Origin of the sequence: Psychroserpens damuponensis, assembly GCF_000826655.1 — a bacterium.
Taxonomy (GTDB): Bacteria; Bacteroidota; Bacteroidia; order Flavobacteriales; family Flavobacteriaceae; genus Psychroserpens; species Psychroserpens damuponensis.
Genome location: NZ_JXJO01000034.1, coordinates 1 through 115,343, shown reverse-complemented (window position 1 = coordinate 115,343; position 115,343 = coordinate 1). Strand labels below are relative to the sequence as shown.

116 protein-coding genes and 1 tRNA gene (1 of these 117 running past the window's edge) are annotated in these 115,343 nt (G+C 32.0%); 57 read left to right on the top strand and 60 right to left on the bottom strand.

Annotated features, from left to right (window positions below; translation table 11 throughout):
- The 5 genes from TD29_RS16865 to TD29_RS16845 all read left to right on the top strand — a co-directional run.
- Positions 1 to 1,232 carry the 3' portion of a DoxX family protein gene (locus TD29_RS16865; protein ID WP_040282507.1) on the top strand. The gene continues 49 nt to the left of window position 1, outside the view, so the window shows 1,232 of its 1,281 coding nt (coding positions 50–1,281); the start codon falls outside the window, past its left edge; its stop codon occupies positions 1,230 to 1,232.
- 96 nt (positions 1,233 to 1,328) lie between these two features.
- Positions 1,329 to 2,405 (top strand): ABC transporter permease, encoded by a 1,077-nt coding sequence (locus TD29_RS16860; protein WP_040282504.1) that lies wholly within the window; start codon positions 1,329 to 1,331, stop codon positions 2,403 to 2,405.
- A 62-nt stretch (positions 2,406 to 2,467) separates the two neighbouring features.
- Positions 2,468 to 3,217, top strand: a complete 750-nt coding sequence (gene tpiA, locus TD29_RS16855; RefSeq protein WP_040282502.1) for a triose-phosphate isomerase — start codon at positions 2,468 to 2,470, stop codon at positions 3,215 to 3,217.
- A gap of 108 nt (positions 3,218 to 3,325) precedes the next feature.
- Positions 3,326 to 4,162: a 50S ribosomal protein L11 methyltransferase gene (prmA, locus tag TD29_RS16850; protein ID WP_040282499.1), complete on the top strand. Its 837-nt coding sequence runs from the start codon at positions 3,326 to 3,328 to the stop codon at positions 4,160 to 4,162.
- A gap of 67 nt (positions 4,163 to 4,229) precedes the next feature.
- Positions 4,230 to 4,505, top strand: coding sequence for an ATP-dependent Clp protease adaptor ClpS (locus tag TD29_RS16845; protein ID WP_040282497.1), 276 nt, complete (start codon positions 4,230 to 4,232; stop codon positions 4,503 to 4,505).
- Between the two features lie 59 nt (positions 4,506 to 4,564).
- On the opposite strand, the gene TD29_RS16840 is transcribed toward TD29_RS16845, so the two are convergent.
- The 5 genes from TD29_RS16840 to TD29_RS16820 form a co-directional block, all read right to left on the bottom strand.
- On the bottom strand, positions 4,565 to 5,971 hold the full coding sequence (locus tag TD29_RS16840; RefSeq protein ID WP_040282495.1) for an MBL fold metallo-hydrolase: 1,407 nt from the start codon (positions 5,969 to 5,971) through the stop codon (positions 4,565 to 4,567).
- A 115-nt stretch (positions 5,972 to 6,086) separates the two neighbouring features.
- On the bottom strand, positions 6,087 to 6,494 hold the full coding sequence (locus TD29_RS16835; RefSeq protein ID WP_040282574.1) for a DUF6691 family protein: 408 nt from the start codon (positions 6,492 to 6,494) through the stop codon (positions 6,087 to 6,089).
- Positions 6,495 to 6,498: 4 nt separating this feature from the next.
- Positions 6,499 to 7,059: a YeeE/YedE family protein gene (locus tag TD29_RS16830; protein ID WP_040282493.1), complete on the bottom strand. Its 561-nt coding sequence runs from the start codon at positions 7,057 to 7,059 to the stop codon at positions 6,499 to 6,501.
- Positions 7,060 to 7,119: 60 nt separating this feature from the next.
- The gene (locus TD29_RS16825) at positions 7,120 to 7,755 is read right to left on the bottom strand and encodes a Crp/Fnr family transcriptional regulator (RefSeq protein WP_040282491.1); all 636 of its coding nucleotides are present in this window, start codon (positions 7,753 to 7,755) and stop codon (positions 7,120 to 7,122) included.
- Positions 7,756 to 7,970: 215 nt separating this feature from the next.
- A complete protein-coding gene (locus TD29_RS16820) occupies positions 7,971 to 8,396 on the bottom strand; it encodes a hypothetical protein (protein WP_040282489.1) in 426 nt (141 codons plus the stop codon).
- 382 nt (positions 8,397 to 8,778) lie between these two features.
- On the opposite strand from TD29_RS16820, the gene TD29_RS16815 reads away from it, so the two are divergent.
- The 7 genes from TD29_RS16815 (at position 8,779) to TD29_RS18580 (ending at position 14,238) form a co-directional block, all read left to right on the top strand.
- Positions 8,779 to 10,038, top strand: a complete 1,260-nt coding sequence (locus TD29_RS16815; protein WP_052467166.1) for a tyrosine-type recombinase/integrase — start codon at positions 8,779 to 8,781, stop codon at positions 10,036 to 10,038.
- A gap of 55 nt (positions 10,039 to 10,093) precedes the next feature.
- Positions 10,094 to 11,017, top strand: a complete 924-nt coding sequence (locus TD29_RS16810) for a hypothetical protein (protein ID WP_040282485.1) — start codon at positions 10,094 to 10,096, stop codon at positions 11,015 to 11,017.
- 100 nt (positions 11,018 to 11,117) lie between these two features.
- Positions 11,118 to 11,450 (top strand): helix-turn-helix domain-containing protein, encoded by a 333-nt coding sequence (locus tag TD29_RS16805; RefSeq protein ID WP_040282483.1) that lies wholly within the window; start codon positions 11,118 to 11,120, stop codon positions 11,448 to 11,450.
- A gap of 8 nt (positions 11,451 to 11,458) precedes the next feature.
- The gene (locus TD29_RS16800) at positions 11,459 to 12,892 is read left to right on the top strand and encodes a hypothetical protein (RefSeq protein WP_040282481.1); all 1,434 of its coding nucleotides are present in this window, start codon (positions 11,459 to 11,461) and stop codon (positions 12,890 to 12,892) included.
- A 393-nt stretch (positions 12,893 to 13,285) separates the two neighbouring features.
- Positions 13,286 to 13,948, top strand: coding sequence for a hypothetical protein (locus tag TD29_RS16795; protein ID WP_040282479.1), 663 nt, complete (start codon positions 13,286 to 13,288; stop codon positions 13,946 to 13,948).
- A gap of 1 nt (position 13,949) precedes the next feature.
- Positions 13,950 to 14,090 (top strand): hypothetical protein, encoded by a 141-nt coding sequence (locus TD29_RS18585; protein WP_161792630.1) that lies wholly within the window; start codon positions 13,950 to 13,952, stop codon positions 14,088 to 14,090.
- 4 nt (positions 14,091 to 14,094) lie between these two features.
- Positions 14,095 to 14,238 carry a hypothetical protein gene (locus tag TD29_RS18580; RefSeq protein ID WP_161792629.1) on the top strand — a complete coding sequence of 48 codons (144 nt, stop codon included), beginning with the start codon at positions 14,095 to 14,097 and terminating at the stop codon, positions 14,236 to 14,238.
- 773 nt (positions 14,239 to 15,011) lie between these two features.
- On the opposite strand, the gene TD29_RS16790 is transcribed toward TD29_RS18580, so the two are convergent.
- Positions 15,012 to 15,085: transfer RNA gene (locus TD29_RS16790), tRNA-Arg, on the bottom strand.
- Positions 15,086 to 15,189: 104 nt separating this feature from the next.
- Positions 15,190 to 15,342: a hypothetical protein gene (locus TD29_RS18810; RefSeq protein ID WP_040282477.1), complete on the bottom strand. Its 153-nt coding sequence runs from the start codon at positions 15,340 to 15,342 to the stop codon at positions 15,190 to 15,192.
- Positions 15,343 to 15,957: 615 nt separating this feature from the next.
- On the opposite strand from TD29_RS18810, the gene TD29_RS16780 reads away from it, so the two are divergent.
- Positions 15,958 to 17,979 carry an endonuclease gene (locus TD29_RS16780; RefSeq protein WP_040282475.1) on the top strand — a complete coding sequence of 674 codons (2,022 nt, stop codon included), beginning with the start codon at positions 15,958 to 15,960 and terminating at the stop codon, positions 17,977 to 17,979.
- A 75-nt stretch (positions 17,980 to 18,054) separates the two neighbouring features.
- On the opposite strand, the gene TD29_RS18100 is transcribed toward TD29_RS16780, so the two are convergent.
- Both TD29_RS18100 and TD29_RS16770 read right to left on the bottom strand, forming a co-directional pair.
- Positions 18,055 to 20,307, bottom strand: a complete 2,253-nt coding sequence (locus TD29_RS18100) for a M56 family metallopeptidase (RefSeq protein WP_052467165.1) — start codon at positions 20,305 to 20,307, stop codon at positions 18,055 to 18,057.
- Positions 20,308 to 20,309: 2 nt separating this feature from the next.
- The gene (locus TD29_RS16770) at positions 20,310 to 20,669 is read right to left on the bottom strand and encodes a BlaI/MecI/CopY family transcriptional regulator (RefSeq protein ID WP_040282473.1); all 360 of its coding nucleotides are present in this window, start codon (positions 20,667 to 20,669) and stop codon (positions 20,310 to 20,312) included.
- 217 nt (positions 20,670 to 20,886) lie between these two features.
- Between TD29_RS16770 and TD29_RS16765 the strand changes: the two genes are divergently transcribed.
- Complete coding sequence (locus TD29_RS16765) at positions 20,887 to 21,834, top strand: calcium/sodium antiporter (RefSeq protein WP_040282471.1); 948 nt, start codon at positions 20,887 to 20,889, stop codon at positions 21,832 to 21,834.
- A gap of 57 nt (positions 21,835 to 21,891) precedes the next feature.
- On the opposite strand, the gene TD29_RS16760 is transcribed toward TD29_RS16765, so the two are convergent.
- Positions 21,892 to 22,905, bottom strand: coding sequence for a glutamine synthetase beta-grasp domain-containing protein (locus TD29_RS16760; RefSeq protein WP_040282470.1), 1,014 nt, complete (start codon positions 22,903 to 22,905; stop codon positions 21,892 to 21,894).
- 190 nt (positions 22,906 to 23,095) lie between these two features.
- Here TD29_RS16760 and TD29_RS16755 point away from each other — a divergent pair, with 190 nt between their 5' ends.
- From TD29_RS16755 to TD29_RS16725, 8 genes are all read left to right on the top strand, one after another.
- A complete protein-coding gene (locus TD29_RS16755) occupies positions 23,096 to 25,282 on the top strand; it encodes a glutamine synthetase III family protein (RefSeq protein WP_040282468.1) in 2,187 nt (728 codons plus the stop codon).
- A 198-nt stretch (positions 25,283 to 25,480) separates the two neighbouring features.
- A complete protein-coding gene (locus TD29_RS16750; RefSeq protein WP_040282466.1) occupies positions 25,481 to 26,188 on the top strand; it encodes a hypothetical protein in 708 nt (235 codons plus the stop codon).
- A 274-nt stretch (positions 26,189 to 26,462) separates the two neighbouring features.
- Entirely contained in the window at positions 26,463 to 26,603 is a 141-nt protein-coding gene (locus tag TD29_RS18575) for a hypothetical protein (RefSeq protein WP_161792628.1), read from the top strand.
- A 349-nt stretch (positions 26,604 to 26,952) separates the two neighbouring features.
- Positions 26,953 to 28,131: an AIR synthase related protein gene (locus TD29_RS16745; RefSeq protein ID WP_040282464.1), complete on the top strand. Its 1,179-nt coding sequence runs from the start codon at positions 26,953 to 26,955 to the stop codon at positions 28,129 to 28,131.
- Between the two features lie 27 nt (positions 28,132 to 28,158).
- Entirely contained in the window at positions 28,159 to 29,103 is a 945-nt protein-coding gene (locus TD29_RS16740) for a DUF3078 domain-containing protein (protein WP_040282462.1), read from the top strand.
- Positions 29,104 to 29,518: 415 nt separating this feature from the next.
- Positions 29,519 to 30,595, top strand: coding sequence for a peptide chain release factor 1 (gene prfA / locus TD29_RS16735; protein WP_040282460.1), 1,077 nt, complete (start codon positions 29,519 to 29,521; stop codon positions 30,593 to 30,595).
- Between the two features lie 33 nt (positions 30,596 to 30,628).
- Complete coding sequence (gene pyrF, locus TD29_RS16730) at positions 30,629 to 31,444, top strand: orotidine-5'-phosphate decarboxylase (protein WP_040282458.1); 816 nt, start codon at positions 30,629 to 30,631, stop codon at positions 31,442 to 31,444.
- Between the two features lie 38 nt (positions 31,445 to 31,482).
- Positions 31,483 to 32,265, top strand: coding sequence for an ABC transporter substrate-binding protein (locus TD29_RS16725; protein WP_040282456.1), 783 nt, complete (start codon positions 31,483 to 31,485; stop codon positions 32,263 to 32,265).
- Here TD29_RS16725 and TD29_RS16720 read toward each other — a convergent pair.
- The 4 genes from TD29_RS16720 to purU all read right to left on the bottom strand — a co-directional run bounded on the left by TD29_RS16720 (position 32,240) and on the right by purU (position 34,972).
- Positions 32,240 to 32,467: a Lacal_2735 family protein gene (locus tag TD29_RS16720; RefSeq protein ID WP_040282455.1), complete on the bottom strand. Its 228-nt coding sequence runs from the start codon at positions 32,465 to 32,467 to the stop codon at positions 32,240 to 32,242. The two genes, TD29_RS16725 and TD29_RS16720, sit on opposite strands and share 26 nt — an antisense overlap.
- 73 nt (positions 32,468 to 32,540) lie before the next feature.
- Entirely contained in the window at positions 32,541 to 32,744 is a 204-nt protein-coding gene (locus tag TD29_RS16715; RefSeq protein WP_241485296.1) for a Lacal_2735 family protein, read from the bottom strand.
- 219 nt (positions 32,745 to 32,963) lie between these two features.
- Positions 32,964 to 33,677: a DUF4197 domain-containing protein gene (locus TD29_RS16710; protein ID WP_040282453.1), complete on the bottom strand. Its 714-nt coding sequence runs from the start codon at positions 33,675 to 33,677 to the stop codon at positions 32,964 to 32,966.
- Between the two features lie 446 nt (positions 33,678 to 34,123).
- Positions 34,124 to 34,972, bottom strand: coding sequence for a formyltetrahydrofolate deformylase (gene purU, locus TD29_RS16705; RefSeq protein ID WP_040282451.1), 849 nt, complete (start codon positions 34,970 to 34,972; stop codon positions 34,124 to 34,126).
- Between the two features lie 146 nt (positions 34,973 to 35,118).
- On the opposite strand from purU, the gene TD29_RS16700 reads away from it, so the two are divergent.
- From TD29_RS16700 to TD29_RS16690, 3 genes are all read left to right on the top strand, one after another.
- A complete protein-coding gene (locus tag TD29_RS16700; RefSeq protein WP_040282448.1) occupies positions 35,119 to 38,601 on the top strand; it encodes a methylmalonyl-CoA mutase family protein in 3,483 nt (1,160 codons plus the stop codon).
- Positions 38,602 to 39,054: 453 nt separating this feature from the next.
- Positions 39,055 to 39,600, top strand: a complete 546-nt coding sequence (locus tag TD29_RS16695; protein ID WP_040282447.1) for a sigma-70 family RNA polymerase sigma factor — start codon at positions 39,055 to 39,057, stop codon at positions 39,598 to 39,600.
- Positions 39,601 to 39,612: 12 nt separating this feature from the next.
- Complete coding sequence (locus TD29_RS16690; protein WP_052467164.1) at positions 39,613 to 40,083, top strand: OsmC family protein; 471 nt, start codon at positions 39,613 to 39,615, stop codon at positions 40,081 to 40,083.
- Between the two features lies 1 nt (position 40,084).
- Here the strand turns inward: TD29_RS16690 and TD29_RS16685 are convergent, their stop codons facing one another.
- A complete protein-coding gene (locus tag TD29_RS16685; protein ID WP_040282446.1) occupies positions 40,085 to 40,480 on the bottom strand; it encodes a hypothetical protein in 396 nt (131 codons plus the stop codon).
- Positions 40,481 to 40,596: 116 nt separating this feature from the next.
- Here TD29_RS16685 and TD29_RS16680 point away from each other — a divergent pair, with 116 nt between their 5' ends.
- Positions 40,597 to 41,040: an Lrp/AsnC family transcriptional regulator gene (locus TD29_RS16680; RefSeq protein WP_040282445.1), complete on the top strand. Its 444-nt coding sequence runs from the start codon at positions 40,597 to 40,599 to the stop codon at positions 41,038 to 41,040.
- A gap of 42 nt (positions 41,041 to 41,082) precedes the next feature.
- On the opposite strand, the gene TD29_RS16675 is transcribed toward TD29_RS16680, so the two are convergent.
- The gene (locus TD29_RS16675; protein ID WP_394331539.1) at positions 41,083 to 41,757 is read right to left on the bottom strand and encodes a DJ-1/PfpI family protein; all 675 of its coding nucleotides are present in this window, start codon (positions 41,755 to 41,757) and stop codon (positions 41,083 to 41,085) included.
- Between the two features lie 148 nt (positions 41,758 to 41,905).
- Here TD29_RS16675 and TD29_RS16670 point away from each other — a divergent pair, with 148 nt between their 5' ends.
- Positions 41,906 to 43,840: a CocE/NonD family hydrolase gene (locus TD29_RS16670; protein ID WP_040282444.1), complete on the top strand. Its 1,935-nt coding sequence runs from the start codon at positions 41,906 to 41,908 to the stop codon at positions 43,838 to 43,840.
- Between the two features lie 5 nt (positions 43,841 to 43,845).
- Here the strand turns inward: TD29_RS16670 and TD29_RS16665 are convergent, their stop codons facing one another.
- From TD29_RS16665 to TD29_RS16655, 3 genes are read right to left on the bottom strand one after another with little or no spacing between them, the layout of a single operon-like run.
- Positions 43,846 to 44,220 (bottom strand): VOC family protein, encoded by a 375-nt coding sequence (locus TD29_RS16665; protein WP_040282443.1) that lies wholly within the window; start codon positions 44,218 to 44,220, stop codon positions 43,846 to 43,848.
- Between the two features lie 2 nt (positions 44,221 to 44,222).
- Positions 44,223 to 45,203: a YpdA family putative bacillithiol disulfide reductase gene (locus TD29_RS16660; RefSeq protein ID WP_040282441.1), complete on the bottom strand. Its 981-nt coding sequence runs from the start codon at positions 45,201 to 45,203 to the stop codon at positions 44,223 to 44,225.
- The gene (locus tag TD29_RS16655) at positions 45,200 to 46,444 is read right to left on the bottom strand and encodes an MDR family MFS transporter (RefSeq protein WP_262501119.1); all 1,245 of its coding nucleotides are present in this window, start codon (positions 46,442 to 46,444) and stop codon (positions 45,200 to 45,202) included. Before TD29_RS16655 ends, TD29_RS16660 begins: the two co-directional genes overlap by 4 nt.
- Before the next feature lie 269 nt (positions 46,445 to 46,713).
- Between TD29_RS16655 and TD29_RS16650 the strand changes: the two genes are divergently transcribed.
- On the top strand, positions 46,714 to 47,316 hold the full coding sequence (locus tag TD29_RS16650) for a DUF1684 domain-containing protein (protein ID WP_040282439.1): 603 nt from the start codon (positions 46,714 to 46,716) through the stop codon (positions 47,314 to 47,316).
- A 96-nt stretch (positions 47,317 to 47,412) separates the two neighbouring features.
- Here the strand turns inward: TD29_RS16650 and crcB are convergent, their stop codons facing one another.
- Positions 47,413 to 47,778: a fluoride efflux transporter CrcB gene (gene crcB, locus TD29_RS16645; RefSeq protein ID WP_040282438.1), complete on the bottom strand. Its 366-nt coding sequence runs from the start codon at positions 47,776 to 47,778 to the stop codon at positions 47,413 to 47,415.
- Positions 47,779 to 47,790: 12 nt separating this feature from the next.
- Entirely contained in the window at positions 47,791 to 48,813 is a 1,023-nt protein-coding gene (locus TD29_RS16640; protein WP_040282437.1) for an SRPBCC family protein, read from the bottom strand.
- A gap of 102 nt (positions 48,814 to 48,915) precedes the next feature.
- On the opposite strand from TD29_RS16640, the gene TD29_RS16635 reads away from it, so the two are divergent.
- Positions 48,916 to 50,955 (top strand): dipeptidyl-peptidase 3 family protein, encoded by a 2,040-nt coding sequence (locus TD29_RS16635; protein ID WP_040282436.1) that lies wholly within the window; start codon positions 48,916 to 48,918, stop codon positions 50,953 to 50,955.
- Positions 50,956 to 51,145: 190 nt separating this feature from the next.
- Here TD29_RS16635 and TD29_RS16630 read toward each other — a convergent pair whose 3' ends face one another.
- The 6 genes from TD29_RS16630 to TD29_RS16605 all read right to left on the bottom strand — a co-directional run bounded on the left by TD29_RS16630 (position 51,146) and on the right by TD29_RS16605 (position 57,861).
- Positions 51,146 to 51,766, bottom strand: a complete 621-nt coding sequence (locus TD29_RS16630; protein WP_040282434.1) for a hypothetical protein — start codon at positions 51,764 to 51,766, stop codon at positions 51,146 to 51,148.
- Between the two features lie 170 nt (positions 51,767 to 51,936).
- Entirely contained in the window at positions 51,937 to 53,865 is a 1,929-nt protein-coding gene (locus TD29_RS18095) for a T9SS type A sorting domain-containing protein (RefSeq protein ID WP_084203525.1), read from the bottom strand.
- Positions 53,866 to 53,953: 88 nt separating this feature from the next.
- Positions 53,954 to 54,751, bottom strand: a complete 798-nt coding sequence (locus TD29_RS16620; RefSeq protein ID WP_040282432.1) for a hypothetical protein — start codon at positions 54,749 to 54,751, stop codon at positions 53,954 to 53,956.
- 77 nt (positions 54,752 to 54,828) lie between these two features.
- Positions 54,829 to 55,452 (bottom strand): response regulator transcription factor, encoded by a 624-nt coding sequence (locus tag TD29_RS16615; RefSeq protein ID WP_040282430.1) that lies wholly within the window; start codon positions 55,450 to 55,452, stop codon positions 54,829 to 54,831.
- Complete coding sequence (locus tag TD29_RS16610) at positions 55,449 to 57,188, bottom strand: tetratricopeptide repeat-containing sensor histidine kinase (RefSeq protein ID WP_040282428.1); 1,740 nt, start codon at positions 57,186 to 57,188, stop codon at positions 55,449 to 55,451. The genes TD29_RS16615 and TD29_RS16610 overlap by 4 nt, the downstream gene beginning before the upstream one ends.
- Positions 57,189 to 57,216: 28 nt before the next feature.
- The gene (locus tag TD29_RS16605; RefSeq protein ID WP_040282427.1) at positions 57,217 to 57,861 is read right to left on the bottom strand and encodes a hypothetical protein; all 645 of its coding nucleotides are present in this window, start codon (positions 57,859 to 57,861) and stop codon (positions 57,217 to 57,219) included.
- A 533-nt stretch (positions 57,862 to 58,394) separates the two neighbouring features.
- Here TD29_RS16605 and TD29_RS16595 point away from each other — a divergent pair.
- Positions 58,395 to 58,781, top strand: coding sequence for a pyrophosphohydrolase domain-containing protein (locus TD29_RS16595; protein WP_040282425.1), 387 nt, complete (start codon positions 58,395 to 58,397; stop codon positions 58,779 to 58,781).
- 29 nt (positions 58,782 to 58,810) lie between these two features.
- Here the strand turns inward: TD29_RS16595 and TD29_RS16590 are convergent, their stop codons facing one another.
- On the bottom strand, positions 58,811 to 59,884 hold the full coding sequence (locus tag TD29_RS16590; RefSeq protein WP_040282424.1) for a branched-chain amino acid aminotransferase: 1,074 nt from the start codon (positions 59,882 to 59,884) through the stop codon (positions 58,811 to 58,813).
- Between the two features lie 111 nt (positions 59,885 to 59,995).
- Between TD29_RS16590 and TD29_RS16585 the strand changes: the two genes are divergently transcribed.
- The 6 genes from TD29_RS16585 to TD29_RS16560 all read left to right on the top strand — a co-directional run bounded on the left by TD29_RS16585 (position 59,996) and on the right by TD29_RS16560 (position 63,404).
- Positions 59,996 to 60,523, top strand: coding sequence for a DUF4920 domain-containing protein (locus TD29_RS16585; RefSeq protein WP_040282423.1), 528 nt, complete (start codon positions 59,996 to 59,998; stop codon positions 60,521 to 60,523).
- The gene (locus TD29_RS16580; RefSeq protein WP_040282422.1) at positions 60,523 to 60,969 is read left to right on the top strand and encodes a hypothetical protein; all 447 of its coding nucleotides are present in this window, start codon (positions 60,523 to 60,525) and stop codon (positions 60,967 to 60,969) included. Before TD29_RS16585 ends, TD29_RS16580 begins: the two co-directional genes overlap by 1 nt.
- A gap of 6 nt (positions 60,970 to 60,975) precedes the next feature.
- Complete coding sequence (gene mnmD / locus TD29_RS16575; RefSeq protein WP_040282421.1) at positions 60,976 to 61,653, top strand: tRNA (5-methylaminomethyl-2-thiouridine)(34)-methyltransferase MnmD; 678 nt, start codon at positions 60,976 to 60,978, stop codon at positions 61,651 to 61,653.
- A gap of 54 nt (positions 61,654 to 61,707) precedes the next feature.
- The gene (locus TD29_RS16570) at positions 61,708 to 62,616 is read left to right on the top strand and encodes a TIGR01777 family oxidoreductase (RefSeq protein ID WP_040282420.1); all 909 of its coding nucleotides are present in this window, start codon (positions 61,708 to 61,710) and stop codon (positions 62,614 to 62,616) included.
- 138 nt (positions 62,617 to 62,754) lie between these two features.
- Complete coding sequence (locus tag TD29_RS16565; RefSeq protein WP_040282419.1) at positions 62,755 to 63,204, top strand: hypothetical protein; 450 nt, start codon at positions 62,755 to 62,757, stop codon at positions 63,202 to 63,204.
- Positions 63,204 to 63,404, top strand: a complete 201-nt coding sequence (locus TD29_RS16560) for a helix-turn-helix transcriptional regulator (protein WP_040282418.1) — start codon at positions 63,204 to 63,206, stop codon at positions 63,402 to 63,404. Before TD29_RS16565 ends, TD29_RS16560 begins: the two co-directional genes overlap by 1 nt.
- Before the next feature lie 35 nt (positions 63,405 to 63,439).
- Here TD29_RS16560 and TD29_RS16555 read toward each other — a convergent pair whose 3' ends face one another.
- Both TD29_RS16555 and TD29_RS16550 read right to left on the bottom strand, forming a co-directional pair.
- Positions 63,440 to 64,114, bottom strand: a complete 675-nt coding sequence (locus tag TD29_RS16555) for an SIR2 family NAD-dependent protein deacylase (protein WP_040282415.1) — start codon at positions 64,112 to 64,114, stop codon at positions 63,440 to 63,442.
- Entirely contained in the window at positions 64,115 to 65,317 is a 1,203-nt protein-coding gene (locus TD29_RS16550; RefSeq protein ID WP_040282413.1) for a hypothetical protein, read from the bottom strand.
- A gap of 36 nt (positions 65,318 to 65,353) precedes the next feature.
- On the opposite strand from TD29_RS16550, the gene TD29_RS16545 reads away from it, so the two are divergent.
- Positions 65,354 to 66,010 carry a TrmH family RNA methyltransferase gene (locus TD29_RS16545; RefSeq protein WP_040282407.1) on the top strand — a complete coding sequence of 219 codons (657 nt, stop codon included), beginning with the start codon at positions 65,354 to 65,356 and terminating at the stop codon, positions 66,008 to 66,010.
- A gap of 11 nt (positions 66,011 to 66,021) precedes the next feature.
- Here TD29_RS16545 and TD29_RS16540 read toward each other — a convergent pair whose 3' ends face one another.
- The 18 genes from TD29_RS16540 to TD29_RS16455 form a co-directional block, all read right to left on the bottom strand.
- Positions 66,022 to 66,801, bottom strand: a complete 780-nt coding sequence (locus TD29_RS16540; protein ID WP_040282405.1) for a carboxypeptidase-like regulatory domain-containing protein — start codon at positions 66,799 to 66,801, stop codon at positions 66,022 to 66,024.
- 248 nt (positions 66,802 to 67,049) lie between these two features.
- Positions 67,050 to 68,963 (bottom strand): DEAD/DEAH box helicase, encoded by a 1,914-nt coding sequence (locus TD29_RS16535; protein ID WP_040282403.1) that lies wholly within the window; start codon positions 68,961 to 68,963, stop codon positions 67,050 to 67,052.
- A gap of 285 nt (positions 68,964 to 69,248) precedes the next feature.
- Complete coding sequence (locus tag TD29_RS16530) at positions 69,249 to 69,623, bottom strand: hypothetical protein (RefSeq protein WP_152611547.1); 375 nt, start codon at positions 69,621 to 69,623, stop codon at positions 69,249 to 69,251.
- A 346-nt stretch (positions 69,624 to 69,969) separates the two neighbouring features.
- A complete protein-coding gene (locus TD29_RS16525) occupies positions 69,970 to 70,521 on the bottom strand; it encodes a hypothetical protein (RefSeq protein ID WP_040282398.1) in 552 nt (183 codons plus the stop codon).
- A 138-nt stretch (positions 70,522 to 70,659) separates the two neighbouring features.
- The gene (locus TD29_RS16520) at positions 70,660 to 71,163 is read right to left on the bottom strand and encodes a GNAT family N-acetyltransferase (protein ID WP_040282396.1); all 504 of its coding nucleotides are present in this window, start codon (positions 71,161 to 71,163) and stop codon (positions 70,660 to 70,662) included.
- A 137-nt stretch (positions 71,164 to 71,300) separates the two neighbouring features.
- A complete protein-coding gene (locus TD29_RS16515; RefSeq protein WP_040282395.1) occupies positions 71,301 to 71,729 on the bottom strand; it encodes an SRPBCC family protein in 429 nt (142 codons plus the stop codon).
- Positions 71,730 to 71,882: 153 nt separating this feature from the next.
- Complete coding sequence (locus TD29_RS16510; protein ID WP_052467162.1) at positions 71,883 to 72,215, bottom strand: DUF1801 domain-containing protein; 333 nt, start codon at positions 72,213 to 72,215, stop codon at positions 71,883 to 71,885.
- Between the two features lie 3 nt (positions 72,216 to 72,218).
- Positions 72,219 to 72,749, bottom strand: a complete 531-nt coding sequence (locus TD29_RS16505; protein ID WP_040282393.1) for a DUF4199 domain-containing protein — start codon at positions 72,747 to 72,749, stop codon at positions 72,219 to 72,221.
- 111 nt (positions 72,750 to 72,860) lie between these two features.
- Positions 72,861 to 73,268, bottom strand: coding sequence for a response regulator transcription factor (locus TD29_RS16500; protein ID WP_040282391.1), 408 nt, complete (start codon positions 73,266 to 73,268; stop codon positions 72,861 to 72,863).
- 155 nt (positions 73,269 to 73,423) lie between these two features.
- Positions 73,424 to 74,488 (bottom strand): ribosome small subunit-dependent GTPase A, encoded by a 1,065-nt coding sequence (gene rsgA, locus TD29_RS16495; protein ID WP_040282389.1) that lies wholly within the window; start codon positions 74,486 to 74,488, stop codon positions 73,424 to 73,426.
- Positions 74,489 to 74,499: 11 nt separating this feature from the next.
- A complete protein-coding gene (locus TD29_RS16490) occupies positions 74,500 to 75,282 on the bottom strand; it encodes a GNAT family N-acetyltransferase (RefSeq protein WP_040282387.1) in 783 nt (260 codons plus the stop codon).
- Positions 75,272 to 75,820, bottom strand: a complete 549-nt coding sequence (locus TD29_RS16485) for a TetR/AcrR family transcriptional regulator (RefSeq protein ID WP_040282385.1) — start codon at positions 75,818 to 75,820, stop codon at positions 75,272 to 75,274. Before TD29_RS16485 ends, TD29_RS16490 begins: the two co-directional genes overlap by 11 nt.
- Positions 75,821 to 76,080: 260 nt before the next feature.
- Positions 76,081 to 76,905, bottom strand: a complete 825-nt coding sequence (locus TD29_RS16480; RefSeq protein ID WP_040282383.1) for a DUF5694 domain-containing protein — start codon at positions 76,903 to 76,905, stop codon at positions 76,081 to 76,083.
- Between the two features lie 157 nt (positions 76,906 to 77,062).
- Complete coding sequence (locus tag TD29_RS16475) at positions 77,063 to 77,884, bottom strand: Imm49 family immunity protein (protein WP_040282381.1); 822 nt, start codon at positions 77,882 to 77,884, stop codon at positions 77,063 to 77,065.
- A gap of 11 nt (positions 77,885 to 77,895) precedes the next feature.
- Positions 77,896 to 78,078 carry a hypothetical protein gene (locus TD29_RS16470; protein ID WP_040282379.1) on the bottom strand — a complete coding sequence of 61 codons (183 nt, stop codon included), beginning with the start codon at positions 78,076 to 78,078 and terminating at the stop codon, positions 77,896 to 77,898.
- A gap of 187 nt (positions 78,079 to 78,265) precedes the next feature.
- Positions 78,266 to 79,366 carry an AbiH family protein gene (locus tag TD29_RS16465; protein ID WP_084203531.1) on the bottom strand — a complete coding sequence of 367 codons (1,101 nt, stop codon included), beginning with the start codon at positions 79,364 to 79,366 and terminating at the stop codon, positions 78,266 to 78,268.
- A 168-nt stretch (positions 79,367 to 79,534) separates the two neighbouring features.
- On the bottom strand, positions 79,535 to 80,155 hold the full coding sequence (locus TD29_RS18090; protein ID WP_052467161.1) for a WG repeat-containing protein: 621 nt from the start codon (positions 80,153 to 80,155) through the stop codon (positions 79,535 to 79,537).
- Between the two features lie 86 nt (positions 80,156 to 80,241).
- Complete coding sequence (locus tag TD29_RS16455) at positions 80,242 to 81,012, bottom strand: SDR family NAD(P)-dependent oxidoreductase (protein WP_040282375.1); 771 nt, start codon at positions 81,010 to 81,012, stop codon at positions 80,242 to 80,244.
- A gap of 299 nt (positions 81,013 to 81,311) precedes the next feature.
- Here TD29_RS16455 and TD29_RS16450 point away from each other — a divergent pair, with 299 nt between their 5' ends.
- The 3 genes from TD29_RS16450 (at position 81,312) to TD29_RS16440 (ending at position 84,024) form a co-directional block, all read left to right on the top strand.
- On the top strand, positions 81,312 to 81,839 hold the full coding sequence (locus TD29_RS16450; RefSeq protein WP_040282373.1) for a hypothetical protein: 528 nt from the start codon (positions 81,312 to 81,314) through the stop codon (positions 81,837 to 81,839).
- 238 nt (positions 81,840 to 82,077) lie between these two features.
- Positions 82,078 to 83,220: an MFS transporter gene (locus tag TD29_RS16445; protein WP_040282371.1), complete on the top strand. Its 1,143-nt coding sequence runs from the start codon at positions 82,078 to 82,080 to the stop codon at positions 83,218 to 83,220.
- Positions 83,221 to 83,262: 42 nt separating this feature from the next.
- Positions 83,263 to 84,024: a helix-turn-helix domain-containing protein gene (locus TD29_RS16440; RefSeq protein ID WP_040282369.1), complete on the top strand. Its 762-nt coding sequence runs from the start codon at positions 83,263 to 83,265 to the stop codon at positions 84,022 to 84,024.
- 62 nt (positions 84,025 to 84,086) lie between these two features.
- Here the strand turns inward: TD29_RS16440 and TD29_RS16435 are convergent, their stop codons facing one another.
- From TD29_RS16435 to TD29_RS16425, 3 genes are all read right to left on the bottom strand, one after another.
- Positions 84,087 to 84,611, bottom strand: coding sequence for a hypothetical protein (locus TD29_RS16435; RefSeq protein ID WP_152611546.1), 525 nt, complete (start codon positions 84,609 to 84,611; stop codon positions 84,087 to 84,089).
- Between the two features lie 340 nt (positions 84,612 to 84,951).
- Entirely contained in the window at positions 84,952 to 85,494 is a 543-nt protein-coding gene (locus TD29_RS16430; RefSeq protein ID WP_040282366.1) for a DinB family protein, read from the bottom strand.
- A 92-nt stretch (positions 85,495 to 85,586) separates the two neighbouring features.
- Entirely contained in the window at positions 85,587 to 86,162 is a 576-nt protein-coding gene (locus TD29_RS16425; RefSeq protein WP_040282364.1) for a non-canonical purine NTP diphosphatase, read from the bottom strand.
- 92 nt (positions 86,163 to 86,254) lie between these two features.
- Here TD29_RS16425 and TD29_RS18085 point away from each other — a divergent pair, with 92 nt between their 5' ends.
- The 4 genes from TD29_RS18085 to hpf all read left to right on the top strand — a co-directional run bounded on the left by TD29_RS18085 (position 86,255) and on the right by hpf (position 88,521).
- A complete protein-coding gene (locus TD29_RS18085) occupies positions 86,255 to 87,283 on the top strand; it encodes a helix-turn-helix transcriptional regulator (RefSeq protein ID WP_052467159.1) in 1,029 nt (342 codons plus the stop codon).
- Positions 87,284 to 87,298: 15 nt separating this feature from the next.
- On the top strand, positions 87,299 to 87,727 hold the full coding sequence (locus TD29_RS18080) for a BLUF domain-containing protein (protein ID WP_052467158.1): 429 nt from the start codon (positions 87,299 to 87,301) through the stop codon (positions 87,725 to 87,727).
- Between the two features lie 24 nt (positions 87,728 to 87,751).
- Positions 87,752 to 88,108, top strand: coding sequence for a lipocalin-like domain-containing protein (locus tag TD29_RS16410; protein WP_040282362.1), 357 nt, complete (start codon positions 87,752 to 87,754; stop codon positions 88,106 to 88,108).
- Between the two features lie 113 nt (positions 88,109 to 88,221).
- Positions 88,222 to 88,521, top strand: a complete 300-nt coding sequence (hpf, locus tag TD29_RS16405; protein WP_040282555.1) for a ribosome hibernation-promoting factor, HPF/YfiA family — start codon at positions 88,222 to 88,224, stop codon at positions 88,519 to 88,521.
- A gap of 104 nt (positions 88,522 to 88,625) precedes the next feature.
- On the opposite strand, the gene rlmH is transcribed toward hpf, so the two are convergent.
- Positions 88,626 to 89,099: a 23S rRNA (pseudouridine(1915)-N(3))-methyltransferase RlmH gene (rlmH, locus tag TD29_RS16400; RefSeq protein ID WP_040282360.1), complete on the bottom strand. Its 474-nt coding sequence runs from the start codon at positions 89,097 to 89,099 to the stop codon at positions 88,626 to 88,628.
- A gap of 13 nt (positions 89,100 to 89,112) precedes the next feature.
- Positions 89,113 to 90,018 carry a hypothetical protein gene (locus TD29_RS16395; protein ID WP_040282358.1) on the bottom strand — a complete coding sequence of 302 codons (906 nt, stop codon included), beginning with the start codon at positions 90,016 to 90,018 and terminating at the stop codon, positions 89,113 to 89,115.
- 70 nt (positions 90,019 to 90,088) lie between these two features.
- Between TD29_RS16395 and nadC the strand changes: the two genes are divergently transcribed.
- The 3 genes from nadC to TD29_RS16380 are packed head-to-tail and all read left to right on the top strand — an operon-like array spanning position 90,089 to position 92,311.
- Positions 90,089 to 90,946 carry a carboxylating nicotinate-nucleotide diphosphorylase gene (gene nadC / locus TD29_RS16390; RefSeq protein ID WP_040282356.1) on the top strand — a complete coding sequence of 286 codons (858 nt, stop codon included), beginning with the start codon at positions 90,089 to 90,091 and terminating at the stop codon, positions 90,944 to 90,946.
- Positions 90,946 to 91,896, top strand: coding sequence for a YihY/virulence factor BrkB family protein (locus TD29_RS16385; protein WP_040282354.1), 951 nt, complete (start codon positions 90,946 to 90,948; stop codon positions 91,894 to 91,896). The genes nadC and TD29_RS16385 overlap by 1 nt, the downstream gene beginning before the upstream one ends.
- A gap of 37 nt (positions 91,897 to 91,933) precedes the next feature.
- On the top strand, positions 91,934 to 92,311 hold the full coding sequence (locus TD29_RS16380) for a DUF2147 domain-containing protein (protein ID WP_241485295.1): 378 nt from the start codon (positions 91,934 to 91,936) through the stop codon (positions 92,309 to 92,311).
- On the opposite strand, the gene TD29_RS16375 is transcribed toward TD29_RS16380, so the two are convergent.
- Together TD29_RS16375 and TD29_RS16370 are read right to left on the bottom strand one after the other, a co-directional pair.
- A complete protein-coding gene (locus TD29_RS16375; protein ID WP_040282350.1) occupies positions 92,308 to 93,042 on the bottom strand; it encodes a LytR/AlgR family response regulator transcription factor in 735 nt (244 codons plus the stop codon). The genes TD29_RS16380 and TD29_RS16375 overlap by 4 nt on opposite strands.
- On the bottom strand, positions 93,043 to 94,821 hold the full coding sequence (locus TD29_RS16370) for a tetratricopeptide repeat-containing sensor histidine kinase (protein ID WP_084203521.1): 1,779 nt from the start codon (positions 94,819 to 94,821) through the stop codon (positions 93,043 to 93,045).
- A 181-nt stretch (positions 94,822 to 95,002) separates the two neighbouring features.
- Here TD29_RS16370 and TD29_RS16365 point away from each other — a divergent pair, with 181 nt between their 5' ends.
- The 5 genes from TD29_RS16365 to TD29_RS16345 all read left to right on the top strand — a co-directional run bounded on the left by TD29_RS16365 (position 95,003) and on the right by TD29_RS16345 (position 99,875).
- Positions 95,003 to 95,536 (top strand): hypothetical protein, encoded by a 534-nt coding sequence (locus TD29_RS16365; protein ID WP_040282347.1) that lies wholly within the window; start codon positions 95,003 to 95,005, stop codon positions 95,534 to 95,536.
- A 52-nt stretch (positions 95,537 to 95,588) separates the two neighbouring features.
- Positions 95,589 to 96,026: a hypothetical protein gene (locus TD29_RS16360; protein ID WP_040282345.1), complete on the top strand. Its 438-nt coding sequence runs from the start codon at positions 95,589 to 95,591 to the stop codon at positions 96,024 to 96,026.
- Between the two features lie 18 nt (positions 96,027 to 96,044).
- On the top strand, positions 96,045 to 96,926 hold the full coding sequence (locus tag TD29_RS16355; RefSeq protein ID WP_040282343.1) for a tetratricopeptide repeat protein: 882 nt from the start codon (positions 96,045 to 96,047) through the stop codon (positions 96,924 to 96,926).
- Positions 96,927 to 96,999: 73 nt separating this feature from the next.
- Positions 97,000 to 99,453: a replication restart helicase PriA gene (gene priA, locus TD29_RS16350; RefSeq protein ID WP_040282342.1), complete on the top strand. Its 2,454-nt coding sequence runs from the start codon at positions 97,000 to 97,002 to the stop codon at positions 99,451 to 99,453.
- Between the two features lie 101 nt (positions 99,454 to 99,554).
- Positions 99,555 to 99,875: a hypothetical protein gene (locus TD29_RS16345; protein ID WP_040282341.1), complete on the top strand. Its 321-nt coding sequence runs from the start codon at positions 99,555 to 99,557 to the stop codon at positions 99,873 to 99,875.
- A 197-nt stretch (positions 99,876 to 100,072) separates the two neighbouring features.
- Here the strand turns inward: TD29_RS16345 and TD29_RS16340 are convergent, their stop codons facing one another.
- On the bottom strand, positions 100,073 to 100,768 hold the full coding sequence (locus TD29_RS16340; protein ID WP_040254020.1) for a LytR/AlgR family response regulator transcription factor: 696 nt from the start codon (positions 100,766 to 100,768) through the stop codon (positions 100,073 to 100,075).
- Between the two features lie 200 nt (positions 100,769 to 100,968).
- On the opposite strand from TD29_RS16340, the gene rpsF reads away from it, so the two are divergent.
- The 4 genes from rpsF (at position 100,969) to TD29_RS16320 (ending at position 102,660) form a co-directional block, all read left to right on the top strand.
- Positions 100,969 to 101,307: a 30S ribosomal protein S6 gene (rpsF, locus tag TD29_RS16335; RefSeq protein ID WP_040282340.1), complete on the top strand. Its 339-nt coding sequence runs from the start codon at positions 100,969 to 100,971 to the stop codon at positions 101,305 to 101,307.
- 2 nt (positions 101,308 to 101,309) lie between these two features.
- Positions 101,310 to 101,606 (top strand): 30S ribosomal protein S18, encoded by a 297-nt coding sequence (rpsR, locus tag TD29_RS16330; protein ID WP_028873640.1) that lies wholly within the window; start codon positions 101,310 to 101,312, stop codon positions 101,604 to 101,606.
- 13 nt (positions 101,607 to 101,619) lie between these two features.
- Positions 101,620 to 102,069: a 50S ribosomal protein L9 gene (gene rplI / locus TD29_RS16325; RefSeq protein WP_040282338.1), complete on the top strand. Its 450-nt coding sequence runs from the start codon at positions 101,620 to 101,622 to the stop codon at positions 102,067 to 102,069.
- Positions 102,070 to 102,189: 120 nt separating this feature from the next.
- The gene (locus tag TD29_RS16320; protein WP_040282336.1) at positions 102,190 to 102,660 is read left to right on the top strand and encodes a DUF6495 family protein; all 471 of its coding nucleotides are present in this window, start codon (positions 102,190 to 102,192) and stop codon (positions 102,658 to 102,660) included.
- A 121-nt stretch (positions 102,661 to 102,781) separates the two neighbouring features.
- Here the strand turns inward: TD29_RS16320 and TD29_RS16315 are convergent, their stop codons facing one another.
- Together TD29_RS16315 and TD29_RS16310 are read right to left on the bottom strand one after the other, a co-directional pair.
- The gene (locus TD29_RS16315; protein WP_040282334.1) at positions 102,782 to 103,687 is read right to left on the bottom strand and encodes an AraC family transcriptional regulator; all 906 of its coding nucleotides are present in this window, start codon (positions 103,685 to 103,687) and stop codon (positions 102,782 to 102,784) included.
- Positions 103,680 to 104,918, bottom strand: coding sequence for an ABC transporter permease (locus TD29_RS16310; protein ID WP_040282332.1), 1,239 nt, complete (start codon positions 104,916 to 104,918; stop codon positions 103,680 to 103,682). Before TD29_RS16310 ends, TD29_RS16315 begins: the two co-directional genes overlap by 8 nt.
- A 204-nt stretch (positions 104,919 to 105,122) precedes the next feature.
- Between TD29_RS16310 and hisS the strand changes: the two genes are divergently transcribed.
- A complete protein-coding gene (gene hisS, locus TD29_RS16305; RefSeq protein ID WP_040282331.1) occupies positions 105,123 to 106,493 on the top strand; it encodes a histidine--tRNA ligase in 1,371 nt (456 codons plus the stop codon).
- A 130-nt stretch (positions 106,494 to 106,623) separates the two neighbouring features.
- Here the strand turns inward: hisS and TD29_RS18075 are convergent, their stop codons facing one another.
- Both TD29_RS18075 and TD29_RS18070 read right to left on the bottom strand, forming a co-directional pair.
- Positions 106,624 to 114,309 (bottom strand): choice-of-anchor D domain-containing protein, encoded by a 7,686-nt coding sequence (locus TD29_RS18075; RefSeq protein ID WP_052467157.1) that lies wholly within the window; start codon positions 114,307 to 114,309, stop codon positions 106,624 to 106,626.
- A gap of 242 nt (positions 114,310 to 114,551) precedes the next feature.
- Positions 114,552 to 115,343 (bottom strand): T9SS type A sorting domain-containing protein (locus TD29_RS18070; protein WP_152611545.1); only part of this gene is annotated, 792 nt, incomplete at its 5' end.

Here is a 115,343-nt window from a genome sequence, read left to right as displayed (position 1 = left end):
TCGTTTCAGGATTAATTAAATGTAACGATACCATTGGTTTCTCTTATAAATTGAATGACTATTTTGCTCAAGATGTTTTAAATCTTGAGTTTTTAATACCCTATTCATTATTACTTGCAGTAAGTATATGTGTCGTAGAAATTGTGCTTGGTGTCGCTGTGATTTTTGGATTAAAAAGTAAATTATCTTCAACATTAATTTTATTAATGATGTTGTTTTTTACATGGCTTACTTGGTATACATCAAGTTGTTTAGTTGCGCAAGAAGCTGCAGGTAGACTAGGGCAAGAGTTTACTCAAAACTGTGTGACAGATTGTGGTTGCTTTGGTGATGCTCTAGAGTTAACTCCAAAAGAATCATTCTATAAAGATCTCTTTTTATTGATTTTTACAATTCCGTTATTCCTTTTCGCATTTAAAAACAAAATTCAAAAAAACACAAAAACCGAAGATTGGTTTTATATGATCACCTCATTATTGCTCATTTTAGGTTTTGGAGCCTTATACATTGGTTGGTGGTTTACTGTCGTGTTTTCAGTAGTGTTATATGCACTTGTTTATCTTATAAAGCAAAAAACTAAAGGCGATTGGTTAGCATTATTAGGAGCTTATGTATTGTGCTTAGGGTTCACATATTACTGCTTAGAAAATTTACCATTAAAAGATTTTAGAGCCTATAAAATTGGTGATAATTTTCAAGAGAATATGACCTTGCCTGCAGATGCTCAAAAAGCTGTGACCGATTATATTTGGACCTATAAATTAGATGGGAAAGAACAAACCTATACCGATAGAGGTCGTGGACCAGAAAAATACGACGAAATTATAGGTGTCGAAACCATTGTGATTGAAGAAGGTGATGAGCCTAAAATTCAAGATTTTACAATAGAATCACCAGATGAAGATTTAACTCAACAATTTTTAGAGACAGATAAATTAGTCATGATTGTCTCATACAGTCTAGAAAAATCAGATCCAAATGGGATGCAAGCACTTAAAGCTATGGCAGATGAAGCTAAGAAAAAAGGCTATACCGTTATTGGTTTAACAGCTTCTGGAGAAGACAAGAAAAAAGAAATTAAAGACACTTACGATTTAGATTTTGATTTTTACCTCTGTGATGAAAAAGTATTGAAAACGGTTGTGAGATCAAATCCTGGTATCGTTGTTTTAGAAAAAGGAACTGTGACCCAAAAAACACATTGGAATGCAATTGATGATATTGATTTCTAAATGTAAGTCGTAGTTTTAAGAGTGTTTCATTATTTAAATTAGTGCCTCTAAAAACTACGAATACTTGAAAATAAAAACTAAAAAACATCAAAAACACTGGTAAGATACATCCTAAATAAAACCTTTTATGCCTTACTAACCCTTCTAGGAGTTGTAACCGTTATATTTTATTTATTTAATATTTTGCCAGGAGATCCAGCACAAATGATGCTTGGTCAAAATGAAGATAGCGATCAAATTGCAGCTGTAAAAGCAAAATACGGATTTGATAAATCCATCTCCACGCAGTATTTATATTATCTCAACGATTTATCGCCAATCTCCTTTCATTCTAAAAATCAAGAGGATTATACGTTTTTAAAAGATGGTAAATATGCAGCTTCAAAACTGTTTTCCTTCGATAATGTTACAACCGTCATCAAGTTTCCTTATTTACGAGAATCCTTTACCAAACAAGGTAAAAAGGTGTCGCACGTTATAGGAGAAACATTGCCAAATACTGCAGTTTTGGCTGTTTCGGCAATTGTAATAGCTATTATTTTAGGCGTTTTATTCGGCATTTTATCTGCACTTTATAAAGACACTTGGATTGATAAAACCATTCAAATTTTTAGCACATTAGGAATGAGTGTACCATCCTTCTTTAGTGCTATCCTTTTTGCCTGGTTTTTTGGCTTTGTTTTACATGAATACACCAATTTAGAAATGACCGGAAGTTTATATGAACTCGATGATTTTGGAGAACGCATGAACATTCAATGGAAAAACCTCATATTGCCAGCTCTGGTTTTAGGGATTCGTCCGTTGGCAGTTGTCATTCAACTCATGCGAAATTCACTACTAGAAGTATTTAATCAAGATTATATTAGAACAGCCAGAGCTAAAGGGCTCAGCGAATTTCAGATTATAAAAAAACACGCCATAAAAAATGCGTTAAACCCTGTCGTTACAGCAATCTCAGGATGGTTTGCATCCATGCTTGCAGGAGCCGTATTTGTAGAATACATTTTTGGCTGGAACGGACTAGGAAAAGAAATTGTAAACGCCTTAAATACTTTAGATTTACCAGTAATTATGGGTTCGGTACTTATTATTGCTGTTTTATTTATTATCATTAATATCTTTGTTGATGTTATTTATGGTTGGCTAGATCCTAAGGTGAAGCTAGAATAACTAAATAAAAACAACTCTTAAAATAAATTTTATTTCTTCGGAAACGTTAAAACACCACACAAATGAGAAAAAATATTGTAGCAGGTAACTGGAAAATGAATAACGATCTTTCGCAAACAGAACGGTTAATAACAGATTTAAAAAAACAATCTAAAACCTCAAATGCCGAAGTGATGATTGCACCATCTTTTACTAATTTATGGCACGCGTTTGAAGCCACTAGATTAGATGATATTGAAGTTGTCGCTCAAAACATGCACTTCGCAGAAAACGGAGCGTACACTGGAGAAGTTAACGCAAGCATGCTAAAAAGCATTGGTGTTAAAACCGTGATTTTAGGACATAGCGAACGTCGAGCGTATTTTAATGAAACAGATGAATCTTTAGCAAAAAAAGTAGATGCAGCTTTAGCTCATGATATGCGTATTATTTTCTGTTTTGGAGAAGAATTAGCAGATCGTAAAGCTGGAAATGAAGAGACTATAGTAGGTTCTCAAATTAAAAATGCTTTGTTTCACTTAGAAGCCTCTGCATTTAAAAATATAGTGTTGGCTTATGAGCCAGTGTGGGCTATTGGTACAGGTGAAACAGCAAGTCCTGAGCAAGCACAAGATATGCACGCATTTATCAGGCAAACATTACAAACAAAATACGGTAATGACGTGGCAGATGCTATGACCATTCTTTATGGTGGTAGTGTAAAACCAGCAAATGCTAAGGAGATTTTTAGTAAGCCAGATGTTGATGGCGGATTAATTGGAGGAGCAGCTTTAAAAGCCGAAGATTTTTATGCAATTGTAAACGCGTTTTAAAAAACAACTTACTGCATTAAATGATAAGGGTATTTTCTAGTTTTTGAACTTAGAGAATACCCTTTTGTATTTGGTTTTAGTTGTATCTTTGCAGTCTAAAATCTTGACATGTCAAATACAATTTACATAGGTTACTATTTCAAAGTACAACCATTGCAACCAGCAGTAGAGATTCTAATTGCAGAGTTAGGGTATGCAGGTTTTGAAAGTTTTGTAGAAACTGAAGACGGTGTTACAGCCTACATTCAAAAGGAAGAATGGCATGATAAAATCCTTAACGATATCCAAATTTTAAACTCTAATGAGTTTGATATTACGTTTTCTTCGGAAGAAATAGAGCAAACCAACTGGAATGCCGAATGGGAAAAGAATTTTAACCCGATTATTGTTGATAATATGTGCTCTGTTAGAGCGCCTTTTCATGAAAAACCGAACACAGAATATGATATAATCATAGAACCTAAAATGAGTTTTGGTACAGGTCATCATGAAACAACACATATGATGATTCAACATATCCTCAAAAACGATTTCAAGGATAAATCGGTTTTAGATATGGGTTGTGGTACTGGAGTTTTAGCAATTCTTGCCGAAATGAAAGGTGCAAAACCATTAGATGCTATAGATTACGATAATTGGTGTTACCTAAATAGTTTAGAAAATGTTGAGAGAAATCAATGCCAGCACATTTCCGTAGAAGAAGGAGATGCGAGTGTATTGCCAGGAAGACATTACGATATTGTTATTGCTAATATCAATAGAAATATTCTACTCAATGATATGGCAACCTATGCTAACACTTTAAATGATAATGGCACTTTATTTTTAAGCGGATTTTACAACGATGATATCAAAGTTATTGAAGCCGAATGTAATAAACATGGTTTAGTTCACGTTGAAACATTAGAAAGAAATAATTGGGTAGCTTTAAAATTTCAGAAATAATTTTTAAATTTATAGTAATATTTAACGACCAACCTCATTAAATAATTTGATGACTATGAACCAAATAATGAGCACGAAAGAAAAAGTAAAAGAAGAATATCTCGTTGATACCTTAGAGCAACCTCTAAATGAGATTGTCGTTTATAATGACGATGTAAATACATTTGATCATGTAATAGATACCTTAATTTATGCATGCGATCATACACCAGAGCAAGCAGAACAATGCTCAATTATAGTACATTACAAAGGTCAATGTACTGTGAAAACTGGAGAGTATAAAGAGTTAGAGCCTCGTTGCTCTATGCTTTTGGAAGCCGGTTTGAGTGCTGAGATTGTTTAATAAAAAGTAAAAAACAAAAAAAAGCCTTAGATTACTAATAGTCTAAGGCTTTTTTGTTGTTATAAGGTTGACGGACAAACAAAATCTGTCATTGGTAAATCGGTTTGTTTTATAGCTCCAAAACCACCAGCAACATCTACAAGGTTGTGAAACCCTCTTGCTTTTAAAATAGACGCAGCAATCACACTTCTATAACCGCCAGCACAATGAATATGATAGGTTTTATCTTTAGAAACGTCATTCATTTGATCGTTAATAAAATCGAGTGCAAAATGTTGAGCATTTTCTAAATGTGTACTTGCATATTCGCCATTATTTCTCACATCTAAAATATTAACATCACCTTGTTTTACTCTATCAGCAAATTCACTTGCAGATATAGATTCTAAGGTGTCAATATCTTTTCCTGCGGAAATCCAAGTTTCAATACCACCTTCTAAATATCCTAGAGTATTATCGTAACCAACACGAGATAAACGTGTCACGGCTTCTTGACTTTTACCTTCTGGTACAACAAGAATGATGGGTTGTTTAATATCTTTTATTAATGCACCAACCCAAGGTGCAAATCCGCCATTTAATCCAATAAATATAGAATTTGGGATATGACTTTTTATAAAATCACTTTGCGTTCTTACATCTAATACTAAAGCATCTTCATGATTTGCTAGGTCTTCAAAATCTTGAGCTGATAATGGAATGTTTCCTGTTTTTAAAACAGTTTCAAAATTGTCATAACCTGTTTTGTTTAACATGGCATTTTTAGCAAAATATTGAGGAGGAGGCGCAATACCATCTAAAACTTCTGTTACAAACTCGTCTTTGGTCATATCTGCACGCAAAGCATAATTTGTTTTCTTTTGATCTCCAATACTTCCTATGGTTTCTTTGCTGAGGTTTTTTCCGCAGGCAGAACCTGCACCATGAGCAGGATAAACAATAACATCATCAGCAAGAGGCATGATTTTGTTACGAAGTGAATCGAATAACATGGCAGCTAAATCTTCTTTTGTTAAATCTGATTTTATAGCCAAATCTGGTCGTCCTACATCACCTAGAAATAAGGTGTCACCAGAAAAAATAGCATGATCTTTTCCGTTTTCATCAATTAATAAATAGGTTGTAGATTCTAAAGTGTGACCAGGCGTGTGTAAGGCTTTTATGGTAATATTTCCCAGTTTAAATGTTTCATTGTCTTTTGCAGCGTGTATCTCGTATGAGGTTTCTGCTCCTGGGCCATAAACGATTGTAGCTCCAGTTTTTTGAGCTAGATCTACATGTCCTGAAACGAAATCTGCATGAAAATGTGTTTCAAAAATATACTTGATTTTAGCATTGCTTTTAGTTGCTTTATCAATGTATGATTGTGTTTCGCGAAGAGGATCTATGATGGCGACCTCTCCATTTGATTCTATATAGTAAGCACCTTGTGCTAAACAGCTTGTGTATAATTGTTCTATCTTCATAGTTAAATAAATTTTGCTCCAAATTATAGAGTTGGTTATACTTAGTCTCTGTACATTTTATGTGCCAAAGATACGATGTGTTATATTTTTTTGAACTGACAAATATCAGGTTTGTTTAATGTGGTAATTTATCTTTTAATAAACCATAAACGTAGGTTCCTAAAAGTGCGGCTAGAATTACAATGAGTACAGAAAACGCTCCTGTACCAATAAGTATGTACATTGGTCCAGGACAAGCTCCAGATAAAGCCCAACCTAACCCAAAGATAGTGCCACCAATAATATAGCGTTTGTAGCCTTTATCTTTTTTAGGGACTGTCATAAATGCGCCATTTATGTTTTTGTATTTTTTACTTATTAATAGTAAAACGATTCCGGTAATTACGGCAGTGCCAATAATGCCATACATATGAAAAGATTCAAATTTGAACATTTCATAGATGCGATACCATGATACCGCTTCAGATTTTACGAGTACAATTCCGAAGATAATTCCGACGAATAAAAATTTTATATACTTTATCATATTAACCAAAAATTAAAGGGAATAATAAATGAATCATAATAAGTCCTCCTAAAAAGAAGCCAATTACAGCGATAAGCGATGGTACTTGTAAACTACTTAAACCAGTAATGGCATGGCCAGAAGTACATCCTCCAGCGTATCGTGTACCGAAACCAACTAGAAATCCGCCAATGATTAAAATGGCCAATCCTTTTAAACTTAGTACAGCATCCCAACTATAAAGTTCTGCTGGTAATAAAGATTTACCTGCATCTTCAAACCCGAGAGAACTAAGTGTTTTTACGGTATCTGGATTTAAATTTATATCAGTTGGAACAGATAGGTAAAAATGTGCTATAAAGCCGCCAATAATTGCTCCTAAAACGACAATGAGATTCCAGCGTTGGGTTTTCCAATCAAAATCAAAAAACTTTACTTTGTTACCAGCACCTGCTATAGAACAAAGTGTTCTAAGGTTTGAGGACATACCAAATGTTTTTCCGAAGTAAATAAGAGTAAACATAATAATGGCTATTAAAGGACCAGAAACGTACCAAGGCCAAGGTTGTAAAATGTATTCCATGTGTTATTAATTTTATACAAATGTAAGGTGGGAAATTTTATTCAGTGTGATAAATGTTACTTAGAAGTCTATGACTTCAATTTTATTCCTACTTAATTTAATTTTGCTCTCGTTTTCTAGTTGCTTTAATAGTCTAGAAATTACAACTCGTGACGTGTTGAGGTCATCTGCGATATCTTGATGTGTTTTTAAAATGGTTTTAGAAGCATTTAATTTAACCGTATCAATTAAATATTTAAAAAGCCGTTTGTCCATTTTCATAAATGCGATGGTGTCAATAGTTTCAAGCATTTCATTAAAACGTACTTGATAGCTTTGTAAAATAAAGTCCCTCCAACTAGAGTTAGAATTAAACCATTCATTCATTTTTTCTTTAGGGATCATGATAACTTTAGAGTCGTTATCTGCAACTGCTCTAATTTTACTGACAGATTTAGCCATGCAGCAGGTTAAAGACATTGAGCAGGTGTCTCCACTTTCTAAAACATACAAAAGCAATTCATTATCATTATCGTCAACTCTCATGACCTTAATGTTGCCATCTAACAATAAAGGGACGTGTGTTAATTCTTGACCAATGTCTATAATAATGTCATTGGTAGTAAATGTTTTTAGAACGCCAAGTTCTATAATATTATTAATAATAAAATCATCAAACAGATAACTAATTTGATTGAGAAGCTCTTTTTGTACCATAGTTCAAAAATAAGTATATTCTTTTTTATTGTAGACTTGAACATTTTTATTAATGTGTGTTTTTTACGTTTTTGTTACAAGAATAGGATGAATTTAAAAATTCAATTATGAAGCATAAGCTTTTTGAAATTAGTAATTAAAATGAAATTGATTTTAAGTAAATAGAAGTTTGCCTAACTACTCATTTGAGGCGAAATTACAAAAATAAAAAAACGTTAATTTTTAGATTTATCACCTAATTCACAGAATGTTTTTAACCAAAATTCTCCCAATGAATCTGGCACAGCATAATTCATATTAACTTCATAATCTTCATATTGTTGAGAATGCTTTACTTCTCCTTCATTATTGTAATATACGGAGACAAGTACACCAAGTTTGAGTGAACGACAATCAAATCTAAAAAGGATAACCGTATATCCTTCATTGATTTTATTGAACCCATATTTGTCATAATCAAGAGGGACATCTTGTTTTGTTCTTTTGATCCAAGCAGAATTTGAAGTATGTTGCCTAATATAAGTTTCGCTGCCATCTAGCTCATTGTTAATTAATTGCCATTCTTGAGAGAAGGAATATGAAAAAGCAAAAAATGAAATTGTAATTAATAATAGTCGTTTTATGGAAAAAATTGTTTTCATTACCTCTAATATAATTTTAATTAAATAAAGATAAAAAATATTTAATTTTCTAACATGGAAAACTTCAAATGCAGCTAAATAAGTGAGTATTAAATACGAATTTGTGTGTAAATGAAAAAACCAACACGCTCAAATATTTTTGAAAGTGTTGGTTTTATTAGTGACCTCGATAGGATTCAAACCTATAACCTCTTGAGCCGTAATCAAGAATTACATTATTTGTTAAATATCTAATAAGTATCTAAATGCTCATAAAACCTAATATTTAAGGCAAATGTACTATTATCTATTAATATCTATTATATGTTTATTAATATAAAAAGTGTGAAAATAGTGTGAAAATAGTGTGAAAACAAATATCTTTGTTTTAAAGCCTAAGACAATGAGTTACATAATATCTATTTACCACGAAAAAAGAAGAGCGAAAGCCAACGGAAAGTTTAATGTTAAGTTAAGAGTTTACAACAAGCTTAACAATATTAAAAAAGTAAGATACTTTTCTACTGGAATAGATTTAACAGAAAAAGAATTTAATACTATTTGGATAAATGCAGAAAACAAAAATTTAAGAGGCACAAATAAAGAGATTCTTTTTAAGCTTCAAGATTTTGAAAAAAGAGCGCATGATGTTGCTAAAGAATTAACGGTATTTGACTTTAAAAAATTTGAAACTAAACTATTTAGAAAATCTACAGATAAAAATAATGTTAAGTATCATTTCGATTTAGTAATACAAGAGAACACAAAAAACGATAAAATAGGAACGGCTGAAAGCTATAAATACACTCTTAAATCATTAATCGAATTTAGTGAAACAAAAAAGAAGTGCAAGGCTGACAAATTAACTTTTGAAGCTATCACACCCGACTGGCTAAATGATTATGAAAAATTCATGTTATCAAAAGGAAAAAGTTACACTACTATTGGTATTTATACTAGAACCTTGAGAGTAATTTTCAATAATGCTATTAGATCAAATGACATTCACAAAGCTATTTATCCTTTTGGACTAATAAAAGACAAAAAATATAAAATCCCAAAATCAAAAAAAGTAAAAAAAGCATTAAAATCTACTCAACTAAAAACCTTTTTCAATGCACAAGTAACAAACGAAAACGAACAACAAGCCAAAGATTTTTGGTTTTTTAGTTATGCTAGCAACGGTATGAATTTTAAGGATATTGCACTTTTAAAACATTCAGACATAAAAGGAGATAGTTTCTCTTATTACAGAGCTAAAACGTTTGACAAAACAGACGAAAAAAAAGAAATAACAATATATTTAACCGACTTCACAAAAAGCATTATTTCAAAATATGGTAATAAGTCAAATACTGGTTTTGTGTTTAACATCATATCAAAAGGAGATACACCCGAAACACAGTATAAGAAAATAAAAAACTTCACTCGATACGTTAACGATCATATTAAAAGAATAGCAAAAGCAAACGGTTTACCTAATGATATTTCTACCTATTGGGCTAGACATTCATTTGCCACTAATTCAGTCCGTAAAGGTGCTAGTATGGAGTTTATAAGTGAAGCTTTAAACCATAGTGATTTGAGCGTTACAAAAAATTATTTTGCAGGTTTTGAAGATGAAGCAAAAAAGGACTTTGCAAACAGTTTGCTTGATTTTTAACTAAACAGAAATTTACAATAATTAAAAACGCATCAAATCAATAATACTTTAAGCAATGGATAACGGACAAATTTTAGAAACGGCAAAGACAAAAAAAGCCAAAGGAATGGATTTAAACGACAAAGAAAACGAATTATACAACAACTATATAAACACACTTAAAATTTATCCAAACACCTATAAAAATGATGCTTACGGCTTACTTTCTGAATTGTATGACGAACTTCAAAATTTTGATCCTGAACAAACAGACAAAGAAAATCAAATATCAATTTATTTTAAAATAGATAGTGCTATTAATGATGTTATATTCTTTGCTAAAACAACGGAACTAAAGCCCGAAAAAGTAAACGAAATAATTAGAATAGGTAAGTTTTTAAACCAAATAAAAGTTAATCTTAATAAAGTTAATGAAGCAGATATAAACGAACCTAAAGACGCTTTTAATTTTGGTTTAGATGGTAATGATACACCGAAAAAATTTATTGAACACGCTGAACTAATTGAAGCCAAAATATTAAAAGGAATTGAAGCGGCAGAACCTGTAGAAGTGGCACAAAGTAAAGAGCTAACTAAAGACGAATTATTCAAGGAACGTAACAATTTAATTCGAGAAGTAAAGATTGAAGATGTTTATAATTTTTTTAGTGTTTTAATTAATAAACCAAACAGAAAAGGAGAGTGTTATTTAAGCGAAAACAAGCTTTTGATATTCATAAAATCTACTTTTATAGATAAAGAACCTATACAGCAAACTTTTGATGTTGGTTTTAGTAGAGACAAAAAAGACGTAAGAAGTGTGTTTAAAAAATTTCAAGATTATTGTTACGGTTTAGAATACAACAAAAAAAATGTAAAAGAAAAATACTTCGACATTATGTATAATGCCTTTAAAGGTTTCAATAAAAATACAGACTTTAATAAATGGCACGAAACAAACAACAAACTACCAATCCTAAAAAGCCCAAAGGGTAAATAAAAGGTTACTAAGGTTAAATAAAAAGCTATAAAGGTTATTCAATTTAAAACATCGTAACAAACAGATAACTATGCATTTGTAACAATAAAACAAGTGCAAAATGAACACATTATCTTTCGATCAATTACCAAATGTAGTCGCTGAACTTCAAAGAGGACAAAGCGAAATTTTAGCCTTACTTTCTAATAAGGCAAAACCTCAACCCGACATTGAAACACCTATTAATCTTAATGAGGTTTCAAAAATTACAGGATTAACAAAACCCACCCTTTACGGTTACGTTCAACGTAATGAGATACCACATAACAAAAAAGGTAATCGACTTTATTTTTTTAAATCTGAAATTGTCGATTGGATAAAAACAGGAAAGCAAAAAACCTTAAAAGAGTTGGAAGCTGAAAATGATGAGTTTTTGTCTAATTCAAATAAATAAGGTTGATCATGAAAAACACCACGAACAACCCTATTACATCTTTGGAGGATTTAAAGGTTAAAGATACAAAAAAATTATTCCGTAAAACAAAAACAAGTTTTCAAATTAGCTCAAATGGTATCGCTAACAACTTAAAAAATAAAGGGTATCGTAACCATAACGAACAAACTTTAAAAATAAAATACAACATTGCTACGGTTAAAAGTCCTAATGATATTTTTAATGAAGTTTTAAAGGATATCAAAACAGAAAATAACGACCTATTAACTGATGCTTTTTATAAGCAAGGAGAAACAATCTTAATAAAAAATAAAGCCGTTATAAGTGGTTTTCCTGAAACAACATTAACACCTTATAGGGATACTAAGGATAAAGGAATGTTATTTTTTATTAATGGTTTTATTGTAATTACAGCAAATGAAATTTCGTTTTATCAATATAGCGAACTGACTAAAATCATACCTAATAACTTTATTTATAAGGAAAATATTATAAATGGCTATTGGAATGAAAAAAGTGTAAGTAAAGATTCACAGTTTTATAAATTTCTTACACTTATCACTGATGACCAAGAACATCTTAAAAGTCTTTTAAGCGCTTTAGGCTTCCTCACCAATACACATAAGGACGAGAGCAATGCAAAATGTGTTGTTTTTAGTGATGCAAATTCACAGATAACAAACAGTAGTCAAGGTCGTGGAGGTAAAAACCTCGCTATAAATGGGGTTAAAGAACTTAGAGACATAGCAACCCTTAACGGTAAGCAATGCGACTTAAAAGAAAAGTTTGTCTTCCAGCAAATAAAGGAAAATACAGAAATTGTTTTACTTAATGATGTAAAGCCAAATTTTGATTTCGAAGACCTTTATCCGGTAATAGATGGCACAATGCCAATAGAGCGAAAATATGCAGATGTTAAAGAGGTTGATTATGAACATAGCCCAAAGTTCATTGTAACCACAAACAGACCTATTAAATCAGACTCAGGATCTTCCAGAGACAGACAACACCTTATCATTATCAACAATTACTTCAATGAACACCATAAGCCCATTCATGTATTCAAAAATAATTTTTTTGGTAAAAATTGGAGTAAAGAAGAATATTCAAAATTCTACAAGGTTATGGCTGAATGTATGCAACTATTCCTTAAAAATGGATTAACAAAATACATAAATCCTAAGCTTAAAACTGAATTACTAATTAATAGCACCAGTAATAAATTTGTTGAGGTTATAGACAGCCTTATTGATTTAGATAAATGGTATTTGTTGAGTGAAGTGGCAAATCAAACAGAAGTTAAGGACAGCAGAACCACCTCTAAATTTTTAGAGTTATACGCAAATTCCAACGGTTTAGAAATGACTAAGGAAAAACGGACAGGCAATAAAACATACTTTTTATTAAAAAATAGAGACTTATTAAGTGATTTAAGTAACTAAAGTTACCATGTAGTTAACCAACTTTTAATTTAAGTAACTCACAAAACACCAATGTTTATAAGGCTTTTAAACAAAAAGTTACCATAGTTACCTGTTTTTCTATTATTACGTGTAAGAGATAGAATGTAATATATAGTATGAATAATAGTATATGAAATTAAGGTAACTATGACAACTCACAAGCAATAACACCAATGTTTATAAGGAATTAAAGCAGTTACCTAAATTAAATTCAAGGTAACACAAGGTAACTATTTCAACAAAATTCAACAAAATGCACCACAATATCCGCCCGCCTTAACAATTTGCCACAATATCCGCCCCCAAGTCAAAACACCTACTATAATACACTAAATATAACGCCCGAAAGTGGCACAAATGCAATTTACAAAAATGAAAAAACAATTATTACAATACGACGAAGCATATGAAGACCGCTTCATAAAAAGAATACAGGCAGCCCCTGAACTACTGGAAGCCGTAAAGAGTGAACTAACAGCGCAAAAGGTAGATCATAAACTAAAGCTATCAGATTTAAAGGACGGTAATTTTGTGACAATATTTGAAGACTATCAAAAAAAGAAGATGCAACAGAGAATACCTGAAGCAGATTTTGAACAATGGTTAATCTTATGCAATATTGACACCGATAAATTAACAGAACTTGAAACACGTTATAAAAAGCTACTGGATATTAAACATTACTTTTATTCTCAAAATCATAGCTATTGGGAAAGCAAAGAAACCTATAACAAAGGTTTTGATAAAATAAGCCACCCCGAAGCGCCTAAGAAAAAAGAGTATAACCTAGATGACTTCCTAAAAATATCAAAAGACAGCTACAAGTTAAATATAGATAGCGAACTGTTTAAATTATATCTAACGAATGAAAAGCAAGCAGAAGCAATGGAAGTTGTTACCGATCAAGTTAAGTTGTGTAAACGAAAAAATGATAAGCCAGCAGATACAATAAGAGTTGCTGGAGAACTGGTAAAGGATATTGATGCAGATTATAATATTACTTGGAACTATAACGCAATTTTAAACATTAAATAATATGGCAGATATAACACTCACAGCAGAAACACAAACGGCTCTTGAGCATGAAATAATAAAACACAATGCAAAAGGTTTTAGCCCAGTTGGTAATGTTATCCAAAAAGATGGTATGTATCAAATAACGGTTATTAAATTATAGGGCTATGATAGAATATAAGATAATAGTTAAGCACTTAGCCGAAGATTTACAGATTGAAATTGATGAGGCGGCGGCAGATAATTGGAAAATTAAAACAAACCCAATTGTAACAGATGAAGGAGTCTTGATAATTATGTATAGAACTTAGATTTGTCAGACTGTTTGAAAAAAGGCTTGTTATCATTACGATAGCAGGCTTTTTTTTGCTTGTTATATTTATTTGTTATATCACACCTAAAGCCAGCTAAAACCCTTATTATAGCTATATTCAATGATAAAATATATTTATGATAGTTTTTATCTATAACGCACAATATAACAATATCTGAAATGTATGCTCAATGTGTGCGAATCGGTGTGCAGAACATATTACTGCGTAAAATGAAGTCTTTTCCCAGTACCTTTTTAACTATCACATTATCAAGTAGTTACATAGTTGTCGTTATATTTTATACCTTTAGAGCATGAGCCAAAGACGTAAGCCTAAACACTACGACCCACATAATCCACCATGGATAAAACAAAACCTCATCTTTGGAATTATATGTTGTGCCATTGCTGGTGCTGGTTATGGCTTGTAAACTATATGAATATCTATTCACATAAGCACACACGAACGAACCTCAACCGATACGACTAAGAATATAGCCAAAGAATAAACCATCCTTAAAAGGGCTTTATTTGTAATGTACTAAAGATTATAAATTTGCCACCTCACACGCTTACACATAACCACAGGTTAACACGCTGAATTATGCGGCTAAAATGATGAGGTAATGCAAGAAATGTAAAATATGCACGTTTTAGAAAACATTTAATTTAAGTAATGTTGTAGTGTTAATTCTGAATTTGTGTGAAAATAGTGTGAACACTGGAAATAAAAAAAGGGCTTCAATCTCTTGAAACCCTTATAAACATTAGTGACCTCGACAGGATTCAAACCTGTAACCTCTTGAGCCGTAATCAAGTGCGCTATTCAGTTGCGCCACGAGGCCAATTTTGTGGGTGCAAATATACTTCTTTTTAAAGAAACACAAAACAAAAGTGGTTAAAAAATAGATTGTTTTTTAAAGATTATAAAAATAAGTTTTCACGGCATTCAGTCCAAAGCTCTCGACGTCACATAAACGCGCCAACCAATAATGGCTAACTGTATTTTAGTGGCTTTGCTAAGATCTAACTGTTGTTTAGAGTAACTAGGTAAGAGTATTTTATTTAATTTGGCGAGTGCCTTAAAGAAATTCTGTTTCATACAGTTAAGTTTAGTAGATATCTACTTAATTGTAAATTTACGGAATTAGAATTAAAAAAAAAGGGTTTAAAAAATGATGTAAAACTTATTCTAGACTAAGTTTTACATTCAATGTGGTTGGGTTTAGCTTATCGAAAAAAGAATATCGATAATTAGTTTAGTAAGTGTCATCATAATGTTTGGTTTTAAGGTTAATAATTGATTATTTGTTTGATTGAGTTTTCAATATATATACTTAGAAAGGTATTGTCCAAACGTTTATACTAAAATCTATGAAATTGAATATAAGTTTATAACTTAAAAGATCATATATGTTTCAATTAACATGTGACTTGTTTGATAAAAGTTATAATTTGTTACTTTATTTAATGTTTTTAGTGGTTATTTGTAATTTTTCAAGGGGCTTTTTTGTTGATTTTTTAAAAGTCAAGGGTGTTTTCATTATAAAACCATTAAATTTTAGCCATTTCATCATTTTAGATTTTAAGTATTGGATGTTTAAACCATACTATTATGTAATTAAAATATCACTTTTAGTGTTAAAGTTGATAACTTCTTAAAGTTTAATTTACAAATAGGAATGAGAGTTGATTACATTTGTGTAAAATAGTTACTATGAAAAAAATACTACTCTTAGCTTTATCGTTTTATATAACCCAATTTGCATTTGGGCAAGTGGTCATTAATGAACTAGATTGTGACACAAGTTTTGAAGGAGACAATACAGATAGACACGAATTTATTGAGATATTATCAGAAACACCTAACTTTCCATTAGATGGTTATGTTATTGTGTTCTTTAATGGCTCATCATCTGGTAATAACTCCAGTTACTTTACGGTAGATTTAGAAGGTTATACGACAGATATTAACGGTCTCTTGCTTATTGGGAGTAATTCAGTAAGTCCTGTGCCTCAGTTTTTAATTTCTGAGAATGTTATTCAAAATGGAGCAGATGCCGTAGCCATATATCAAGGAAGCTATTTAGATTTTCCAGAAGAAACCATTGCTACCATTGATAATCTAGTTGATGTATTGCTATATGATACTTCAGATTCTGATGATCAAGATTTCATCAATATCTTTAGCGCAGATCCTAGATTTGCAGACATTGAGCAAATCAATGAAGGGCCAGGAAATAACTCAAACTCAATACAGCGTTTTGTTGATACAGAAGGTAACGTCACCTATACATCAACCACACCAACACCTAGAGCATTAAATGATGGCAGCGGTATTGTGCTCAATGGGATTGCAATGACTATTGATCAAGACCAATACAATGAGTTTGATACCTTTGATATTACATTTACTTCAGAAACTCCTGTCACAGAAGAGCTCAACTTTAACCTGCTATTAGATAACTTTGGGTTTAATACTTCCGATTTTACTGGCAACACATCAATCACGATTCCTGTAAATCAAGATACAGCCTCAACAACCATTACGTTAATTGATGATGCCGATGATGAAGGTGACGAGGTCACAAATATTCGTTTTGAAAGTTTACCAGCTCAATATTTAGCACTTAATAATAATCTAATGATACGTATTGTAGATAACGATTTTACAATGGCTGGCTTTGGTACACCTTTAAATCCTACCTTCGGAAATGTAACAAGCACACAACCTAGTAGCTATTACAATACGTTAGATGGCTTAGCAAACGAGGAGTTGCGACAAGCCTTACAAGATATAATTGCAGACCCAACAATTGTGAGGGCTCAAACCTATGCTGATATTTTAGATATTTTAGTTGAAGCAGATCAAAATCCATTAAATAGTAACGAAGTCTGGTTAGTATATAAAGAATTTGGTCGCTCTAAATTAGATGTACAATCAAGCTCTGATAATTTCGAAAAATGGAATAGAGAACATACATACCCTAGATCTAGAGGTAACTTTGGAGATATAGAAGAAGATGAAATTGCAGATGGCGTAGATATATTTTGGGAAACTAAAGCAGACTCAACACGTCATGCAAATAGTGATGCTCACGCACTTCGTCCAGCCGATGCTACTGAAAATAGCTCACGTAATAACAAAAATTATGGAGATCCTGCTTTTGGAGCTTATAATGGTCCAACAGGAACTGCCGGAAGTTTCTATGGCGATGTTGCAAGAAGCGTTTTATATATGGAAATAAGATATAATGAATTATCTGTTCTTAATGGATATCCAGTGATACCAGATTTAGAAGACTATCCAGGAGAATTAGGAGATTTAGAAACCTTGTTAGATTGGCATAGAAATGATCCGCCAGATGATTATGAGATGAATCGTAATAATGTGGTCTACACATGGCAGTTTAATAGAAATCCGTTTATAGATCAACCAGATTTAGTAGAATATATTTGGGGAACTAATGTTGGTCAAACTTGGGATCAAGAGTTGAGTGTTAATGAGTTCGATTCTAACCAAATAAGTGTCTACCCTAATCCAACCACAAATACGATTACAGTTAAAGGGTTGAATACTCAAGCAGATTTACAAGTGTTTTCTATAGAAGGCAAATTGCTAAAGTCCTTTGTGTATAGAAATGAAGCAACAGTAGATTTAAATCTCCCAAGCGGAATGTATTTATTATCGATTTCTTCGGAAAGTAAGAAAACCGTAAAGAAATTAGTGGTTAATTAAACAAATAGCCAAATATTTAAAAACCCTTCAAAATTTAATATTCTGAAGGGTTTTTACTGTTAAATCCTTAAGGGTCTAATTACCTATAGCTCTCACAAAAAGAGCTTCTTTAGTTCTTCCCATCACAATATCAGGAATAGCTTCAGCTTTATCTTTCCAGCTAGAGCTTGATTTTCTACCATTATTATCATCTAAAGTAATTTTGATGCTTGTAATCTCACCAGTTTTATTGCGTTTTACTTTTGAGAATTTAGCGTCAATACCATGTTTTTGTAACTCTCTTTTTTGCTTTTCTAAAAAAGCATCTGTAGCGTTTTTAGTGAGAATGTATTCTATCGTTGCTGCACCATTATTATTATTATTATTATTATCTTCAAATTTAATAACGGTTACTTCATTTTTAATTTTCCATGGGTTGTTATCTGTGTTCATTACATGATTAGCAGTATTGGTTTTAATTATAATCACTCCATTTTTGCCTTTTTCTCCATACAATTTAAGTGCTTCGTTATCTTTAATTATTTCCATAGATTCAAAACTGTTTGGATCTAATTTTTTGAAATTTATGTTAGATCCTTCAACTCCGTCAACAATAACTAAAGGTTCATCTTTTGAATCTTTACTATAAGTTACTATAAATTCATCATCCTGTGAGTTCAAATTGTATGTTTTCTCTACAATTCTATGGTTAATAGAGTCTCCAGGTTCACCAATTTCATAGGTTACCATTTTTTTGTTTTTAACAGCCCATACTGGAGCGTTTTTTGTTCTTAGTAATACAACGCCATTTTTACCGCCTTCTCCAAATCGTTCAATTGCAACTTTATCCTTAAGAACATTGATGGTTTCAATAGCGTCTGAATCTATATTTTCAAATACCGATTTTTCAACAATTTTACCATTTACGACAAATAAAGGTTCGTCAGATTTAGAAACAAAAACATTGGTCTTTCCATTTTCCGAAGCATTGATACTAATTTTTTCTCCATCTTTATTAGTCCAAGTTTTTGATTCATATACAATGGCAGATGCTTCATGTTTTACATCTCGATGCTCACTATGAGAATCTTCATCGTTTTCTATTTCTTCAATAACGTAAACATTTGAACTTCCAGTAGATTGTACTTTAGTTTTACCATTATGTGTTGTGTAAGTTTTAGACGTTCTATCTGTAAATGTGCCAACAACAAACATGCCTTTTGAGGTTTTAAATATAAACGGCTCGATAGCCTTGTCTGATTTAGCATGATAAATGCTAGAGTTGTCATTGTAGTCAAATTCGGTTTTAATGGCTGTGATGTCTCCTTTTTTATTGCGTTTGATTTTTGAGTAATCAAATGTCACGCCTTGATTTCGTAATTTCTTTTTAATTAAAACCAAGTCTTCATCACTCATATCGTAAGTAAATATTTGCTCAATTTCTTTGGTTTGAAAAAGTGCTTTTGTAGGTTTTTCTTCTTCTAGAGGAATTTCAACATATACGTTTTTCGTATTAAAACTCATCATAAAGAAAGCTAGAAAAGGAAGCACCAGAACTAGTTTTAATTGATTGATTTTACTCGATTTTGATTTGTGTAACATAACGATTCGTTTTTTGATTAATGATGTATGAAAATTATTTGTGATTGCTAAGTGATATTTGTTTACGCTAGCTTTTAATAAAACAGTTTGATAGCTTTTTTCGCATTGCGAAATGTGCTGCGCTTTTTTGTCGGCTATAAATTCTAAATTTTGCTGCAAGGCTTTTTTGTACAGCCATACAATTGGATTAAACCAAAATAAAATACAGGCTACTTGAGATAATAGCGTGTCTATAGAGTGCCATTGTTGTGAATGTACTTTTTCGTGATTTATAATGTGCGTAATTTCTTCTTTTTTAAATTGATTAGGATTGTACACAATACGGTTAAAAAATGAAAATGGAGTGATGTTTTCGTGGGTTTCTAATAATTTAAAAGCGCCAAGAGATGTGGTTTTACTTGACTTTATAATCTTTCTAAGCGACAAAAAATCAACAATCAACTTTCCGAAGAAAAATAAAATACCAGCAAAATAAGTCCATAAAATAAGTTGCATGTAATCAAACGGCTCTTCTGTAATGGTTTGATGAGGAGTGGAGTTGCTATAATTAAATACAAAATTGTTTGCGTTTGTAACTGTGTACTCAATATATATAGGTATCACAACCAAAGGTATAATGCAAGACATAATTAAACCTGTGAGTAAAAAACAGCGGTTAGCTTGAAAAAATGTCTCCTTTTGAAGTAATAAATGATAGCATGCATAAAAAATAAAGAGAAGGGCAGATGCTTTTAATATATAGTCCATAATTATTTTTTTTGCTCAATTAATGCAATGATTTCTTTTAATTCATCAACACTTATCTTCTCTTCTTTAGCAAAAAAGGAAACCACGTTTTTATATGAATTATTGAAATAATTTTCAATTGCGGTATTCATAAATCGTTTTTTATAGACTTCCTTGTCTATGATAGGGTAGTATTGATGCGTTTTACCATAAGCATTGTAGCTAACAAAACCTTTGTCTTCTAAATGTCTTATAATGGTAGAAAGTGTGTTGTAGTGTGGTTTGTCTTCTTGAATTTCTGCGAGGACATCTTTTACAAAAGCTTTTTCGAGCTTCCATAAGATGTGCATAATTTCTTCTTCTTTATTCGTTAGTTTTTGCATCTAGAGTATCGTTTAGTTCCTGAAAATATTAGAAATTTAATCCCTTTTTCAAATGTATAACTATTTTTGCAGTTATACAACTACTTGTATAGTTGTTTAACTAAAAATTAAGTTTTAGAATTTTAGATGGGATTGATTTTAATTATTTGCTATTATAGTATCTTCGCAGCATTATAGTATGTAATACTTTAAACTACGTTATTAAAATAGAATATTTATGAGTTTAGTTTGGATCATTTTAGGATTGTTATTATTAGTAATAGGAGGTGAGTTTTTAGTACGTTCGTCTGTTGCTTTATCCTTTAAATTGAATATTTCTAAAATGGTCATTGGAATGACTGTGGTGAGTTTTGCAACATCGGCTCCAGAGTTATTGGTAAGTTTAAATGCTGCACTTACAGGTTCTCCTGCTATAGCTATTAATAATGTTATAGGCTCCAATATTGCTAATATTGGGTTGGTTTTAGGGATTACGGCTTTGGTGAGCTCTATTGCTGTAGATAAGTCGTTTTATAAGCTCAATTGGCCTGTTATGATGTTATTTTCTATAGCGTTATATTATTTTCTTTGGAATGATAGCCAGCTCACTGCAATTGAAGGTGGTGTTTTGTTTTTTGGTTTAATTGTGTTTTTAGTTGTTTTAATTCGTTCTGCAAAAAAAGACACAGTTATTGAAGATGTTGATGATAGTTTAGCAGTGGTTTCAAACTTTAAAATTATTATGTGGTTGCTAATTGGAGCAGCAGCACTTTATTTTGGATCTGTATGGTTAGTTGATGGAGCCAAAGACTTAGCCATAAAATTAGGTGTAAGTGATGCTGTAATAGCTGCAACAGTTATTGCAATTGGAACTAGTGTACCTGAGTTGGCCGCATCGGTTATAGCTGCAGTGAAAAAGGAAAAAGCACTATCGTTGGGGAATTTAATTGGTTCAAATATTTTTAATATTGCTTCGGTTTTAGGGCTAACTTCAATAATTAAAACAATCCCAGTGACAGATGCTACTATTTTAGAAAAAGATATTTATTGGATGTTGGCCTTTTCTGCTGTGCTTATTCCATTGATTATTATTCCGAAGAAATTTCAAATCTCAAGATACAAAGGGCTTTTGTTGGTTGTTGCCTATGGTGCTTTTGTTTTCTTAGCGTTTAAATCACAGGTATAAAAAAAACGCCTTCTCATTATAAGAAGACGCTTTATGAACAAAATTATATGATATAATCTAGCTGATGTTAGCAGATTTTACAGTTTTGATAATACGACCTGCAATTTTGTAAGGATCACCATTTGATGCTGGGCGACGATCTTCTAACCATCCTTTCCAACCTTTCTCAACAGTAATAATTGGTATACGTATGGACGCACCTCTATCTGACACTCCATAACTAAAGTCGTCAATAGATGCTGTTTCGTGATCTCCAGTTAGTCGTTCGTCATTAAACTCACCATAAACTGCAATGTGTTCTTTTACTACTGGTCTAAATGCTTCACATATTTTCTCGTAAGTTTCTTGAGAACCACAAGTTCTTAAAACTGTGTTAGAGAAGTTGGCGTGCATACCAGAACCATTCCAATCACCTTTTACAGGTTTTGGGTGATATTCAATATAGTATCCATACTGCTCTGTTAAACGATCTAATAAATAACGAGAGATCCAAATTTCATCCCCTGCTTTTTTAGCACCTTTAGCAAATAATTGGTATTCCCATTGTCCAGAAGCAACTTCTTGGTTAATACCTTCAAAGTTTAAACCAGCTGCGATACATAAATCTGCATGCTCTTCTACAAAACTTCTACCGTGTGTATGTCTTCCACCAACAGAGCAATAATACATACCTTGAGGTCCTGGATAACCACCAATAGGGAAGCCTAAAGGTAATTGAGTGTCTTTATCCATTACAAAGTATTCTTGCTCAAAACCAAACCAGAAATCATTATCATCATCATCAATAGTAGCTCTGCCATTAGATGCATGTGGAGTTCCATCTGCATTTAAAACTTCAGTCATTACTAAATAACCGTTTTCTCTTGCTGGATCAGGGTAAATCGCTACAGGTTTTAATAAACAATCAGAAGCACCTCCTGATGCTTGTTTTGTTGAAGAACCATCAAAAGACCATATTGGACAATCTTCTAATTTTCCACTAAAGTCATTTTCAACTTTAGTTTTACTTCGCATGTTTTGAGTTGGCTTGTAACCATCTAACCAGATATACTCTAATTTTGATTTGCTCATGGTGTTTTTAATTTTTTTATAAATTCTAAAGTACAAATATTAGTTTTTTTATGAATATGTCAAAAAAAATAGGGTATTAAAAGATCATTTGTTATTAACAATTGTCAATACCCTATTTTTAACAGGGTAAATGTTTTTAAAAATTAAATATTCATTAAATTTGCCCTAATTTAATGATAAAAACATAATTATGTCAACACTTAGATTTCATGCTCTTAAACAAGTTCATTTACATAAACCTTTTCAAATTGAAGAAAATGAAAGGCGTTCAGAACGTTTTGGAGATAACGTTTTTAATGAATCAACAATGCGTCAATACTTAACCAAAGTAGCATATGAAAACGTTATGGATGCTGTAGTAAAAGGCTCAAAGATAGATAGAACAGTCGCAGATCATATTTCAACAGGAATGAAAGAATGGGCAATTTCAAAAGGAGCTACACATTACACGCATTGGTTTCAACCCTTAACAGGTGCAACTGCCGAAAAACATGATGCCTTTTTTGAGACCATTGGTAATGGTTTAGCTATAGAAAAGTTTGGAGGCGGACAACTCGTACAGCAAGAACCAGACGCATCTAGTTTTCCTAACGGAGGAATTAGAAACACCTTTGAAGCTCGCGGTTACACGGCTTGGGATCCAACTTCTCCAGCGTTTATCTACGGAACAACATTATGCATACCAACTGTATTTGTATCTTATACTGGTGAGGCTTTAGATTATAAAACACCGTTATTGAGAGCGCTTCAAGCTGTAGACGCTGCAGCAGTTGCCGTTTGTAAATATTTTGATAAAAATGTAAAAAAGGTCAATGCTTCGCTAGGTTGGGAACAAGAGTATTTTTTAATTGATAATGGCTTGGCAATGTCGAGGCCTGATATTGTACAAACAGGTAGAACACTATTAGGACATTCACCAGCTAAAGGTCAACAATTAGATGATCATTATTTTGGTACCATTCCAAATAGAGCAATGGCTTATATGCGAGATTTAGAAAATGAATGTATGCTTCTTGGAATTCCTGTAAAAACGAGACACAATGAGGTGGCACCAAATCAGTTTGAATTAGCGCCAATTTATGAAGAGGCCAATTTAGCCGTTGATCATAATTCGTTATTAATGGATGTAATGGATAAGATTGCAGCAAGACACAATTTTAAAGTCTTATTTCATGAAAAACCATTTGCAGGTGTTAATGGATCTGGAAAACATAACAATTGGAGTTTAAGTACTAATACTGGTGTTAATTTGTTAAGTCCAGGAAAAACGCCAATGAGCAACCTTCAGTTTTTGACATTTTTTATAAATACCATTAAAGCTGTTCATGAGCACGAAGAACTTTTACGAGCAGCAATTGCTTCTGCAAGTAATGATCATCGACTTGGCGCCAATGAAGCTCCTCCTGCAATTATTTCAGTATTTATTGGTGATCAGTTAACCAAAGTGCTAAATGAGTTAGAAAATGTAACTAATGGGAAGTTATCTCCTCAAGAGAAAACAGATTTAAAGCTTAATGTTGTTGGTAAAATTCCTGATGTATTATTAGATAATACAGACAGAAATCGTACATCGCCTTTCGCTTTTACCGGTAATAAATTTGAATTCAGAGCAGTAGGTTCTACAGCAAATTGCGCCAATCCTATGACTGTTTTAAATACTATTGTAGCTAAGCAACTTATAGATTTTAAGGCAGAGGTTGAAAAACTTATCGATAAAAAAGCAATGAAAAAAGATGATGCTATATTTAATGTGTTAAGAGAATATATCAAAGCATCAAAGCCAATTTTATTCGAAGGTAATGGTTATGGAGAGGCTTGGGAAAAAGAAGCTAAAAAACGCGGCTTAAGCAATAATAAAACAACTCCAGAAGCTTTAAAAGCTAAAGTGTCTAAAGACGCAATCGCTCTTTTTGAGAAACTAGGGGTAATGAATAAAGTAGAGTCTGAAGCACGTTATGAAATAGAAGTAGAAGAGTATAGCTTACGAATACAAATAGAAGGGCGTGTGCTAGGTGATATTGCAAGAAATCATGTGGTGCCTACTGCAGTTAGATATCAAAATATTTTAATTGAAAATGTTAAAGGTCTCAAAGAGATTTATGGTGCTTCATTTAAAAAACTAGCAAAAGAACAATTGTACCTTATTGAACAAATTTCTAGTCATATAGAAGGTATTAATTCTAATGTTACTAAAATGACAGATGAGCGTAGAACAGCTAATACTATTGAGAATTTAGAAAAGAAAGCAGATGTTTATTGTAACAAAGTGAAGCCGCTGTTTGAAGATATAAGGTATCATTGTGATAAACTGGAGTTATTAGTTGATGATGAATTATGGCCATTGACCAAATACAGAGAGCTTTTGTTTACAAATTAGACGAAGTCATACAATTCAACAAATATTGTTAACGAGTAATCGAGAATATGCAAATATTGTTAGTATTTTATCGATATTTATAATGCATTAGTCTTCAATAGTTATCATTTAAGAATAGTGTTTGGTAAATGGTTTATTGTATTGATAGCTCTTAATTAATACTTAAATGCATTGAGATTTAAGCTAAATAATGTGATCATGATCAAAACCGCTTGTATTAACTATTTAGCCTGTATTTTCTATTTACTTTTAACGGTAAATAGTTATGCACAAGAATTATTAGACATCGGAGAAAAATCTGCTTCAGAGTCATTGTTGTCAACCGCGTTGCGATCTAAAACAGCGATTTCCATTGGAGTAGGAAGTACACTTTTAAATGGTGATTTTAAAACATCAGATTATGAGAATTTCTTAGAGTTTCAACTTAAACAGTCGGTAACATCAAAATTGATTATCAGTGGAAATCTAAAAAAATTTGATGTCAAAAATTATGATTTTGATAAGTATGGATTTCTCTCTGGAGATTTAAATCTAGAATGGTACATGTTACCAAACAATAAACTCACTCCTTATTTGTATGCAGGACCAGGTTTGTTAATCTCAAATGATTTTGATGATAAAAATTACAAGGTTCAAGGAGGTATAGGTCTAGATTATTTAATTAATAATTGGTTGGGTATTGTGGCATCAATAGAAGCAAATTATATTTATGACGAGCAAAACGGTTCGCAATTACTACAAAAGGCAGATGGGTTGTATTACAATGCAAACATAGGTCTTCAGTTTTACTTCGGAAATGGAACTTACGCAACACGAGGTTCTAAACGTAAAAAGAGAAGAAAAAAAGAAAAAACCATCAAAGAAAAATCATCTATTATCGAATCAAATTGGATTGGTAAAACATAACTACAATATCTTTGTAATGTATTAAATGCATCCTAATTTCTGATTTATTCAGCATGATTAGGATGCATACATTTTTAGGGCTCTCACAAATAAATTAAATGTTAAATAACTGTGTCTTTATCACGTCTTTATACGTAGTCTTACGTATCTTTTTTTATTAAAAATGTATTTCACCGAGTTATTATATCAACTAAACGAAAATATAGTTAAAGGTGCATAAACACTACATTTATTGATTAACTTTGTCTTGCTATTAATCAATTTTTATAATAAAATGAAGAAGTTACTATTAAGCGTTGCTGCACTAATGTTTGCAACCTTATTATTCTCTCAAGACGACTCTAACGATGTTAAAGATGATTTAACTCAAGAAAATATCGTTAAAACCGAAGCGAGATTTCAAGCAGAATCTTAATTGATTCCATAAGGTTAAACGAACAACATTTGGCATTGTATACAATGTCAACAAAAGACAAATATGTTTTTAAAAACATATTTGTCTTTTTTTTGTACCTAAAATTAATGTCATACCGTACGTAGAACACTAATTTAATACTTGTGTTCTTCGTAGCTAAAACGTTTAAAATATAGAAAAGGCCTTGTAAACTAGTGTTTTTAACCATTTTGTGATTTACTGAGTAAAAGACCGTTCAAAAATGTTTTTAAGAGTAGGTAACAAAGATTGAAACAAATTCAATAACTGATGTTAAAAATAGACTCAAATTGATGTAACAATTCTTATTTTTGTGACTCAACACAAACTTATGAGCCAAGATATTAGTAAACGCTATGCACAAAGAGGTGTTTCTGCTTCTAAAGAAGACGTGCATAATGCTATAAAAAACATTGATAAAGGGTTGTTTCCTAAAGCATTTTGCAAAATTGTACCAGATTATTTAACAAATGATGAGGAATATTGCCTCATAATGCATGCAGATGGTGCAGGAACAAAAAGTGCATTAGCTTACATGTATTGGAAAGAAACTGGAGATATTTCAGTTTGGAAAGGTATAGCACAAGATGCACTTATCATGAATATTGATGATTTGCTGTGTGTTGGAGCAACAGATAACATTATGTTGTCATCTACAATTGGACGAAACAAAAGCCTTATTACTGGTGATGTACTTTCTGCAATCATAAACGGAACAGAAGAGTTAATCCAAGATTTAAAATCTTTTGGAGTTACCATTCATTCCACAGGTGGAGAAACCGCAGATGTTGGTGATTTAGTGCGCACCATTATTGTAGACTCTACAGTTACAGCTAGAATGAAACGTAGTGATGTCATCGATAATGCTAATATTAATGCAGGAGACGTCATTGTTGGTTTAGAAAGTTTTGGTCAGGCCACATACGAAACCGAATATAATGGTGGTATGGGAAGTAATGGTTTAACGTCAGCACGTCACGATGTATTTCATAAGTATTTAGCCAAAAAATATCCCGAAAGTTTTGATGCCTCAGTACCAGAGGATCTAGTATATTCTGGTCAAACACAACTTACAGATGCTGTTGAGAATTCACCAATAGATGCAGGTAAACTCGTGTTGTCACCAACCCGAACTTATGCGCCAATTATAAAAGCAATACTTTCTCGTTTTTCTTCGGAAACGTTACATGGCATGGTACATTGTTCTGGTGGAGCACAAACTAAGATTTTACATTTTATAGATAATCTACATATTGTAAAAGATAATATGTTTGAAATTCCACCGTTATTCAAATTAATTCAAGAACAATCAAAAACAGATTGGAAAGAAATGTACCAAGTATTTAACTGTGGTCATCGTATGGAACTATATGTGACTCCAGAAATTGCTGAAGACATTATTGAAATTTCAAAATCATTTAATGTGAATGCTAAAATTATTGGTCGCGTAGAAACTTCCGAAGAAAAAAAGCTAACGATTAAAAGTGAGTTTGGAGTATTTGAATATTAATACCGTACATATCATAAATTTTTTTTAATGAAAAGAGCAACAGTCATACTATTTTTGCTTTCAATTCAATTTTTAAGCGCACAAACAGACTCTATAAATGCAGTTGTACCATTATACAAATGGCACCAAAGTAATAGGGCAGGACTTGATATTAGTGAAGTTACCTTTGTAAACTGGAATGCAGGAGGAAGTAATTCTATTTCAGCTTTATTAAACGTTTTTTCAGAATATAATTACAATGACTTGTATTATAAATGGAAAAATTCTGTGCGATTACGATATGGAATTAATAAACAAGAAAATCAAAAAATTAGAAAAACAGAAGATGAGTTAGAGCTTATTTCTACAATAGGTTTTAGACAAGATACAGTTACCAATTGGTATTATTCTGGTCGTTTTAATTTTAAATCACAACTGTCTAATGGTTATAACTATCCTGATAGAGATAATCCAATTTCAAGATTCATGGCACCTGGTTACATGTTTGTTGGAGGAGGTGTTGAGTATGGTAAAAACTTAGATAAATTTTCTGTTTATTTTTCACCGTTAACATTTAAAGCCACATTTGTGTTAGACGAAGCGCTGTCTAATGCTGGATCGTTTGGTGTAGAACCAGCAATTTTTGATGACGATGGTAATATGATTAAAAGCGGAGAGCGAGTAAGGTCTGAAATGGGAATACTCGTAACAAATACCTATGAAGCCAATGTTTTTGAAAATATTAATTTGAGAAATCAGTTTAGTCTTTATACAGATTATTTAGATCAATTTGGAAATATAGATGTCGACTGGGAAATTGTTTTCGATTTTACAGTAAACCAATATGTTAAAGCAACACTAGGTTCTCATTTGAGATATGATGATAATATTAAAACATTGGTGGCTACAGATGTAGAAGATGAATTTGAAGAACGAGGAGCAAAAGTACAATGGAAACAATTATTAGGTGTTGGAGTTATTGTAGATTTTTAATCTTTATATAAATCCCTTAATTAAAATTAAAAAGGCACTTGTAAAGCTACAGTCTATTAAAAATATTACTGTAAAAAATTTGAGATTAGAAACACCTCGTATTTTGTAAAACCGCAAGCGCTGTCTTACCTTTCTATCACTTATCATAAACCATAACACAAAGGTTAAAAATAGCTTCGTAGTGAGCAGGACTATAAGCTCTGGGTTAATTATTGTTATGGCTAGCGTCACAACAAATGACCACAGCGCCATAGCTTTATAATAGTTTAGTATAGATAAGACTTGCTTTCGCATAACAAGATAACGCAAGACATATAGATAATATTTTTCAGAATATGAATAAATATTAGGTTGTACTCAGGTTATACAAATCCATAAATTATCGTATTTTTGAATCACAATTTTTAGAAGATAGATGTTAGAGAAATTACAAATAGTAAAACAACGCTTTGATGAGGTTAGTGATTTAATCATTCAACCAGATATTATAACAGATCAAAAACGTTACGTTTCCTTAAATAAAGAGTATAAAGATTTACGCTTGTTAATGGATAAGCGTGAGTTATATATAGAACTTACAGAAAATTTACAGGAAGCTGAAGAAATTATTGCAGATGGTAGTGATGCCGAAATGGTAGAAATGGCAAAAATGCAATATGATGAAGCTAAAGAAGGAATACCTAAACTCGAAGAAGATATTCGTGTGTTGCTTATTCCTAAAGACCCTGAAGATGCTAAAAATGCAGTTGTAGAATTACGTGCAGGTACAGGAGGAGATGAAGCCAGTATTTTTGCTGGTGATCTTTTTAGAATGTATTCTAAGTACTGCGAAAGTAAAGGTTGGAAAGTAGATACTGTTGATTATAGTGAAGGTACAAATGGTGGTTTTAAAGAAATTCAATTTGAAGTATCTGGTGAAGATGTTTACGGCACTTTAAAATTTGAAGCTGGTGTGCATCGTGTACAGCGTGTGCCTCAAACCGAAACACAAGGTCGTGTGCATACAAGTGCTGCAACATGTATGGTGTTTCCTGAAGCCGAAGAGTTTGATGTAGAAATAGACCCTAAAGATGTTCGTATAGATTTCTTCTGTTCGTCTGGTCCAGGAGGTCAATCTGTAAATACAACCTATTCTGCTGTACGATTAACACATGAACCCACAGGTTTGGTAGCGCAATGTCAAGATCAAAAGTCCCAACATAAAAATAAAGAGAAAGCCTTTAAAGTATTGCGTTCTCGTTTATATGAAATGGAATTAGCAAAAAAGAATGCTGCCGACGCCGAAAAACGTGGCTCTATGGTAAGTTCGGGAGATCGTAGCGCCAAAATTAGAACGTATAACTATTCTCAAGGTCGTGTAACCGATCATAGAATAGGATTAACACTTTATGATTTACAGAATATTATTAATGGTGATATTCAAAAAATAATAGACGAACTCATGCTAGCAGAAAACACTGAAAAGCTTAAAGCTAGTGACGAACATTTATAATATTTAAAGCCTCTTTTGAGGCTTTTTTTTAATATGACAACACAACAACTTACCAAACAAATCAAAAAAAAGAACTCCTTTCTATGTATAGGATTGGATGTTGATTTAAATAAAATTCCAGCATATTTATTAAAAGAAGAAGATCCCATATTTGCCTTTAATAAAGCCATTATTGATGCAACTCACCATTTGTGCGTAGCGTATAAACCCAATACGGCTTTTTATGAAGCTTATGGTCTAAAAGGTTGGAAAGCATTAAGTAAAACGATTTTATACCTCAATGAAAAGCATCCTGATATCTTTACAATTGCAGATGCAAAACGTGGCGATATTGGTAATACAAGCACGATGTATGCGAAAGCTTTTTTTGAAGATTTAGCTTTTGATAGCGTAACTGTAGCGCCTTATATGGGAAAAGATTCTATAGAACCTTTCTTGGCTTTCGAAAATAAGCATACCATTATGTTAGCACTCACCTCAAATCAAGGTGCTTATGATTTTCAAACAAAAGTTGTAGACGATAAAGAATTATATAAGCAAGTATTAGAAACATCAAAAACTTGGCAGAATTCTCAAAACTTAATGTATGTAGTAGGAGCTACAAAAGCTGAATATTTTGGAGATATTAGGAAAATTGTTCCAGATAGTTTTCTACTTGTTCCAGGAGTAGGAGCTCAAGGCGGAAATTTACAAGAGGTATGTAAATACGGCATGAACGACTCAGTTGGTTTATTAGTAAATTCATCTAGAGGTATTATTTATGCGTCTCAACATAATGATTTTGCTGAGGCAGCTGCTAAAAAAGCTAAAGAACTTCAAGCACAAATGGAGATGATTCTCAATTCATAATTATCATTGCAAGTAAACATGACGCGTCAATCTCATTTATGAAGTACAAAGATCAGCTCAACCGTTCTGGCGAAATAGTAAGTGTTCCAAAACGAATCATCTCTCTAGTTCCTTCTCAAACCGAACTCCTTGTTGATTTAGGTTTAGAAACATCAATTGTTGGGCTAACAAAATTTTGCATTCATCCATCTTCTCTTCGGAAATGTAAAACCGTGGTTGGTGGTACCAAACAAGTAAATTTTGAGACCATAACAAGTTTGAAGCCTGATATCATTTTGTGTAACAAAGAAGAAAATACAAAAGAAATGATATTGGAGTTAGAAAAAATTGCTCCTGTTCATGTGAGTGATATATATGACTTGGAGGATGCTTTAAAACTTATTGATCTATATGGCACTTTATTTTCCGTAGAAAAAACGGCAAGTACTTTAATTGAAACAATTAGTAAAGAATATTTAGATTTTCAATTATACATTAAAGTTCAGCCTAAACTTAAAGTGGTATACTTTATTTGGAAAAATCCATGGATGATCGCTGCTCATCAAACATTTATCAATAACATGTTAGAGTTAAATAATTTTGAAAATTACTTTACACATTTAAAAAGATACCCACAAATTCAGCTAGATGATATAAACGAAGTTGATGTGATTTTGTTGTCTAGTGAGCCTTTTCCTTTTAAACAAGAACATATAGAGTCCTTACAACTACAGTTTCCTAATAGCAAAGTCGTTTTGGTAGATGGAGAATATTTTTCTTGGTATGGATCTCGTTTAAAAGATGCGTTTAGGTATTTTAAAACGCTGCGTCAAACCCTGTAGGATTATATTTTTTTAAATTTAAAATTCGTTGTTTTAATTTTTTAGCCTCATGAAATAAGGTATCGCTTAAACTTCTATCAGTTTGCTCGACGTTATAAGCCTCTTCAATAAAATTTGAATACTTATGCTCTAGGTCTTTTAGATTAGTGATTTTACTTGGGTTTGGACTAATTTTTCCAACTTTACAAAAATGTGAATTCATAACAACTTGCGCTTAAAGTATATATACGTACAAAATTGATTTTTAGACGTTTGCTTTACGATAAAAATTAAATTTAATGTTGTTGTATCATATTTACGTCTCTATTAAGGTATTTAAGTTTATTTAATTTGTGAAGTAGTTTTATGGCTTTAAACTCTGAAATGTCACTAAGAGCAGAGTCTGTTTGACGAAAATTATACGCCTGCTCAATTAGCATTTTATATCGCTTTAATAGTAAGTTTTGATTGGCCTTGATATGTTTTGTGGATTCCATCATATTAAATTGATTTGCTAATAAATTTATATAAAATATTGTAAATCAACACTATGTTGTTGATATTAGTCATAAAAAAAAATCGACCTCAGGACAAGGTCGATTTCTGCTAACTTTCTAATTCTAATAAATTATGAAGTGTATTTTAAACTAACTATGCAAATATCTAATGTTTTGAGCTAACCTATGTTAAGCTAGCATTAGGATATTATTAAGCTTAACTTAATCTTGAAGTGCAAATACTTTTTTTAATAAATCTGTAGATCTAGAAGATACTTTGTTTCTAATCTCTTTTTCTTCAACAGCAATCATAGTGTACACACCTTTTAGAGCTTCTCCAGTAACATAATCTGTAAGATCAGGATTAACATTATTGGTAAAAGGAATGGCATTATATTTATTAATTAAGTTTGCCCAAATTTGATCTGCACCAACTTTAGCAAACGAGTTATTAATAACAGGTTGAAATTTATTATACAGTTCAGTTTGTGTTTTAGTAGTTAGATATTGTGTAGCTGCATCGTCATTTCCTAATAGTATGTTTTTAGCATCATCAAATGTGATATCTTTTACTGCATTAACAAAAATTGGTGTTGCTTCTCCAACAGCATCTTCTGCAGCTCTATTAAGCACTTTTAAGCCTTCATCGGCGAGATTGCTTAAACCAATATCTCTTAAACCTTTGTCTACTTTTTGTAATTCTTCTGGTAATAAGATTTTTACCAAATCGTTTTTAAAGAAACCGTCTGTTTGAGTAAGCTTGGTTACTTGTTTGTCAATTCCTAAATCTAACGCTTCGCGTAAACCTGAAGCAATATCTGCATTGCTTAATACGCTTCCAACACCTCCTTGTGGTAAATTATCAACAACATTTTGTAATTCAGCACAGGCAGTTAAACTAAAAATTGAAAATAATACTAAAATTTTCTTGTACATAATGAGTAATCTTTTAAAAAATAAATATGGTTAAGAATGTAAAATTATAACTTTATTATATTGGAATATTGCATTTTAGTAAATAATTAGTATTAAATACCATCTAATTTTTCGTACTCCATTTTTACATCACGTTTTCCTTGTGCAGGATTTTCTGGCAATCCTTGAGCCTAAACTAAACTTACCCATATATACATAATGCGTAATAACAGTTTTATTTGCGTAAAATGAGATTAAATTAATGATTATAGTTAAATATATAATACCGTTACTAACGTAGCAACATTTTATTAGACACAGTATTAATTAAGAAGTCACAAACTCGTAATTGATTGAAGTAATTGATTGTTTTTTTAGTGTTTTGGTAGTTGTTGAGAAAGTGAATCTTGTCGTGTTATTAAAACTATATTTTTTAATGATAAATGTTTAAAAACCTTAAATGCATTTTAATAAAAAATAACAGTCTTGTTATTATAAACCATAACTTTTCTATTAATATGATGTTTAATAGCCGTAGCGAGTACAATTTTTTCTAAATCTCTACCTTTAGTAATTAGGTCTTTTATAGAATAAGTGTGTGATACACGAGCTACATCTTGTTCAATTATAGGACCTGCATCTAATTCTTCAGTAATATAATGACTTGTAGCTCCAATAATTTTTACACCTCTTTTTAATGCCGAATGATATGGTTTTGCACCAATAAAAGCAGGTAAAAATGAATGGTGAATATTTATGATCTTATTTTTGTAGAGGTCAATGAGCTTACCAGAAACAATTTGCATATATCTTGCTAATACAATAAAATCAACTTGATGCGCTTTTAAAAGTTCTAATTGTTGCTTTTCGGCATCTATTTTTGTGTCTTGGGTTACAGGAATATGATAAAAAGGGACATTAAAATTGTCTGCAATAGGCTTTAAATCTATATGATTACTTATAATAAATGGTAAGTCACAATGTAATTCTCCCGATCTATAACGACCCAAGAGATCATATAAACAATGATCATATTTAGAAACAAATATGGCCATTTTTGGTTGGTCCTCAGCATTGTAAATACGCCATTTCATTTTAAATGTCTCAGCTAATACTGTTTTGAAATTAGAAGTAAAATTATCCATAGAGAACATCTCAAACTCACTTTCAATACGCATAAAAAAAATGTTTTGCTCTCTATCAACATGTTGATCTATATAAACGATATTCCCCTTATGTTCTGATATAAAATTGGTGACAGATGCTATAATAGCAGGTTGATCTTTGCAATGTATTTGTAAGATGATTTTTTTCATTTCTAAACGCTTAAATAGGCAAGCTAAGTTAGTATAAATAGAATACGACACTTTCTAAAATTTAACTTTTAGATATTTTATGGTAAACCCTTATTGTTTTTGAATATTCCGTAAATTTGTATCCATAAATTCTCATAATTTTACGAATGAAGCAAGTAACACCATATAGGCCAAAGTACAAAGTTAGAATAGTAACCGCAGCATCACTTTTTGATGGCCATGATGCTTCAATAAATATCATGCGTCGTATCATTCAATCCACAGGAGTTGAGGTGATACATTTAGGGCATGATCGTAGTGTAGAAGAAGTTGTAAATACGGCAATTCAAGAAGATGTAAATGCCATTTGCTTAACATCGTATCAAGGTGGACATAATGAGTATTTTAAATACATGTATGATTTGCTCAAAGAAAAAGGAGCAGGTCACATTAAAATCTTCGGTGGAGGAGGCGGTGTAATTTTACCTTCGGAAATTGAAGAACTCATGAATTATGGCATTGCCAGAATATACTCGCCAGACGACGGAAGAGAAATGGGACTTCAAGGCATGATTAATGACCTCGTACAGAAGTCTGATTTTGCTATTGGTGATACTTTAAATGTTGAGCTCAATGACCTTCCGAAGAAAAACCCGAAATCTATTGCTCGAGTGATTTCTTCTGCCGAAAACTTTCCAGACATCGCAAAAGCTACTTTAGATAACATTCATACTAAAAACAAAGACTCTAAAACACCAGTACTTGGAATCACAGGTACAGGAGGAGCAGGAAAGTCGAGTTTAGTAGATGAGTTGGTTCGTCGTTTTTTAATTGATTTTCCAGAAAAAACCATTGGTATTGTATCTGTAGATCCATCAAAACGTAAAACAGGTGGTGCACTTTTAGGAGACAGAATTAGAATGAATGCCATTAACTCACCAAGAGTTTATATGCGTAGTTTGGCAACACGTCAATCTAACTTAGCATTATCAAAATACGTTAATGAAGCGGTTGAAGTTTTAAAGGCTGCAGAGTTTGACCTCATTATATTAGAGACTTCGGGAATCGGACAATCAGATACCGAAATCATAGAACACTCAAATGTATCTTTATATGTAATGACACCAGAATTTGGTGCAGCAACACAATTAGAAAAAATTGATATGCTCGATTTTGCAGATCTAGTTGCTATTAACAAATTTGATAAACGTGGTTCGCTAGATGCACTTCGCGATGTGAAAAAACAATACATGCGTAACAATAATCTTTGGGATACACCTCAAGATGAGTTGCCAGTTTTTGGTACAATAGCTTCTCAATTTAATGATCCAGGAATGAACACGCTCTACAAAGCAATCATGGATAAGTTAGCAGAAAAAACTGAAACAGACCTAAGCTCGACGTTTGAAATTTCCGACGAAATGAGCGAGAAGATTTTTGTTATTCCTCCAGCAAGAACACGCTATTTATCTGAAATTGCAGAGAATAATCGTGCCTATGATAAAACAGCTAACGAACAAGTAGAGGTGGCTCAAAAACTCTACGGAATATATAAGACAATATGTTCGGTTGCTGTCATTTCGACCGAAAGTGAGAAATCTCATTTGAGTAAGTCAGGACTAGAACAAGACGAGATTCTTCGCTCTGCTCTGAATGACAAAGGAAATGTCATTCCGACAGAAGGAGGAACGACCGATGAGGAATCTCAAAGACAATTGTTAAATTTATTATTTAAAGAGTTTGACCGTGTAAAACTAAATCTCGACCCTTACAATTGGGAAGTGATTACTGGTTGGGATGAGAAAGTTAATAAGTACAAAAATCCTATTTATAGCTTTAAAGTTCGTGATAAAGAAATAAAAATTGAAACGCACTCAGAGTCGTTATCGCACCTACAAATACCAAGAGTTGCTTTGCCAAAGTATCAGGCCTGGGGTGACATTTTACGTTGGACATTGCAAGAAAATGTACCTGGAGAATTTCCATTTACATCAGGTTTGTATCCTTTTAAACGTACAGGAGAGGATCCAGCACGTATGTTTGCAGGAGAAGGAGGTCCAGAGCGTACCAACCGTCGTTTTCATTATGTGAGTATGGGATTGCCAGCTAAGCGTTTATCTACAGCTTTTGATAGTGTGACACTCTACGGAAATGATCCAGATCACAGACCAGATATCTACGGTAAAATTGGTAATGCTGGTGTGTCTATTTGTTGTTTGGACGATGCTAAAAAACTATATTCAGGTTTTGATTTGGCAAATGTAATGACATCAGTAAGTATGACTATTAATGGTCCAGCTCCAATGTTGTTAGGCTTTTTTATGAATGCAGCTATTGATCAGCAATGTGAGATGTATATTAAAGAGCACGGTTTAGAAAAAGAAGTTGAAGCCAAAATAAATAAAATTTATAAAGACAAAGAGCGACCAACCTATAATGGTGAATTGCCAGAAGGTAACGACGGTTTAGGACTAATGCTTCTTGGTGTTACAGGAGACCAAGTTTTACCAGCAGATGTTTATAAAGACATAAAAACCAAAACTATTGCTCAAGTTAGAGGAACGGTTCAAGCAGATATTTTAAAAGAAGATCAAGCTCAAAACACGTGTATTTTTTCTACAGAATTTGCGCTACGATTAATGGGTGATGTTCAAGAATATTTCATTGAAAATAACGTTCGTAATTTTTATTCGGTATCAATTTCTGGATATCACATTGCAGAAGCTGGAGCTAATCCAATTTCGCAATTAGCGTTTACCTTATCTAATGGGTTTACTTACGTAGAGTATTATTTATCAAGAGGTATGGATATTAATAAATTTGGTCCAAACCTTTCATTCTTTTTCTCAAACGGAATTGATCCAGAATACGCTGTGATTGGTCGTGTAGCTAGAAAAATTTGGGCTAAAGCTTTAAAACATAAGTATGGTGCCAACTCTAGAGCTCAAATGTTGAAGTACCATATCCAAACATCTGGTCGTAGTTTACATGCGCAAGAAATAGATTTTAATGATATACGTACAACACTCCAAGCATTGTACGCTATTTATGATAACTGTAACTCATTGCATACAAATGCTTATGATGAAGCGATTACAACACCAACCGAAGAATCTGTTCGTCGTGCAATGGCTATACAGTTAATTATAAATAAAGAATTAGGATTAAACAAAAACGAAAACCCAATTCAAGGATCATTTATAATTGAAGAGTTAACCGATTTAGTAGAAGAAGCTGTTTTATTAGAATTTGATCGCATTACCGAAAGAGGAGGTGTTCTTGGAGCTATGGAAACGATGTACCAACGAAGTAAAATACAAGAAGAGAGTTTGTACTATGAAACCTTAAAGCATAATGGTGAGTTCCCAATTATTGGCGTGAATACGTTTTTGAGTAGTACTGGTTCTCCAACGGTTTTACCTGCGGAAGTAATTCGTGCTACAGAAGACGAAAAACAATTTCAAATAAAAACCTTAGAAAATCTTCATAAAGCTAATGATACAGATCAAATGCTTAAAGATTTACAGCATAAAGCCATTAATAATGAAAATATTTTTGAAGCCTTGATGGATGTTTGTAAAGTATGTTCTTTAGGAGAAATTACATCTGCTTTATTTGAAGTTGGTGGTCAGTATAGGAGAAACATGTAAGCAAAGAACTAATTTTCTATTTCAGAAAATGGTATGATTCGCTTATCTCAAACTTGTTTTGGGATCTCAACAAACCAAATTTATTTTTACAAAGTTGTATGAATCACTTTTGCTAAATATGTGATGGAAACTTAAAAAACTAATCCTGATGAACATCAGGATTTTTTATGAGATTTACTTAAAATTAAAATTTCTCAAAACTTTTTATCTTGAAATGCATCTTTTTTAAAACTTTCGCGTCTATTATATGAACCTTAAAAATAGATATTATGAATTATAAAAATTGTACCTGCGACTGTGATGGTTGCATTAAAGGAAATTGTTTTAATTGTACATGTGAAAACTGTACTTGTAACAATTGTAATTGTTAAGTTAAATGTAAAGTCTCTATAAAACAGAACCTATTTAGTAATTTTATACTAAAGACGTTCTGTTTTTTTTTATAATACAGTTATGCTAAAAACAAAAGACATTTGGGAACTACATTCAAAAGACATAAAGTATTTCATTTTAAGTAAAGTTAAAAATGAGACTGTTGCTAACGATTTGCTTCAGGATACTTTTATTAAAGTACATACTAAATTAGAAACTTTAAAAGACATTAATAAGTTAAAATCATGGCTATTTACAATTGCTAGATATACCGTTTATGATTATTTTAAAGCACATAAAATAGTAGATGATAAGCTTGATGGGATTGATCCTATAGCAGATAATGAAAGGGTAAGTCATGATGAAAAAGACTGCTTACATGGTATTATAAAATCACTTCCTAAAAAATATAGAGATCCTTTATTTTTATCAGATATTAAAGGCATTAAGCAGGCAGAAGTAGCCAAACAATTAGAGTTAGAATTACCAACCGCAAAATCTAGAATTCAACGCGCTAGAAAATTAATAGCCCAAGGTTATATAGACTGTTGCGATTTTAAGATTAATGATGATGGTTATTTAGTTGGTGAAATTAAGCCAAAAGAAGAATGTAAGATTTGTAATTAAAAATAAGCTTTTATGATGCTTAAAAAGCAATTTAAAGTCAATGCAAAATGGTCTTCAAAAAACGCTTTAGGCGTTTCGATTAATGGGAAGACGCATCAGGTTTTTATAGATGGTAAACCATCATTAACAATTTCCGCAGCAAAAACATTTAAAGGTGATGAGTCTCAATATAATCCTGAAGATTTATTATTAACTGCATTATCCTCTTGTCACATGATGTCGTATTTTTATGTGTGCGCTCAAAACGGAATTGAGCTCATAGATTATAAAGATAATGCTATTGGCACTTTAGAGTTAAAAGCTGATGGCAGTGGTGCATTTACGAGTGTTACATTACAACCTGAAATTATTATTGCAAACAAAGATATGGTTGAAATTGCTGTGAGCTTGCACGACGAAGCTCATAAACTCTGCTTCATTGCTAATTCTTGTAATTTTCCAATGACGCATAACGTTAAGGTGAAGGTTTTAAATACAAATTAATTTACAAAGTCATCATCCAACTGCGTTGTAGCCTTTTAAACTTTTTGAGTTCGGTTTGCAGTATAGGTAAATAATCTTTCCCGTTACTATTACAGTGTTGTAAGCGATTACAATTAAGATGTAAACGGTGTGTTAAACGCTCTAAAGAAGCTAAATGTTTGTGCTTTCTTACCGAACAACGTTCGGCTTGAGCTTTTTCTATTTCGGGAGCTAAAGATTCTGATTGCTGAATAATATCTCCAGAAAAATAAATGTTAGAATCTTCAGAACCATCAGGTCTTAAGTAAGATAAATCCTGATTGAGGTAAGTTGAGATATTTCGGGATAACACGAGAATATCCATAGCCTTTTGATATATAGGCAGTTCAGATAAATGAGATGGGATATTGTAGTTCATTTTTTTTATAGCAATGGTATCAAATTTAGTGACAAGTTTTGATAAATAGCTTTAGATTTTAAAGTAAAATTGTATATTTGATTTAATTATTAACGTATATTTTAATTTTACTTTAAATGAATTTAGATAAACTTAATTGGAACATTTTAAAGCGCTTGCAGCTCAATGCGAGACAGTCTAATGCTGAAATTGGTCGACAAGTTGGGATCAGTTCTCCTGCGGTTTCTGAGCGTATTAAAAAAATGGAAGACGCAGGCGTTATTGAAAGTTATAATACTTTAGTATCTCCTTTTGAAGTTGGTTATCAAATAAAAGCGTTAATTACACTGCGTGCTTTTATGGGTATGTTAAAACCATTTTTAGAAAAAGTAAAAACCTATGATGAAGTTATCAATTGTTATCGTATTACTGGTAATGAAAACATTGTTATGGAAGTCGTTTTAAAAAATCAAAAGCATTTAGAATCCTTTATTGATCAATTAATTGTTTATGGTGAAACAAAAACTCAAATTGTATTATCTCGTGTGGTTAAGCATAATGAGGTGAAACCTTTAAAGTAAGATGTACCGCTTGTTTTGCGGTGAAATTATAACGCTTGTGATTTAATTTTCAATAATCAAATGTGGTACATTGTCTAGATTCCAGTCAATTACCAATCCGCCAGCCAAACTTTGAGCTGTCTCTTTTCCGTAGAGAAATTCGCAGAGATAAAGCGCAGCTTCAAACGATTTTGCGCCTCCTGCAGAGGTAATATATTTACCATCGTGCACAAACAAAACCTCTTTTCTAATATCTAGATTTGGAAAGCGTTTTCGCATCGTATCAATATCACTAGGGAATGTTGTAGACACCTTTGTGTCTAGCAAACCAGCTTGTGCTAAAACAAATGCACCATCACAATGTGATGTGATAAATTGAGCGTCTTTATCTACTCGTTTTACAAAATCAATCATGGCAGTATCTTCTAAATCTGTGTCTAAATGGTGCTCTGCACTTGGCACCACGAGAATGTCAATTTTTGGTAATATATCTGTTAGATAGTTAAAATCTGGTAAAATACGCATGCCTTCAAAAGTTGTAATTGCAGTGTGAGTATTTGCAACGGTAAACACATTCATAGGTTTAATACTATCTCTAAATATAGTGTGTTGAAAAATATCGTAAGGCGCAGTTAGTTCGGTATTAAAAACACCATCCATGATTAAAAAAGCGACATTATAACGATTGGGTGCTATTACAGGAGTATAATTTTCGTCATGCTCAATTGATACTGGCATCTCATTATTTATATTTTTCTTTTTTTCTTCGGAAATATTACAACTCACAAAAAGTAGCATTGTAAATAAAAATAGTAAGTGTTTCATTTGTGTAAAATAGTCATTTGTTTTTGTAAATTTAGTCATTCAAAATTTAGATCACCAATCCATGAAAATTCTTTTTAGAGTCCTTTTTGTTACCAGTATTTTATTGTCATCATGTTCAAAAACGAATAAGGACAATCCTATTTCCGAAGATAAAAAAGTTGCAGATACTTTTGTGAAAGATAATTACACTAAAACTGAGGTTGATATAGAAATGCGTGATGGTATAAAATTGCATACCACAATTTACGCACCTAAAGATACAAGTGAAACCTACCCAATTTTAATGATGAGAACACCTTATAGTTCTCGTCCTTATGGAGAAGGCAAGCTTAAAACAAAAATTGGCCCAAATGTACATTTAATGAAAGAAGGAAACATTATTGTGTATCAAGATGTACGTGGACGTTGGATGAGTGAAGGTGTGTATGATAATATGCGTGCTTACATCCCAAATAAAACCGATGATTCTCAAATTGATGAGTCGTCTGATACTTATGATACCATAGATTGGCTAGTAAATAATGTTGAGAATAATAATGGTAATGTTGGTACTTGGGGAATTTCGTATCCAGGATTTTACTCAACCTATTCTACTATAGATGCGCATCCTGCTTTAAAAGCAGCATCGCCTCAAGCTTGTATTGGAGATTTCTTTTTTGATGATTTTCACCATAATGGTGCTTTTTTATTGAGCTATTTTAGAGCAGTTTCTCTTTTTGGTACAACAAAAGATACACCTACAGATTCTGCTTGGTACAAGTTTCCTGAAATGAAAACGAAAGATCAATATCAATTTTTTCTTGATGCAGGACCCTTGAGTAACTTAAATAAATACTTTCAATATGATACACCAGATGATAAATCTGTATCACAATCTGATAGAATTGACGATGTTTTTTGGAAAGAAATTGTAGATCATCCAAATTATGATAGCATTTGGAAACCTAAAGGCTTAATTCAAAATTTAAAAGATGTAAAATCTAGTGTAGCTACCATGATCGTTGGAGGTTTGTTTGATGCCGAAGATTTATATGGTCCTTTTGAAACCTATAAAACTATAGAAAAACACAACCCAAATAATTATAATACGATGGTTTTTGGTCCATGGGATCATGGTCGTTGGGCTAGTAGTAAAGTAGAAAATTATGTTGGTAATTATTATTTTGGAGACTCTATTTCTTTAAAATTTCAAAGAGATGTTGAAACCAAATTTTTTAATCATTTCTTAAAAGGAAAAGGTGATAAAAATTCGGGCTTACCAGAAGCTTTAGTATATGACTCTGGCAAAAAAGAATGGAGTAGTTTTGAGGCCTGGCCACCAAAAGCCGCAAAAAAGGTTGAGATGTATCTCAATGCCAATCAAGAATTATCTAAGTCTAAAAAAGGAACAACTAGTGAGACTTTTGTAAGTGATTTAAAACGTCCTGTGCCTTATTCCGAAGATATAAAAACCGTATTCACTCCTAGAAAATATATGACAGACGATCAGCGTTTTGCTGCACGTCGACCTGATGTGCTCATTTTTGAAACCGAAATTTTAGAAGATGATCTCACTTTAGCTGGCGATATTTTAGCACAATTAAATGTGTCAACAACAGGAACAGATGCCGATTGGATTGTTAAAATTATAGATGTACATCCTTCAGATATCGAAGAGCAAGACGATGGTATGCAAGATCATCTAGCGTTGAGTAATTACCATTTAATGGTAAGAAGTGAAGTGATGCGAGGCCGTTTTAGAAATAGTTTTGAAACTCCAGAAGCCTTTGTACCTAATAAAGCTACAGATGTGAATATTAAATTACAAGATGTGCATCACACTTTTAAAAAAGGTCACAAATTGCAAGTACAGGTGCAAAGTACGTGGTTTCCTTTAATTGATTTAAACCCTCAAACATTTGTGCCTAATATTTACAAAGCAAAAGAAAGTGATTTTAAAACACAAACACACCAGGTATTTAACGCGTCTAAAATTGAATTTACGGTTTTAAAATAACAAGTTTAAATGCGCCAAGGTGGCGTTTTTCTATTTTTTCCTGCGGAAAAGAGAATGATATGATTTTGGTCTAAATCATAAAGATGAGCTTCTCGCCATAACCACGATTTGTCTTCGGGAAGTGAAGTGAACTGTATACCTTTACCTTGAAGTGTTTTAACTAATTCGTCTAGGTGGTCATCTTCAAAATATATAGAAATACCATCACCAGTTGGTAAGCTGTCAACTTTATGAATAGAGAATGTTGTGTCACCATCAGGACATTCAAAACGTACATATCTTGGTAAAGCATCTACAATTAAATGCAACCCTAAAGTTTTATAAAATGCAGTCGCTTTGTTTACATCTAATGACGGAATTGTAATTTGATTTAAAGTCATAATTATAATGCTGTTTTAATATGCTGTGCAATTTGTTTAGCATGTATTCTTGAGTTTTCTATAAACCATTTGTGTGTTTCCATTCCGCCACAAATTACACCAGCAAGATAGAGTCCGTTGATATTGGTTTCCATAGTGTCTGTGTTATACTTTGGTATGCGTTTTCCATCTTTAGAAAATTGAACTCCAATTTGCTCTAAGAGCTTAAAATTGGGTTGGTAACCTGTTAATGCAATAACATAATCATTAGCAATGGTTGTGTTTCCTTTAGGCGTTTTAATGTGGATTTTATCAGGAGAGATTTCGGTTATTTCAGAGTTAAAAAATGCTTTAATACTGCCTTCTTCAATACGATTTATAATATCTGGTCTTACCCAATATTTTACACGTTCTCCAATGGTTTCTCCTCTTATAATCATGGTTACATTTCCGCCTTTGCGATATATTTCTAAAGCTGCATCTACAGATGAATTACTGGCACCAACCACAGCAATATTTTGTAATGTATAAGGATGTGCTTCCTTGTAATAATGCATCACTTTTTCTAAACTCTCACCAGGTACATTTAGCAAATTCGGGATGTCATAAAAGCCGGTAGCAACAATTACTTTTTTGGTCTCATATTGAGTTTTATTCGAGGTTACTTTAAAACCTTTGTCATTTTTCTCTACGGAAATGATCTGTTCATATAAATTAATGTTTAATTGATTGGAGGTTGTAACCCTTCGGTAATATTCTAAAGCCTCGTTTCTTGTAGGTTTAGGATTGTTGCTTATAAAAGGAATATTGTCAATTTCTAACTTTTCCGAAGTAGAAAAAAAAGTCATATTTAAAGGGTAATTAAACAATGAATTTGTGAGTGCTCCTTTTTCTATTACCAGATAATTTAAATCTTGTTTTTTGCATTCTAGCGCACAAGCAATACCAATTGGTCCTGCACCAATAATTAATATATCTATATTTTTGGTTTGATTAACAGTCATTCAATTAATTTTTTTCGTTTCATATAAAATTTTAAAAACCATAATAATAAAGCGCATAAACCGCCTAAAGCAGTCATTATAAACCACGCGTTATTAAAGCCAATACCAGCTATTATTTGTAACCCAGCATTATAACCAAAAACGGTTGCTACAGAAAACGACATAATATACATTGCCATATATTCGCCTTGATTCCCTTTTTTTGCAAGATCCATAGCAAAAGAATTAGAAAACGGAAAGGAAATCATTTCTCCAATCGTCATAAAAAGCATCCCAATAATTAAAACACCTGACCAAGATGAAAGCGTAAGCACAAGAAAACTTAGGCTTGTTAACACGGCTCCAAAAATGATTAATGAAACTTTGCTATACTTGCTTTTTTCTAGCCAACTTATAAGAGGCATTTCAAATAAAAATATAAAGATACCATTACAACTTAATAAGATTCCAATTTCTACCGTATTTAATAAGTGAATATCTTTGTAATATAAAGGCATTGCCGAAAAATATTGAAAGAATATCACAGCAAAAACAACCATTGCTAAAAAGAAAATCCAGAAAGGTTTGTCTTGATAAACAGATTGAGGATGTTCCACTTTAAACTCATCAATTGTTTTAGATACTTTAGGATTGAGAACTTTAATTAATAAAACGGTAGCTAAAATACAGGTTATACCATCAATCCAGAATAAACCGCTATAACCAATACCTGCAGAAATTAATCCAGCAGCTAAAGGTCCAGCAGAAAAACCTAAGTTAATTGCCAAACGAATAAGCGTTACAGATCGTGTTTTGTTTTCTGGTTTGCTGTAAGCACTCATAGCAACAAACATAGCAGGTCTAAACGTATCTGCAACAACCATGGTTAAAAATATACCAATACAAATTGAGGTAAATGTATTGAGAAATTGTAGTACGATAAATAAAATACCAGTTGATAGTAAACTTCTCACCATGACTTTATAAAAGCCAATGGTATCGGTTAATTTACCACCAAGCCATGTGCCAGCAACAGCACCTAAACCGTATGCAGTCATTATCCAAGCCACATCGCTATAAGTGAATTTTAAGTCTTCGGTGAGATATAATGATAAAAACGGTATAACCATTGTACCTGTTCTATTGATTAAAGTGATGAGTGCCAGCCACCAAACCTCTTTAGAGAGGCCTTTAAATGTATTTTTGTAGTTATTAAATAGCTTTATCATTTTGGATTGATGTTCTTTTTTCTCTTCAGAAATTTCTTCAGAAAAATGTTGTAGTCAGTTTTAGCTTGACTTACAACCATTTATAAATGTAAAAAGTCTGACAATTACGTCAGACTTTTTATGATTGGTTGGTTAAATAATTATAATATCATATCACATAATAAGTCTGACTCTATTAAAAGAGGTCTGTCTTTGTTTATATGAAATGACGTTGTTTTGCATTTTTTTTAATTATTTAGTGATCAAATCTATAAAAAAATTTTGGTTTAAGTTGTATTTTTACTTCGGAAAAAAAACTATACATGAAATACTTTGCCTTTTTATTATTATTTATATCAACATTAAGTTGTGCACAAGATAAAGTCCCAATAGCAGGTGATACTGAATTTCAAAGACAGACGAATTCAGATTTTAAGGACGCATCAAAATCACCCTTAAAAGCTAAAGATTTAAAAACCTTTAAAGGATTAGACTTTTTTAAATTTGACTCAATTTATGTTGTTAAAGCAACTTTAAAAAGAACACCAAATTCTAAATGGTTTAAAATGCAAACTACCACGAGTCGCTTATCTAATGAGCGTGTGTTTGGAGTGGTAACGTTTCAATTACAAGGACAAACATTTAATCTAAATGTGTATCAAGGTAAAGATGTAATAAAGGAAGACGGTTTTGAAGATTACTTGTTTTTACCATTTTTAGACAACACCAATGGTGAAGAAACTTATGGAGGCGGACGCTACATAGATCTAACTATTCCCGAAGGCGACACTATAGAAATAGACTTTAATAAAGCATATAATCCTTACTGCGCATACAATGAAAAATATTCTTGCCCAATAGTGCCAAGAGTAAATTATTTGGATACAGACGTTAGAGCAGGAGTAAAGGTGTTTAAAAAGAAGTAACTAGTAATACGTTTTTAGTAAGCAATGGTTCAATTTATATAGGTTTATTTATAACCTTGTATTGGAGCTATATATTAAAGTTCTGCCTAATCCTTTTTATTTAGCTAAATACATTCCGAAGAAAACCGCCAAAAAACCTAATGCAAAACTGGTTATAGTGTAAATGGCAAAGGTCATAAAATCACCCGATTTTAAAAACACATGATTCTCATAAGCAAAGGTCGAAAAGGTGGTAAAGCCACCACAAAAACCTGTAGCTAACAATAAGGTTTGGTTTGACGAGAGTGTGTCATTTTTTGCAGCAAGGCCTAATATTATTCCTATTAACAGACTTCCTATGATGTTGGCTGCAAATGTTCCGTAGGGAATTCCATTTTGAGAGTTATTAAGTAATTTACCAAAAGCAAACCTAAGCATGCTCCCAAAACCACCACCAATAAATACGAGTAGAAACTGTTTCATTATAATTTATGGTTAATCTACAGCCAAATAAATTTCTGTCACCCAATTGGCAGGATTAGGTGTTGACATAGGGTCTGTTACATAAACTTCTAAGGCAGGACCAGTAATGGGTTGAACTAAACTGTTTTCTTTAATATATGACATAGCTTTGCTCCAAGCTTCTTGAGAATTTGAATAATCACCTTTGAGGACGGTTTTAACGGCTTTAAAAGGTTCTAACTGTCCTGTAAGAATATTTGAATTGGTAGTTTCAATTTTGAAAGTTGTTGGTATACAGCAAGAGAACATAACCGTGTTATTTTCTGTATCCCATTTATGATACATTACAAATGGTTTACCAGCCATTGTAATATTATTTGCCATCGCATAACCTCCAACTTGAGGCATCATCACTTGCATTTTTTGTTTCAAATCTTCAATTTTACAAGAACTTGTATTGTACAAATAAAATCCACCTCCATGTTGAGTAATACCTTCTACATTAATACTGTATTTGTTCATATCAGCTCGTACAATGCTATCTAGTTTAAAGAGCCCTCTTTCAAAATCTGGTCCCGTATTTTTTTCTATAGAACCAGCGACAGCAACATAAAGCTTTGTCATGAAATCTTGTTTTCCTGTCATACTCCAGGTGACTTTTGTGCCTTCTTCTACATGTTCAAAATCCCAATTTATATTAGAGATAGATTCAAAAGGTTTTACAAACTCTATTTCTTGATTAATCTTTTTATTGTTTAACACATCAATGGTTTTAGCATTCCCAATACCTAAAATCTCACCTTCCCAACTATATCCAGCACCAACTCCAGAAGTCACTTCATCAAAGGTTAATATAGCATCTTTATCTTGTTCTATCCAAGGCGAAAAACGAGGCCATTCTTTAAAATCGTTAACCACATTATAAACTACAGGTACAGGTGCTTTAATAATTTTACTTCTGTTAAACGTATAATCATTAGGTTGTACAGCAACATATATGGCGAAACCTATAAAGAGGATGAGTAATAAAAAGAGGATATATTTAAATACTTTCATTGTTAGTTTTGATCTTAAATTTATTAGGTTCTCAAAGATAATCAATTTTAGTTCATGATTATAAATGTTTACATTTGCGAAACAACAATTAAAACTTAAAAAATGAAATTAAAACAGATATTAGCGCTTGCAATTTTTACTGGCATAATGTTCTCTTGTGGAGATGAAAAAAAAGGTGAAATTACTGAAGCCGAAAACGTAGAAACAACTACAGATTTTGACTTTAACGTAGAGCAGTTTGCAGATATTAAAGTATTACGTTACCAAATTCCAGGATGGGAGAATTTAACGTTAAAAGAGCAAAAATTAGTCTACTATTTAACACAAGCAGGATTGTCTGGTCGTGATATTATGTGGAATATGAATTACAGACATAATTTAACCATCAGAAAAGCATTAGAGAATGTTTATGCAAATTATAATGGCGATAAAAAAGCTGATGATTGGAAAGCGTTTGAGGTATATTTAAAACGCGTTTGGTTTTCTAATGGAATTCACCATCACTATTCAAATGCAAAATTAAAACCTGAATTTTCTTCGGAATACTTAAAAGAATTATTAGCAAACACAAACACGACTTTAGAAGGAGAAGCGTTTGATGTGATCTTTAATGATAAAGATGCTAAGAAAGTAAATCTAACTAAAGATGTTGATAATGTATTATTATCTGCTGTGAACTTTTATGGACCAGATGTTACTAGTGCTGATGTAGAAAATTTCTATAAAAAGAAAGAATCTCCAAATCCAGCAAAGCCTTTATCGTACGGTTTAAATTCTCAATTGGTAAAAGTTGATGGTGTTTTAACTGAGCGTGTTTATAAATCAGGTGGTTTATACGGTAGCGCTATAGATGAAATCGTAAAATGGTTAGAGTTGGCTCAAGGTGTAGCAGAAAATAAAGCACAAGGCGATGCTTTAGGTTTGTTAATTTCATATTACAAAACAGGAGATTTACAAACTTGGGATGATTATAACGTTGCTTGGACGGCAGCTACAGAAGGTAATATTGATTATATCAACAGTTTTATTGAAGTGTATAACGATCCTGCTGGTTATAGAGGTTCTTTTGAAAGTATTGTGCAAATCAAAGATTTTGATATGTCTGAAAAGATGTCTGTATTATCAGAAAATGCACAGTGGTTTGAAGATAATTCACCTTTAATGGACGAGCACAAAAAAGCTAATGTTGTTGGTGTAACTTACAAAGTTGTTAATGTAGCAGGAGAAGCAGGAGATGCATCTCCAAGTACACCAATTGGTGTAAACTTACCAAATGCAAACTGGATTCGTGCTGCTGTTGGTAGTAAGTCGGTATCTTTAGGAAACATCATTCATGCGTATAATAACGCAGGAAGTACAGGTCGTTTAAAAGAATTTGTGAACGATGATGAAGAATATGAATTAGAAGAAAAATATGGTCAAATTGCTGATAAGTTACACACAGCACTTCATGAAGTTATTGGTCATGCCTCTGGACAATTAAATCCAGGAGTTGGAGAAACTAAAGAAACACTTAAAAAATACGCATCAACATTAGAAGAAGGTCGAGCAGATTTAGTTGGGCTTTACTATTTGTACAATCCTAAATTACAAGAATTAGGATTGGTAGATGATTGGAAATCTGTTGGAAAGGCAGCTTATGATGGCTACATTAGAAACGGATTAATGACACAATTAATTAGATTAGAATTAGGTGATGATGTTGAAGAGGCACATATGGTTAATAGACAGTGGGTTTCAGCTTGGGCTTTTGAACAAGGGCAAGCAGACAATGTTATTGAGAAAGTAACTAGAGACGGAAAAACGTATTTTAATATTAATGATTATGAAAAACTACATGAGTTATTTGGTCAATTGTTAAGAGAAACGCAACGTATTAAATCTGAAGGTGATTATAAAGCCGTATCAGATTTAGTTGAAGGCTATGGCGTAAAAGTAGATCAAGCTATTCATGCTGAGGTTTTAAAACGTAATGAGCAGTTTACATCTGCACCTTATAGTGGTTTTGTAAATCCAGTTCTTGTTGCAGAGAAAGATGAAAATGGTGAGATTACTGGAGTTAAGGTAACACAACCAGACACATTTGAAGGCCAAATGATGAGATATAGTAAGGATTATGGTTTTCTACCTTCGGAAAATTAAAAACTAGACTTTAAGAAAGTTAAAAGGATGTAATGAGAATTACATCCTTTTTTATTAACACTAATTCTAGTAGGATAAGATTTATGGCGAGTGAGGATAACAATTAAAAGTGCATAATCATCACCTCTGTTGTACTACGTTGTAAGATTTATATGATGCCATCCATACGTGATAGGTTTATGATACCCTATTAAAGAAAGCTAAATCCAATTCCGAAGTTAAAATTAGGTATACCCGAAGTTTCAATTCCAGGAATTTCAGGAATCTCCTCAGTTGTAGTTTTCGTGCCATCACTATTGGAAACGACAATTGTTTCTGGGATGTCACCAAAACCATAACCTACTTCAATTCTAAAATAGAATGTACGGCCTAGTTTTGCTCCAAGTTTTAGATTTACGGTATTAAACTCAATCGTTCCTTTTCCATCTTCAACAGAGTCATTATCAAATTCTGTGTCCACAAAAGTGCCTTCTCCATCAAATGAGAAATAAGATAAACCAGCATATAGTCCTTTACCCTTATTGTTAAAATAGATATTTGTACCTATTTCAAAATTATTATAATTTATACTAGTATCATCTATAGTTTTAGATAAGGACATCCAATCTACAGCTAAAGCAACTCTGTCATTTAAAAGAGGTGTGACGTACTCAGCATTAGCAGTAATGATATTTGGTATACCAACTTTTACGCCTAATCTAAGCGGTTTAATACTTTTTGTAGAAGCCTCGTCATCTTGAGCGAAATTAGGTAGAGTAAAAGTGATACAAAATAAGAAAATCCAGAAAAAGTTTTGTTTTAGAGAATTCATAAATAAGATTTTGTTGATTAATAGTTGTGCAAATTAGTTAAGATTGTATGGTGAAAAAATCCCCGATATAGGGGATTTTTAAAATAGTTGGACTTAAAAATTCGACTTCCCTATAAATTAATAGCTAGCCAACTATGCTTGTAAATAATTTGATAACTAAATGGTTACAGTTATTGTTTGATGATTTTTTTAGTGATATGCTTTTCTTCCGAAGAAAGATTTAGAATATAGAGTCCGCTTGATAGCTTACTTAGATTTAAAGAGGTAATAGATGTATTTAATACTTGCTCAAATATTATTTTACCATTGATGTCTGCCAATGATATTTTAAAATTACCATGAACTCCAAAATCTAGTGTTAACCAATTTTTTACCGGATTTGGGTAGGTTTTGATTTCAAAATTGTCATTTTCATTAATAGAGAGTGCACTATCAACAGTGAGAAAAATATCTGGTCTTTCAATAATTAAGTCAGCAACAATAGTATTAGTAATTTCACAATGATAAATACCACTATCACTTTCTTGCGTATTTAATAAGGTTAATGAATTATTTATAGCTCCAGGAATTGAAACATCATCTTTAAACCATTGATATGCATTATTCATGGCTGTGTTTTGAGTTGTTCTATTTATATTTTCATCTTGTATTGTAAATGTGATGTCTTGTTCTGTTCCTATCTCAATGGTTTCTGGAGTATCTGGTGTGTATTGAGGAGAATAATAAAAGTTGACATAATTATTTGCTTGTATAAACGGTTCTAAATCATTAAAGTCAAAATTGTTATAACTCACAAATATAGTTGCGTTGGCAGCGTTAAAAGGTAAGGAGCCATCAAATTTATTATCGTCAATAAAAATACTTGTGAGGTTTGTTAGATTACTAAAACTACTTGGAAGCACACCTTCAAAATTATTAGAATATAGGTTGAGGTCGGTTAGGTTAGTTAAATTACTGATTTCTGGGGCAATTGTTCCTGTAAAATTATTTACTGGAAGCCCTAACTTTTCTAAGTTAAACAAGTTGTATAAAGTTGCTGGTAAATCTCCAGTGAGCGAGTTAGAACCTAAGTCTAGAGTTTTTAATTGATCAAAATCGTCTATGTTAGTTGGTAATGTTCCAGATAAATTATTATCATAAAAATTAAGACCTATGACTTTGTTATTTTCATCTGTAAGAACACCTTCCCATGACCAAAGTGATTTTGTAGTGTCTAGCCAGTTCATTGAAGAAGTCCAATCGTTACCATTGGTGTCATTATAAAAACTAAGCAACGTAGCATAATCTGGACTCGTTGTTGGGTCTACGTATGTTGTGTTTAATTTAGATATTTTATAATCTGTTTGTTGTGCTAAAAAGATATCATCACCATCTGGTAATATATCCCAAATTGCAGTCACTGGAGAGATTAGTAGTTCTGGAGTCGCATTTACATTTAATAAATCTAGTTTTTTTACATAGTCGTTACTATAATATAGATCATCACCATCTATTTTAACCTCAAGTACACCTGGAGCAGAGACTAAATCAATTAATGTTGGATTACTTTGAGTAATGTCAATTTTTGAAACACCATTGTTACCTCGAGCCATATATAGATCATTTCCATGAATATCAATATCATTAACATAACTACTCAAGCCAGTGATTAAGGTTTCAGTAGTTGGATTAGTTTGTGTATAATCAAAACGGACAATTCCAGCATTATTAAATTCTCTTAGACTCACATATATGAAGTTATCTTTTATTGCTAAGCCAAAAGGGGAACTCATGCCAGTCATCACAGGTATTATTGTAGGGTTAGGTTCTGTGATGTCTACTTTTGAAATTGTTGAAAAACTAGATGTAAAATATAAATCGTTGCCAACAAGTAAAAATTTAGTTGGAAAATTTATATTGTTTAAAAACTCCTCAGCTACTGGATTTGGAGCTGTCATATCAATTTTAAATATTTGCTGAGAACCAACAGCTCCAACAAACATTGTAGTTTCATTTTTTGCTATGCCAACAGGATTTAGAATATCGGTAACATAGTCTGAAATTTGGGCAGTCATATTTAGTGTACAACAAACACTGAAAAGCAGTAGTAGTTTTTTCATAATGAATTGATTGTTAATTAATAGCGTTCCAAATATATGTGTCTGTATTCAAAAAAAAATACCCGATTGAGGGTGTTTTGATAGCCAATTATTTAGTTTTATCTACTGGCTTGGCTTGGTTTGATTGTTGCGTAGTTGAGTTAGAATTATTATTAAAGCTAACGTTAATTCCTAGCCCAACCCAAGGTTTTTTATTATGTATCCATTTAACGCTTTCTTGAGAATTTCCATCTAAAAAGTCCCAACCATAAAATATTCCAAAATTTGCATATTCATTAAAGTTTATAGTTATACCTAAGGAAAAAGTAAGTGCACTTTCCGATAAAGTTTTTAATTCATCATCAATATCTTTAATCGAACTATTATCTTCATTGAGGTCTATTTTTGTTAATGCTATTCCAGCTGAAAAATCTATATGACCTTTCTCATAAAACCTACTGATGTTTACTCCTTTAATTATATTAGCGCCTAATGATAAATTAGAATCAAATTCAAAATTTTTGTTTTTTGATCGAATTCTAAAAGGTATTGTATACGCACCAACTTGAAATTTTCTCCATCTTCCATAATATGGATTTGTGTATTTTTCAAAATCTGCTAATGGCAATTTGTAAATTATGCCGTTATAAATTTTAGAGTATTCGCTATTGTTAAAGGTTAGATATGTATATTCTACGATATCGTCATTTATAGATTTTATGGTAATTTGATGATATTTTTTCACTTCTGCATTCGTCGAATTTGTAAAAGAATTATCAAACAATTTATTGGTTTCATCTAAATTAAGGGAAGTGTTAAAATAATATACATTTTCGGTAATTAACTTATTTTCTTGAGCAGTCAATATTAAGATTGAAGTGAAATAAATAAGAATGAAATTTTTCATGACATTTGGTTTTGATTAGTAACGAAACAAATCTAACCATCTGTAAATCAGATGAAAATACCCGATATTAGGTAAATTTAAAACTTATACTTTTTCTCTAATGCATAGCGCATTAGTTCTCCTTTACCGCTTAAACCTAAAATTCGAGCCATATTTTTACGATGTGTATCTACCGTGTGAATGCCAATAAAGAGTTCGTCGGCAATTTCTCTTGAGGTTTTTCCCAAACCTATAAGTTCTAATATTTCTAATTGTCGTTTGGTAAGCACACCTTTGGTTTTAGTTGAGTTTTCCGAATTAATAACATTAGTATTAATATTGGCGTCAAAGTATGTTTCGCCTTTGGAGACAGTTCTAATGGCGCTTAAAACTTCAGAGAGCGATGAGTTTTTTAATATGTAACCAGTTGCTCCTGCATCAAGCATTTGCTGGATGGCATCGGTTTGATCAAACATAGAAAAAGCTAAAACTCTAATTTCTGCATTGAATTTTTTAATGCGTTTTGTGGCTTCAATACCATCCATTTTTGGCATTCTTATATCTGTTAAAACGACTGTAGGACGTTTTTTTTCTACAATTTCTAAGAGTTCTTCACCATCATTGGCAGTACCAACAATAGAAATGTCATCTTCATATTCTAAAAGTAATGTTATGCCATCAATAAGAGATTGATGATCTTCGGCTATGGCTAATCGTATCATATGGGTATATCAATTATGATGGTTGTTCCTTGATGCTTTTCAGATTCTATGGTCATTGTTCCATTAAGATGCTCTATACGTTTGTCGATACTACTAATTCCCATGCCTTTTTTTGTTTTTGTAATTTGACTTGGGTTAAATCCTTTACCATTGTCTTCAATCATTAGATTTAAACTATCATCATGATTAGTAATATGAATGGTAACTTCTGTAGCATTGGCATGTTTAATAACATTGGTAATCAACTCTTGTACGATTCTAAAAATGGTGAGTTCTAAACTGTTTTCTAATCTGTTTTCTAATCCATGATCTATAACATCAATCATAATTGTATTTGATGCCGAAACGTTATGTGCCATTTCGTTGATTGCTTTTAAAAGACCTTGTTTTGCTATGACACCAGAGTTTTTAGCGTGCGCAACGGTTCTTACTTTGTTATAAGCTTCATCGATTAATTGGTTGGTTTTTATGTATAATTCTGGAGTTTGTTTGTCTTTTAATGCGTTAAAATGAAGTTTTACCGTTGCCATTAATCCGCCAAGGTCATCATGTAATTCATTGGCAATACGCTGACGTTCTTTTTCTTGACCTTCAATCATAGCATCTATAGAAGTGAGCTCTTGTTCTTTTAAAACGGTTGCTAGTTTTTGGGTTTCAAGTTCTTTTTGTTGCTCAGCTAAAAGTTGTTTTCTTTTGGTGTTTTTATAAACTAAAAAAGCAATAACGCTGCCTAGAACGAGGCTTCCACCTAGACCAATTGCTATATTTCGGCTTTGTTTTCTTTTAGCTTCAATATTGAGGTTATTTACTTTTAATTGTTCATTTTCATATTTTTTTTCAATATCTGTAATACTAGAGTTTTGGTCTTTTAGATTTATGATGTCTTTTATTGAGTCGTACTTGTATAAATAATCGTAGGCATTTTCCCATTTTTTCATATAATAGTATGTTGCCTCAATATTTGAGTATAAGATTTTTTTACTTTTTTTGTTAAATTTGGGTAGGTCTATTATTTCAGCTTTATTATAATATGTTAAGGCGGTTTGGTAGTCTTTTTTTCTTCGGTAAGCATTCCCTAAATTATTGTACAGGTTAAATTGAATATTTAAGTTTTTATAGTTTAACGTATCTAAATAATAATAACGAAGTGCCTCATCATAATGATAGATTGCCGAATCTTGATTTTTTATTTTGCTAGAATATAAAGACCCTAAATTGAGATTTGTATTAATTATTATTTGAGCACTATCAATATCTCTGGCTAATGATAACGTTTTATTGTAATACACTTTAGCAGAATCAATTTGACCATCTTTAGAATGATTTATACCAATATTGCTATAGTATGCTGCTAACCATTTGTTTGAATTCGTATTGTTGGCATAATCTAGAACTTCATTTAGATATTTGTTTTTATCAATTTGAATACTATTTTGACTATCTAAAAGCAAGTAGATTTCTAAGTTTGTTTTAGTAACACTCTCGTTGTCATTAATGTTTTTATATAGTTTTAAAGCACTTTGATAAAAGACTAATGCAGAGTCTTCCTTGTTTAAATTTTCATAAGATTTTGCAATGATGAAGTTTGCATTACCTTGAGTTTTATCCTTGGTAAAAATTAATTTATTAGCGTTATTTAGAGAAATTATAGTGCGATAATGTTCTTGTTTAAATAACGAGTCAATTGTAGTGTAATTTACGCTAGTATGCTCTTGTCCATAACAGTAGATAGACAAGAGACATACAATGAAATATGTAGTTATTTTAACCACCTACTATAATATCACCTCCATCTTCTTTAGGTCTGAATTTATCAGGTTTTACATTCTTAATAGGTTTATCGCAGTTGTTAATTAAGCATGGTTCTACTTTATAGCTGGTTAATTTTTTAATAGAATCTTTATAACCTTGTATAAGTGTCGCTAGATCTGTAGTGTCATTATTTAAAACAATTACAATAAGTTTACCATCCTTTTTTAGTGCTTCTTTTGTAGATTGTTTTAAATCCTTAAAAGTATATGATTTTGAAAGTATATTGGTAACCGGAGACGTATTAGTACAACCTCCATTTAAAGGGTCGCTTATACGTATTAAAATGGCATTGTAATTTGAAGAAGATAGGTCTACAAGTGGCTCTTCAACAATTCTTAAATTGTTATTAGTGACAGGTATACTTACATTGATTGTTTCTGTGATTGTTGAAAATCCACCTTTTACTTGGTATCTTTTTATAGTATCAATTAAATAACGATTGTCTTCATTTGTCTCAGCGCTTCGTTCTTGGGTAATTGCAGTCAATTTATCGTTCAAAGCTTCATTTTCCTTTTCACAGTCACTACAATCATTACATCCAAAAAATGTAAGTAGGAACAGCGTTAAAACGCCAAGTTTTAATACATGTGTCTTCATAATAAGGTTGGTTTAATTAGTTAACATTACAAAGATGCAAAGTAGGAATACATCAAAATATACCTAATACAAGGTATATTAGGTGATTAAGGTACGTAAAAAATTAAAGTGATGTAGGAAATTTTGCTAAAGTGTTAAAATTTCCGAAGAAAATAGAACTCTTATACAAATATAAATTTAATAGCTGCAATCATAAGTATAAAGCCAATAAAGGCAATTAATATCCAAATGCTTCCTCTATAATATTTTCTGTGTAATTTGAAGTCTTTTTTGTAAGCCAAAAATATGAAGACAGCAAAAACCAATGCGAATAAAATTCCAAAAATCAATTGACCATTACTAAACATATCATTATTTTTATGTAAAAATAATTAAAGATTAACGACTAACTTTGATTTTAAATGTGAAAGTTTTTGTAATTATTGTTAATCACTTGTACTTAAAATATTTATGAAATCAATAATAGTTTAGATTTTCAAACATATAATTAAATAACTAAATTTTCGTCGTACGAAAAAGAAAAATAACAACTTATGAAGCATAAAATAGAAGCTGTAAAGGCATTTCATACAGCATTTAAAATTGGTCATCGCGAAACACCTAAAGCAGATTTGGGTGCGCATAAAAATAAACTACGTTTTGATTTAATGAAAGAAGAAAACGAAGAATATTATGAAGCCGCAAAAGATAATGACTTGGTAGAAGTTGCAGATGCCTTGGGTGATATGCTGTATATACTATGCGGCACTATAATTGAACATGGTTTACAACATAAAATTGAAGAAGTTTTTGACGAAATACAACGGAGTAATATGAGTAAGCTCGGTGATGATGGCGAACCAATTTATAGAGAAGATGGCAAAGTTTTAAAAGGGCCAAACTATTTTAAACCACATATTAAATCTATTTTAGAGTCATAAAAAAAAGAGCCATTTGGCTCTTTTTTATGTTATTTGACTTCTAGTCTCCAGCCGTTTTTATCGTCGGCTAAATTATGTTGTATATCTAGCATTTTGTTTTTTAGAATACTAGAGTAGGAGTGGTCTCCTATTTCTGGTAATTCATAATAAGTGCCTTTGTATTCAAAACCTTCAATTGGGCTAATTACAGCAGCGGTTCCAGCTCCAAATATTTCTTTAAGTGTACCGTTGTTTGAGGCGTCTACAATTTCAGACACTTTTATAGCTCTTACTTCATAAGCCATACCATTGTCTTTTGCTAACTGTAATAAACTTTTACGAGTTACACCATCTAAAATACGATCACTTGTAGGTGCAGTAATTAAAGTGTCATTAATTCTAAAAAACACATTCATCGTACCTGCTTCTTCTAAAAACGTATGCGTATCTGCATCTGTCCAAATGACTTGTTGGTAACCTTTTTGTTGTGCTAGACTTGTTGGGTAAAATTGAGCGGCATAATTTCCAGCAGCTTTTGCGTAACCAACACCTCCATTTGCCGAGCGGCTAAACTCTTCAGCGATAAGTACTTTCACAGTACCTTTATAATACGCTTTTGCAGGAGAGCAAATAATCATAAATCTATAATTATTTGAAGGTGCTGCAGCAATAGCAGAATCTATAGCAATTGCAAAAGGTCTAATGTATAATGAATTTCCAATACCAGGTTGGATCCAATCTCTATCTAGATCAATGAGTGTGGTCAATCCTTCAAAAAAGTAATTCTCAGGAAATTCTGGCATGGCCAATCTTGCACATGATTTATTTATACGATTAAAGTTTTCTTTTGGTCTAAATAAAAAGACTCCACCATCATCGTCTTTGTAAGCTTTCATCCCTTCAAAAACGGCTTGACCATAATGAAAAACACGTGCCGAAGGATCCATAGTCATAGCCTGATAAGGTATAATCTTAGGCTGTTGCCATTCGCCATCTACATAATCACAAATAAACATATGATCTGTGAATGTTCTTCCAAAGTTTAAGTTATCAAAGTCAACATCATGTATTTTAGATGTTTTAGCTTTTTCAATGTGTAGATTACTAGTATAATTATTTGACATTTGTTGAGTTGTTTAGTTTTGCGAAAATACGCATTTTAGGTGGTTTTTAAAACATAATGTTTTCTAAAAAAAACGTAACTTTGTTTACTTAAAATTAAAAAAACAAACACAATGAAACATATTTTAACATTATTATTAGCAGTACTTCTACTTGTATCTTGCAAAGACGAAAAGAAAACAAATGAAGAGGTTGCTACCTTAGAAACTGAAGCACAAGCCGAAATTCAAGATGTGACTTATGCCTCTTTTGGTAAAAAAATAGCATCAACAGATGCACTTCCTGCAAAACGTATGGCTGTTCATTATTCAAACATGAAAGTAGGAGATACGATTGATGCTAAAATGATAGCCAAAGTAGATGAAGTTTGCCAAGCTAAAGGATGTTGGATGACATTAGATTTGCCAGATGGAGAAGAGGTAATGGTGAAATTTAAAGATTATGGTTTTTTCATGCCAAAAGATATTTCAGGAAAAGAAGTTGTTATTAATGGTAAAGCTTATGTCAATGAAGTGCCTGTAGATGAGCAACGTCATTATGCAGAAGATGGTGGTGCATCAGCAGAAGAGATTGCTAAAATCACTGAGCCTAAGAAAACACTATCGTTTGAGGCAGATGGTGTACTTTTAAAAGAGGACTAATGAAAATTGTGTTTGGTTGCTTGGTTGTGCTGTTCTTTTTAAGCTGTAATACTACCGAAAAGGCTGAAAAGAAAGAAATCATCGTCGATGGAGCCAAAACATATGACGTGTATCAACCGTCTGAAATGTCTACACTCATGAAAGGCATGTATGCCTATAACATGCAACTAAAAGCAGATATTGAAGCAGGAAAAGAATTAACTGGTGAATTTCCAGAAGCGTTTTTAAACATTCATTCGGCTGTATTGTCAAGTGCTAAGTTTCGTACCGATAATTTTAAACACTATTCGGCCAAATTTATTGAAGCACAACAAGAGATTTTTTCTCAAGATACCTTAACAACTGCTCAAGACCGCTATAATAATGCCATCAATATGTGTTTGTCATGTCACAAGACAGAATGCACAGGGCCAATACCAAAAATTAAAAAATTGTTGATTAAATAAGCGAGTGTGCAACGAAAAATTATAACCACAGCAGATGGCTCAAAAACCATTCAAATAGAAGATTGGAACGAGCAATACCACTCTGTTCATGGTGCCATACAAGAAGCAAATCATGTGTATATTAAACATGGTTTGCTTTTTTTTTCTTCGGAAATGTTAACGCAACAACATGCTGAGGTTTCTATATTAGAAATTGGATTTGGTACAGGTCTCAATGCCTTACTCACACAATTAAAAGCTCACGAACTAAACCTAAATGTGAATTATGTTGGAGTAGAAGCCTTTCCTATTTCTTCGGAAGAATTAGCACAACTAAATTACACTTCAGAATTAAAAATTACGTCCCAAAACTTACATCAATTGCATGCGTGCTCTTGGGACGAAACGCATCAAATTTCTGATCGATTTACCCTCAAAAAGCAACAGCAGTTTTTTAAGGATATTTCCGCAGAAAATGAATTTGATATTATTTATTTTGACGCATTTGGTGCTCGTGTACAACCCGAATTGTGGACAGAAGGCATCTTTAAAATCATGCACAAAGCACTTAAGCAAAATGGAGTGCTCACAACCTATGCAGCCATTGGTAAGGTGCGTCGTACATTAATGGCTCTAGGGTTTGAAGTAGAGCGCCTAGAAGGACCTCCAGGAAAACGTCATATGCTTAGAGCTATTAAACGTTAAACCCTTACTAAACTTCTGAGTTCTAGTACAAAGATTCATTAACTTTGTAAGACTATGAAAACAGTTTTAATTACAGGTGCAACAGGTTTAATTGGCAAAGAAATTGTAAACATTTGTCATGAGCAACATATAAACGTGCATTACCTAACCACCTCAAAAGATAAACTCAGTACTCAAAAACATTATAAAGGCTTTTATTGGGATCCTGACGAGAATGAAATAGATGCAGCTTGTTTTGAAGGTGTAACCACTATAATAAATCTTGTGGGCGCAACCATTTCAAAGCGTTGGACAGAGGCCTATAAAAAAGAAATTATAACTAGCCGAACGCAAACGGCTCAATTATTATATGATACGATTACCGCACATAATTTTCCTGTAAAGCAAATTGTTTCTGCTAGTGCCATTGGTATCTATCCAGATTCGCTAACAAAATATTATGATGAAGACGAAGCAATAGTTTCAAATTCATTTTTGGGGCAGGTTGTAGAGCAATGGGAAACTGTTGTTGATCAATTTTCTTCTATTGGTATTACAGTAGCAAAAATTAGAATTGGTTTAGTATTATCTAAACATGGAGGAGCATTACCAGAGATGGCTAAACCCATTCGGTTTGGAGCAGGTGCACCATTTGGAACTGGAGACCAATGGCAATCTTGGATACATGTTGTTGATTTAGCGCGATTATTCGTGTTTGCTGTCACTCATAATTTAGAAGGCATTTATAATGCTGTGGCTCCTAATCCTGTAAGCAATACCGAACTAACAAAAACGGTGGCTACAGTACTTGATAAACCTTTATTTTTACCAAATATCCCAAAATTTGCAATGAAACTTGTGTTGGGTGAGATGCATATTTTGTTGTTTGAAAGTCAACGGGTTTGTGGAACTAAAATTGAAAAAAAAGGTTTTAGTTTTAATTTTCATCACCTAAAACCTGCATTATTAGATATTTTTAGTTAAAGCCTTCATAACATTTTTTGTTTACACCAATCCAGTTTTGAATCCCCTATAATTTATATTTGCGTAATTTTAAAATGTAAAGTATATTTGTCATAAGGTAAAAATGTTTTTACTTAATATAAAATATACTTGTCAATTATGGATTTAGAAAACCAAATTAATTGTGAGCGCAAGCGATTTAATAAATTATTAAATTTTAGGTTGCCTCATCGATTCATGACTATTGGAGTAGTTATAGTTTTACTATCTATTGCTTTAATGTTTGTAAGAGCTTTTGTTCTAGAAGGCGATACGTTATGGTTAAAACAGTTGCTACAAAAAACGATGTTAGTTGGTATGCTGGTCATGTCAATGTCTAAAGATAAAATTGAAGATGAGATGACTCATAGTTTAAGAGCACAATCATATGCTATTGCTTTTGTAATTGGCGTTGTTTATGCTTTAATTATGCCTTACGTTGAGTTTGGTGTTTCTAATGTGGTGCACTCTGGAGGAGAGGCGTTTAAAGATTTGGGTGATTTTCAAGTGTTGTTATTTATGTTAATGATTCAACTTATGTTTTATCACAACTTAAAGCGTTACAGGTAATGAAAAATACAATTAAAGTAGAGCGTGCTATTTTAAGTTTAACACAGGATGATTTAGCCAAAAAAATTGGAGTATCGCGTCAAACTATAAATTCGATTGAGGCTAATAGATATGTGCCATCGACGGTTTTGGCGCTTAAACTTTCCGAAGTATTTAAAAAACCAGTTAATGACTTTTTTAAACTTTCTAGTGATGATTAAATTGAGTGTACTATTATCAATTTTACTAGTGCGTATTATTTTAATACTGTTTTAAAGGTTTTCATGCCATTAGTAGCAGTGTCTGTAATGACGGTAATACGATTTGTACTTTTAATAGCAGGTTTTGGATCAATAAAATACACTGGAGTTTTACTAGAGACATAGTTCATTAAACCTGCTGCAGGATAAACTTGCATTGAAGTGCCTATGATTAATAAAATGTCGGCAGATTGACAAATGTTTATAGATTGTTCTATCATAGGGACATCTTCACCAAACCACACAATATGTGGTCGCAATTGATGGCCTTTTTTACACACATCTCCTAAATTTAAATTACCAGACCAAGATTGTATATCATGTTCGTTTTTTGTGCTTTTTACTTTGAGTAACTCACCATGAAGATGGATTACATTTGTGCTACCTGCACGTTCATGTAAATCATCAACATTTTGTGTTATTATGGTCACTTTATAATCGTTTTCTAAAGCAGCTAAATCATAGTGTGCACTATTGGGTTGTACCTCGTGTAATTGCTTACGACGTTGGTTGTAAAATTCTAGAACAAGTTTTGGGTTTTTAGCAAATCCTTGAGGTGTTGCCACTTCCATAACATCATGACCTTCCCAGAGTCCGTCAGCATCTCTAAAGGTTTTTATACCACTTTCGGCACTTATTCCTGCTCCAGTTAAAACGACTAAGTGTTTCATTTATTTAGCTTTTTTCCAGGCTGCAAAATTTTTAGATTTAGAATAACCATCTAACATGTTTTGTCCATATTCATCTTCTTCTTCGATATAATCTATAAGATCTTGTTTTTCGTAGCCTTCGGTAAGTAATCTATCTAAGTAATTGTTAGTTTCATCGTAGTTTTCCATCATTACTAAAGTGCTTAAATAACCAGATTGCCCTTCGAAAAAATCAGGATAATTATCAATAGTATACGTGTACAAGTTAAGTGCTAAATCATAATTTTTATCTTCAAAAGCAATTCCTGCTTTAAAAAAGTTTAAAAAATCGTCTTCGGTTTCATTTTGAAGTTGATTTACAACTTGTATCGCTTCATAATACTCTTCCTTATAAATATAATAATCTACTTTATTGAGTGCGATGGTATGATCTTCTGGAAAGGCCGAAATCAAATCTTCTAATGATTTTAAGTATTTTGCTTCATCAATTTGAGCTGCTATTAAAGTTTTAAATATGAGAAGGAATTTTTCTTTAGCTAATTCAGATTTAAACCCATCCATGATTTTATAAGCTTTCTCATATTTTCCCGTTTTATTATAGAGAAACGCTTTATACAAATCTTTAACTTCAGGATTTTTTACTTGTTGTTTTACTACAGAGTTTTTAGGTACTGAGTATTGCATGAGACGTCCAATTGTGCTCGTAAAATGCTCACCAGTTAAATAGATATACATATCAGAGAATTGTATTTCTCCATTGGTTTTAACGAGTCTGTAATCATGATAATTCATGCCAGTCTCGGCAGAATATAATCTAAACAGTATATAGTACGTTTGAGAATCTAGGTCATATCTATAATTGATAAAGTCATAATAAGCGCCATTTTCAACATCTGCAATAATTTCTCCAGGAAAAGATTTTAAGGCATTATCCATTCCTTCCAAAAAGCCTTTTATATAATTATCTTCACGATCTTTTTTAGAATAACCACTTAAAACACGGTCAAAAAATTTGTCTTTATTTAAATTTGTAACAAATAAATCGCTGTTGCTTTCATGAATTATAGATTCTATTTTTTGGCCAAACTCAATAACTTTTTGGGAGTTATCTTCGCTATAGCTTATGGTATCATTTTCAATGGTATTTGCAGTATCTTGAGCCCAAATAGTCTGATTAATTACCCCAAAGAATAAAAAAAGAATTGGTAGGTTTTTTAGTGTCATGTAGATTATTTATTTTCATAAATATAAAAATTTTTAATGATTGATATAAAATTATTAGAACATCTAGAAAGTTACCTCACAGAGCAACGTAAAGCCAGGTTTGAACAGGTGATTTCTCAACGCACCAAACATTTTACGGTAGCGACAGAAGATGTGTACCAATTGCATAACACAAGTGCTGTTATGCGTAGTTGCGATGTGTTTGGAATTCAAGAGCTTCATATTGTAGAAGAGCAAAACTCTAAAGATATAGATCGTGAGATTGCTATGGGAGCACAAAAATGGGTGGATTTACATAGATATCATAGTGTAAAAACATCGCTTAAAGATTTAAAACAGCAAGGTTATCAAATTGTAGCGACGACGCCTCACGAAAACGATAGTGTGTTATCAGAATTTGATATTACTAAAAAATCGTGTTTTTTCTTCGGAAGAGAGACAGAAGGATTATCTCAAGAAGTCATTAATGAAGCCGATTGTTTTTTAAAAATACCTATGGTTGGCTTTACTGAAAGTTTAAATATTTCAGTATCTGCAGCTATTATATTACAAGATGTTACCACAAGATTAAAAGCAAGTGATGTGCCTTGGCAATTGACCCACGAAGAGCAATTAGAAAAACGATTAGATTGGTGTAAAAAAACGATTAAGAGTTATGAGCAAGTCATTGATCGTTTTTATGAAAAGGGATAAATAGTTGTAGATTAAAACCTACCAGATTTATTTCTATTAAGAATTTTGTATTCTTCATAGCATTCGCTAATCGCATCTAACATTTGAAGGTCGTTTGCAGAGTTTATAAAAGCTGCTGAGTAATTACATTGATTTACAATTTCATCTAAATCGTATTTGTCAACTTGTAATAATACGGTTAGCATTTCTCTATCAAAACGAGAGGCAAGTAGGTTTCTAATCTCATCATCCTCTTTCATTTTCTTTAACTTACGTAATTCGTTAGGCTTTTTTCCGAAGATATTATGCAAGAAATCTGCAGGATTAAAAATAGCGCCTAAAACTTTACTTACTGCGTTAGGTCTTCTGTTTCCAGCTTCATAGCCACTATTTAAACCAGAAATACTGTATCTATGATTTGACACAATTGGAACTTGCTTTACATCAATTTCTAGGTAACCTGTTAATTTTAATTGGTTGACAACCACTTCTTCTAAAGCCAATGCAGACTCGACCATACCAATTTTAGTATCTCCAAATTTTAGCCAATCATTGGTTACTCTAACTTTAATAGATTTATAACCTAAGTAAGACAAATGCAAGGTGTCATTGAGTTGGGCTTTAATTTCAAAATGACCTTCTTCATTAGAAGAGGTTCCTATAACTTGGTTAAGATTGACAATGTTGACACGATCAATAGGTTGGTCTGTAGTTAAATCTATAATAGTTCCTTTAACAGATGTTTCGGTCTCTTGAGAAAAACCAAAACTAGTTAGAGATACAAATAAAAAAAGTGTTAAAAAGTGCTTCATGTCATAGTTTGAAGTGTTAAAAGTAATAAACAAATTGCATATCGATAGAGTAGTAGTCGTAAATTTGACTAAATATTAACGTATTCAATCGTCATTTAAAATTTGTATATAAGTCTATACTTATTTGTAAAACTAACGAACAAAGTGTGTAAAACAAAAAAATCCAACACCTAAAGTGAGACTTCAAGTATTGGAATTTTGTGTATTTATTTAAAATTGAAATGTGACTTCAATTTTAATTTGGTTTATTAATCTCTACGTCTAGAGCGTCTTGGTCTATCAAATCCTGAAGATGAATTTTCAGAGCGTCTAGAGTCGCCTCCAGAAGATCGTCTATCACTTCTGTTTCTTGAGCCTCCTTCGCTAGAGCGTCTATCTCCTCCAGAAGATCGTCTGTCGCTTCTATTGCCAGATCCAGAATCACTACGTCTTCCGCTAGAGCGTCTATCTCCTCTTGGTTTGTCATCGCGTCTGCGTCTTCCGCCTCCACCATCACGTCTTCCGCCAGAGCGACCTCCAGATCGTCCACCACGACTTCTGCCTTTATCTTCACTAACTTCTACGTTAACAAAGCGACCGTCATGCTTAAAGTCTGTAAAAAATGCCAATACTTTCTCCTGAATATCTTTTTCAGTATTAAAGAAAGAGAAACTCTCTTTAACGTCAACTTTAAAGACATCATCACGACCTAGCTCTAAAACTTCTTTTAAGAAATCTTTTAGTTTCATCCAATCGTAACCATCTTTTCTACCTACATTTATGAAGTAACGTGTTTCATTTGCACTGCTACCATAACCGCGTCCACCAGAATCTCCTCTTTCAGAATCTCTAGAAGAACTTGGTGCATTTAGATTTTTAGATTTTTGGTAATAGTTGTAGAAACGTGTAAACTCTACAGAGAAGAATTTTTTAATTAATTCATCTTTATCTGTATCTACAAATAATTCGTTGATACTGGTTAAGTATTTGTCAATCTCATCATTGACTTCGGTATTATGAATTTTATTGGCAAGTGACATGAGCTGTACTTCGCAAATTTCCATGCCGTCAGGAATTTCCTTTTTCTCAAATTCTTTCTTGATGATACGTTCAATACTTTTAATTTTACGTACTTCACTCTTAGATACAATAACCATAGAAATACCGGTTTTACCAGCACGTCCAGTTCTACCAGAACGGTGAGTGTACGTTTCTGCTTCATCAGGTAATTGGTAATTAATGACGTGAGTAATATCGTCAACATCAATACCACGAGCAGCAACATCTGTTGCAACTAGCATTTGTATTTGTTTGTTTCTAAAAGATTTCATCACCAAATCTCGTTGGTTCTGACTTAAATCTCCGTGTAAAGCACCTGCACTGTAACCATCTTCAATTAAGTTTTCTGCCACTTTTTGAGTATCACGTTTTGTACGACAAAATACTACCGAGAATATATCAGGATTAGCATCACATAAACGTTTTAAGGCTTGGTAACGATCTCTAGCATTTACCAAATAGTATTCGTGAGATACTTGACTTGTACTTTCGTTTTTATTTCCAACTGTAATTTCAATTGGGTCATGCATAAAATCTTTTGCAATTCTAGACACTTCTTTAGGCATGGTTGCAGAGAACAACCATGTATTTTTATCTTCGGGTGTATGAGATAAGATATCTGTAATGTCTTCATAGAATCCCATGTTTAACATTTCATCTGCTTCATCTAAAACCGAATATTCAATTTTAGAAATATCAACCATGTTTCTGCTAATCATATCTTTCATACGACCAGGAGTTGCCACAATAATTTGTGCGCCACGTTTTACAGATCGTGCTTGATCATGGATGCTTGCTCCACCATAAATAGCAGTAACATTTAAACCTTTACAGTATTTACCGTATAATTTAAGTTCGTTTGCAATTTGTAAACAAAGCTCACGAGTAGGTGATAATATTAACCCTTGGGTTGTACGACTGTTTACGTCAATTTTATGTAGCATTGGGAAACCAAATGCAGCAGTTTTTCCAGTTCCTGTTTGCGCTAAGGCTACAAGATCTGTATCTTCATCTAATAAAATTGGGATTGCTTTTGCTTGTACATCACTAGGTTTTTCAAATCCTAAATCGGTAATAGCATGTAATAGGTCTTCATTAAGACCGAGTTCTTGGAATGTGCTCATTCTTTTTTATGTTGTATTCGATTATGTTCTTTAGTGTTACAAAAGAAGCGAATCGACATACTAAACACTTAAACTTCAAGGTAACACATCCTCACTCTGAGGAATTTATATAAATCCAGCCCGTGGATTTTTCAAGTTGCAAAGGTACGCTTTTATTTGGATATACAATATTGGTTTTATTTTCTTCGGAAATGTGCCTGGCTTATTGTTTTTAGATAACTGTTTATGAGTTGTTTAAGTGGTAGCGAAAAGCGTGACTGATGCATAGTTTAAGTAGATTTTATTTCAAATTAACAGCATTGTAGTGCAAATGAATATCATAAATAAGGTAGTTACAGGTGGTTTTTTAATTTCTTTAACCACTAAATTTTCACCGATTGCTCCTGAAATTAAATTTTTTGAATTTTCTAATACATGTCGTGTAAATTCTAATTTTTCGATGTTATATTTTGTTCCTTTTTCAATTAAACTTTGATTATCCGTTTCGTATGTTCGTATGAAAATCTTATCATTTTCAATGTTTCTAGTTATCTCTTTTACTGAAGTTTTTAGTATTTGATCTTTATTTTTAATATAATAATTCGATTGTTTTTTTAAGGAATATAGCTTTATACTTGAGCGTATTTGCTTTAGAAAGTTAACATGCTTAGTGTTAATCATGTTAATTTTACATTGTAAATCGGTAATATGATTATCAATTTTGTCAGTTTCTATATTAATTTTTTCAGTTTTGTATTCTTCGTTGAAGATTAGAACATGCTTCAACATATTCTTTTTCTAATTCAGATCTTAGAGATTTCAGTGATCCTATTTTTCTGTATATCCTTATTATTTTCTAATTCTCGTTCCAATTAAGGATGCATGTTTGTAGGTGGTTAAACATTTAAATTATAAAACTTTTGTGAACTCGTTACTTTTCCGAAGTAATAAGTATAAAATAAGGAGGAAAGGGCAAATTGATGTGTTGTTTTACTGTATTGCTGTAGTGCGGTTTTAATTTAAATATTTATTTTTTTAAGATAATTGTGGCCTTATTTATTTTGAATACATCGTTGCTACTAACATGTAGTTTTGCTTTAAAAGTATAGACGCCATCTTCTTTAACTGTAAAGATGGGTTCATTTTTTCCTTTTACAATTTTCTTGATTCCGTATGTTATAATATGTTTCTGTTTTTGATACTCTTCTCGTAGATCTTCATTATCTCGCCATCCCAATAGTGTAAGGCGTCTTTTATTGTATTTTACCCAATCTGGATTTCTTTTTTTTGAAATTATCCACCTTTCATCAGAAGATAAATATCTAGGATTTGTGGTTAATGGCGAATAATTATAATATGTGTAAAGTGTATCATTTTTATAAATGCTTACCGAATAAGTTAAATCTATTGCGTTTTGATATCTATAATTTAGTTTTGTCCAAAATTTTATGTTATCACCTTTTTGGAGTGTTAACGTTTCAGAATGTTCCATTTCATCCTCAATAGCAATAGTATTTATGGCTTTACCACAGGAATTCAAAACTAATGTGAGTAATATGACTTTTATGTAATTTTTCATTGCTGTGTTTCGATTAGCTCATTTAATGTTATGCGGAAATAGTATTGCTCAATTTTTTTCAGGATAATTTAAAATATGTCATCATATTTTGTGTAGGCTAGCATTAACTATATATTTTATATGATGTTTGCATTGACTTTATTTTTTCTCAATTTTATAAATCACAGCATCTTTTTCTAGAAAAATCGTATCGCGTTCATATGCCATCCCAATTTTTTCTAAAACTTTAATTGATCCAAAATTTTCTTTCATTGCTCGACCAATAATTCGCTTTAGGTTTAAATGTTTAAAGCCATAATTTATGCACGCTTTAGCACTTTCTGTGGCAAAACCTTTATTCCATTCTTTTTCAAAAAATCGAAATCCTATATCAGTTTCATTTTCTATCTCGCCAAACTTTAGTCCGCACCAACCAATAAATTCATTTGTTTCTTTTTGTATTACAGCCCATCTTCCATATCCATTTAACTTATAATCTTGATAGTTTTCTAAGAATTCTTTTGCTTCTTGAATATTTTTAAAAGCAGAATTCCCAGTGTATTTAATGACGTTTTGGTTTAGATTGAGATTGTAAAAGTGTTGAGCATCATTAATATGCAATTCTCTTAATATGAGCCGATTTGTTTCTAATATTTGTCTCATTTTTATGGTTGCTATAGCTTGTGCACAATATATTTTATCAATTAATCTAGCACATAAATCACGAATGAAAAATCGATGAGGATTTTAGTAAGTAGGCAAAACAAGTGCTGGATTATACAAGGTGTTGTTAAACGTTTTTATTTTTCAGTAATTTGTTTAATTGTTGATAGTACTCCATTCCAAAATTCATCAGAACGTTTCTGTTTTTTTTTTGTTGGAATATTATCTTCAGAAATAGTTAATCGAGTACGGTTTTCAGATTCTGACAAGTTAAACGTCCAAACTCTATAATTTTCAGGAATATCTGGAATCCCTTCAAGATTACTCCAATGCGTATATTGTAATTGAATGTTTGGTTTTACATTTATTAAAATTCCTTTTTCCAAATATTTGTTTCCGTTATATTCTCCGTTGAATGTAATAGGGCTATTTTCTTTCCAATCAGATTTAATATTCGCTCCGAAAAAATATTCTTTTGCTATTTCCGGTGTTACTAAAGCGTTCCATATTTTTGAAACAGGTGCGTTAATTTCGATTGTAGTATTTGATGTATGCTCTCTGTTCATTTTTTTCTAATGTATGGTAACGATTTTGTGTATGATTTCGTTACGTATTTTAAGCACTAATTTAGCAAATAAATAACAAATAGAAAGTTCGTAAAGACTTTCGTAAGTAGGCTATAACCAGCAATGAATTTTATACAGTGTTAGCTGCTGGTGTTATTTTAATACTTCGTTAACCATTTTGCTAATTTCAAATTTTTCTATTTCCTCAGCGTTTTTGATTTTAATATGTCTCATAGATTTTCCCGTTCCTTCTATTAAATGACTATTGGTTTTTATTTTGTCAAACTCAAAGAAACCAAGTGTAACTGCTTTTTTGGTTGTTTTTAAATAGCAAAAATCTTTACTAATAGCATATACAGGTCTGCTCCATTTAAATTGTTCATTTACACTGGGAACTAAAGAGAAGATTAAATTCCTTAATTTATTCAATACCTCCTTATTTTTATCATCTGAATTTTCGATATATGTAGTAACTTCTTGATTCATTTTTTAATTCTTTTTAGATTTTAGGAACAAACTCAATATTAGTGAAAATGCAATTCCAGTAATTAAATTTCCAACAAAAGAGAATTGTGCTTGTATTACTGTACTATAATATTTTGTTTGTTCACTAATTTTTTCAGCTATTTCTGTTTCATTCAAATTTTGATTTGACAATTTTTCAATCAAAACGGTAGACATGTCAGTATTATAGTTTGGATATATTATCTCGTAAAATAATATTGTGAATAAAACAGAAAAAATTGCTGTTGCAAGACTTACTATAAATCCAGTAAAAAAGGCACTTTTGAATGTAAGGACTTGGGCTGTCTTTTTAACGTTTGAAATACTCTTATAAATCCCAAAAAGAAGAAAAATGTAAAGTGAAATAAATAAAATTGTTCCACCAATCATCAGTTTATCATTCTTTACAGATTCTGGCCCAACAAAATTTAGAGCTAATAAGATTAGCATCAGTAAGGTTCCTGAAAGTGCAATTAAAAAACCTGATTTTACCGAAAACAATGTTTGTTTATTCATAAATTTAATTTTAAAAGTTATTCAGCAAATTTGAAATTATTAGATGAAATTTCCTTGTTTTATAGGGTGGAAAAATGGGTGGATTTTTTTAATTATTTCAAAGTCAGTAATTTATTTATTGATTTTTTCAAATAGTTCTTTTCGGTTTTTAACTTCAACTTTTTTATAAATGTTATTTATGTGTGTTTTCACTGTAGAAAGTTCTACGAACATTTGGTTAGCAATTTCTTGATTTTTCTTTTTTTCTAAAATCATTAAGGTGACTTCCTTTTCCTTTGAAGTTAGATTAAAAGTGTCAATTCTTTTCAGTTTTTCTTTTTGTTTGTTTTGTTCAATAAAAATTCCAAACGAAAATATTAGAAGAATGAAAGGCACAAGTAGTAGGGAATTAAAATAGTCGATTTGCGATATTCCGTAATAACTTGAAAAATAAACGACATTGAAAGTCAATACACAAATTACTATTAGAACAGTAAGTCCAATTAAAAAAAGTCTTGTATTGTTGATATGTATTTTCATTTTAGTTGGTCTTTTCACTTGCAGCTAACGATTTTGTGTGTGATTTCATTACGTGTTTTAAGCACTAAATTTAGCAAATAAATCCCAGTTAGAAAGTTAGTGAGGACTTTCGTAAGTAGGCTATAACTAGCAATGAATTTTATAAGGTGCTGTGTTTAGTATTTATCTTTTTTTCTTTGTTTGACAACATTTTTAATCAATTTCCCTAAATCTTTATCTTTCTTTTTACGTTCCTCTATGCTCGAATCAAAAAACTGTCGTTCGCGTTCCATTTTTTGAAAATTGACGTACGAGTCATTATCTAACGCTCCATTTTCCAAAGCTTTTTTAATCGCACAACCTTTTTCATTGGTATGTGAACAATTATTAAATTTGCAGTCGTTAGATAAATTGGTGATTTTATTAAATGTTAGTTCTAATCCTTCTGAATCATTAGTGATTCCAACTTCTCTCATTCCTGGATTATCAATTAAAATTCCGTTTTCTGATACAATTAATTCTCTGTGTGTTGTAACGTGTTTTCCTCTATCGATACTTTCACTAATTTCTCCAGTGTTCATAACAGTGTCACCAACAAGATTATTAATTAATGTTGATTTTCCAACACCAGAAGAGCCTAATAAACAGTACGTTTTACCTTTTGACAGTTCTTTTTTAATTTTATCGATGCCTTGTTGAGATTCATTACTAATGGCAATTATTGAAACATTTTTAATTCGTTCTTTAATTTTATCTATTAATTCATTTAATTCAGAAGTTTCAATTAAGTCAATTTTACTAATTATAATTATAGGTTTAATATTAGCCGAATTACAGATAGTTAAATAGCGTTCAATTCTATTTAAATTGAAATCTCGATTTACTGATTGAACAATTAATCCATAATCAATATTTGTTGCAATTATTTGAGTTTTACCAAGTTTGTCAATTGCTTTTCTTTCCAGCATTGAAGTTCTTGGGTAAACCGAATGAATTAAGGCTCTTCCTTCATCATATTCATTAATAGCAACCCAATCTCCAACAGCAGGTAAATCATACCTGTTTTCAGCGGTAAACCTTAAATTTCCAATAAGTTCAGCTTCTAATTCATTAGACTCGGTTTTAACTATATATCTGTCTTTGTGTTCAGAAATAACCCTAGCTACTTCAAAAGAGGCTAATTGATGTTCCAGTCGATAGGTTTCTAATTGTTTAGTAAAACCTAGAGTATTTATTACCATTGTTTTAAAATTTAAAATTGAATATCAAAAATGATATTTGAACAATAAAAACCAGCTTTTTCAATTGCTTTTTGAGAACCAATATTATCAATTGTTGTTGAACAAATAGGTTTTCTGTCTGCTTGTATCACTCTGTTTGCTTGTAATTGTAGAACTTGAGTTGCGATTCCTTTTCCTTGTTGGTTTTTATTTACAATAATTCCTAAATCGGCTATTTCTAGTTGTGTATCGCTCCATCTACATTCACTCGTAGCAATGATTTCATTATCTTGTTTTATGAAGTAAATTTCTTTTCTTCTAACCAAGTTTTCAGTATAACCAAAGGTGTCATCCATTCCAGTTGGTTCTTTTAAAAACGATTTGATATCTGGAATATCAGTTTCTGATGCTAATTCAAGATTTAAGGATGAATTTGTGTGAATTTTTGAATTCGTATGCTGAAAGCAAAGCGTATTTGGCTTGATTGATTTCGAAAGTGATAAACACGTGTTAAATGCTATTGGTTCGTTTGAACTTAAACTGGCGGACGTAATGAGTTTTTCTTTAAGTAATGTTCGTATGATAGAATTCATTTTAGAGTTGAATTCTTTAAGAAGAAATATTTGTATGAGACTTCCGTTTGTATCAATGCAACAATAACCAATTTTTTTATTTTGATTACTAATTAAATAGCTTTTTGAATTAGCTATATAAAGTAACTCCCACATAGCATCAATTGGTGCGGCCAATTGTGAATATAGTTGTACTCTATATTCGTTTATTGTGTCTATATCTTGGGTTAATTTAAATTCCATTTTTAATGTATTTTTTTATGAGTTGTTCTTTAATTTGTTCAAGAGGGTAGTTGTCAAAAATTCCTAAATAATTAAGAGCAATTCCATCTAATTCGGCAATAAATAAGTAACTGATTATTTCAGCATTTTCCGTATTAATTTGGTTAAAAATCTGTTTTACTGAAGTCAATATAAAAGTGCTTCTTTCCTTAATTAAATCGTTTAATAATTCTCGTGTCTTTGGTTGAGTCATTACATTTAAATTCAACTGGAAAAATAGTTTATCTGATTTTATTTGAATAAAGAATGAGTTTATTAAATCGTACAATCTGTCCATTGGTTTTTGTTCATCATTGATTGATTCATTCATCTCAATTATCTTCTTGGTTGTTACAGAGAAGATTTCTCTCAATAAACCATCTTTCGATTTAAAGTGATGAAAAACAAGTCCTTTAGAAACATTACTCGCTTCACAAACTCTAGAAATAGAAGTGTTTTCAAATCCGTTTTCTGAGAATAGCTTGGTAGCAATTTCAATTATTTGAGTTTTTTTATCCATACATTTATATTGACTGACCGTATAGTCAGTGCAAATATAAAAACAAATATTTAGTCTGCAAGTGAATACTGCTTTTTAGGTAATTTAATAAATGTAAGGGGAATGTTTGGGGAATTAAACACAACGTATTTATGAATGATTTCGTTGCGTGTTTAAGCACTAAAGTTAGCAAATAAATCACAGATAGAAGGTTCGCGAGAACTTTCGTAAGTAGGCTAGACTTAGCGATTAATTTTATACGGTACTGTGCTTAGTACTTTTTAATAATCAGTATATTTATTCGGGTTTTCTAATTGAAATTTTGGGTTATTTTCCAGAAAAATGTCAAAATAAGCGGTGTGTGTTGCTCCTAAAAGAATAAAAACTCTGTCATTTTCGGTCATTTCTATGTCATTAAAATTACTATACATTTTTAAATTCCGTTGGTAGAATTTAGTAATTTCATCAACTCCTTCTTCATTTCCTGTAGTATGTTGTGTCGCCAAAAAATTGTATAAGTTAAATGTTTCCATTTTATAATCTCTCGTGTTAATCGTCCTAAATTGTTCTTTAAATTTCAAAGCGTTAACCCTTTGGTAATTATCCATAACTTTTAAAATATAAAGACTGTCAGCGACTTTTTTATTGGCAATCTCGATTAAACTAGGATAATTAAACCCTGTTTGGCTATCTATTCCGTAAATTCGATGTGTACCACTCAAACGTGCTACTTCAAGTCCGATGGAATTTAATTCGTCCGAATAATTTAATCTTTTCGTTTGGTCTTTTACATATTCTAAATATGTCGAAGCTATATAGTTATTGTTTTTAGGTTCCAACTCAAGGCAAATAATAGTTGGTTTAAATTTAACAATTTCTTCAACGAGTTTATTTAAGTCAGCTTTTTCATTTGGGTCATTTAAGTTGATTTGGGAAGAATTTGCATCTGATGTTTGGCTTAAATGAGCTGTTCCAAAGTTTAAAACCTTAATTTTTCTATTTATTTCTGTTTCAAGGTTGTGTTTGTTCTCATTGTTTTCTTTTTTAATTTCGGTATTGCAACTCATTAAAATTATAGTCGCTACTCCAATTAGTAGTTTGTTCATTGATTTTGTTCGTTTTTTGTATTAAGCACTACGGTTTTGTATATGAAATGTAGCAGATTTATGTGTGTGATTTTTCAGTTTATAAACAAAGATAGCAGAAAAGAAGTGAATTATAAGTCTAGCTCTCAGCTGCTATTTTTTATATACGTGGTTGTGGTTAGTTTTTTTTAAATATTCGTTCAAAGAATCCATCTTTTTTTTTGAGTTTAGATTTATGAATTTTGATATCAACATAATTAGGTTTTAAAAAGTCATATTCTATTTCATAATTTTCATTTGGATTTATTGGTAAAAGTTCAATTGGTAAAAGAGGATGCTCAATATTTATTTCTATACCTTTTATCCATGCTAATTTAGCAAAAACTGTTGCTTCGTAAGACAGTAAGTTATGACTTAACATTCCTTTTTCTGAGGATTTATTATGATTTTTTGCTAATAAATAAATTTTTAATAATTCCTCAATTTTGTTTTTGTCTTCATTAATTATTGCATCTAAAATCTCAATATCATATTCTTTTAATATATGAGACTTATAATTAGTTTCGTAAATATCAAGATAATAAAGTGCCTTTTCATTATCACACTTTAGGATTTGTTGTACAACAAATCCTAAAGTGTGTCCTTGTTTTATCCTATAATCTAAATTAGGGATGCTATTTATTTCAAAATTTTTAAAATTAGCAATGATTTCTTTACTGTCCGAGCACAAAAAAAATAGTTTGTTTAGTTGAGTAGGAAAATATTTATTATTTTCTAACTTATTCATAAATTCTAACAACTTTTGAGTTGTATATAAATTTTGTTTAGATTTTTTAATGTTGTTTTCTTCATAAAAATGATATAAAAATTTTGTTATGCAATTAGCTCTTAAACCAGATGCTATAGAAAAAATATTATACTTGGAATTGTTTTTGATAAACTCTAATTTTTCCTTTTCCCTTTTAATTCCGTGTCCGTAAGCTTCCTTTAATGTTAGCATATTATAATATTTTAATTAAATCCAGTGATATTAATAATTACTAGCTCACCAGTATTTTTATTTACTCCAGAAACTAATTGAGTAATTGTGTTTTGAGCATCAATAAAATCTTGAATTTCATTGCCAAGATTCTGTAAATTTCCACCTTGCAGGTCCATTCTCACTAGTACATCGTCAATCCAATCGTTTGTCATTTGTGTACAACCAGAGCAGAATGTGGACTAAATTAACCACAACGTGTTTGTATATGGTTAGTTACGTGGTTAAGCAACTAAATTAGTAAACTTTTACGAACCAGTGAAAATTCCGCAGGAATTTTCGCAAGTAGGCAAGAACAAAGCAATTAATTATACACGGTGTTGGCAGTAGTCTATATCAGTTTTAGGGAAAACTTGGACTAGTAATATAGTTTATGATTTTTTTTCTTAGAGCCTTTTCATCAGTGAAAATTCTGCTTGCTGAAAACAAAAGTTTATTAAACTGATATCTTTCCATTTTTTTATCATTTGATAAGTCACCTCTCTTATATAAATGAATTTTTTCACATTTCGAAGTATTCATAATTTCGTCTAGAAGTGTTTTATCAGTACTACCTAATGAATGTCCAATTACATGAATCTCGTATGATGGAAATGAGTTTATAGCTTCACTATGTAATCTTTCGTAATAGTTTTTGGATAAATACTGAAATGTTTTGAAATGTTCTAAAAACTCATCTATTTCTGTGTTTTTTATATCTATATAATCTTCGTTTTGGTCGTTTCCGTAGCCTAAAATAATATCATTATTAATTATTGACCCATGAATATAATTTATATTAAAAATTGTCTTCGAACTATTTAGGTCAATATATTGTTCAATAGTTTTGGTATAATTAAAATTTACGATATACACATTTTTTGCATCTCGAAAGATTTTTTTTAAAAACTCATCCACTTTGCTATTTTTTGCAATTTCTATGCTTTCTAAGTATTCCATTAGAAATTCTTTTAATTGCTCAAAATCACGATTTAGTCTTTCTAGTTTGATTTTCGTCGAAGAAAAATCAACACTGTTGTCGAATGACTTTTTTATATTCTTTAATTCACTGAAATATGAATTTTCGATATCAAACCAATTATTATAATCCGTTTTATAGAGCTTACTTAAGAATTTGTTAGACAAAATTAAGTCTAAACTACCTAGGTTTTCTTTTAAATACTTGTTCAGAATTTCTTGGTCGTTATCCAGTGCTGAGCGAATAAGATTATTGTAAAAATCATCACCTAGTTCGTCAATTTTTTTGGCCCTGATATTAATTTTCTTAAGTGCATTTGAGAAAAAATGAGAATTACTATTGTTTTGATGTACAATTACATCTTTAAGGTCAGGTGCTATTTTGTGGTTGATAATAAAATTTGCTAAATCAAAGAAACTTGTTTTAAATCCATGCGCTAAATCAAATCCATTACCTATTAAAATAATTTTATTCTTTATTTTCATAATTAGAACTGTCTTCTCAAGATTACTGCCAACGTGTTTATATATGGTTTGTTGCGAGTTCCAAGCAACTAATTTAGTAAACAATTACCGGCAAAGAAAGTCCGCGAGGACTTTCGTAAGTAGGCGAGAAGCCAGCAATAAACTATATATGTTGTTGGCTGTAGTATTTTATTCATTTTTCCAATTTATTTCTTTAGCAATTTCCTCAAATGTATAATTTCCAAATTTCAATATTTCTCCTTTTTCATTTATAATTCCGTGTTCAGAACATTTAATCGAATAATGGTTACATCCATCTTCGTGTTTCTCCTTTTCCCAATATTCTTTTTCACATTTTTTTCCAAATATTGCTCTGTTGTTTTGAAAAGAAGTAATTATTTCAAATTGAGGTTTTATTATAATTTCTCCTTTTTCATTGGCAAATCCGATTTTATTATTTTCGTCAATTATTCTGATTTTATTCTCAATTAAATTGTCAGGTGAGGGTTCTCCATTTACTGAATTGTAAACTTTAAAAAGAATTTTTTCATTCGAGTCAATTGCGGACCAACCAGATTCTCCTTTTATTCCAAAAACTGCAAAGTGTTTCAGAGAATTTTCCGCTAAAAAAATATAATATTTAGATGTATCTAATTCACGTAAAATATTCTCTTTTTCGTCAACAAGATAATATTGATTTACTGTTTCATATTTTTCCTCAATTTTTACTTTAAATCTCTTCTGACAATAACTATTGATTGAGAAAAAAAGTAATGTAATAAGTAAAATGTTTGATTTCAGGTTTCTCACTTGCGTTCAGTTTATATTACAGCCAACACGTTTATATACGCAATAGTATGTGTCAAATGTCTCATTATAGAAGTATTTCTCAAATGTTACATATTATAAACACCACCATTAATATCTAGTGTTGCTCCAGTAATAAAACCATCGTATTCAGAGGCTAGGTATAAAACAGCTCTAGCAACATCTGCTGCATTACCAGCACGTTGTATTGGGATGCCAGCCGTAGTTTCAGCTGCCGATTCCTTTGTGGTATGTGTATTGTGAAATGAAGTTCCTAAAATAAGCCCAGGAGACACTGCGTTTACACGCGTACCTTGAGCTCCCAATTCGGTTGAAAGCGCACGCGTAAATGTTAAAATGGCACCTTTACTAGTAGAGTAAACTAATGATCCTGGATGACCACCTTTACGTCCAGCAAGTGATGCTAAATTAACAATACTACTATGCTCCTTTTTTGCTAAATGTGGTGCAGCAGCTCGTGTAACAAACATCATTGAAGTAAGATTGATATCCATAACTTTATGCCAAAATTCAGCTTCCATTTCATTAAGCAATTTACGTGCTACAAGAGAACCAGCATTATTAATTAAAATATCTAAACTCCCTAAAGCATCAACCGTTTGCTCAACTAATGCATTCGCATCGGCTTCTTTAGTTAAATCACCACTTATGGCAACAGCTTTTAAACCTTTACTTTTAGCATACGCAGTCAATTCATTTGCTGTATCAGCACTAGAAAAATAATGAATCGCAACATGAGCACCACTATCAATAAAATGCCTAGTAATGGATTCTCCAATGCCTTGAGCACCAGCTGTAATAAGTACGTTTTTTCCTGCTATTTTAGTGTTGTGTTCCATGTTGTATGTGTATCAATTGATATTATTATCGTAAACAATTAGACTTGCCTGTTACAGCAAAGTACATTAATACTTACAAATATAATATAAAAAGTGAGGTATTTTTTTTAGATGTTTATGGTACAGCGACTTAAAGCAATCCTCATAAAATTATGCTTATCTGTAACTTAATTTTTATGTTGTACTTCAGAAATTGGCCTGTTCACATAATGGTCTACTTATTAAAATGTTGTAAAAAACTAATGATGATTTTTCTGTAAGTTACAGAATGATTACATTGTCAATCTAAATAATATATTATGAAAAAATTATGTTTTTTACTTTTTGTATTGGTACTTGGAGTAAATATGAATGCTCAAGAAGGAACTGCTAAAGACGATGTTGCCGAAGGCGAAGTAAGCACTGCAGATCAAGAAAAATTTGCACGCGTTATGGAACTCATGGGCAAAAAAATTGATATGGAAGTAGACACGTCTCTTTTCATGGAAGTTAGTACAAATACCTACGTTTCCGAAAGTCCGAAAGCTGTTGTTATGGCAATGATGATACCAGATAGCTATGAGAATTCAAAAAAGAAAATGGATAAAGATGCTGGTGATAAATTCAATATTACAGAAAAAGGAGAAACCCAAATTAATGGAGTAACAGCACTCTATATGAAAGGTACAAGCGAAGCAGAAGGAGTAACTTTAAATAATATGATATATTGTATTGAAGTTGATGCCGAGACTTGCTTGATGTTTATGGGTATGGTAGAACAAAATGCTGATGCTAAATTTACCGATGCCATAAAAAAATCTATGAACTCAGTGATTAAGAAACAATAACAACCACTTATAAAGTGATTGTCCTATTAAAAATCCAGCGGAAGCTGGATTTTTTTTGTTTACAATTCATCCTTAGTTTAATATTATATCATAATTGGAAACACATATATATTTAGATTTTAATAAAACTTTTTTAAAAGAGTTGATGTGTTTTTAAAATGTTATCAATTTCCATTTTTGCATAGTATTTTAGAAAAGCGGTATGCTAAGCTATAAAGATTAAGCTGAATTTTGCAGTATGAAAACAATATCAAACTTCGGAATTTTTACAATACTATTTGTAAGTAGCTTAACCATAATGGTAGGTACTGTTATCGCGCCTTCGTTATCAGGTATAGTAGAACATAAAAATTTAGGGTTCTCTGCAAGTTGGCTTATAACCTTACCGTCTCTAGGTGTTGTACTCTTTGCACCTATAATTGGAAGATTGCTTAATACATTAGGCACTCTTAAATTATTACAACTTGGCCTTGTGCCTTATGCTATATTAGGTGTTATTGGTGCTTACATTACCAATGACTATTTGTTAATAATAGACAGAATTTTACTTGGAGGCGCAACAGTGGCAGTTCAAGTATCGATAACGGCTTACATAGCCGATTTCTTTACAGGTGAAGCCAGAATCAAAATGATTGCTTGGCAAGGTATGGCAATTGAGTTAGGAGGTGTTGTGTTTTTAACTTTAGGAGGTATTTTAGGAGAGTTACATTGGCAATTCCCATTTTATATTTATCTCATAGCATTTTTATGTTTGTTTTTAGCCACGTTTACATTGCCAAAATCTAAACATATATTAAGAGCTAAAACCAAAGATTTAACTACAGATAATAAAAGTAAACCTAAAGTTAGGCTTATTTTTATAGCATCACTTTTAGCCATGATGCTATTTTTTGTAGGCTTTGTAACGCTACCACTATATTTGCCTCAATCGTATGGTTTTTCTGAGTCTCAAACAGGTTATGTCATGGCTTTTATTTCGGTAATTGCAATTATAACCGCTAGCCAAATGCCAAAAATGGTAAAAACATTTGGCGACGGAAACACTGTCGCACTTGGCTTTTTGTTTTTTATGTTAGGATACCTGGTGTTAGCAACAACGCTGAGTTTACCTTTTTTAATAGTAACCATCATTTTAATAGGTATAGGTTTTGGATTTACAATTCCGTTATTAAACCATATGATGCTTGAGGTGAGTTCATTGCATAATCAAGGTAAAAACTTAGGTTTATTTTCAATGGCTGTTTTTGGAGGACAGTTTTTGTCGACATTCATAGAGTATGTTTCAAATAACTATACAGCAATTTATGGTGTTTCGGTTGGGTTGGCTTTAATTATAGGTACTGTGCTCTATGTGATGTTTCAAAAAGTTGCTAAACAATAAACTTAATTATTCTTCTTACTTTTGAGACACACCTCAAAATAGATGAATATATTACCTTGGAAACATAAATTTCAAATCCTTCAACGTTTTGAAGGTAATAGGCAATTGCTATCAGGGAATTCTATGGGGATTTACTTTGAGTTTAAAGCAATTAATAGTTTAGTTGTTCATTTTAAACCTTTAAATGAAGTGTTTAAAAGCGCTGTTTTTAATGCTAATAATGGTGTTTTAATACAATTTGAAAGAGATCTTATTGATGAAGATGATATTGAGTATGCCTTAGATATCATGGCATTATTTAATAAATTTCCTCAATATATTTTAAGTGATGTAACCAAAATCAAGCACGTACAACGAGCTATTAAATGGCTTAAAGCTGAATATTATAGTGATGCAGCATCATATATAATGCTAAAAACATTACTCAAAGTACTATTACTGCATTTAATAAGGTATCAAAATAATCATTTTTTAAAACAAGATTTAAGTCAAAAACGCGTGTTTCAATTTTTAGAGTTGATGGAGACGCAATTTTTAGAACATACAAAAACACACTATTATGCTAATGACATTGGAATTAGCAGTAAACGATTAAATCAAATTTTAAAAGAAAAATTAAACCTTACGGCAAAACAAATTATACAACAACGACAAATTACAGAAGCAAAACGCAGACTTATTAGAAGTGAAATTACCACTAAAGAATTAGCATTTACATTAGGATTTGATTCTACAAGTAGTTTTTCGAGGTTTTTTAAAAAACACACTAATGTAAGTCCATCGGCTTTTAGGAAGCATCATTAATGTTCTAAGTTGATCCCATCAGATTAAAAATTAAATGCCAAGTGTTTAATTTCAATCGATATTTAGATTTTGTATGATTGATTGTACTTTTCTATAATATAAAGTATGTTTTTTTCTGTGCCTTCTAGTGTGTCAAACTCCTTTAATAGTTTTGGGTTATCATGTATTAATACTCTTATTCTAGAGTGTGATTCCTTTCTATTATTAAAGCCTCCAAAATCGTTGGATCTAATTTCAGAAGTTCCCTTAGACGTGTAATAAATTAGACCATCAACAAGTTGATAAACTTTTATTTTGCCATCAACTAGCAATTTTACAAACCATTTATTATACACGGTTTTTATAATACATTGGCCATCTACACCTTTTAAAGATTGTATGGTTTCAACCTCATTAGGATTTAAAATTTTCCTGTTGCCTTCTAAGTCTTTGATTTTAAATGTAACTTTTGAAGGGTTTAAAAAGCTATTAGCTCTAGTGATCTTGCCAAATAGAGTATCTCCTTTTTTGGTTACGGCATATTCTCTTTCTTGTGCCATACACACTGTAAAAAAGAATATATTAAAAAGTAGAATGATCGTTTTCATTTGGGCTATGGGTTTTATATATTATGAGTTAAATGGTTAATGTTTGACGTAGTATAAAAATAGTATAAAACATCACTATCACCTCCAAAAGATGCGCTAGTGGCAATGACTAATTTTAATTCAGGTAATAAAAATTGACCTTGCTCGGTTTCTAAAATTGGTTTTCGAGGTTATAATTTTAGAATCTATTTTAAAACCTTGATTTGGTAGGTATTCAATTGTCATCATGAATGTAAGGTTAAAGGTTTAGATGTTTGGTTTTATAACTTCGGAAATGTGACGCTTTAATATTTCCGAAGAAATCATAAAGTTTTGTAGGTGTTTTACACTACTCAGTTTATTATTGAAAGCGAACATATCTTGGAGGAACAAGTCCGTTAAGTCTCATATACACGAGCATTTGACCTCTGTGATGTGTGATATGATCTGCGAGGAGTAAGAAAATTTGACGCTTTGATCTTGTGAGTCCAAAATAATCGAGCTCGTCATTAAATTGATTGGTATCAAAGTGTTTAATGAGTGTGACGGCTTCATCAAAAGTGTTGTTAATGGTTGTAATCATTTCTTTTTTGGTTTTATGAGCAACCTTATAAACCGTATCTGTTTGCCAAACCCTTGATTCTCGATTGCCAAGTAAGGACTGGCTATGCCAATCTACGGCAAAACCAATATGCATTAAGTTTTCGGCAAAACTCAATGACTCTGGAGTGGCTTTAAAATTATAGTGGTTTTCAGGCATGGTTTCTGCGACAAGGATTAAATATTTGCGAGAATTTTCAAAACGCTCCAAGTAATCTTCTATAAATTTATCATCTTGGGCAAATAGAGGAGAACTTACTACACTAAAAAGTAGTGCAGTTGTAAAAATTAGCCATTGTTTCATAGTCGTATGTGTTGTGATTAATAATTTTTAACTACATATTTTAAGTTATTGAATCTGTTTTTAGTTCTAATGAGTTATCAAATATTATAAATTTAAAGGTTGTTTAAATAGGCAACTAATAAACGTACGGCTTTGCCACGATGACCAATGTTGTTTTTTTCTTCTAAAGTTATTTCGGCAAATGTATGGTCGTAGCCATTGGCTTTAAAAATGGGATCGTAACCAAAACCACCTGTACCATGTTTGGTTGTGGTGATTTCACCTTTGCAAATTCCAGTAAATGTTTCTAGCTTATTATTAAGATGTAGCGCAATTACGGTTTTAAATTGGGCGTTTCTATTAGATTTATCTTTTAGGTTTTTTAAAAGCAAATTTGTATTGTCATTGGCATCTCGTTGAGCTCCTGCATAACGTGCGCTAAAAACACCAGGCTCTCCATTTAAAGCTTCAACTTCTAAGCCTGTATCGTCTGCAAAACAATCAAAGCCATAATGAGTTTTGATGTATTCTGCTTTTTGGATGGCATTACCTTTTATGGTAAGTTGAGTTTCTGGCACATCGTCAAAGCAGCCAATATCTTTTAAACTTAAGAGTTGGATATGCTTAGGTATAAGTGATTGTACTTCTTTTAATTTATTAAGGTTGTTTGTAGCGAAAACGAGTTGCATAAGTTTTTTTATATTTCTTATCTCAAAAATAACGATATATATAATTTAAATTTTATTTTTATTAAGTTTAAAACCTTAGAGAGACATAAGCCATGATTAAATTACATGTTTTGAATAGTAACTTGTTAGAGAGTTTTGAAAACATATCTAACACAATTGGCGAAAAACATACTGTAGAAAACGGATTTGGTTATACTAATTTACGACATGAATTAGGTAACGGAACCGTTTCTATGCTTATGATTTCACAAGATATATCGGTTTTGATTTTTGATATCAATGTGACTGAGGATCTAGAAATTATGTTTCAGCAAAATCAAAGTTCAACAATTGATTTTATATTTTGCTTAGAAGGACATATTCATCATAAATTTAGTTCTAATTCAAAATTAACACCTATCAATTTTAGGCAAAACACTATCGTAAAGCGTAGTGCAAAAATGAAAAGCATACTTAAATTTTCTAAAAACATACCGTTACGAGTTAGCATTATATCTTACTGTCCAGAACTTGCTAATCTTAGTACAGGAGATTTTACAGTAGCTCGATCTAAAGCAATCAATGAGTTTGCTAAAGTGTATGCAGTTAATGATTATTTGTATGCAGGTAGAGTATGTTTTAGAACCTCTAGTTATGTTCATAATATGATGACGTATTACAATCAAAATTTAACGCATTTATTATTTAAAGAAGCTGCTGCACTTAATACAATAGCTTCACAAATAGAAAGATATACTCAAGATATAATTACAAATCATAAAGATGCACCAATACGATTGTATGAAATTGATAAAATTAGAGCTTTAGAGACATTCATAGATGATAACCTTACCGAAAACTTAACACTTAAGCGCTTGGAGCTCATTTCTGGTTTAAATGCAACAAAACTACAAGTTGGGTTTAAGTATTTATTTGATAAAACGGTATCCACTTACATAACAGAAAAACGACTAGAAAGAGCAGCAAAATTGATTTTTGAATCAGAACTCAACGTTTCAGAATTAGTGTATAGCGTTGGCTTTAGCAGCAGGAGTTATTTTTCTAAAATATTTAAAAACTATTTTGGAGTGCTGCCTTCGCAGTGTAAAACAAATCCTCAATTATTAGCTTACAAATCATAATTTCAAAAGTGTTGCATGCCTTATACTATTATTTATCAATCAAAAGCTAACAAAAATCTACAGGTAAGTGAGATTGATGCGATGTTATTAAAAGCCAAGCGTTTTAATAAAGCACGTCATATCACAGGATGTATTGTATATCATAATCACCAGTTTATTCAAATTATAGAAGGTGAAAAATCTGAAATTATAAATTTATACGCTAAAATAAAAAAGGACAGTAGGCATAATAGTGTTTTAACCTTAGTTGAAACAGCAACTACACAAACCTTATGGGATGATTGGTCTATGGCATTTTATAAATTTACTGGAGATGCAATCAAAGATCAAAATAACCGTATGCTATTAGAGATTTACTTTAATACGGCAAAACGAGACCAGCAAACATCTAAGGTTTTTAAAATCCTAAAAGAAAGCATATTACAACTGTTACAAGCCATTTAACCAAAAACCAATAATCTAAAAATCATGAAAAAAGTATTGTTATTAGTATCTGTTATGTTCATTTTGTCCTGCAACGATTTAAAATATGCCGATGACATTGTTGGTGATTGGGAATGTGTAAGTTGGATAGATGTTGCTACTTCAAAAGACAAATGTGCAAATAATGCCTATTTCAGTTTTAAAAAAGATAATACATATTCTTCCAAAGTTGGCGCTCAAGAAACCAAGGGAACTTATAAAATTGCCGATGGTATTTTATATTCAAAACCCGATGATAAATTAGAGATTGCCGTTGAAATAAAAACACTTACTACAGATACATTGTCGTTTACAATGAGTCGTTCTGGTAATGCTGAAATATTAACACTTGTAAAACAGTAACTGTTATCATAGAGTAAGTAAAAATTACAAATACTTTAAGAATATTAGGCACTTAATATGCGCTTATTTTCGTAAATTAGAGTAATGAATTTAACTTAAAAACCAGAATGAATATGACTGTGAATTTTCAATACGTAGGTGTCGATGTGAGTGAAACTTTAAATAGTTTTTCAGAAGAAAAATTAGAAAAATTGTTTAATAGATATGAATTTTTAATAAGCGCAACCGTAAGATTTAAACATGACGCAAATAGCCACACTAAAGGAAAAATATGTGATATAGAATTGAGCCTTCCAGGACCAAGAATTTTTGCGACTTCAGATGAAGCTCAGTATGAAGTTGCTGTTAGAGAAACAATTAGTGATTTAGAGCGACAGCTTAAAAAACGTAAAGAGGTGTATAAAACACATTAGTTAGTTTAAGTGCTTAGTTTACATTTGGTAATGCTCAGTTTTTATAAATAGTTTTTTTAAGAATATGAATAAATACTGAATACTGTAGCCTGAGAACTTATTTTTTACCTGTGATGATAAGGCTCATTCCTTAAAATTGTAAAGCCTCTATAGAGTTGCTCAATTACAAATAGGCGAATCATTTGATGGGAAAATGTCATTTTAGATAATGATATTTTCCCATTTGCTTTTTGGTAGACGTCTGGTGAGAATCCGTAAGGGCCTCCAATTACAAAAACCAGTCGTTTAATACCAGAATTCATATGTTTTTGAAGGTAGTTTGAAAATCCTACCGAGTCAAATTGTTTGCCGTTTTCGTCTAATAATATTAACACATCTGTATTGCTGAGCTTGTTTAAAATGAGCTCACCTTCTTTTTGCTTTTGTTGATCTTCGCTGAGGTTTTTTACCTTTTTTAAATCGGGAATAATTTCAAATTCAAATTTGATATAAAAACCTAATCGCTTTTGATAATCATTAATAAGCGATTGTAAATCTTTGTTGTCTGTTTTGCCTATGGCTAAGAGTTTGATGGTCATTAGTATTAGTTAATTAAAATCTTGGATACCCATAACAACTTGAAATTTTTAAAGATATAGCGTTATTATTAGATCTAAATTGATTTTTGTTTTGTTCTCTTTCTCTTTCTCTTTTACGTTTTTCAATTTCAATTCTTACTAATCTATCTCTTTGGATTCTCTCACTTCTATTCATATCATCAATAAACTTTAAAACTCTTATTTGAGGATTTGATTTAGCAAGGTTGAAATCTGTAATATATTCTGTCCAATCATCTTTAAGCATTTTTTTTACTTGGCTCTCTAAGAGTCGAGTATAAAAAAAATAGTCTCCATTGGGTTTTAAGATAACTACACCATGAAAATCATACTTAAAAAAAATTGATTTTAATGTTTTTGATATTTGATGATGCTCATAATTTTTAGGTACATAATCGAAGTTTATTTTCTCAGAATAAACATAAAAAGGTTTAGTGTTGAGTTTTTTTGCGAACTTGCGACATTTTTTTTGTTTAGAATTAAAAGATGTTCTTCGAGATAAATATTCTTGTTTTGTTACTATACTCATTTCATCTAAAAGCGCTCTTGCTTTTATAGAGTTATTAAATTCATTATATCCCAATATGGAATCTTTGTAGAATAGAATAATGTTTTTTTCAAAATTTTCTACTCCAAGTTCCCTTCGTAATAGGTTTTGGACTTGACCTAATTTGGTAGAATTAAAATTTCCGAAGTCATATTTTCTAATTAATCGTTTAACAATTATACTATCTTGGTCTAACTCACTACCAAAGTAAAGAGCAGATATTGCTTTTTCATGATACTCAATTGAATCGATTAAACTTAAATCTTGATCTAAATAAATGACCGGTTTGTTCTCGCTTTGCCCATTTCCGAAGAAAACATTTAAAGAAAGAAAAAGAAAAAAAATATACTTCATATGAGCTAAACTACAATTAAATTATAAATATCGTAAATCAATTTATTAAATTAGCAAAAAGCAAATTTTTATGATCTCAAAAGAACAATTCAATAAAGAAATAGAACTCATTATAGCAAACGCCATTAGAGAGGATGTGGGTGATGGTGATCACAGCTCTCTAGCCTGTATTCCTGCATCTGCTCAAGGTAAAGGTAAGTTACTTGTAAAAGATGAAGGTGTTATTGCTGGTGTAGAGTTTGCAAAGCAAGTTTTTGCTTACGTAGATAAAGACATGAAAGTAGAAACGCTTATTGAGGATGGGAGCACTGTAAAGTATGGTGATATTGCGTTTTATGTAGAAGGCGCATCACAATCTATTTTAAAAGCAGAACGATTGGTTTTAAATGCCATGCAACGTATGAGTGCGATCGCAACTAAAACAAAGCAGTTTGTAGATTTGTTAGAAGGCACAGGAACCAAAATTTTAGATACACGTAAAACAACACCAGGAATTAGAGCTCTAGAAAAATGGGCTGTAAAAATTGGAGGAGGAGAGAACCATAGATTCGCATTGTATGATATGATTATGCTTAAAGATAATCATATTGATTTTGCAGGCGGACTCACAAAAGCCATTAACAAAACAAAACAGTATTTAAAAGATACCAATCGCGATTTAAAAATTATCGTAGAAGTTAGAAACTTAGATGAAATCAAAGAAATTCTTGATACAGAAGGTGTGTATAGAATTCTAATTGACAACTTTAACTATGAGGATACTAGAACGGCTGTGAAACTCATTGGTGATCAATGTTTAACAGAATCTTCTGGAGGCATCAATGAAAAAACAGTTAGAAAATATGCAGAGTGTGGTGTTGATTTTATTTCGTCTGGAGCGCTTACGCACTCGGTTTATAACATGGATTTGAGTCTTAAAGCTGTTTAATGCCAAAAACCTTAAAAGAGATATTAAGTAAAATTCCTATAGTAAATCGTATCGTAGATGTACTCAGGAAAATAAAACTACCAGGACTTGTTGGTTTAACCTTGTATGACCTGCTGGAGCTTTACGCTATTGGTATTTTTAAAGGGGCTTTAACATCACGAGCAAGTGCCATTGCCTTTAGTTTTTTTACGGCTATATTTCCTTTTTTGTTATTTGTTTTAATCTTAATGCCTTATATTCCAATTGACGGGTTTCAACAAGAATTTCAAGGGTTTTTAACCTCAGTATTGCCACCTCAAACCTCAGATTTTTTCTTTTCTAATATCTTTGAAAATATTGAAAATACAGAACGTGGCGGATTATTATCATCCGTTTTTGTAATCTCAATAATGCTAATGGCAAATGGTGTGAACTCTGTATTTTCTGGATTTGAAAACTCATACCATCAAGAGCATGTTAGAAACATATTTAAACAATATCTATATGCTTTAGGTGTCGCTTTAATTCTCGCTATACTCGTCATTTTAACGGTTGCCTTTTTTATGTATTTTCAATTATATGTCATTCAGCCGTTGTATGAGCAATTTGATAAATTAGACTACGTAACGCAAGAAAATGAGTTGTTTTGGGTTGTATTTGTGAAATACCTTTTCTTTGTATTTATGGTCTATATTGCAACTGCAGTATTGTATTACTTTGGTACAAAATCAGGAAAGACCTCAAAATTCTTTTCAATTGGCGCTTTATTTACCACCTTACTTATTATTTTAACCTCTTATTTCTTCGGAATTTATATCGAAAACTTTTCACAATACAATAAGCTTTACGGTTCTATTGGAGCCTTATTGATTTTGCTGTTATATTTATGGCTCAACTCTAATATTTTATTGTTAGGTTATGAACTAAATGCAACAATTAGACGTTTAAAAAGAAAAGATGATGATGAATAAATATCTTATAATTATTACCCTTTTTCTTGCGCAAAGCATGATGTCTCAAACGATCTTCGGAAAGTGGAAAACGGTAGACGATGAGACAGGTGAAGAAAAATCTATCGTTGAAATTTATCAAGACAACGGAAAAGTTTACGGAAAAATCATTGAAATATTTGATCCCACAAAGCGAGATTTGCCATGTAAATCCTGTACAGGAGAAGATTATAACAAGCCAGTTTTAGGCTTAAACATTATTAAAGACATGGAGAAGTCTGGTGATGTATATAAAAAAGGAACCGTTACAAATCCTGAAGATGGTAAGATTTACGATTGCCGAATCAAGCTTGACGACAATAACCCTAACAAACTCCAACTTCGAGGTTACGTCGCTTTTTTCTACCGTACGCAATATTGGATTAGAGAAGACTAATCAAAACGTCTTAAAAAATCATCTTTTTTTCTAACGGAAATTGGTACTTGTGCGTCATTAGACATAATCACATAACTAGGTTTGCCTTTAAAATATTTCTTGACGTGCTTAAGGTTGATTAAATGAGATTTATGGGTTTTAAAAAATATAGTTTCATCTAATAAATCTTCATAAAACTTGATAGGTTTAGACACTACGGTCTTTTTATCTTTGGTATGTATATGAGTGATACTTGTATCTGCTTCTAAATGGATAATATCTTCAACTTTAAGAGTTTCAAAACCCTTTAGCGATGGGATTGTAATTATTTTTTGTCGCTCTGGTTTTAAGTTATTGAATAAATTTTTGATTTGATTTTCAATAGTTCCTTGGGTTAACTCAGCCTTTAACCTAATTATAGAATCACTAAAATCATCACTATCAATGGGTTTTAATAGATAATCAAAAGCACTAAATTTAAAGGCTTTTATGGCAAAATTATCAAACGCAGTGGTAAAAATAACTTTGAAATTAACTTCATTAATTTCTCTTAAAAAATCAAAACCTGTACGCTCGTGAATTTTAATATCTAAAAACACTAAATCGGGTTGCAATTTTGGAACAACTTCCAAAGCCTCTTCAACAGTATTACAAGTGGCAATAACATGAAATGTATGAGGCTGTCGATTGATTAAATCTAACAATCGGGTGATGCAATGCTGCTCATCATCTATAAGTATGGTTTTTATCATCTAATATGCTAATTGGAGCGGAAGGGTGACTTCAATGCGAGTGCCTTGAGATTTGTCAATAATTGTAACGTCACCAGTTGTATTCTTTACCTTGTTTATTATATCAATTCTACTTTTTGTAATCGCCATTCCCATGGATTTTCTCGTTTCCGAAGCAACCTTAGAATTTGCTTTTTCTCGTCCAACTCCATTGTCATCTACACTACAAATAATCATTTCGTTTATCTCTTTAAATGCAATAACGATATTGCCTTTAGTTGTGGAGGATAACCCATGAATAATGCTGTTTTCAAGAAATGGCTGTAAAATCATTGGCGGAATCATAATATTATCAGGATCTAAAGCCTCGTCAATATCAATGGTGTAATCAAATTTGTTTTCAAAACGTTTACGTTCAATATCTAAATAGGTTTTTAATAACGAAATATCTTCAGAAAGTAAAATTTCGCTTTTTTCAGAATTTTCTAGAGTTAATCGCATTAATTTCGCAAACTTACCTAAATAGTCACTAGCCGATTGTGTGTCGTTTTTTAGGATATAATCTCCTATAGAATTTAAAGAATTAAATATAAAATGCGGATTCATTTGTGAGCGCAATGCTTTAAGCTCAGTATCTGATACCTTAGCGTTAAACTCTGCTTCTTTAGTTTTTGCAACGGCATCTTGCTTTCTTCTATATAATATAAACCCAATTAATGAGGCTAATATGAATAAGCCTCCTCCAATGATAGATGCATTTTTAATAGATTTTTGACGTTCAATTTCTACTTGAGCAATAGCGCGATCTTTATCGGCTTCATACTGTATTTCTTTTCTAGAAATTTCTAGTTTTCGGTCGGCATTAATCACACTATCTTTTAATACAATGTGTTCTTTAAAAGCCTTTAGTGCTTTTTCATAATAGCCTTTGCGTTCATACACATTAGCTAAAGTGGCAAGAGCAGTATTTTTGATAGCCATATTATGTAGTGCTTCATTTAATTGTAAAGCATTTGTTGCATAATATTCAGCTTTATCAATAGCATCGTTTGCTAAATAAACCTCTGCAGCATTTACATATGCTGAGACTTTCATAACTTCGAGATTGTTGGTTTCAACAAGGTCTAAGCTTTCAATAGTACTTGCCAATCCATCTTCTAAATAGCCTGCATTAGTTTGTACAAGGCCTAGATTGCTTTTAATATTAGCAATGTGCATGATGCTATTGTCTTTGTTAGCTTCTACAATAGCTGCTTTGTAATAATATATTGAAGAGTCTAATTTTTTTTGATATCCATAAATATTTCCAATATTAAAATACGTGTTGGTTTTATACTTAGGATAGTCTAATAATGTTTGAAAAGTTTTAAGTGCTTTATCATATTCTTGTTGCTCATAGTTAATGAGTCCAATATTAGTAAGCACTCCAACCGCATAATCTTTAAGCTTTGGGTCCTCTTCAATGCCTTTATAGGCGCTTTGATAGTAATCTAAAGCACTCAACGGATCTGATAAAAAGTAATGTTGAATAATCCCCAAATTATTATTTGCTAATACGATCCCTTTGTTATAATTAAGTCGTTTAGCAACTTCTAATGTTTTAAGATTATACGCCATCCAAGTAGTATCGGTAGGCGTTAAGAACATTTTCTTAGCGACTAATGAGCTGCGTAAATTTACATACGTTGTGTCTTCTGTTTTATAATTATTGATGATGTTTTCAAGAGAATCAATAGTCTTGTTTTGAGACAAACAAAAACATGAGAGCATGAAAAAGAAGATTAGCGGTAAACTTTTCATAATAGCGGTTAATAAATAATAGCTGGTTAAAAGTAGCAAATAATTGTCATAAATAAGCTACAAGAGTTACGTTAATACGTTTAAAGTCAACGTTAATGAGTTTGTAATAGTTTTTTACAAGTAAAAGGAAGTTATTTAAGTATTCAAATCATATAAATTAATCTTAGTAAAACAAAACACTATGAAAACGACACTCAATGTATTTAAAATTTTAGTTATCACCTTGCTTTTAACAGGTTGTTCTAGTGACGATGATTCTGGTTCTGGGTCTAGTGGGAATTTTGGTACAATACAATTGTCTGGAGCAGATACAGCAAGTGTTGGTAGCTCATTAACAGTTGGAAATATTGATCCAGATGGATTAGATACCACAGGGACTTCAAGCTCTGTTGTGCTTTTAGATGAAAATACGAGCATTCAAAATGGTGAATTAGTACCAACCGACTTCTTAAACGCTTTTGTTATCGTAGCAGCCGAATTTACAGTAGGTGATAATGCCGAAGTTAATAAAGCCATTTCTATGACCATTCTTAGAAATGGAGAAGAGTTTAGTTATGTGTGTTCAACACCTGCAACGGCTTCTGCAGATGATACAGATTGTGGTACAGGCTTCAGCGTAGATAAAATTGCAAAACAAATTGTGTTTGACGATACAACCGTAATAAATGTAGATAACGGTACAATTTTAACCATGAATGGTACCATCAATTATTAACAGCCTAAGCACTGTAATTTTTTAATAATTAACTGTAATAAATCCAACCCTCATGACAGCAAAAAATAAATTACAACAGTACATTTCCGTAGTGATTATGGTTATGCTTTTAATACCGATTAGTGGTTTTTCGCAGAAAAAAAGATTAAAGCCACCAAAAAGAATTTCAAAAATTGAAAGCGTAGATCAATTTGTAGATAATTCATTTGAGCTGTATCACAAAGTGTTTATTTATGATAGTTTAACTACAGCAGGCGTTAAAGTTCCAGCCGATATTGAAAACGAGTTATTAGAGCGAGCAGAGCAGGATATTGATAGTTTATGGCAAGTTTTGCCAACAATAATGGATGATATGACCAGTGGTGATGAGAATATAATGGTAAAAGGTAAGGCAACTCTTAATCTCAACAAGTCTAAAAAAGCCTTAAAATACTGTATAAAAACCATGAAGGCACATTTTGCAGGATCAAATGATGAAGATGAAGAATAGCACTAAAACAGTTGTAAAATGAATATTAAAAACACCATAATTGTATTGAGTTTTCTTTGCTTCGGAAATGTAACAACTAGTCAATCTTACAAGGCTTCATTTAGAGCAGATATGTGTGATTGTTTAACCCTAGAAAGTCAAAAACGTAAACTAACAGAAAATGCTTATAAAGCCTGTTTTAACGAGATTTTACCCAATTACGCCATTCAAATTGATGCCGAAATAGTAGAAGAAGACGTCAATAAAAAATACCTTTTAAGGCAAATAGCAAGACGCGATTTGATCATAGCAATGCAATCGGAATTAGTGTACACTTGCGAAGCCTATTTTAATCATTTAGAAAGCGAGAAATTAAGTAAAAAACTTATTGCGCAAGAGCAGGTTAAAGAAAGTGATTTGGAGAAACAAAACCAACTTGTGGCCATGTCACCAAATACGTACGCTTATTTTAGTAGAGCCCAACTCCATTATAAATTAGAAAATTATAAGGATGCCGAAGCAGACCTCAAAAGGTGTTACGAAGTTAATCCCAATAAAGACAATGTGAAATCTAGAAGACATGAGTTGTTGTTAATGGCATTAGTGCATGAAGAGAATAAAAATTATGGACAAGCCGTTGAATTATATGATCTCGCTTATTTTGGTATTCAGGATTCTCAAGTCGCTATTTTACGAGCCATTGCAGATAAAAATAATGGCGGAACAATTGCAAACATCCCAAAATTAGTAGATGGTCAAATACGCACAGCAACTGTAGGTAAAGAGAAAAGACGAGCGCAGCAAACCTCAAGAGGTAGAACAGCAAATACAGTAAACCAAACCACAACGACTCAAAAAACACAAAGCAAAAAAAAATCGGATACATCATCCCTCAAAAAATTATTTAAAATAGATAATTAACGTTTTGAAATAGTCTTAAAAAACCATTGTCATAAGCAATGGTTTTTTTATGCAAACCTATTACCTTTGGGCAATGGGTTATTTCATCAACGTCATATTACCAATTCCTCTAGAAAAAAGCTTCACTTATGCTATTACAAAGGCTGAAGCAGATTTTCTACAACCGGGAATTCGTGTATCTGTTCCCTTCGGAAAGTCTAAAATCTATACCGCTTTAGTCCTAGAAATTCATGATAATGCACCTCAAGTTTATGAGGCCAAAGACATTCATCAAATATTAGATGAAACACCAATTGTAACCACACAACAATTACAACATTGGCATTGGATCTCAAAATATTACATGTGCACACTTGGTGACGTCATGCGTGCTGCTTTACCTGGACCATTTATTTTGGAGAGTGAAACCGTAGTGAGTAAAAATGAAAGTGTAATCATTAATGATGAGGAACTTAAAGACGATGAATTTGTAATCTATGAAGCCTTGCATCACCAATCGTCTTTAAAAATCCAAGATATGATGTCTATTTTGGATAAAAAGAATGTATTGCCAGTAATAAAGCGATTATTGGAGAAAAACGCTATTTCTGTTCAAGAAGAGATTTATGAAAAATACAAACCTAAACTTGTTAGGTACGTTAAAATAGCGACGCCGTTTTCTTCGGAAAAAGGCCTACATACATTATTAGATGAGTTAAGCAGAGCACCAAAGCAACGCGATGTCATTATGACTTTGTTTTCTATTTCTGCTCAAACCAAAAAACCTGTCAAAGTTTCAGAGTTAACTGAAGCTAGTGGAGCGTCATCATCCATTGTAAAAACATTAATAGATAAAGGCATTCTCGAAGACTATCATATTCAAACAGATCGTGTGCAGTATGATGGTGATGATAATGAAGACTCCAAACGATTAAATGAGCATCAAGAAAAAGCTTTAGTTGAAATAACTAAAACATTTGATAGTCAAAACATTACACTGCTTCATGGAGTAACGTCATCTGGTAAAACTGAAATCTACGTTAAACTGATAGAAGCGCAATTAAAAGCTAAAAAGCAAGTCTTGTATTTATTGCCAGAAATTGCATTGACCACACAATTGGTAGAGCGCTTACAAAATTATTTTGGAGAGCAAGTTGCCGTATTTCACAGTAAATACTCATCTCATGAACGTGTTGAGGTTTGGAACAATGTACTCAATAATTTACCAAAAGCACAAGTTGTTTTAGGTGCGCGATCTTCGGTATTATTGCCATTTAAAAATCTAGGTTTAATTATTATTGATGAAGAGCATGAATCTTCATACAAACAGTTTGATCCAGCGCCAAGATATCATGCGAGAGATACAGCCATTATGTTGGCTAGTATTTTTAAAAGTAAAACGCTGTTAGGATCTGCAACTCCTAGTTTAGAGAGTTATTACAATGCGCAACAAGGTAAGTATGGATTGGTAGAACTCAATCATCGTTATAATAATGTGATGATGCCAGATATTGAATTGGTAGATATCAAAGACAAGCAAAAGCGTAAGCGCATGCAAGGTCATTTTAGTGATCGCTTGATTGAAGAAATAAAAGAAACTTTAGAGCTAGGGTTTCAGGTGATCCTATTTCAAAATAGAAGAGGGTTTTCTCCTATTATAGAATGTAATTCTTGTGGTCACGCACCTCAATGTCCTAATTGTGATGTGAGTTTGACATTTCATCAATATAGAAATCAACTGAGATGTCATTATTGTGGTTATAACTCTGTGATGCCAAAAAGCTGTGATGCTTGTGGTAGTGTAGAATTAGATAGTAAAGGTTTTGGTACCGAGCAAGTAGAGCAGGAGGCAAAATTGTTGTTTCCAGATCATACAGTTGGTCGTATGGATTTAGATACCACACGTGGAAAATATGGCTATGAAAAAATTATTACTGCTTTAGAGCAAGGTGAAATTGATATTTTGGTTGGTACTCAAATGCTTACCAAAGGATTAGATTTTAGAAATGTGAAGCTTGTTGGGATTATGAATGCAGATAATATGCTCAATTTTCCAGATTTTAGAGCACATGAACGTAGTTATCAATTAATGGCTCAGGTGTCTGGTAGGGCAGGACGTACTGAAGAGCGTGGTAAGGTATTGATACAAACTTATAATCCTTATCATAAAATTTTACAACAAGTATCTACAAATAGTTATTTTGAAATGTTTGAAGAACAGCTTTCTGAACGCCATGCATTTAAATATCCGCCAGTGTTTAGAATGATAAAAATAACATTAAAACACAAGGACTATCAAAAGGTTGATGTAGGAGCAGATTGGTATGCGAGATCCTTAAGAACCGTTTTTAATCAACATGTTTTAGGCCCAGAGTTTCCGCCTGTTGCTAGAATTAGAAATCAATATTTAAAGCATATTTTGGTGAAAATACCTCAGAAACAATCGTTAGGTAGAACTAAAGAAGCTATTATGAAAATTAATACAAGTTTTTTGAGTGTTAAAGATTTTAGACCTATTCGGGTTATTTTAAATGTGGATAATTATTAGTGAAATTAGCATTTATAAGCTTCAAGCGAATTAAATAGTGATGGTTGTACTAATCCCGTTTTTAGAACAGGACCTCATTATTAAAGTAAAAAAATTAAGAAATGAAACCTGCAGTAATATCAATAATACTTGCTCTATTAGGAATAGGATTTGTTTTATATCTTAATTATGAACTTGCAGAATTATTTCAATCAGAGTTACATAATAATCTGCACAATGAAAATGAACTTAATCCAAGCATTTTTATAATTGGAACTTTAAATAAAGTGGTTACAGTTTTGATTGGAGTAATAGCAATTGTATTTGGAATTAAATCTGTAAATCAAAAAAATAGATTAGGACTAATTGGAGTAATACTTTCATTAATATTAATGGTATTAACTTTTATACCTATATGGCACTATATGGTGTCTTCAACGTGAGCATTTCATATTAATTTCATGAATTATAAACGTGATTTTTTTTACAGCCAATTTCCGTAGAAATCACATTTCTGTAGAAAAATAAATCTAAAAAAAAGTTTAAAATAACAAAAATCCCACTGAGCGGTGGGATTTTAGAGTCAAATGTTAGTTGTTATTTAGGGCTATTAAGATTGAAATGTAATGTTATTTCATTCTTAAATATTGTTTAACGCATCAACTAATTGGGTTTTCTTATTTCTACTCAATGGTATTTCATAAGCGCCAACTTCTACGTTTTTACTGTTAAATCTATCGACCTTATCAAGGTTTACGATATAGGATTTATGAATTCTTAAAAATTTACCTTCTGGTAATTCGTGTTCAAAAGCTTTCATTGTAGATAAAACGACTAAGCTATTTTCTTCGGTTACTAATTTTACATAGTCACCAAGAGCTTCAATCCATTTTATATCTTTTATGTAAACTTTACGTTTTTTCAGATTACTTTTGACGAAAATATGTTCTCCATCAGTTTCATTGAAATCTAGCTTTAATTTATGTTGCTCGAGGGCTTTTTCTACAGACGTATTAAAACGTTCCCTAGTGATAGGTTTTTGTAGGTAGTCAGTTGCATCATAGTTAAAAGCTTTAAATGCGTATTCAGTTTTACCTGTAACGAAAATAATTTGGGGTTTGTTGTTGAGTACGTCGAGCAGCTCGAAACCGTTGAGTACAGGCATCTCAATATCTAAGAAGATTAAATCTACTTTATGAGTATTAAGTCCGTTTTTGGTTTCTAATGCGCTACTGTATTCTGCTATAAGGTTAAGTGAGCTATGATTCTCAATTAACTTTACAATGGATAACCGTTGAATCGCAGAATCATCAACTACTACACAGTTTAAAGTCATAACATTATTGTATTTTAGGTTAAGATATCGACAATAGTACAAAAAATTCGGTTAAAAACCAAAAAACATCGGTAAACCGTAAATTTTAACAAAACATTAAGACATCATATTCTTCTAAAATTTAATGTACAAAAACGTTGCCAGAATTAGAAATAATAGTTATTTTTGCACTCATTTTTAACACAAATAAATAGATTTTTATGAATCATTATGAAACTGTTTTCATTTTAAATCCCGTTTTATCTGATGACCAGATAAAGGAGACAGTACAGAAATACGAAGAATTTCTTACGTCTAGAGGAGCAAAGATGGTAGCCAAAGAAGATTGGGGCTTAAAAAAATTAGCTTACCCAATTCAAAACAAAAAAAGTGGATTTTACCACTTATTTGAGTACACTGTTGATGGAGAACACATCAATCCATTAGAAGTAGAGTTTAGACGTGATGAGCGTTTTATGCGTTACTTAACAGTAAGCTTAGACAAGCACGCAATTGCTTGGGCAGAGAAAAGAAGAATTAGAGATAAACAAAAAGCGTAATTATGTCTTCAATAGAACAACAAGCAAAAGGAAAAAAAGATGGTGAGATTAGATATCTTACACCGTTAAATATTGACACGAGCAAAACGAAGAAATACTGTCGTTTTAAAAAATCTGGAATCAAGTATGTTGATTACAAAGATGCAGATTGGTTATTAGGGTTCGTAAACGAACAAGGTAAAATTTTACCAAGACGTTTAACAGGAACATCTTTAAAATATCAAAGAAAAGTATCTGTAGCAGTAAAAAGAGCGCGTCACTTAGCGTTAATGCCTTACGTAGCAGATTTATTAAAATAAAATACCAATAACTATGGAACTTATATTAAAACAAGACGTTGATAATTTAGGATTTACAGACGATATTGTAACAGTAAAGAACGGTTATGGTAGAAACTTTTTAATTCCTAATGGACATGCTATCATGGCAACGTCATCTGCTAAAAAAGTATTAGCAGAAACATTAAAGCAAAGAGCTTATAAAGAAAAGTCAATTATTGAAGCAGCTCAAAAAACTGCAGATGCCATCAAAGAATTAGAAATTAAAATTTCTTCTAAAGTTGGAACTGGAGACAAATTATTTGGATCTGTAAATAATATTGATTTAGCTAACGAATTACAAAAAGCTGGTCACGAGATAGACAAGAAGTTTATCACTATCGCTGGTGGAACTGTAAAACGTTTAGGTAAATATGATTCTGTTGTAAGATTACACAGAGCAGTATCAGTAGATTTAGAATTTGAAGTTGTAGCACAAGCTTAAACTTTAAATACATTATACATAAAGCCTCAACTTTTTAGTTGAGGCTTTTTTATAAATTTTAATTACCATTTATATTACACACCTATTTCCGTAGTCTCGGAAATGAAAATAACATTGTCGATGAAATATTCAAGACTCACCAAAGAACAGTTTGAAGAATTACACCAAGAATTTATCAATTTTTTAGCAACTCAAACCATTACTGTTGAAGAGTGGAATGATATTAAAGCTAATAAACCTGAAGTTGCCGAACAAGAATTAGACGTATTTAGCGATTTAATTTGGCAAGGTGTATTGTCTAAAGTTAATTATTTAGAACACATTTCTCCACAACAAATGCATTTATTTCACTGTACTGAAAAACAAATGCGTTTAATTGCTCTAAAAATTAAAAACCCTGAGATTGATATTACAACCAAAGAGGGCTATACTTGGTTTAAAGATAATTTACTTTCTGATGATGTTGAAATGTTCACAGCAGTTAAAGATTATTCTGAAGATAAAGGACAAGATAAATTTAAATTAATTCAAGAAGGTGCAAATATCACTAAAGGTGAATTATATAACTACTTTGAGAATTTAGTAGGATAGTATTAAATAGACTATCAAAATTTACGATGTCATTTAGAGTTTAGCTAAGGTTCTTTGATTTCATACAAAGACTCTTTAGCTGTGCCTCCTTATGAATGTACTTCGGTGTGCTAGTAAGTGATTATATTACAGGAACGTACAAATCTACAATGCACTTTTTTTCAGGATGTGTGTTAAAATCATTATGGTAGATTTCAAAAGCTGGCTCGTCTCGCATCTTGTAACCATGAGTGTTCATATACATGAAAATTTCAGTCCAAACGCGTTCAAATTCATCTATATTGATTTCGTGATGTGCAATAATATGTAGCCCTTTATCTATGGTTCCTAAAGACATTTCGGTATCAGTTTTCATGGGTTTGTCAACTAATAAACAAGCGCGCATTCTTACTTTATTTGGAGCAGTGATTTTAAAACTATCATAATAAATAGTTGCCATTTTATAACCTGAATTGCGAAGTAAACCTTTTGGTCCAGCCCATTCTAAAACGTTTTGAAATGTAGATGATAAATTTTGTACACCAATGCAAGAGGTGCCAATAGTATAAATGGTGTTTATAGAGGTTACTTCAATGTTGGATTGCATTTGTATCGTGTTTTGATTAGCATCACAAACATACGCTTCAAAATGAGTATTTGCTTGTCCAATCTTGCTTTTTGTTTGTCTGATCTTGCTATAGATGCCTTTTCCACGTTTTTTAAATTCACTCGGACTTACACCATAAAACTTCTTAAAAGCTCTCGTAAACGATGAGTTACTTGTAAATCCATATTGCATCGATAATTCTGAAATGGAGACGGCTTTTTTCCGAAGTAAAATTGCAGAGGCTTTTTCTACACGTTTTCTAACAATATATTGATTAAGCGTTTCATTAGTATATGCTTTAAATATACGATGGAAATGATAAGGCGAGTAATGTGCAACTTTTGATACCTTATCTAGTGATACATCATTCTCTAAGTTTTGCTCGATGTAATCTAGGGCTTTGTTTATACTTTTAGCATGATCTTGATCACGATTACTCATGTCTCAACGACTCTACAGGATCTAACTTGGCAGCTTTAATAGCTGGATATGAACCAGAAACAACAGCAACCAAAAATGTTATAATACTGGCAGCAATCATGGCAGACCAAGGGATCACAAAGTTAAAATCTACAATTGCTGCAAAACCAAAACCTAAAAGTATCCCTAAAATAATGCCAAGTAATCCACCTAGTTGCCCTATAATAATCGTTTCTATAAAAAATTGAAATGCAATCGTCCCACTTTTAGCACCTAAAGCTTTTCTAACACCAATTTCTCGGGTACGCTCAGAAACTGAAACTAACATCATATTAAACAAGGCTATGGTAGAACCAAAAATGGTAATAATGCTTATAACCCAAGCAGCCGAAGATAAATACCCTGTAATTTCACCAATACGATTAATTAAATCGTCACTACGCTCAATACCAAAATTGTTCTCTTCAATAGGATTTAAACCTCTAATGTTTCTAAATAATACAATGGCTTCATCTTGAGCACCTTCAAGCATATCTTTTTTGTCGGTCTTTATGCTCAAACTATAATTTATATTAGCATTTGTGTAAATTGTTCTTGCTTTTTGAAGTGGCATCAACACTCTTAAATCTTGATTATTTCCAAACGTAGAACCCTTTTCTTTAAGAACTCCAACCACTTTAAATTTTGCACCTCTAATGCTAATGGTTTGGTTTATCGGGTTGACATCTGCTAGTAAAGCTTTTTGTAAATCACTACCAATTACACAAACGCTATTACTGTTTTTAATATCAAAATAATTTAGAGCACGACCTGTAGCAACTTCGAGTCCAGAATTTGGAATAAAATTTTCATTAACACCAAACACCTGTACTTCTGGATCGGTTTTTTCATTTTCATATTTCACTTCTGCCGTTCGTGTACCTTGAAATGATAACGACGTACTCGTAAACGGAAACTTATAATCTTCTTCAAACTCCTTTACTTGCCTATAATTTATAATCGGGTTTATTTTTTGATCATCGTTAGAACGGCGTTGGGTAGTAAAATCGTAGCGTTGTATATTAAATGTATTGGCTCCCATTGACGAGAAATCGCTAGAAATGGTGTTTTCAAGGGCAGACACTGCGCTCAAAATACCTACTAATGCCGTAATCCCAATAGCAATAATTAAAATGGTAAGTATGGTTCGAAGCAATTGACCTCTAATAGAATCAAAAGCAATACGGATATTTTCTTTAACTAATGAAAACATATAGATTGTTAATATGGGTTGTGTTTTTTAATAAGACTACCAAACACGCATAAAGTTACTATAAAATTGAATTATCTTCTGCTTGCGTCTAAAAAATATAATATTTTTGTGAAGAATAATGATTAATCACTTGTCTATTTTGTTTTCTTCGGAAATTTTAAATGGCAACCTAAATAGAGATTACCGCTTTAGCGGGAAGATAATATGGCACAAAAACCAAGCATCCCAAAAGGAACCAGAGATTTTAATCCGCAAGAAGTCGCAAAACGAAACTATATTTTTAATACCATACGTTCTCAGTTTGAAACCTTTGGTTTTCAACCTATAGAAACACCTAGTTTTGAAAATTCAGATACCTTGATGGGAAAATATGGAGAAGAAGGTGATCGATTGATTTTTAAGATTTTGAATAGTGGTGACTTTTTAAATAAGGTAAGTGACGATTTGTATGCTGCAAAAGATGCAACTAAAATTACACCTAGAATTTCTGAAAAAGCTCTTCGTTACGATCTAACTGTGCCATTTGCACGTTACGTTGTGCAACATCAAAACGAGATTGATTTTCCTTTTAAGCGTTATCAAATACAACCCGTTTGGAGGGCAGATCGTCCACAAAAAGGTCGTTTTAGAGAATTTTACCAATGTGATGCAGATGTTGTTGGGAGCAATTCTCTATGGCAAGAAGTAGAATTTGTACAGTTGTATGATGCTGTATTTAGTGCTTTAAAATTAGAAGGTGTTACTATTAAAATAAATAATCGTAAAATACTATCTGGTATTGCAGAGGTTATTGGTGCTCAAGATAAGCTTATCGATTTTACTGTGGCTTTAGATAAGTTAGATAAAATAGGAGAGGAGAAGGTTAAAGACGAAATGCGTAGTAAGGGCATTTCTGAAGAAGGGATTACCAAACTTCAACCTTTATTTACTTTAAAAGGTGATTTTGGAAATCAAATAGAAGAATTAAAAACGATTCTCAATACTTCCGAAGAAGGAAAAAAAGGAATTGAAGAATTAGAATTTATAAATAAAGGGATTGCAACTTTAGGTTTAAAAACTGCAACATTGCAATTGGATGTAACGCTTGCTCGCGGACTTAATTATTACACAGGTGCCATTTTTGAAGTTGCTGCTCCCGAGGGTGTAAAAATGGGATCCATTGGTGGAGGTGGTCGTTATGATGATTTAACCGGAATCTTTGGTCTTAAAGATATGAGTGGCGTAGGAATTAGTTTTGGTTTAGATCGTATTGCATTGGTGTTAGAAGATTTAGGTTTGTTTCCAGAAACGATTACCAATACAGTAAAAGTGCTCTTTATAAATTTTGGAGCAGACGAAGCTATGGCCAGCATGAAAGCTATAAAAGCTTTGAGAGAACAAGGTGTAAGTGCTGAGTTGTTTCCTGATAATAAGAAAACAATTAAACAGTTTAATTATGCAAATAAGCGCCAAATACCATATGTTGTTTTGTTAGGAGCAACTGAAATGGCAAATCATACATTTACGTTAAAAAATATGCAAAGTGGAGATCAACACGAATTGAGTTTAGATGATTTGATTGTGAAATTGACATAGTATTCTAGTTTAAAATTTCCGTAGAGAGAACCTATTTTAAGAATATACAATAAAGAGAAAAGCCTCATTCCAATTAAGGATTGAGGCTTTCTCTAGTTAAGATTAGAGTAGATTTGGGATCTCTTCTAATTTACTTGACTAAAACTTTCTTGGATAGTAAACCGCTTAAAGTGTCTATCTTCAGAATGTAAGTTCCAGTGCTAAGATTCTTAACCTGATATTCAGAATAGTCCAGTTCTGAAATGTCTTCAATTTTTGCTACTTCTTGTCCGATGATATTAAATAATGTAATAGACCTTACATCAATAAAATTTGGATTGTATAATGCTATGCTTTGAGATTCTAAATTATAGAAAACATCAATTGTATTTAATTTTGTTTCGTCAATACTAAGTGTATCTGCGTGTGCGTTTCTAAAGGTTAATTCAAACCTATCTAAATATTCTCCTGCAGTTAAGACAAACTCAAAGTCACTTGCTCTAAGGTCATGATACGTATCGTTTTCTATATCATGAATATAAATTTCAATTGTATCTGGTACATTTTCTAGAGCATCGATAGTAATTGTATTTAAACCATCATTTATAGTTTTAATACCTAAAGGATATACCGTTTCAGGCTCTACTTCATTACTACCTTGAATGGTAAACTTTTCGTCATTAATTAGCCAATATAAGTCATCCATTTGATCATCATAGATTTTAGCATCATAAGCCCAATCATAATCCATTGTAGTTGCATCGTCAATTGTTAATAATAATTGTCTATGTATGGTATTAATAGAGTTGAAACCAATTCTAAATTTCATACGGTCATCAATAATTTCATTATTATCACTTGCATTAGCGCTTGATTCAGAACTTCTAACAAAGACTGAATTATCTGCACCAGTTGACTTTTCAATTTTATAGTCACGTTGACCGTTATTAAAGTTGATGTTACCGGTAGTTTCACCTACAACAAAGAATCCTTGACTCACAGGAATATATCTTCCTGGGATTTTAGTTGGAGTACCGCCTGTACCAACATTTGGATCATTTGTTCCTAATGAAGGAGCTGCAACACCACCTGAGAAGTTATACGTTGCATAACCACCTTGATAACTTTGTAGGTTATGATTTCCTCCTCCCCAATGTTCCCAATAGTAAAGCGTACCACTAATTAAAGGGTTAGCGCCAGCACCTGAAATAGTAGGTCCATTATCTGTAATAAATTGATTTGCATCTATGGCAGATGGGTAAGGGTTACCAACAAGGTAATCATTTCCTGCATTAAGTGTTAAGTTGATATTACCGTTATTAGGCTTACCTAAGAATACATAATTTTGATCATCTGAAATAGCGCCAGATCCAGGTCCTTTCATCGTAAATCCTTCACCTGCTAAAATATTACCATTTTGTCTTACATGTTGCCATGCAGAATAATCGCCATCTGCTTGATTGGCAAATTTCCAAATCCAATAATCGGCAATAGTAATTGTTGCTCCATCAGAACCATCGTAACCAGAGTTACTAAAGTTAATTGGATTAGTACCATCATACATGACATCAGACACAGAAAAAGAGTTGTTGATAGTGGTTGTATTTGTTTGTCCTACTGGAGACGACCAGTAGTTGTATGTGTAAACATCTGCAGTGCCTTGTTGGTCTTTTTCTAGAGAACCAGAAGATGTTGGATCTAATTCACTACCCATACCTTGAATAAGTTGTGACTGACCTTCTAGATCAATTTTACCATCAAGTTTTAAGTAATGAGAAACAGTTAATCCATTTCCTGCAGTTGCCACTTCATTATCTCCATCTACTGTTAATTCACCAGCGTCAACATAAAGACCTAATACTTGTCTTTCTCTTCCAACTATATCTTCTGTTGCAATCTTCACATTATGACCTATTCGCACTATATTCCAGTCAATTGGTATGGAGCTGTTTACTATAGATGGTTGGTTAGGGATAGGTTGAATATCACCATTTAACCATGTGCTATGAGTTGACCAATCTCCTCCTCCTCGAGAAATATAAGGTAAAGGAGCTGTTTGTCTATCAACCGTTTTAAGGTTTCTTAAAGCACCTTGATTTCCATTTCCTGAAGCATCTTCAGTATTAGTATATGTATAGATTGACATTGGGTAATAACCTGCCAATTTTGTCCAAGGCACTGTAGCTACATCGTTTTTTGTAATTGTAGTTGGTAAAATTTTACCAGCCACAAAATTAGAGTTGTCTTCAATCTCTTGATTCATGATAAACCTTAACTGGGTAGGAGTTAGAGCTGTATCCCAAACTCTTACTTCGTCAATATTACCTCTAAAATGTTGAGTAGGAGCATTCTTTCCTGCTGCTGCAATAAAGAATGAATCATCGGTTTGCACTGGAGCTGATCTATTTGCTGAAGCATCTTCAACACCATCAATATAAAGTTTTACAGTTGTACCGTTATAAATAGCTGAAACATGGTGCCATTCATTATCTGGTATAGCAGTAGAAGAAGATAGTGTTCTGTTATTTGGATTTTTCCATGAAATATTAATTCTATTATTATTTAAGATTCTAAAGTCGTATCCTGTAGAGAATGAGGTATTTCTTTTAGAAACTATAGATTTAGTTCCGCTATCTGCTGCATCCCTTTTTATCCATGCTGAAATAGTAAAACCAGAAGGGTTTAGGTTTAATGCATCTTCCATATCAACGTAATCATTACTACCATTGAAATATAAAGATCGCACTACTTCTATTCTTGGAGCATATCCAAAAGTGATATATTTTGTTCCGTCAAAATCATAATCAGTTTCTAAATTACCATTACCATCTGAAGTCATTATTCTATAATCTGCTGTAGGATCAAACACACCTGTACTAGAGATAAACATATAGAAGTTACCAGGAGGTATAATATTTCTAATAGCACTTTGAGGTAATCTTACTTTAGCCGATGAGACATCTCCTCCAGATTCTACAACTTTCCAAACACGTTGCATTGCTGTAAAAGATACATCAGTAGTTAAAGCAGGTGTAATGTCTTCACTCATATTTACTGTAATTACCGTCGCTGCTAAATTCAAATCTGCGCCATTATTACCCCAAACTAAGAACTCTCTATCATTAAATGTAGCAGGTTCATTAGATAAGTGTTGACTGTTAGTGTCGTAAATATCATTTAAACCGATGGTTAAAAATCCGCTAGTTGGTCCCATGCCATCTGTTTCTAAGTTTTGACTTTTTGATTGTTTTTGATTTAAGACAGAAGCATCATCACGACCAATACCAGCAATATCATAATTGTATGAAGTACTTGAGCTGGCATCCCAAATAACATCTCCTTTAGAGTCTAAATAGTCTACATCATTTTGTCTATGGTTACTATGATCGTAACTTGTTCCAGAACTTTGTAATGTTACACCATATTTAAGTGCTAAATAACTTTGTATTTTTTGTTGATTTATTGCAGAGTTTGGAGATGAATAAGAAATCACTTCGGCAATCATGCCATTCATTTGAGATGACGTTCTACCTGCAATACCACTTCGACCTGTTCCTACTAAGAAAGATAAGTTATTAAATTCACTAAAATTTAAACTTGTACCATCTCCAGCTACACCAGTTCTATTGTCAACACGTTTACCATTTTTATAAATTTCAGACAATGTACCCGAAGTATTTGTTTTTACATTTACAATGGTTGGGTGGTTTCGATAACTAGCAGATGATGATGTAAAACTTCTACCGTATGAATCTGCATCAGGAGGTCCAGACAATGGATATGAATCTATGTTATGAGATAAAACCTCATTATCATATCTAGAAGATACACTACCTAAACCTAAACCTGTTGGGTCTTCGTGAAATGCTATATCTGAAAATCGTCCACCAATAGCAAACTGTCTTCCTGGTGAATAATTTCCTGTATTTGTATCGATAACGTCATCACAATGAAACACTACAAAGTAATCTTGAGAAAAGAAGCCTCCTTTACCATTCATGTATTCAACATTGCTATTGTCAAAATCTGCAACCGGATTAAAGTTAATATTTCTAGTTGCATTATCTCTATATGTAGGAGCCATAGACGAGGCTGCACTAGCATCTTCTTTATCTAAATCACTAGTGTAAGCTTGATCTTCCCACTCAGTTAATGGGTTTCCATCTATAGCTGTAACACCTTCATTCATTTTTAACCAAAGTCTCAAATTGCTAGATTGGTTAGCAGGAGCAACAGACGCACTTCCTAATGGAGATATTGGATCTGCTTCTATTCTGAAATTGTCAAAAGCAACACCATCATTGACACCTGAACCGTTAGTTCTAAACTGAAGTCTAAATCTTACGTTACTTTGATTAGAAAACAAAGCGTCATTAAGATCAATTCTGGTATTATTAAATTGATTATGAGGATTAAATGATGGTGATTGTGTATGTGTATCTCCATTCCAAGCATCATCACCGAGTGCAGATGCATAACTTTCATACCAATTTGTTCCATCACCAGTTGCCCCAAGTGTTGTCCATGTTCCGCCAGCAACAGAATATTGAATGATCATACCATCACGATCGTTTTCTGTTTTACACTTTACATCTAATGTTAATTGTAGGTTATATAAACCAGATAGATTTATTACTGGACTTTGAATTATAATGTTTGTATTGTTATTGTAGTTATCAAAATTATTATTTCTCCAAAAGCTTCCTTCTCCTAATTCATTAGTAGGAAAATTATTGGTCCAAACCCACGAGTCATTTGTTGTTGTTGTATTCGACCAACCACCATTTGTTCTATCAAAATCCTCGTAATATGCCGTGTAAGATGGAGGACCTGTTATACCGGTACCTTGGATATTAAAATTATAAGGGTTTTCATTAGAATCATTATTTACAATACTAACAGATGCATTTCTTAATCCAACACCACTTGGATCAAATGTAATATCAAATGTTGTACTGCTAGAAGATCCAACGGTTCCTGCAGGAGTAGAGGTAACCGCAAAATCTGCTGCATTTGCTCCTGTAATATTTATAGTACCTACTGTTAGGTTAGAAGATCCTGAATTTTGAATTGTAAACGTATTTACATTGGTTCCACTAACGGTATTTACACTACCAAAATTTGTATCGTCAGTTGCTGAAGGTGTTGTATCACCATCAACAATGGTAGTTAAATTTCCTTGAATATTTATTTCAGGGAATGGTGTATATCCATTTCCTTGAATGTTAAAATTATAAGGATCTTCATTGACATCATCATTTGCAATGCTTACTGTAGCTGTTCTTAGTCCAGCTGCACTTGGTGCAAATGTAATCTCAAAACTAGTACTGTTTCCGCTAGTAATAGAACTATTAGGAGTTGAGGTAACAGTAAAATCTCCAGCATGTATACCTGAAATAACTACATATGGTGAGGTACCTGTTAGATTTAAATTTGATGTTCCTGTATTTTGTATTGTAAACGTATGGGATTCTGAACCAAATAGAGTAGAAACTGTACCAAAATCTGTGTCATCAATAACACTTGGAGTTGCATCTCCATCTACAATTGTAGTGCTATTACCAAGAACATTTATTTCGGGACCAACAACTTCAATATTAGTTATTGATATGTCATCAATGGCCATATCGCCTCTGTAATCTCCAGCGGTTTCACCTCTAAAACGTAATTTAACGGATTGTCCAACATACGAACTTAGGTTAACATTTTCGAGCTCCCATGCTTGTCCACTACTAGTTTGAACTTCTCCTGCTGTTTGTGACCATAATACTGTTGGATAAGAATAACCTCCATTTGTACTGATTTCAAGAAACAAATCTCCCATGCCAGCTCCATACATATGATAATAAAATGAAAATAGTGCATAAGTTTCAGACGTTAGATCAAAACACGGACTCTCTAATACAAACGAATCGTTAAAAATTGGATCACTAGCTTCTGTAAATACATACCATGATCCTCCATTTGCTCCAGATGGTCCTGTTCCAAAAGATGGTGTTCCGCCATTCTGTCTAGTCCAATTTTGATCGTCATATGTAGCTTGAGTCCAAGTACCTAGGCCAGATTCAAAACTTTCATTATAAGGAAATGTACCAACCGTACTTGAGCAACCTGAATCACCTGTACCTTGAATATTAAAATTATAAGGATTTTCATTACTATCATTGTTAACAATACTTACGGCAGCTGTTCTAATTCCAGCACCACTTGGATCAAACGTAATGTCAAATGATGTGTTTCCAGATGCTGCTACTGTTGCAGCTGGAGAACTAGTTATTGTAAAATCGCCAGCATGTGCACCAGAAATAGTTATTGTTCCTACCGTAAGTGACGAAGTACCTGTATTTTGAATTGTAAATGTATTTACGTTTGTTTCTGCAAAAATATTTATTAATCCAAAATCAGTATCATCTATAGCTGCAGGTGTTGTGTCACCATCTGTTATTGTATTTCCATTTCCTCGAATATTAATTTCTGGCAATGGAGTAAACCCTGTACCTTGGATATTAAAATTGTAAGGATTTTCATCAGAATCTCCATTAACAATAGTAACATTGGCATTTCTTTGGCCATCAGCAGAAGGATTAAATGTAATTACAAAAGTCGTATTACTTGATGAAGCTACTGTTGTCGCAGGTAAAGTTGTTACCGTAAAATCTGATGCATTAGCTCCTCCAATTGTTATTGCTCCAACGGCTAAAGTTGCAGTACCAGTATTTTGTATAGTAAATGTATTTGGATTAGTTCCTCCAGTTGTATTGACATTGCCAAAGTCGGTGTCGTCAGTTACTGAAGGTGTAGTATCACCATCTACTATGTTTACTGCATTGCCTTGTACATTTATTTCAGGAGTTGGTGTTCCATTAATAATATTAATTGTATAATCTTCAACTTCCCCATCATATCCAGTATCGCAGCTTTCTGGGTTAATATTGTATCTTGTAGCGACTCTCATTCTGGTAGAGCCTAATGTTGAAGTAACAGGTATCGTAATAGGTAATGCCGTCATTGGGCCATCAACATTTGTGTCTCCAAAATCATATTCTTCACCGAAATCATCAAAATCTAAATCTTGATTCCAATCAATCCAAGCTTTAGTATGGAGATTATATCCACCATCTGTATCTACACTAACAGACAAATTATGTGTTGTGCCTTGTGCTACTGTTGTAGATATTCCAGTAAAATCTTCATAGCCATTATCTTTAGGTGATCCGTCAGAATTATTAATTGTATTAAAAGTAACATTTGTTATACCTGTATTAAATGCTGTATTACCTTCTGATTCACAATAGGTAGGAGCAACTAATTCTATATTATCAAAAAAGAAATACTCATCATTATCATTTGCGTTACTTGAAAATCTAATTCGAGAATTAGATGCAAATGTATGAGTGGCAGAATCTATAGTGTATTCTAAATTGTAACTTCCACCCCAATTTCCAGTAAAATGAGTTCCTCTCACAAAAGTCATGACTGTAACCCAAGTGCTACCATCATAAAATTTTAAATCGAAACTCTCTCCATAATCTGTACCATATCTTTTTCCGCAGAATGAAACAGTAACCGCCGAATAAGGTGTAAGATCATATCCAGGAGAGGTCATTTCATTTCTATCATACTCATTGTCTTTACTGTAAATAGAATATGATCCACTACATGTCCAAGCACTATTATTGAATAGTCCAGAATCATTTCCATTACTGGTCCAACCCTCAAGATTACCAGCATCAAAATTGTGTGACGCAATTGTGGTTTGTGAAAATAAAATGTTTGATAAAAATAGTATGCTAAATACTATAGCATACTTTCTAATTGAAAGTGTGAGAAATCTCATAAGCGGTTAAATTTAAGTTTGGGACTAATAAATTATGGGACAAATATAATATTGAACTCTGTGAAATGCAAATAAATTCGATGAAATGCACTCTTAATTTTGTAAGTATATGATAATGAGGTATTTGTGTTTTTGAAGTGTTTTTGTTTATTTGAGATTAAGGATGTATTATATTTTATATAGGTGCAAAAAAAAAGCTGGATTATTGAATCTAGCTTTTTTTATAGTTTACAAATTGAATATTAGTGTTTTACTAATTTTTTAAAAATAATTATACTGTTTGCTGTATTAGAAATTTTTATAAAGTAAGGTGCGACTTCTAATTCATCAAGTTCTTTAATAAGTATAGAGCCATTAATGCTTTGAGTTCTTTTTGTATAAACGACTCTTCCGTTAAGATCAAAAATATTAATTGTGAATTCACTGTTATTATGATTTAGAGGAAGGTTGATTTTTATTTCAGAATGAAATGGATTCGGTAGAATACTAATATCTGAACTACTTAAATCGTTTGTGCCTAAAGTGTTATCGTTACTTGGGTCGCAATCTTCATCGATACCATTTCCTGGAATTTCTGTAGCATCTGGGTTAATTGAGATATTTGTGTCATCACAATCTGTATTGTCAATGACATACCCTGTTGGTTGCGTACAATCAACAATTGAATTTTCAGGATCTCCAAAACCATCAGTATCAGAATCGGCATAATAGGTGATTCCTGATCCATTATTTGTAATATTCCATGTACATGTTTCTGTATCAAAAGTGGCAGTTTCATAACACTCAGTAGATGGTTCAGGATTTTGCGTGCCAATGTTTTCCCATGTACAAGTACCATTATTATATTGGTAAACATCCCAACAGTTAACTGCTTCAGGTTCATCTTGACTTGATATAGTCACTGTTGCAACACAAGTATCCGTTTGGTTATTTTGATCTGTAACCGTTAGAGTGACATCAACAGGAGTGCCTATGTTTGAGCAGTTAAAAGTATTGATATCTATGGCGTAGTTGGTAATAGCAACATCATCTGT

Excerpts from the sequence above, each read along its gene's own strand:
- tpiA (WP_040282502.1), top strand. The coding sequence starts at position 2,468 with ATGAGAAAAAATATTGTAGCAGGTAACTGGAAAATGAATAACGATCTT.
- prmA (WP_040282499.1), top strand. The coding sequence starts at position 3,326 with ATGTCAAATACAATTTACATAGGTTACTATTTCAAAGTACAACCATTG.
- TD29_RS16845 (WP_040282497.1), top strand. The coding sequence starts at position 4,230 with ATGAGCACGAAAGAAAAAGTAAAAGAAGAATATCTCGTTGATACCTTA.
- TD29_RS16840 (WP_040282495.1), bottom strand. The coding sequence starts at position 5,971 with ATGAAGATAGAACAATTATACACAAGCTGTTTAGCACAAGGTGCTTAC.
- TD29_RS16830 (WP_040282493.1), bottom strand. The coding sequence starts at position 7,059 with ATGGAATACATTTTACAACCTTGGCCTTGGTACGTTTCTGGTCCTTTA.
- TD29_RS16825 (WP_040282491.1), bottom strand. The coding sequence starts at position 7,755 with ATGGTACAAAAAGAGCTTCTCAATCAAATTAGTTATCTGTTTGATGAT.
- TD29_RS16820 (WP_040282489.1), bottom strand. The coding sequence starts at position 8,396 with ATGAAAACAATTTTTTCCATAAAACGACTATTATTAATTACAATTTCA.
- TD29_RS16815 (WP_052467166.1), top strand. The coding sequence starts at position 8,779 with ATGAGTTACATAATATCTATTTACCACGAAAAAAGAAGAGCGAAAGCC.
- TD29_RS16810 (WP_040282485.1), top strand. The coding sequence starts at position 10,094 with ATGGATAACGGACAAATTTTAGAAACGGCAAAGACAAAAAAAGCCAAA.
- TD29_RS16805 (WP_040282483.1), top strand. The coding sequence starts at position 11,118 with ATGAACACATTATCTTTCGATCAATTACCAAATGTAGTCGCTGAACTT.
- TD29_RS16800 (WP_040282481.1), top strand. The coding sequence starts at position 11,459 with ATGAAAAACACCACGAACAACCCTATTACATCTTTGGAGGATTTAAAG.
- TD29_RS16795 (WP_040282479.1), top strand. The coding sequence starts at position 13,286 with ATGAAAAAACAATTATTACAATACGACGAAGCATATGAAGACCGCTTC.
- TD29_RS18585 (WP_161792630.1), top strand. The coding sequence starts at position 13,950 with ATGGCAGATATAACACTCACAGCAGAAACACAAACGGCTCTTGAGCAT.
- TD29_RS18580 (WP_161792629.1), top strand. The coding sequence starts at position 14,095 with ATGATAGAATATAAGATAATAGTTAAGCACTTAGCCGAAGATTTACAG.
- TD29_RS18810 (WP_040282477.1), bottom strand. The coding sequence starts at position 15,342 with ATGAAACAGAATTTCTTTAAGGCACTCGCCAAATTAAATAAAATACTC.
- TD29_RS16780 (WP_040282475.1), top strand. The coding sequence starts at position 15,958 with ATGAAAAAAATACTACTCTTAGCTTTATCGTTTTATATAACCCAATTT.
- TD29_RS18100 (WP_052467165.1), bottom strand. The coding sequence starts at position 20,307 with ATGGACTATATATTAAAAGCATCTGCCCTTCTCTTTATTTTTTATGCA.
- TD29_RS16770 (WP_040282473.1), bottom strand. The coding sequence starts at position 20,669 with ATGCAAAAACTAACGAATAAAGAAGAAGAAATTATGCACATCTTATGG.
- TD29_RS16765 (WP_040282471.1), top strand. The coding sequence starts at position 20,887 with ATGAGTTTAGTTTGGATCATTTTAGGATTGTTATTATTAGTAATAGGA.
- TD29_RS16760 (WP_040282470.1), bottom strand. The coding sequence starts at position 22,905 with ATGAGCAAATCAAAATTAGAGTATATCTGGTTAGATGGTTACAAGCCA.
- TD29_RS16755 (WP_040282468.1), top strand. The coding sequence starts at position 23,096 with ATGTCAACACTTAGATTTCATGCTCTTAAACAAGTTCATTTACATAAA.
- TD29_RS16750 (WP_040282466.1), top strand. The coding sequence starts at position 25,481 with ATGATCAAAACCGCTTGTATTAACTATTTAGCCTGTATTTTCTATTTA.
- TD29_RS18575 (WP_161792628.1), top strand. The coding sequence starts at position 26,463 with ATGAAGAAGTTACTATTAAGCGTTGCTGCACTAATGTTTGCAACCTTA.
- TD29_RS16745 (WP_040282464.1), top strand. The coding sequence starts at position 26,953 with ATGAGCCAAGATATTAGTAAACGCTATGCACAAAGAGGTGTTTCTGCT.
- TD29_RS16740 (WP_040282462.1), top strand. The coding sequence starts at position 28,159 with ATGAAAAGAGCAACAGTCATACTATTTTTGCTTTCAATTCAATTTTTA.
- prfA (WP_040282460.1), top strand. The coding sequence starts at position 29,519 with ATGTTAGAGAAATTACAAATAGTAAAACAACGCTTTGATGAGGTTAGT.
- pyrF (WP_040282458.1), top strand. The coding sequence starts at position 30,629 with ATGACAACACAACAACTTACCAAACAAATCAAAAAAAAGAACTCCTTT.
- TD29_RS16725 (WP_040282456.1), top strand. The coding sequence starts at position 31,483 with ATGAAGTACAAAGATCAGCTCAACCGTTCTGGCGAAATAGTAAGTGTT.
- TD29_RS16720 (WP_040282455.1), bottom strand. The coding sequence starts at position 32,467 with ATGAATTCACATTTTTGTAAAGTTGGAAAAATTAGTCCAAACCCAAGT.
- TD29_RS16715 (WP_241485296.1), bottom strand. The coding sequence starts at position 32,744 with ATGATGGAATCCACAAAACATATCAAGGCCAATCAAAACTTACTATTA.
- TD29_RS16710 (WP_040282453.1), bottom strand. The coding sequence starts at position 33,677 with ATGTACAAGAAAATTTTAGTATTATTTTCAATTTTTAGTTTAACTGCC.
- purU (WP_040282451.1), bottom strand. The coding sequence starts at position 34,972 with ATGAAAAAAATCATCTTACAAATACATTGCAAAGATCAACCTGCTATT.
- TD29_RS16700 (WP_040282448.1), top strand. The coding sequence starts at position 35,119 with ATGAAGCAAGTAACACCATATAGGCCAAAGTACAAAGTTAGAATAGTA.
- TD29_RS16695 (WP_040282447.1), top strand. The coding sequence starts at position 39,055 with ATGCTAAAAACAAAAGACATTTGGGAACTACATTCAAAAGACATAAAG.
- TD29_RS16690 (WP_052467164.1), top strand. The coding sequence starts at position 39,613 with ATGATGCTTAAAAAGCAATTTAAAGTCAATGCAAAATGGTCTTCAAAA.
- TD29_RS16685 (WP_040282446.1), bottom strand. The coding sequence starts at position 40,480 with ATGAACTACAATATCCCATCTCATTTATCTGAACTGCCTATATATCAA.
- TD29_RS16680 (WP_040282445.1), top strand. The coding sequence starts at position 40,597 with ATGAATTTAGATAAACTTAATTGGAACATTTTAAAGCGCTTGCAGCTC.
- TD29_RS16675 (WP_394331539.1), bottom strand. The coding sequence starts at position 41,757 with ATGCCAGTATCAATTGAGCATGACGAAAATTATACTCCTGTAATAGCA.
- TD29_RS16670 (WP_040282444.1), top strand. The coding sequence starts at position 41,906 with ATGAAAATTCTTTTTAGAGTCCTTTTTGTTACCAGTATTTTATTGTCA.
- TD29_RS16665 (WP_040282443.1), bottom strand. The coding sequence starts at position 44,220 with ATGACTTTAAATCAAATTACAATTCCGTCATTAGATGTAAACAAAGCG.
- TD29_RS16660 (WP_040282441.1), bottom strand. The coding sequence starts at position 45,203 with ATGACTGTTAATCAAACCAAAAATATAGATATATTAATTATTGGTGCA.
- TD29_RS16650 (WP_040282439.1), top strand. The coding sequence starts at position 46,714 with ATGAAATACTTTGCCTTTTTATTATTATTTATATCAACATTAAGTTGT.
- crcB (WP_040282438.1), bottom strand. The coding sequence starts at position 47,778 with ATGAAACAGTTTCTACTCGTATTTATTGGTGGTGGTTTTGGGAGCATG.
- TD29_RS16640 (WP_040282437.1), bottom strand. The coding sequence starts at position 48,813 with ATGAAAGTATTTAAATATATCCTCTTTTTATTACTCATCCTCTTTATA.
- TD29_RS16635 (WP_040282436.1), top strand. The coding sequence starts at position 48,916 with ATGAAATTAAAACAGATATTAGCGCTTGCAATTTTTACTGGCATAATG.
- TD29_RS16630 (WP_040282434.1), bottom strand. The coding sequence starts at position 51,766 with ATGAATTCTCTAAAACAAAACTTTTTCTGGATTTTCTTATTTTGTATC.
- TD29_RS18095 (WP_084203525.1), bottom strand. The coding sequence starts at position 53,865 with ATGAAAAAACTACTACTGCTTTTCAGTGTTTGTTGTACACTAAATATG.
- TD29_RS16620 (WP_040282432.1), bottom strand. The coding sequence starts at position 54,751 with ATGAAAAATTTCATTCTTATTTATTTCACTTCAATCTTAATATTGACT.
- TD29_RS16615 (WP_040282430.1), bottom strand. The coding sequence starts at position 55,452 with ATGATACGATTAGCCATAGCCGAAGATCATCAATCTCTTATTGATGGC.
- TD29_RS16605 (WP_040282427.1), bottom strand. The coding sequence starts at position 57,861 with ATGAAGACACATGTATTAAAACTTGGCGTTTTAACGCTGTTCCTACTT.
- TD29_RS16595 (WP_040282425.1), top strand. The coding sequence starts at position 58,395 with ATGAAGCATAAAATAGAAGCTGTAAAGGCATTTCATACAGCATTTAAA.
- TD29_RS16590 (WP_040282424.1), bottom strand. The coding sequence starts at position 59,884 with ATGTCAAATAATTATACTAGTAATCTACACATTGAAAAAGCTAAAACA.
- TD29_RS16585 (WP_040282423.1), top strand. The coding sequence starts at position 59,996 with ATGAAACATATTTTAACATTATTATTAGCAGTACTTCTACTTGTATCT.
- TD29_RS16580 (WP_040282422.1), top strand. The coding sequence starts at position 60,523 with ATGAAAATTGTGTTTGGTTGCTTGGTTGTGCTGTTCTTTTTAAGCTGT.
- TD29_RS16570 (WP_040282420.1), top strand. The coding sequence starts at position 61,708 with ATGAAAACAGTTTTAATTACAGGTGCAACAGGTTTAATTGGCAAAGAA.
- TD29_RS16565 (WP_040282419.1), top strand. The coding sequence starts at position 62,755 with ATGGATTTAGAAAACCAAATTAATTGTGAGCGCAAGCGATTTAATAAA.
- TD29_RS16560 (WP_040282418.1), top strand. The coding sequence starts at position 63,204 with ATGAAAAATACAATTAAAGTAGAGCGTGCTATTTTAAGTTTAACACAG.
- TD29_RS16555 (WP_040282415.1), bottom strand. The coding sequence starts at position 64,114 with ATGAAACACTTAGTCGTTTTAACTGGAGCAGGAATAAGTGCCGAAAGT.
- TD29_RS16550 (WP_040282413.1), bottom strand. The coding sequence starts at position 65,317 with ATGACACTAAAAAACCTACCAATTCTTTTTTTATTCTTTGGGGTAATT.
- TD29_RS16545 (WP_040282407.1), top strand. The coding sequence starts at position 65,354 with ATGATTGATATAAAATTATTAGAACATCTAGAAAGTTACCTCACAGAG.
- TD29_RS16540 (WP_040282405.1), bottom strand. The coding sequence starts at position 66,801 with ATGAAGCACTTTTTAACACTTTTTTTATTTGTATCTCTAACTAGTTTT.
- TD29_RS16535 (WP_040282403.1), bottom strand. The coding sequence starts at position 68,963 with ATGAGCACATTCCAAGAACTCGGTCTTAATGAAGACCTATTACATGCT.
- TD29_RS16530 (WP_152611547.1), bottom strand. The coding sequence starts at position 69,623 with ATGATTAACACTAAGCATGTTAACTTTCTAAAGCAAATACGCTCAAGT.
- TD29_RS16525 (WP_040282398.1), bottom strand. The coding sequence starts at position 70,521 with ATGAAAAATTACATAAAAGTCATATTACTCACATTAGTTTTGAATTCC.
- TD29_RS16520 (WP_040282396.1), bottom strand. The coding sequence starts at position 71,163 with ATGAGACAAATATTAGAAACAAATCGGCTCATATTAAGAGAATTGCAT.
- TD29_RS16515 (WP_040282395.1), bottom strand. The coding sequence starts at position 71,729 with ATGAACAGAGAGCATACATCAAATACTACAATCGAAATTAACGCACCT.
- TD29_RS16510 (WP_052467162.1), bottom strand. The coding sequence starts at position 72,215 with ATGAATCAAGAAGTTACTACATATATCGAAAATTCAGATGATAAAAAT.
- TD29_RS16505 (WP_040282393.1), bottom strand. The coding sequence starts at position 72,749 with ATGAATAAACAAACATTGTTTTCGGTAAAATCAGGTTTTTTAATTGCA.
- TD29_RS16500 (WP_040282391.1), bottom strand. The coding sequence starts at position 73,268 with ATGAAAATACATATCAACAATACAAGACTTTTTTTAATTGGACTTACT.
- rsgA (WP_040282389.1), bottom strand. The coding sequence starts at position 74,488 with ATGGTAATAAATACTCTAGGTTTTACTAAACAATTAGAAACCTATCGA.
- TD29_RS16490 (WP_040282387.1), bottom strand. The coding sequence starts at position 75,282 with ATGGAATTTAAATTAACCCAAGATATAGACACAATAAACGAATATAGA.
- TD29_RS16485 (WP_040282385.1), bottom strand. The coding sequence starts at position 75,820 with ATGGATAAAAAAACTCAAATAATTGAAATTGCTACCAAGCTATTCTCA.
- TD29_RS16480 (WP_040282383.1), bottom strand. The coding sequence starts at position 76,905 with ATGAACAAACTACTAATTGGAGTAGCGACTATAATTTTAATGAGTTGC.
- TD29_RS16475 (WP_040282381.1), bottom strand. The coding sequence starts at position 77,884 with ATGCTAACATTAAAGGAAGCTTACGGACACGGAATTAAAAGGGAAAAG.
- TD29_RS16470 (WP_040282379.1), bottom strand. The coding sequence starts at position 78,078 with ATGACAAACGATTGGATTGACGATGTACTAGTGAGAATGGACCTGCAA.
- TD29_RS16465 (WP_084203531.1), bottom strand. The coding sequence starts at position 79,366 with ATGAAAATAAAGAATAAAATTATTTTAATAGGTAATGGATTTGATTTA.
- TD29_RS16455 (WP_040282375.1), bottom strand. The coding sequence starts at position 81,012 with ATGGAACACAACACTAAAATAGCAGGAAAAAACGTACTTATTACAGCT.
- TD29_RS16450 (WP_040282373.1), top strand. The coding sequence starts at position 81,312 with ATGAAAAAATTATGTTTTTTACTTTTTGTATTGGTACTTGGAGTAAAT.
- TD29_RS16445 (WP_040282371.1), top strand. The coding sequence starts at position 82,078 with ATGAAAACAATATCAAACTTCGGAATTTTTACAATACTATTTGTAAGT.
- TD29_RS16440 (WP_040282369.1), top strand. The coding sequence starts at position 83,263 with ATGAATATATTACCTTGGAAACATAAATTTCAAATCCTTCAACGTTTT.
- TD29_RS16435 (WP_152611546.1), bottom strand. The coding sequence starts at position 84,611 with ATGAAAACGATCATTCTACTTTTTAATATATTCTTTTTTACAGTGTGT.
- TD29_RS16430 (WP_040282366.1), bottom strand. The coding sequence starts at position 85,494 with ATGAAACAATGGCTAATTTTTACAACTGCACTACTTTTTAGTGTAGTA.
- TD29_RS16425 (WP_040282364.1), bottom strand. The coding sequence starts at position 86,162 with ATGCAACTCGTTTTCGCTACAAACAACCTTAATAAATTAAAAGAAGTA.
- TD29_RS18085 (WP_052467159.1), top strand. The coding sequence starts at position 86,255 with ATGATTAAATTACATGTTTTGAATAGTAACTTGTTAGAGAGTTTTGAA.
- TD29_RS18080 (WP_052467158.1), top strand. The coding sequence starts at position 87,299 with ATGCCTTATACTATTATTTATCAATCAAAAGCTAACAAAAATCTACAG.
- TD29_RS16410 (WP_040282362.1), top strand. The coding sequence starts at position 87,752 with ATGAAAAAAGTATTGTTATTAGTATCTGTTATGTTCATTTTGTCCTGC.
- hpf (WP_040282555.1), top strand. The coding sequence starts at position 88,222 with ATGACTGTGAATTTTCAATACGTAGGTGTCGATGTGAGTGAAACTTTA.
- rlmH (WP_040282360.1), bottom strand. The coding sequence starts at position 89,099 with ATGACCATCAAACTCTTAGCCATAGGCAAAACAGACAACAAAGATTTA.
- TD29_RS16395 (WP_040282358.1), bottom strand. The coding sequence starts at position 90,018 with ATGAAGTATATTTTTTTTCTTTTTCTTTCTTTAAATGTTTTCTTCGGA.
- nadC (WP_040282356.1), top strand. The coding sequence starts at position 90,089 with ATGATCTCAAAAGAACAATTCAATAAAGAAATAGAACTCATTATAGCA.
- TD29_RS16385 (WP_040282354.1), top strand. The coding sequence starts at position 90,946 with ATGCCAAAAACCTTAAAAGAGATATTAAGTAAAATTCCTATAGTAAAT.
- TD29_RS16380 (WP_241485295.1), top strand. The coding sequence starts at position 91,934 with ATGATGTCTCAAACGATCTTCGGAAAGTGGAAAACGGTAGACGATGAG.
- TD29_RS16375 (WP_040282350.1), bottom strand. The coding sequence starts at position 93,042 with ATGATAAAAACCATACTTATAGATGATGAGCAGCATTGCATCACCCGA.
- TD29_RS16370 (WP_084203521.1), bottom strand. The coding sequence starts at position 94,821 with ATGAAAAGTTTACCGCTAATCTTCTTTTTCATGCTCTCATGTTTTTGT.
- TD29_RS16365 (WP_040282347.1), top strand. The coding sequence starts at position 95,003 with ATGAAAACGACACTCAATGTATTTAAAATTTTAGTTATCACCTTGCTT.
- TD29_RS16360 (WP_040282345.1), top strand. The coding sequence starts at position 95,589 with ATGACAGCAAAAAATAAATTACAACAGTACATTTCCGTAGTGATTATG.
- TD29_RS16355 (WP_040282343.1), top strand. The coding sequence starts at position 96,045 with ATGAATATTAAAAACACCATAATTGTATTGAGTTTTCTTTGCTTCGGA.
- priA (WP_040282342.1), top strand. The coding sequence starts at position 97,000 with ATGGGTTATTTCATCAACGTCATATTACCAATTCCTCTAGAAAAAAGC.
- TD29_RS16345 (WP_040282341.1), top strand. The coding sequence starts at position 99,555 with ATGAAACCTGCAGTAATATCAATAATACTTGCTCTATTAGGAATAGGA.
- TD29_RS16340 (WP_040254020.1), bottom strand. The coding sequence starts at position 100,768 with ATGACTTTAAACTGTGTAGTAGTTGATGATTCTGCGATTCAACGGTTA.
- rpsF (WP_040282340.1), top strand. The coding sequence starts at position 100,969 with ATGAATCATTATGAAACTGTTTTCATTTTAAATCCCGTTTTATCTGAT.
- rpsR (WP_028873640.1), top strand. The coding sequence starts at position 101,310 with ATGTCTTCAATAGAACAACAAGCAAAAGGAAAAAAAGATGGTGAGATT.
- rplI (WP_040282338.1), top strand. The coding sequence starts at position 101,620 with ATGGAACTTATATTAAAACAAGACGTTGATAATTTAGGATTTACAGAC.
- TD29_RS16320 (WP_040282336.1), top strand. The coding sequence starts at position 102,190 with ATGAAATATTCAAGACTCACCAAAGAACAGTTTGAAGAATTACACCAA.
- TD29_RS16315 (WP_040282334.1), bottom strand. The coding sequence starts at position 103,687 with ATGAGTAATCGTGATCAAGATCATGCTAAAAGTATAAACAAAGCCCTA.
- TD29_RS16310 (WP_040282332.1), bottom strand. The coding sequence starts at position 104,918 with ATGTTTTCATTAGTTAAAGAAAATATCCGTATTGCTTTTGATTCTATT.
- hisS (WP_040282331.1), top strand. The coding sequence starts at position 105,123 with ATGGCACAAAAACCAAGCATCCCAAAAGGAACCAGAGATTTTAATCCG.
- TD29_RS18075 (WP_052467157.1), bottom strand. The coding sequence starts at position 114,309 with ATGAGATTTCTCACACTTTCAATTAGAAAGTATGCTATAGTATTTAGC.